Origin of the sequence: Niveispirillum sp. (assembly GCF_052437035.1) — a bacterium.
Lineage (GTDB): Bacteria > Pseudomonadota > Alphaproteobacteria > Azospirillales > Azospirillaceae > Niveispirillum.
On sequence record NZ_JBQVOH010000010.1, the window covers coordinates 57,672 to 173,014 of the forward strand.

Consider the following 115,343-nt stretch of genomic DNA (forward strand, 5'->3'; position numbering starts at 1 on the left):
ATGAAAGCGCATTGGAACCGTTGCGCCGCTACATCGCGCTGGTGCCCGATGCCAGCCTTCAGCGCTTCCTGCTGGCCACGTCCCTGATGGCGTTGGACCGGCATGCAGAGGCGGAGAGTATCTGGCGGGAATTGCTGCGCCTGAGCCCCGAGGACGGGAGGGCCTACGCCAATCTGGGTGTCGTGCTGAAAAATCTGCGCCGTTATGCGGAAGCCATCGAGGCCTATCGCCGGGCGCTGGTGCTGATGCCCGACGAAGCGGCGGTGATGAGCAATATGGGCCTGTCGCTGTCGCAACTGGGTGACCGGGACGAGGAAGCCACGCGGTGGCTGCATCGGGCCATCCGGGTGAAGCCCCGTTTCGCCGATGCCTGGCTGAACCTGGGTCTGGTGCTGCGTAACCAGAACCGCATCGAACAGGCGATGGAATTCTGCCAGGGGGCGCTGGCCGCCGATCCCGGCCATGCGGAGGCCCATACGCTGCTGGCCACCTGCCTTCTGTTGAAAGGGCGGATGCGCGACGGTTTTGCCGCCTATGAATGGCGGATGCGCCTGCGCGACTTTCCGGCGCGACGGCGGGATTATCCATCGCCCGCCTGGACAGGGGGCGATCCCGCCGGCCTGACGCTGCTGGTCCATGATGAACAGGGGCTGGGTGATGGGATACAGTTCGCCCGCTATGTGCCGCTGCTGTCCCGGCGGGGCGCGCGGGTGATCGTGGAATGTGCGCCGGCCCTGATCCGGATATTCACGACCCTGGGGGGCGGCGCCACCATCATCGCCCATGGCGCCCCCCTGCCGCCCCATGACGCGCATGTCCCGCTGCTCAGCCTGCCGCATCTGCTGGGCCTGGAGGAGATGCCGGATACGGTGCCCTATCTCGTTGCAGAACCGGCATTGATGGCGAACTGGTCACGTCGATTATCGGATTTCAAGGGATTGAAGGTCGGGTTGGTCTGGGCCGGCAATCCGGATTTTAAGGATGACCGCCGCCGCTCCCCCGGCCTGTCGGCCTTGCTGCCCCTTCTGGAGGTGCCTGGCGTTTCCTTTTTCGCCTTGCAGAAGGGCGGCGGTCGGGCAGGTCTGGAGGCGCTGGGCCCAGGTCTGCGGCGGAACTTCACCGACCTGGGGCCGGAGATCACGGATTTTGCCGATACGGCTGCCATTATGGCCAACCTCGATCTGGTCATCAGTTCCTGTACGGCGCCGCCGCATTTGGCGGGCGCACTGGGCCGACCCGTCTGGACATTGCTGCCGCTCAATGCCGATTGGCGCTGGCGGGATCAGGGGGCCGGGACAAACTGGTATCCAGGCATGCGCCTGTTCCGGCAGGAGCGGGCGGGGGATTGGGCATCGGTCGTGACGCGCGTCCGCGACGCCCTGATCAATCGTGCGGCGGCATGATGAGGGTCTGTGGCGGCAGGCCGGCACGATGCCGTTCCCACATCAGGCGATAGGCCCGTTCCAGATGCCGCGCGAAGGCGGGCGTGTCGAAAAGCGGCGCGGTGCCGCGCACCCGCTCCAAATGTGCCTTCAGCCCATCAAGCCGTTTCCGGTCACTGGCCAGTGACAGGGCCAGCGCCTCATAGCCGGCAAGGTCATGGGTAATCAGGTCGGGCAGGCCGACCGCGTGCAGCAGGCTGGCAGCGACCCGTGCCGCGAAACCATCCCCTTGCCGCGTGACCACGGGCACCCCCATCCACAATGCGTCGGAGGTGGTGGTGTGGCCCGTATAGGGAAAGCTGTCCAGGCAGAGATCAATGGCGCGGTAGCGGGCCAGATGCTGTGCCAGGGGGGCAGTCCCGACAAAGGTCAGCCGGCCTGGATCAACGCCCATTCCAACCGCTGCCGCGCGCAGATTGGCCGCTGCCGCACCGTTTGGATCATAGAGTATCAGACGGGAATCAGGGATTGCCATCAGCAGTCGCATCCAGCAGGCGAAAAGATCAGGTGTGATCTTTTGCGGTGCGTTGAGGGCGCCAAAGACGAAACTGTCCGGCGGCAGACCCAGAGCAGCCCGGTCCGGTGGAACATCAGGCCGGGGACGGTCGCGGTCATTGACCTGATAACAGCTGGGCAGAATGGCCAGACGCTCATGGTAGAATGTCTGGTCGGTGGGTGGCGTCACAATGGGATCGCCGATCAGATAATCGACCGGCCCCCCGCCCAACGTGCCGGGATAGCCCAGATAGGCCACCTGCACCGGTGCCAGCCGTCGTGACAGCAGGTCCAGCCGGGCCCCAGCCGTATAGCCCTTCAGATCGACCAGGATATCGATCCCCTGCGCCCCCGCCCAGTCGGCGACCTGCCGCGTGTCAAGGCCGCGCAGGATGTGGAAACCATCCACCGCGCGGCGGATGCGCTGACGTGCCTCGCTGCCATCTTCCACGCCGTAACAGCCGGACAGGATGCGGAACCGGCTGCGGTCATGCTGTTCCAGCAGGCCGGTGATCAGATAGGCGGTGGCATGTGCGTGGAAATCTGCCGACAGATACGCCACGGTCAGGCGCCCGTCCTGTCGCTGGCGGGGCTGGGTGGGGGACGGGTCCCAGGTCACTTGCCGCTGCCAGATCGTCGCGGCGGCCCGCCACTGCCGCGCGGGGGTGATCCCGGCAATCTGCGTCAGCAGGGGCAGGACGACCCCGCCCTGATCGATGCGGGTTTCCAGGTGCTGGCGGTCGCGGTGATAGTGGTGCCAGTCGGCGGCCTGCAGGCGGCAGGCGAATGCCTCACTCGCCGCCAGTTCAAGCGACGGGTCAAGACGATAGGCCCGGTCAAAGGCGATGGCGGCCTGCGCCGGATCCGTGCCGCGCAGGGCCAGTCCCAAGCCCCGCCATGCCGCGGGCGATGCCGGGGCCAATGTCAGTGCCGAACGGAAAAGGTGGGCCGCCATTCCTGGCCGGTCCAGGCACAGCATGGCATGCCCGACCCGCCAGTCGGGAATGTCCGGGGCCAGAATGGCGGCACGGCGGAACAGAAGGGCGGTGTCCGCCATGCGGCCCTGCCGCTGCCGGATCATCGCCAGATTGCCATGGGCGTCGGCAATGGCCGGGTCCAGGGTCAAGGCGCGCTGAAACAGCCCTGCCGCCGCATCATCATCGCTTACCGCCATACGCAGCACGGCCAGCATCAAAAGCCCGCCGACATGATCGGGCTGCCCGCGCAGGATATCGCGGCAGGACGCCTCCGCCTCCGCAATGCTGCCCCGCCGGTAGGCATCCATTGCGGCCCGCAGCAGATCGATTTGGGTGGGGGCAGGCACGCTGACGGTCATCCTGGTGAAGGTGGGACGGGTGGAGCATGGCGGGGCCGGGCGGTATTGCCAAGCCACTTGTCCCATGCCAATCCATGAAGCAGCAGACAGGCAGGGAGGGCGGGCCGGTGACCGAAGATGGCTTTCGCCAGATGATGGAGGCAGGGCAGGCCGCCCATGCCGCCGATAACCTGCAACTGGCCATCCTGCATTTCGCGGAGGCCTTGCGCCTTGCGCCCGGCCATCCTGTGGCTCTGTTCAATTTGGGCATCACGCTGGAGGATGCAGGCCAGACCGAGGCCGCCCTTGCAATGCAGGAGGAGGCACACCGGTTGCGGCCCGATCATCCGCCGGGCCTTTTCCGTCTGGGCAGCCTGCTGATGACATTGGGCCAGCCGGAAAGGGCCTTGTCCGTCCTGGCGCGTCTGCTGGCGGTCAGGCCGGATTTCCCCGATGCGGCCTTTCGCTGCGGCAACATCCTGATGGCCCTGGACCGCCCGGTGGAGGCGGAACGCGCCTATCGTCTGGCCCTGACGCTGGAACCCGGTCAGGGAGCCATCGTCAATAATCTGGCCGGGGCCCTGCGCCGGCAGGGACGGCCCACCGATGCCACCGCGTGGTATCGGTGGGCCGTCCGGTGCGAGCCTCACAGTCCCGAATATCACAAGAATTTGGGCGCCTGCCTGATCCAGCAGGGTCATTGGCGCGAAGGCTGGCCGCATTATGACTGGCGGGACCGGCAGGCGGTCTGGCGATGGCGCCGGGATGTGCCGGGTGTTCCGCGTTGGGATGGGTCGTCGCTGGCCGGCAAGCGCATTCTGGTGCATTTCGAGCAGGGATTGGGCGATACGCTGCAATTCGCCCGCTATTTCCAGGTTCTGAAGGCCATGGGGGCCCATACCCTGTTCGAGTGTCAGGCGGAAATGCATGATATCCTGCGCAGGGTGGACGGTATTGATGAGTTGATCCGCCACGGCTATCCGTTGCCGGCTGCCGATTTTCATGCCCCGCTGATGAGCCTTCCTGGCCTGTGCGGCAGCACGCCCGCGACCGTGCCGGGGGCGTCGGCACCCTATCTGCGCGCGTGCCCTGACCGCGTCGTTGCCTGGGCGTCTCGAATCGGAAACGACGGGCTGCGTATCGGCATCAACTGGCAGGCGGCTGAGGCCGGCAAATCCATACCGCTGGCGGCCTTTGCGCCTCTGGCCGCAATTCCCGGCGTAAGGCTGTTCAGCCTGCAGCAGCAAGCCGGACTTGAACAGCTTCCGGAATGGTCTGCGGCGCTCAATCTTACCCATTTCACGGACGCAGACCGTGACCGGCGGTGTGGTGCCTTCATGGACAGCGCAGCCATCATCGCCAATCTGGACCTTGTCATCAGTTGTGACAGCGCGGTGATTCATCTTGCCGGTGCAATGGGACGGCCAGCTTTCCTGATTCTGCCGCCCATCGCCGACTGGCGCTGGATGAACGATCCTGAACGCACGGTCTGGTATGATTGCTTACGTATGTTCAGGTCCGATACCCAAGGGGGGTGGTTTGCCCCGATTGGTAGTGTGATACGTTCGGTAGTCGATGGTTCTATCCGAAAGAGATGATTTGATCACAGGCAGAATTCATAAAATCATAAGCATTGAGATGAATTGTGCACTATAGCTGAGATTTGGGCTATTGTGCCGCGCGGGTGCGATATGCCTGTGGCCAGTAGGGCCTGTTGTTTATATTCGGTTAATGGTCTTGGGAGAGCAGCATGAAGGGGTGTCTTCACCGGTCGGCGGTTACGGCCTCTATCAAGGCGGCTTTGCTGATGACTGTGGCAATCCCGGTCCTCGCATCGTCCAGCGCCAATGCCGCGACCTGCACGGGCACCCTCCTGTGCAATGGTGATTTCGAGATCGTGACACCTGTTGCGGGAACGGATGAAGTGTCGTTCGGCAGCTGGACCAGCAGCGATCCGTCGGGTCTGCGCGCCGGTCTCGGTGCCGATGGCAAAGGAAACAGCGCAGAATTCCTGTTTTCCACCAACACGCTGTCCCAGGCGCTGACCACGGGTCTGGGCGACCGGTACCAGATCACGTTCCAGTACAAGAGCGAGGGTGGTCAGGGACTGAGCGCCTATTTCGGCGACGCTCGCATCTTCGATTATATCGGTGACAGCGCCCCGCCCACCGGCTGGACCACCTACAGCTTCAATGTCCAGGCGTTTGGCAGCCAGACGATTCTGCGCTTCGTGGCCGACAGCCTGGGTGCCGCACAGAATATCGATAATGTCACGGTTACGCTGTGCCCGACCTGCACGCCGAGCCCTGTGGGCAATCTTGGTGCTGTGATCGATCGTACCAAGACCTTCTACACGACCGATGACGCAGCGGGCACCGGCAGCAACCTGTCGGGCACGCGCACCCTGACCTTCGACGGCGGCACCCTGCGTCCGGGCACGCCCGGCGCCCTGGGCAGCCAGGGGCAGCCTGTCACGCTGGTGCTGAATGTCGGGTCCGCCGGTGGCACCCTGGACAATGCCGGGCAGAACATTGCCCTGGCTGGACGCATCATCAATACAGCCTCATCCGCATCGCCCTTTACCCTGACCGGTGCCGGGCAGGGGACGATTGCCAGCCAGATCACCAATCTGGGCACGCTGGTAGTTGCCACCAGTGGCCGTACCCTGTTTTCCAGCGCCATCGACAATGCCAGCGGCAGTTTCGTGCTGCGCAATGGTGGGCAGGCGAGCCTGACCGGCGGCCTGACCGGCGGCTCCGTGGCTGTTGAGAATGGTCAGCTTTCCGTCAACAGCGTGGTAACGGCCCCGGTTACGGTCGGTGCCCAGGGCACGTTGCGCGGGACCGGACGGGTCGCGGGTGCCACGACCATCGCCGGCACGCTGCGCCCCGGCAATTCCCCCGGCACTCTGACCTTCACCGGCCCTGTGACGCAGCAGGCGGGCAGCTCGCTGGTGCTGGAGATCGATGGGGCGGGGACGGGCAATGGTGCCGGTAACTATTCCCGCGTCATTGTGACGGGGACCGGCAATGCCTACACGATCGGCAGCGGCGTGACCCTGACGCCGGTTCTGCGCGGCTTGACCTATGCCGCCGGGGAAACGGCGGGCACCAACAGCTACAACCTGACCCTGGGGCAGCGTCTGACGGGCGTGATCCAGGCCGAAGGCGGCGTCACCGGCACCTTCGCCACGATCACGCAGCCTGTGGCGGGTCTACCCACCGGTGGGCGTATCGTGGCGCTGTACAGTGCCAACAGCGTCGATCTTTACGTGGGTGCCGCATCCTATGCCGGTCTGGCTGGCCTGACCGGCAACCAGCGTGCGGTGGGTGCCGCCGTGGACGCGCTGGAAGCGTCGCGCAATCCGGCGGCGCAGCCGATCCTGAACGCGCTGATCCCGCTGGGTATTTCGGCGCTGCCATCGGCGGTGGGCGGTCTTTCGGGTGAATTCAACGCCAATCTTTCCTTGGCGGCGACCGATGTCAGCCGTGGCTTTGCCGATATGATCGCCACGCGCCAGGGTGGCTTGCATGGGGCAGGGCAGGGATGGCAGGTCTGGGGCCGGGCCTTTGGGAATAAGGCGCGGACCAGCAGCGACGGCAACAATCCCGGCTTCCGTCACCGCATGGCGGGTGGCATGGCCGGTGCCGATATCGGTGTTGATAATGGTACACGTGCAGGCATCGCTGTCGGCTATGCCGACAGCCGCGTGACGGGCCGTCAGGACAGTGGCCGCGCCTCCATCGACAGCTATCATGTCGGGGGTTATCTGGGCTGGAGCCAGGAGGCGCTGTTCGTGGATGCGCAGGCGGGCATCACCTTCAGCAATTATGAGACGGCCCGCACCATCACCACCGGCATCCAGGTGCGCAATGCCGGCGGCGATACCGATGGCCGCAGCGTCGGTGCCGGCCTGGAGGCCGGTTATCGTCTTGATCTGGATGGCATCCAGCTTACGCCCAGTGCCTTCCTGCGCTATGACGGCAGCGATGTCGATGGATTCGCGGAACGGGGTGCCGACGCATTCGGTCTGACCGTTGCCGAAGACGCCCAAGCGGACCTGCGCGCCGGTATCGGCCTGCGGCTTGCGGCACCTGTGGCGCTGGATAATGGCGGCACCCTGGTGCCTGAACTGTCGGCCCGCTGGGAACATGACCTGTCAACGCCCGGCAACAGCATCAGCCAGTCGCTGCTGGGGCAGGCCTTCATCGTGCAGGCGGCGGCCCCTGGCCGTGATACGGCGGTGCTGGGTGGTGGCTTGTCCATGGAAATTGCTGACAACATGCGGCTGTCCGCGCGCTATGATGCGGCGTTGAGCGACAACCGTACGCAGCATGCCATGACAGCCCAGGTGCGTTTTGCCTGGTAACAGGGCAAAGCCGTAAGAAGCAGGACCGACGTGACCGCGAAGAAGCGTAAAGCCGCCGCCCCCGCAAAGCCGGCACCGGTCCCGGCTTCACAGCCACAATCGGCCCCGGTGTCACCACCGCCCCCGGCGCCGCCCAAGGCGAATGTGACGACGTTGCCCGCCGGCAATGATGAGCAACTGCTGCGTACCGCAGAGGATATTCTGCGTGCCAATCCCCGTGACGGTGCGGCGTGGAGCACGATGGGCGTTGTTCTGCGGCGGATGGGCCGGGTGGAAGAGGCGCTGGTCTGTTATCACCGCGGGGTGGAGCATGACCCGAACAATGCCGGCAACTGGTCCAACCTTGGTAATCTGCTGACCGAACTGGGCCGCCACGCCGAGGCGGACGATGCCCATGCCAGGGCCCTGCGCCTGATGGGCGACAATGGACAGTTGCTGTTCAACGCGGTGATCAGCAAGCGCAAGGCCACCGCCTTCCATGAGGCGCTGATGCTGATGGAAAAGGCGCTGGCGGCAGATCCGCATTCGGCACAGTTGCGGTGGGAGCGGGCGCTGACCCTGTTGCAGGTCGGTGAATATGAACAGGGCTTCAAGGATTACGAATATCGTCGTGGCATCGCCACCTACCGCACCCGCCCGACGCCGGGCACGCCATGGGACGGCAGCGACCTGAAGGGCAAGCGTATCTTCCTGTCCACCGAACAGGGGTTCGGCGACACGCTGATGGCAGCGCGCTATGTGCCCCTGGTCAAGGCGCGCGGCGGACGTATCCTGTTCGAATGCCATCCGGAGCTACGCCGCGTGCTGGGCGGTTTGCCGGTGGACGAATTCGTGCCGGCGGGACATGATTTTCCCGATTTCGATGTCCAGACGTCGCAGATGAGCCTGCCCTATCTCTGCGGTACGCGTTTCGACAGTGTGCCGCCGCCGGTGAAGCTGCATATTCCGCCCGACGCGCGAGCCAAGGCGAAACGGATTTTAGGGCCGGCAGAACCAGGCCTCCTGCGCGTCGGGATCATCTGGTCGGGCCGGGTCACCTTTGCCGATAATGCCCGCCGGGCCAGCAACCTGAAAAATTTCCTGCAATTCGGCACTGTACCCGGTGTGCGGCTCTATTCCCTGCAAAAGGGGCCGCCGGAAGATCAGCTGGAAGAGATGGGCAGCCGCCTGCTGGTGACCCCGCTGGGTCCGCATATCGACGATTTCGCCGATACGGCGGCCCTGCTGGAACAGATGGATCTGCTGATCATGACTGACAGTTCCACAGCGCATCTGGCCGGCTCTCTGGGTACGCCGGTCTGGAATCTGGTACAATTCATGCCTTACTGGGTGTATGGCGACCGTGGTGGGTGCACGCCCTGGTATCCGTCCATGCGCCTGTTCCGGCAAAAGGATGACCAGGACTGGGGTCCGGTCTTTGCCGAAGCCATGGAGGCGTTGCGGGACCTTGCCTATTCCAGGCGCCTGACCGCCAAACCTTGCGGCACCTGAAAAAGGTGCGGTATCTGTCAGCCCGTGGGTCGGGCAAAGGGAGTTTTGTCATGGGCTATTACGACATGGTTGAGAGCAGCTGGCAGCTGAGCGACGCCGCCCAGGAATATGCACAGAAGGCAGGGCGAGCGGTGGAGCCGGCGGAATTCTGGGACAAGATCTTTTCCCAGTCGCCGCTGGTCGATGCCGACCGGACGCTGCGCGAAAGCCCGCAACGCGATCGCATCTTCCTGAAGTCCCCCTATGGACTGCAATATCGTCCCGCCCAGAAGGACTGGGTGCCCTTCCGGCATGGCGCGGTCGATCTGTCGAATGAAAACAACATCTGATCAGGTATTGGCCGACGCGTTGGCAGACCACCGCGCCGGCTACCCCGAGAGGGCAGCCACAGTCTATCGCCGGCTGCTGGCCGATGATCCTGGTAATCCCGATCTATTGCATCTGCTGGGCATTACCCAGCGGCAGGCGGGACGTCTGACCCCCGCCATCGACCTGTTCCGTCGGGCCCTGAAGCGCGCGCCACAGATGGTGGAGGCGCGGCTCAATCTGGCCAATGCCTTGGTGACGCAGGGCGATGCGGCGGGTGCGCGGACACAGTGGCAGGCCGGTCTGGTGCTGGACCCGGCGCATGGGGCGGTGTGGCATTCCTTGGGCGCATCGGGGGCGGGGCATGGCGGCGCGGGGCGCGAAAACGCCATCCGTTGCCTGCGACGTGCGGCCCGGCTGCTTCCCGACAAGGCCGAGATCCATCATGACCTGGGTATCCTGCTGCGTCAGGATGACCGTATCGAGGAAGCCATCACCTGTCAGCGTCAGGCATTGGCGCTGGAACCCGGCTTCCTTTCGGCCTGGATGAGCCTGGGCAATGCCCTGTTGGAGATGGGGGAGGTCGCGACGGCGGCGCAGGCCCTGGAACGGGCGGCCAGCCTGTCTCCCGCGACACCGGAAATCTGGTTCAATATGGGTAACCTGCATTACCGGTCCGCCGATCTGGCGGGTGCCCTGCGCTGCTACCGCCGTTCGGCACAGCTGGGGCTGGCGGCGGCGCGGTCGCGTGTCGTGGCCACCCTGTTCGATCAGGGGGAGGACGCGGCGGCAGAGGCGGCCCTGGCTGAATATCTGCCGCTGGAGGGTACGGATGTCTCCTCCATTTTGGAATATCTCTATGCCATCCTGATCCGTGGTGGCCGAGCGGCCCAGGCACGGTCCCTGTTCACGCGGCTGGAAACGGTGCCCTTTGCGGGCCGCATCTATCCGGTGGAATGCCGGACGGCGCTGTCGGCCCTGGATTTGTTGGAAGGCGATCCTAATGCGGCCGCTGCCCGGTTGGAGACCGTGCGATCCGACAATTGCTGGATGTTCACCGTCCGCTCCCTGGCGGCGCTGGAGCGCACGCGACGGCAGCAGGGATGGCGCTGGCAGCGTCCGTACAATCCCGATACCGCCCGACCGCGCCTGACCTCCACCAGCCTGGGCAACCGCGGGCGCTTCGCCCATAATGTCCTGGAATATGTGTTGCTGCGGCTTTACGCGGAGAAGCATGGCTGTGTGCTGGAGACGCCAGACTGGGTGGGGGGTGCCTATTTCGATCTGGACGACCCGGTGCCCAGCGGCCCGCTGCCGCCCTGGCCCTTCGCCCGCCGGGTTCTGAACGGATCGGTTATGAACACGCGGGAGGTGGAGCCCGTGCTGGACCGTGATGCCCTGTCCCCCCTGTTCCTCTATGAATATCCAGAAGCTTTCCGTGACCGGATGCGGTCCTGGCTGCAACCGCGCCCGCAATGGAAGCTCTGGATCGACCCGCCGGTCGATGCCCTGCGCGCGGTGGGCCGCACGGTGGTCGCCATCCATATAAGGCGGGGCGATTTCCTTCAGTATGGCTATCCCATCACCGAGACACAGACCTATGTCGACTGGCTGCGCGGTCTGTGGCCGACGCTGGATAAGCCGGTCCTGTATCTGGCCAGCGATGATATTCCCGCAGTCCGCGCGGCCTTCCGTGAATTCCGGCCTGTGACGCTGCATGATGCGGGGCCGGCCTGGCCGGGGTTGGAATTCCTGCAAGACTTCCACGTCCTTACCCAGGCTGACATCGTCGGCATCAGTGCCGCCAGCGGTTTCAGCCAGCTGGCGGCCCGTCTGAATGCGCGTGCGCGTCTTCTTGTGGAACCGGACATGAAGACGGGTGGGATCAAGCCATTCCAGGCTTGGGTATAGCCAGGCTGGGGCTGTTGCCCCTTGGTCAGAAGCGCAGGAAGGCCCCAAGATCGCGGGCCGTGCCACGCAGAACCGGCAGGATTGTTCCGACCAAGGCTTCGTGCGGGTATCGGATGGCCGCCACACCCAGGGCGGCCTCCACCTTGTTGCCGGGTCCAAAGATAGGCACGGCGATGGAGGTCAGGCCTTCTTCGAATTCGCTGTCGGAGATCGAATAGCCGGTGGTGCGCACCTGCTCCAGCACATCGTCTAATGCTGCGCGGTCGGTGACCGTGCGGCTGGTATGAGCAACCAGATCGGCGCCCGCCAGATGGCGTTCCAGTTCGTCTGCCGGCAGATGTGCAAGAATGCAGCGCCCCAGCGAGGTGCAGTAGGCCGGAATCCGGCTTCCCACCGAAAGGGACGCAGAAACCATGCGCCGGCTGGCAGAGCGGGCGACGAAGGTGACATATCCTTCGTCCAGGACGGCGATGGAACAGCTCTCGTTCACCTGATTGCCGATCCGGTCCAGCGTCTCCTGTGCCATCGTGGCCAGTGAGTTGGACGACAGGTAGGCTTGGCCAAGGGCTAGCGTCTTGGGCAGCAGTTGGAACGACCTTCCCTCTGACCGCACATAGCCCAGCTTCTCCAGCGTGTTCACCAGCCGCGCGACGGATCCGCGCGAGAGGCCGGTAATACGGCTGATGTCGGAAATGCTGAGATGCTTACGTGAGCCGGCGAAGGCCAGCAGCACGTTCAGCCCACGGGCCAGCGACACAACGAAATTCGGATCATCCTCATAAGTCTCGTGCAGTTCCTCCGGGGTGTTCCCCGGTGTGGACCCAGCCTGGCGACGTGCCATCCCTGTCTTCTCCTTGTCGTACGGCTGCCAACGCCGCCGGGCCCGAAAGTGTCGGACGCCGTCGGTGGCGTCAACTCCCGCTGCTGCCGATCCAGTCTTAGCTGAACTTTTCGTTTGACAACAGGTCTGGCGTGATCAATCATTCGCATATCGGACAAACGTCCGCACAGCGGACAAAATAAAATCAGCTCAATAAGCAAGGCGACAGGGGAGGAGCGGGTTTCGGGACATCAGGTCCCCAGCCATCTCCATACGGATTTCTGGTTCTCGTTATCGCGTGCCAGCGGCGGTCCCCCGTCGCGGCATGCCCATCCATGGCCGCCCGGCGGGTTCAGCCCGCGACCGAGGCTTGGCCGGACAGCGAATAGGGGGTTTCTTTGTCCTACATCGGTACGGATATCGGCGGCACGTTCACGGACCTGGTCCTGTTGTCGGACGATGGCGACATCCGCATCTTCAAGGCGTTGACGACGCCGGAGGATCGGACCAAGGGCGTGCTGAACGCCATGAATCTTGCGGCGGAAGCGCTGGGAATTGCGCCGGCGGAACTGGTCGCCCGGCTGCAATATTTCTCCCACGGCACCACGGCCGCCACCAATGCCTTCATCGAGCGCAAGGGCGCACGGACCGGTTTGCTGACCACCCGCGGGTTCGAGGATACGCTTCGCATCCAGCGTGCGATGGGTGGCTGGGTCGGCATGGCGGCGCATGAAATCTCGCATTTCTCCGTCCGTCGTCTGCCCGACCCTATCGTTCCCCGCGCCCTGACCGAAGGGATCGTGGAGCGCGTGGACTATAAGGGCGAGATCATCGTGCCGCTGGACGAGGATGCGGCCCGTGCCAGCATCCGTCGGCTGGTGGCGCAGGGCGTGGAATCCATTGCCATCAGCCTGCTCTGGTCCTTCCGCAACATGGCACATGAACAAAGGCTGGCGGAACTGGTGGCGGAGGAAGCGCCCGGCGTCTTTGTCACTACCTCATCCTCGCTGGTGCCCATCATCGGTGAGTATGAGCGGGCATCCACGACCGCCATCAATGCTTATCTGGGTCCCGTCATCCATCGCTATATCAATGGCTTGGAGCGTGCGATCCGCGGACACGGGTTCGAAGGGCCCATTTCCATTATGGAATCCGGCGGCGGCGTCCTGCCGGCATCGGAGGCGGCCTTCCAGGCGGCGAACCTGCTGACCTCGGGTCCCGCCGGCGGCGTTCTGGCGTCGCAGAAGCTGGGAGAGTTGCTGGGCTTCCCCAATGTGCTGACGGCGGACATGGGCGGCACCAGCTTCGACGTGGGGCTGATCGTCAATGGTCAGCCGCTGCTGGAGACGGTGCGTGAAGAAGGGCGGTTCCATGTCGCCCTGCCATCAATCAAGGTCACGGCCATCGGTGCCGGTGGCGGGTCCATCGCCCGGGTCCGCGACGGTCACATGACGGTGGGTCCGGAGAGTGCGGGCTCCACCCCCGGTCCCGCCTGCTACGGTCGTGGCGGCGTTGAACCCACCATCACCGATGCCGACGTGGTGCTGGGCATCATCGACCCCAAATACTTCCTGGGCGGCAAGATGCGCCTGGATATCGATGCGGCGCACAAGGCGGTGCGCGATCATGTGGCCGGCCCGCTGGGCATGGAGGTGGCGGAGGCCGCGTCCGGCATCCGCGAGGTCGCCAACAACCAGATGGCCGATCTGCTACGCCGCGTTACCCTGCGCGCCGGTTATGATCCGCGCGACTTCGTGCTGATGGCCTATGGCGGGGCGGGTGCCACCCATGCCCACCAGTTCGCGGAAGCCGCCGGCATCGCCACCATCATCATCCCCAATACCGGTCCCGCCCATTCCGCCTATGGCACCGTCACCGGCGACCGCCATCGGTCCTTCTCGCTCGCCATCGGCCAGCATGCCCCGGCCCGGTTCCGCCGTGCGTCCGAGCATGTTGATATCGCCAAGATCAATGACAGCCTGAATGGCCTTGCCGCCCGCTGTGTCGAGGCGCTGGGCGATGGCGTGACCATCAAGCGTTTCATCGGCATGCGCTTTCGCCAGCAGGTGCACGAGATCAGCGTGGCCGTGCCCGATGGCGCTCTGGACGCCGCCGGCATCGACGCCCTGGTCGACCGGTTCGAGGAACAGTATGAGCGGGTGTATGGCAAGAACACCGCCCTGCGCATTTCCGGCGTCGAATTCTCCGTCGTCCGGGTCGAAGGCACCTCGCCGGTGATCAAGCCGGTGCCGCGTAAGGTCGATGGCAGTGGGCGTTCCAACAAGCCCATCGATGCCCGCGAGGTCTATTTCTACGGCCGTGGCTTCCTGTCCGCTGCGATCTACCGCAGCGAGGATATCGGTCCCGGTCAGCCCATCGCCGGCCCCTGCATCATCGAACGGCCGGACACCACCATCGTCGTCGGCCCCGCGCAGACAGCGGAGATGGAGCCCTACGGCAACATCATCATCCGCACGTCGCAGGCCGCCTGGCATTAGATTTTGTTTCTTCAAGCGCCGGCGCCGCATCCGCGGCTTGGCTTCACGCCGCACGTGCGGCGCGGCGGCAGTCGCCGCCGAAGCGGTTTTCCAATCAAAGGAAAACCGCTCCAGATACCGGGGACCAAACCCATGGACGTTGTTTTCAATTACGAAACCCAAGATGTCGACCCGATCACCTTCGAGGTGATCCGCCATCGGCTCCTGTCCATCACAGACGAACAGGCCGCGACGCTGGCCGCCGTTTCCGGCTCCACCCTGGTGAACGAGGCGACGGACTTCAATACCGGCCTCTACCGCGCCTTTGGCGAAGTGGTGACGATGGGTCGCACGGTGACCTTCCACGCCGCGTCCCTGTCCTTGATGGTCAAGCATGTGATTGAGGATTGTGCGGAAAATCCCGGCATCAACCCCGGCGACATGTTCATCGTCAACCATCCGCACAAGGGCGCGCTGCACTGCCCCGATATCGGCATCCTGGCGCCGATCTTCGTGGGCGACAAGCGCATCGGTTGGACCGGGGCCTGCGCCCACCAGCTGGATGTCGGCGGTATGGTGCCGGGTAGCTTTGCCTCCATGGCCAAGGATATCCGCCAGGAAGGCATCCTGATCCCGCCGGTGAAGCTGGTGGATCGGGGTGAGCTGCGCGCCGACGTCCTGAACTTCATCACCGGCATGTCGCGCCTGCCCATCAATATCAGCCTGGACCTGAAGGGCCTGATGGCCGCCTGCAATACCGGCGTGAAGGGCGTGCTGGATACGGTGGCCAAGTATGGCGTCGACACGGTCCTGACTGTCATGGACGGGATGATGGACCTGTCGGAAGCCAAGATGCGCAAGCGCCTGCATGAGCTGCCCGACGGCATGTTCCGGGCCCAGGCCTTCCTGGATCATGACGGGTTCGAGAACAAGATCTACAAGATCCATGTCGAACTGCGCAAACAGGGCGACAGCATCACCTTCGACTATACCGGTTCCGACGATCAGGCGCCGGGCTTCGTCAATGCCACCCGCACCGGTCTGCTGGCGGGCATCTATGCCGGCATCCTGCCGCTGATCGCCTTCGACCTGCCCTGGAATGACGGGCTGCTGCGTCCGCTGGAAGTGCTGTCGCGCGAAGGCTCCGTCGTCTCCTGCAAGTTCCCCGCTCCCTGCTCACAAGGGCCGCTGGGTGCCATGTGGCTGGTTGAGGTGACGACGACGGAGGCGATGTCCAAACTGCTGGCCAGCCACCCCGACTATGTGCGGGAGGCACAGGCGGCCCCCGCCAGCGGCCCCGACCTGTTCCACATCCACGGCAAGAACCAGTATGGCGAGCCGGCGACGGCCCCCATCCTGGAGGTGATGCTGTCGGGCGGCGGCGCCTATGCCCATCGCGATGGCATCACCGTCTCGGGCCAGCGCAACATCACCGCCGGCCGCGCGCCGAACGTGGAAGCGACAGAGCTGAAGCTGCCCGTGCTCTACATGTACCGGCGCATCATCACCGACAGTTCCGGTCCCGGCCGCAATACCGGCGGTCAGGCGGCAGGGGCGGCCTTCGTCCTGCATGATGTGCATGAGGTTGAATCGTTGGTCGCCTGCCACGGCTATCAGTCGCCGACCTCGCGCGGGCTGTTCGGCGGCTATCCCAGCGGCTGCAACCATCGCCGCCTGCTGCGCAATTCCAATATTCGCGACCTGATGCAGGGCGGCGAGTTCCCCGACAGCATGAACGGGCTGGTGGGTGAGGAAACCACCTTCACCGCCAAGCCGCCGGAATTCGAATTCGCCCATGACGACGTGTATGAGTGCAACCCCACCGCCGGCGGCGGCTGGGGCGACCCGATCGGGCGGGAGCCGGAACTGGTGGCCCTTGATGTGACGGGTGGCGCCTTCTCCGCCGCTTCAGCGGAACGCATCTTCGGCGTTGCCGTTACCGCATCGGGTGATGTTGATGAGGCGGCAACAGCGGCCCGGCGCGATGCCATCCGTCAGGAGCGCCTGTCCTGGCCCGTAACCCGCCGTTTGCAACATCCGCCGCACGTTCATGGCAATGCCGAGGCCTTGGCCATCGTTGGCGATGTTGCCCGCATCCTGAAACTGACCGATGGCCGCAGCTACTTTGTCTGCAATTGCGGCCATGTCATCTCGCCGGCTGATGAGAACTGGAAGGACTATGCCGCCCATGCCCCGGCAACGGCAGAGGATCTGGGGCCCCGCGTCCGCATCCATGCCGATCTGGAGGTGGTGCGCCATGCCTGCCCCGGTTGCGGCACGCTGCTGGATGTTGAGGTCAAGCGGCGCGGTGAGGACAGCCTGTTCGACATCGAAATCGCAGCCTGAGGGGAGGGGTTATGAGCCATCCGACCTATCCCGTCACAGCCCGTTGGGTGACTTTCCCCAATGGCGGCGACATGATCCGGGGCTATCTGGCAGAGCCGGCGGGTGCCGGCCCTTGGGGGGCCATCGTCACGGCCCCGGAAAATCTGGGCGTCACCGAGCATCGTCAGGCGGAGACACGCCGTCTGGCCGCCGAGGGCTTCGTGGTCCTGTCTGTCGATCCCTACAGCCGGATCGGTGGTCGCCCGCCCCAGGATTACACCACACCGGAGGAACGTCGCAGCAAGGCGTTCCTGGCTGCCAAGGATGAGACGGCGGTTCCCGATATGCAGGCCGGGTTCGACTTCCTGGCAGGCCTGCCCAACGTCGATCCGGCCCGTATCGGCACACTGGGTTACTGTCTGGGCGGCGGCACATCACTGGCTTGGGCGGCGACACCCAACAATCTCGCCTGTGCCGTCATCCTCTATGCCCTGCCCATCCTGCCGGCAGCCTATTCGCCGGATGGCAAGGAACGGTCCCGCCTGACCCTGGCGGCGAACATCCAGTGCCCGTTGCAGCTGCATTTCGGCACGAATGATGAGGCGATACCGCTGGTGCAGACCGAAGCCCTGCGCGCGGCCCTGTTGGCGCAGAGCCCCCAGCCGGTGGATTTCCATCTCTATGAGGGGGCGCGCCACGCCTACATGGACAGCACCCTGGAACGCTATTCGCCCGAAGCGGCGGCGCTGACCTTCCAGCGCTTCGTCGCCTTCTTCCACCAGCATCTGGGATAGGCGCCATGAGCCTGTGGACGCAAATGCTGGGCGGGGAGGTCGGGTTCGTCATGGCGGGTGGCCTTCGCACTCGCTATGTCCGGCTGGGTCAAGGGACGCCACTGCTGCTGCTGCATGGTCGCGGCGGGCACCTGGAAACCTTCGCCCGCAACATCGGCCCGCTGTCGGTCCACTTCACGGTCTATGCCGTCGATCTGGCCGGACACGGGCTAACGGCACCCTTCGATGGTGACTACACCATCGACCGGCTGGCCGCGCATGTCGCCGACGCGATGGATGCGCTGCGCCTGGGGCGTGCCCATGTCGTGGGCCAGAGCCTAGGTGGCTGGGCGGCGGCCTGGCTGGCCCTGACCCGGCCGGAGATGCTGGAACGGCTGGTGCTGATCGAACCGGCGGGATTGCAGGCGGAGGCCGACCGTCTGGCCGATCCCAAGATCGCCCTGGCCTATAGTGCAGGCGGCGAGGCGTTTGAGACGCCAACCCTGGAGGCTGTGCGCAAGCGGCTGTCGGGCCTGCTGGCCGATCCGGAAAGTGTGGACCCGGAAATCCTGGCCACCCGGCTGGCGCTTTACAAACCTGAGGCTGCCCGCGCCGTGCATCTGAAGGTGCGCCAAGCCGACAATGGCCCCTTCCTGCTGACGCCGGAACGGCTTTCCGGCCTGTCCATGCCCACCCTGTTCATCCGGGGCGAAGGGGGAAATACGGCAGCCGGGATCGTGGCCCAGGCTGTCGCCGCCTGCCCTGATGCGCGGCTGGTCACGGTCGCCGGTGCCCGGCAATGGCCGCAATACGAACAGGCCGACAGGACCAATGAACTGATCGGCGGTTTTCTGAAAAACGGGAGAGAATGATGTCCTTCTGGACCGATGCCCTTGGGGCACAAGTCAAATATTACGATGCTGGCGGCTGGCGCACCCGCGTGATCGAGGCAGGCGAGGGCACGCCGGTGATCATGATGCATGGCCTGTCCGGCCATGCCGAAGGTTTCATCCGCAATGTGGTTCCGCTGTCGCAAGCCGGCTTCCGTGCCATTTCCATGGACGCCATCGGCCATGGTTTGAGCGCCAAGCCGCTGGATGTCACCTATCACGCGCCGTTGTTCGTGGAGCATCTGAAGCGCTTCATGGACGCTATTGGGGCCCAGAAGGCGCATCTGGTGGGACAGTCGCTGGGCGGCTGGACGGCCTTCAATTTCGCCCAGGCCTATCCCGACCGCGTTGCCTCCCTGATCTCCATCACCGGGGCCGGCTTCCTGCTCAGCGATGCGGAAAGCCAGGCGGAAAGTGCGCGCATCCACCAGCAGGTGAAGAACGTCACCAAGAAGGCCAGCGAGGCGCCGACCCGCGAGAAGGTCAAGGAACGGCTGCAATGGCTGATGTGGGACAAGTCGGTGGCAACCGAGGAATTGGTCGATACCCGCTTCCATTTCTTCATGCTGCCCGACAGCCGCGCGGCCATGCCCAAGATGGTGGAGGAACAGCCGGGCGAGGAGAACCGCAAGTATCTCCTGGACGAGGCCCAACTGGCCAAGTTGGACATCCGGACCAAGATCATCTGGAGCGACCATAATCCCACCACCCCCTGGACGGTGGCCAAGAAGGTCTCCGAAATCATGCCCAATGCCGACTTCTCCCTGGTGGAAGGGGCGGGGCACTGGCCGCAGTTCGAACAGGCTGATGCCGTCAACCGTCTGGTTGTCGACTTCCTGAAGGGGTGAGGGACATGGGCAGCTTCGTCTGGGCGGCCGCAACGGCCCATACCGGCGCCATGATGCGCCTTCCCGATGGCGGGGCCGATGAGGCCCGTGCCGAACGGGTGTTCGACGGGTTCCGCACCCTGGCTTCCTCGCTGAAGGCGGCCCGCCCGGACGTGCTGATCACCATCGCCACCGACCATTTCCTGACCTACGGCTATGAATTCCTGCCCATCTTCAGCATCGGCACCGGCGACCGGTTCGAAGGCTGGGGGGAGTTTGGAGTGCCCAAGCGCGACTATAAAGGCATCGCCCCATTCGGGGCGGCGGTGCAGGACGGGCTGGTCGCTGCGGGTTTCGATGCCGTTGGTGCCCGCGATGTGAAGCTTGACCACGCCTTCTCCTGTCCCTTGCAGCTTCTGCTGCGGGATTGGGACGTGCCGGTCCTGCCCGTCTACATCAACTGCACCGTCGCCCCCTTGCCCAGCCATGCCCGCGCCCTGGCTTTTGGCCGCGCACTGGGCGAGGTGGTGCGGGCCCAGGGCGTGGCGCAGCGGGTCGCCATCGTCGGCACCGGCGGCCTGTCCCACTGGGTCGGCACGCCGCAGACCGGCACCATCAATACCGCGTTCGACCGCCAGTTCCTGGACCTGTTCACGTCTGGCAGGTTGGATGAGATCGCGGCGATGGACAGTGACTGGGTGATCGACAATGCCGGCAACGGCGCGGCGGAAATCCGCAACTGGCTGGCCGCAGCCGGTGCGGTGAACGCCAAGGGCGCGCGCGAGATCGCGTATGAGCCGGTGGCCATGTGGAATACCGGTATCGCCGTGACGGAGATCCTGTCATGAGCCGCCGCGATCTTGAGAAATTCCTGTTCCGCTTCGACAAGGAGCCCGACCTGCAGGCCGCCTTTGCCGAAGCGCCGGAAAAGGCCTTTGCCGCCTTCGACCTCAGTGAGGCAGAGGTGGCAGTGCTGGCGGCGCGCGATGTCGCCACCCTCTATGAATGGGGTCTGCACCCGCTGCTGATCCGCAATTTCGCGGGCACGGTCGGTGTGCGCTATGTCGGTGAATATCGCCGGCGGGGGCTGACATGAGTGTCGATGCCGCCTGCCGCGATCTGGCATTGGCCAACCGTATCCTTGCCCATGAGGGGGTGGTGGATGCGTTCGGCCATGTCAGCCTGCGCCATCCCGACCGGCCGGGTCACTTTCTGCTCTCCCGTTCGGTCAGCCCTGACCAGGTGGTGCCAGAGGACATTATGTGTTTCGGCCCCGATGGGCAGGCGGCGGACGGGGATGCTCGCGCGCCCTATCTGGAACGCTTCATCCATGCCGCGATCTATGAAGCGCGCCCGGATGTCACCGCATTGGTTCATTCCCACGCTCATGATCTGATCCCGTTCGGCGTGACGGGCACGGAAGTGCGACCGCTTCTGCATGTCGCCGGCCCGTTGGGCAGGGTGCCTGTCTGGGATATCGCCGACCGGTTCGGGGAGACGTCGCTGCTGGTCACCAACATGATGCAGGGGCGCGATCTGGCGGAACGGCTGGGTGCCGGCCGGGCGGTGCTGATGCGCGGCCATGGTGGTGTGGTGGTGGGCGATGGCCTGCGCGCTGCCGTGATCATGGCTGTCTATCTACAGGTCAATGCCGGGTTGGACCTGAAGGCCCGCCAGCTTGGGCCTGTCCGTTATCTCAGCGACGGCGAGGTCGCGCGCAGTTTTGACGCCATCCTGGCTGAAGGGCCGGCCCGGCGCGCCTGGGAACATTTCAAGCGGAAGGTGGATACGCACACCTGAGCTTTCACCGCGAAACAATGCCATAAGGCAAGTCACAGGGAGGAAGAAGAATGGCCAAGATGTTCAGGATGCAGCCGGGTCACGGTCTGACGCGACATGGCATATCGGCGCTGGCCCTTGTGCTGGCGGCGGGGACGGCGCAGTCCCAGACAGCCCCCGCCGCCGGTCAGGTGATCGAACTGGAGGAGATTGTTGTCACCGCCGAACGCCGTTCGGAATCGTTGCAGGATACCCCGATTTCCATCCTCACCTTCTCCGGCGACGCGCTGGAGCGGGCCAATGTCCGGTCAGTGGACGATCTTCAGAATTTCCTGCCCAATGTTTCCATCGGCGGTTCCGCGCCGGTTGGAAACTCGGCCCCCAACTTCTCCATCCGTGGCGTCGGTCAGACGTCGGGCCGCGCCAATAATGAGAAGGGCGTGGGTCTCTATGTCGATGATGTCTATTATCCGCGTTCCACCGGCGCCATCCTGAACCTGCTGGATGTGGAACGGATCGAGGTTTTGCGCGGGCCGCAAGGTACCCTGTTTGGCCGCAACACGACGGGCGGTGCCATCCGCTATATCACGCGCAAACCCACCGACCGGCTGGAAGGCCGTATCACCGGCACTTATGGTTCCTTGGACAGGACGGACATCGAAGGCGTCCTGAATGTCCCCGTGTCCGAGAAGGTGGCGTTCCGTGGCCAGGCCGCTTGGTTCAAACGTGACGGCTATGTCGATGTCATCGGCACCGACCGGACGCGGGGCAATCAGGATGATTATGCCGTGCGCGGTGCCCTGCGCCTGCGTCCCAATGACAGCATCACCGTCGATCTGAGTGCCGCCTACACCGAGAACCGCAGCAATGGTTCGCCCACCGTCATCGCCGGCGTCGGCTTGCGACAGGCATCGGGTTTCCCGATTGCGGCGGTCAATGCCTACAATGCCTATCTGGCGACACGGGGGCAGTCTGCGATCGTGGCGGATGATCCGCGTTTCGTGACCAAGGACGGCTATTCCGTCCCCGACAGCTGCATCATGGATCAGATCGCGCTGAACCCGGCCAAGTTCGGCGACGCCCCGAACCTTCTGCCCAACAGCCGTCCCCAGGCCAGCCTGTGCGACGATGCGCGCCGGACCAAGAACACCTTCCTGTCGGCTGATATCAATGCCGACCTGAACGATGCGCTCTCGGTGCGTTCGATCACGGGCTACAACAAGGGCACGGATATCGACCAGGGCGACTATGGTCTTTTCGGAGCCCAGACCAACTACACCCTGAACGAGATGAACTCCATCTCCCAGGAATTGCAGCTTCTGGGCAGTCATGAGGGCCTGGAATGGGTGGCCGGTCTTTATTATTTCCATGAAACCCCGGCAGAGCGCCGGTTCCTGCGTGAGGCGGTGGTCAATGCCGGTCGGGTGGAATGCTGCAACGGCTTTGATGCCAATGTGCAGCTGAAAACCAACAGCTATTCCGCGTTTGGCCAGGCCAGCCTGGACCTGACTGACAAGGCGCGGGTGACGGCGGGGGCGCGTTATTCCTATGACGACAAGGACGTTTTCATATCCAAGGTTGGCATCTTCACCCCGGCATTGCCGGCTGGCGGGTCCCCCCGCACCAATGCCAACAATTGGGATGCCATCGATTATCGCCTGACGCTGGATTATCAGTGGACCGATACGCTGATGACCTATGCGACCTATTCCAAGGGTTTCAAGTCCGGCGGCTTCAATGTCGATATCGTCACATTGGGCACGGCGGCCCCCACCATCACCTCCTTCGATCCGGAGACGGTAAAGAACCTGGAGGCCGGTGTGCGGTCAGAATGGTTCGACAAGCGCCTGCGTGCCAACCTGACCGGCTTCCACATGAAGTACGACAATCTGGTCGTGCAGGTGGCTGACTTCTCCCGCGGGGCCTTGCAGGTTCTGTTTCTGAATGCCGGCAAGCTGGAGATTGACGGGTTCGAGGGCGAGTTCGCGGTGGCACCCATCGAGCGGCTGACCCTGAATGCCAATGTCGGTTACACCAGGATCAAATATGTCGATCTGCCCACCGGCAGCCCCCTGTTCGATCCCGCCAGCTGCCCCGGCGGTGCCCTGACCTTTGACCGCTGCCGGGCACAGCCGCTGGCCCGGTCGCCGGAATGGACCTATACGCTGGGTGCCCAATACACGGTTCCGGTGGGGGATGGCGATGTCAGCATGAACGCCAACTACGCCTATAAGAGCAGCCAATATTCCAACAACTCCACCTCCAACTCGGTGAAGCTGCCGGCCTATGGCGTGGCCAATGTCCGCATCGAGTATGACAGCGGCGCACAGTGGAAGGTGGCGGCCTTCGGCACCAACATCTTCGACAAATACTACATCACCACCGGCACCAACGGTCGCCAGAACACGCTGGCCACGCTGACCCATTCACCGGGCCGGCCGGCGGAATATGGCGTGTCGCTGACCTGGAGCTTCTGACTTCAAATGACTGGTGAAGACCATGGTGTGCATGCCATGGTCTTCACCAAAAAAGTCACAGCCGCATGAACGGACGACAAGGGTGAGAAACATGCAGACCGACCAGGAAATGCCCGCCGGTGCGCGGCGCGGCATCACCATCTTTCTCTGCTTTCTGGTGGCCGTGCTGGAAGGATTTGATCTGCAGGTCATTGGGGTGGCGGCCCCGCAATTGACCCGCGAACTGGGCCTGACGCCGCAGGAGATTGGCTGGGCCTTTGGTGCCAGCCTGATCGGCCTTGCCATTGGTGCCCTGGCCGGCGGTCGGCTGGCCGACAAGGTGGGGCGCAAGCCGGTGCTGGTCGGGTCCGTTGTCGCCTTCGGGGTTGCTACCCTGGCCTCCAGCTGGGCCTGGGACTATCACTCGCTGCTCGTGCTGCGGGTGCTGACCGGCCTGGGGTTGGGTGGCACCTTCCCGAACGTCATCGCCATCGCATCGGAAGTAACCGCACGGGCGCGGGTTACCATAACCGTGGCCTCCATCTCCTGCGGGCTGGCGGTTGGCGGGATCATCGTGTCGTTGATGGCCAAGCTGGCGCCCGGCGGTATGGATTGGCGCGGGCTGTTCCTTGTGGGGGGTGTGCTGCCGCTGCTGGTGGCCCCGGCCCTGTGGTATTTCCTGACAGAAACCAAACGGGCAGCTGTGCGCGGCCAGGGCACCCGCACCCCGATCGGTCAGGCCCTGTTCGGCGCGCAGCAGGCTGGGCCGACACTGATGCTGTGGATCGTGTTCGCCTTGACACTCCTGCAGCTGTCCCTGCTGCTGAACTGGCTGCCCACGCTGATCATCGCGAAGGGGTTTCCCCCGGCGCAGGCCTTTCTGACATCCCTGGTGCTGAATATCGGCAGCATCTTCGGCTCCGTCATCGCCGGCTTCCTGTGCGACCGGTATGGTGCGCGCACGCCGATGGCGGTGGGGTATCTGGCGATGGCGCTGGTCATGTACCTGCTGTCATTGGCCAGTGACATGAACATGCTGCTGGTGCTGGCCTTCTGGGCAGGCTTTCTGGTCCTGGGTGCGCAGTTCGCGCTCTATGGTCTGGCGCCGAAAGTATATCCCGATCAGACGCGCGGGACCGGGGTGGGGGCCGCTGTGGCCGCGGGCCGGGTTGGTGCCATTTCCGGTCCGCTGATCGCTGGTCAGATGATCGGAGCGGGTGCCACGGGTGATCAGGTGGTGCTGCTGATGGTGCCGTTGGCCCTTCTGGCCGGGGTGGCGCTGCTGGCGCTGGCCCATATGGCCGGTCCGCGCCTGCGTGCCGGGGGTGCCGGCGCACATTGAGAGTAAAGGGGATCTCCGTCATAGCTGTTTGAGACGGACCAAAGGCCAGAAATCGCATCTGCGGGATGCGGTTCCTGGCTTCTGGTCGTTGACGCGCGAAAGGACGGTCTGTTCGCTTGCGTCACCGCCGGCTTTGACCTGTCCGTTCCAGCAGATCGATGGACCATTCGACATGGCTGTCCATGACGGCGGCGGCGGTGCGGGCATCCCCGGCCAGCACGGCATCGGCCATGCGGTTGTAATTGGCGATATAGCCCGGGATATGCAGGCGCATGTCGATAGTGCCGGCCAGGAACCGGTTCCAATATTCCAGATTGAGCAGCCCCAGCAGGTAGTCCACGTAGGGCTTCTGCCCGATCTCATTCAGCAGATAATGGAAATCGTTCAGCACCAGATAGAATTTGTAGGAAGGTGGTGCATCGCGGGCCGCGCGGATACGGGCAATGGCCTCTTCCACGCGCTGCCGATTGTCGCCCTCACCGATGCGCCGTGCGGCCGCCGCGACCCCCACCTTGGCGATGGGACCCGTGACCTCATAAATCTGGATCAGGTCCGCCAGTGACAGTTCCCGCATGATGGCGCCCTTGTCGGGCAGCAGTTCGACCAGCCCCTGGCCCGCCAGAATATGCAATGCCTCCCGCACCGGGGCACGGCTCACCCCCAGGCGTTTGGCCAGCTCTGCCGCCTTGATCCGCTGTCCGGGCCGCAGGACACCCTCATCCAGGCTTTCCATCAGCGTTTCGTGCACACGCTGCACCAGCGTCGTTTTGGTGCTGCCGTCGGCCATCAGTTTTGGCGCACCGAAGGGCGATGGTGCCCCTGCAATGTCGGACGGAAACTCGTCAGCGTCCTCCTCCGTTTCCGACGGCGCGCGCGGCACATGGGGCGGCGCCTTCGTCTTCTCGCCTTTACGCACCCTGCCCGGCGCGTCGGTCGATGCCTTTGTCATTATCGCTTTATCCCCTGCGATCCATGCCCGCCTGCATGGCAGGCCATCCGGCAGCCCCTTTCGTCGCGTGATGCTACGACAACCGCCGGACCCTGCATAGCGGGCTGAAAGTCAGCATACCGTACCGTCCAGTAGTGTCGACAGATTTATCTGCCCCTCCTGATGCATTCATATGAATGATCTGACATCGGCGCATTATACACTGATATTGTTAGATAAAATTATAACTAAGCGCTTCGTTACAAAAATTATTCCCAAAACTCCAAGATTCCTTCTTGAAAGTGCCGACACTTTGTGGCGGATTAAAGGGGCGCTCACGACACAGCACGGGATGGCCGGGCGCATAGGCGGTTTACCTTCATTGGGGACTGACGCCATGGACAACCAAACAGCCGCCGATGATCTTGGCGGCCCCTGCGCTGACGGGCGCGTTGCCCGTTTTGAGCAATTGCTGGAGATTGAGCCGCAGCGGGGCCACGGTCTGCCGCAGCCTGTTGCGGATATGATCTGGTCGCGCCGTTTGCTCCCTGTGATCACACGGAACGATGATGCGCCCAGTCCCTTCGGCAATGTCGCGCCGATCCGTGGGGCAGGGGACATGTCCATTACCTATGCCGCGTGCCCGCCGGGCACGGGACCTTCACTGCACACCCACCGCCGTACATTCGAAACCTTCACGGTGCTGACGGGGCGGTTTGAATTCACCCTGGGCGACAATCGGGACAGCGCGGTAACGCTGAACCCGTTCGATGTCCTGTCCGTACCACCGGGCGTTGCCCGTGCTTTCCGCAATATCAGTGATAAGGAAGGGCTGCTGCAGGTGGTCATCACCGGCGGCCAGCATGACGTGAACGACATCGTCTTCCCGGCCCGCACGGCGAAGGAGATTGCCAGTCACGGCGAACAGTATCTGGCTTACTTCCAGTCGAAGGGCCTGTTCTTCGACATCTGATCCGGTCGAGGCAGGAGACTATACGGCACGGCAATCCATGATGATTGCCGAAAGCACCGTTACGCCTGCTGTTCTTTCATATAAGAATACAAATGGAGGACGGGGACATGATTATGTTGAGGCTTCGCACCCTGTTGTTGACCAGTGCCACCGGTCTGGCATTGCCCTCTCTCCCGACCCTTGTACAGGCGGCGGATGGTACGATGCTGGAGGAGGTCATCGTCACCGCGACTAAGATGGGCGACACAAGGTTGCAGGAAACGCCCATCGCCATCACCGCCTTCACGGCGGACGCGCTGGAGAAGACCGGGATCAAGGATGTCCGCGATCTGGCCGGATCGACCCCCAATCTGGTGGTCGCGCAGAATGGCGCCTTTGCCCAGCTTTATATCCGCGGCATTGGGTCGAACAACGTCTTCGCGGGTTCGGACCCCAGCACGACGGTCCATGTCGACGGCGTCTACATGGCCCGTCCCGCCGCCGTCTTCAACAACTTCCTGGATGTGGAGCGGATCGAGGTGCTGCGCGGGCCGCAGGGCACGCTCTATGGTCGCAACTCGGTTGGCGGCACCATCAACATCGTCTCCCGCCTGCCCGATAATAAGGTGAAGGCCAAGGCGCAGGCCACCATCGGCAATTACGATCTTTATCGCGGTGAGGCCTATGTCAGTGGTCCGCTGATCGAGGACAAGCTGTATGGCAGCGTGTCCCTGATGGGCAGCAAGCATGACGGCTATTTCAAGAATGTTGTCCCGTCCGGCAATGACCGGGCCAGCGAGGATACCTGGGGTACCCGTGCCATCCTGCGCGCCACGCCGAACGAGGCGCTGGAGATGGTGTTCCGGGCCGACTATCTGGCCGACCACGGCCATTTTGTCGGCAATCAGGCCCTGTTGCAGCCCTTCCGGCCCGTGGCCGGCGGCGCCGTTGACGTGGTGACCGAGGCGATCCGTGGCGACTGGCACAAGGTGGCGCTAGACAGCCCCAGCGACACCGACCGCAAGATCAAGGGCGTATCGGCGGAGATCACCTACAGTTTTTCCGACGCCGCCGTGCTGAAATCGCTGACAGCCTATCGCAAAAGCGACCTGAATTATGTCAACGACACTGACGCGACCGACCTGCACCGCCAGGAAACGCGGCAGCAGGAATATCAGGATCAGTTCTCGGAGGAGCTGAACCTGTCAGGCCGGGTTGAGCGGTTCAAATATGTGCTGGGTTTCTATTACTTCGATGAACATATCGACACGGATTCCACGGTCACCGCCTTCAACCTGAACCGCGTCACCAACCCCGCGCCTACCGTCGATACCAAGGCTTGGTCTGGATACGCACAGGGATCGTTCGATGTGACGGACCAGTTCACCCTGACCGCCGGCATCCGTTATACGGATGAAAAAAAGGATTTCGACCAGTATCTGAACATCTACACCCTGTCGACCGGGACGCCACTGGCCACATATCCGCGCCGCTATCTGAACAAGGGCCATTACACGGCCTGGACCCCGAAATTTGGAGCCGAATACAAGGTGACGGAAGATGTGATGCTGTACGCGTCGGCGACGCGCGGTTTCAAATCTGGCGGCTTCAACTTCTCCTCCGGCAACACGGCCCAGGGCTTCGCCCCGGAAACGCTTTGGAGCTATGAGGCGGGTTTCAAGACGGAGTTCGCGGACAAGCGCGTGCGCCTGAACGGGTCGGCCTTCACCTATGATTACAAGGATTTGCAGGTGCAGTCCTTCCTGGTTCCCGGCGTTACCGACATCACCAATGCCTCGGACGCCAAGGTGGATGGTCTGGAGCTGGAGCTGACGACACGGCCCGTCACTGGGCTGGATATCGGCGGCACGCTGACCTATCTGGACGCGCGCTATAAGAACTACCCGCAGGCGCCAATCCCCGGTACCAGCCCCGCCGTCACCATCGATGCATCGGGCAAGTTCCTGAACTCCTCCCCCAAATGGGCCTACACGCTGTATGGCCAGTACAGTTTCGATGTCGCCGGCGGCTCGGCCTTCTTGCGCGGTGAGTATGGCTGGAAGGACCGGCAATATTTCACCGTCATCAATGACGCGGTTCAGACCATGGGCAGCTATGACCTGCTGAATGCCAGCATTGGGTTCGCCCCGGATGGCGGCAACTGGCAGGTGGTGCTGTACGGCCGCAACCTGTCCGACACGCAATATCTGGTTTCCACGGGCCAGTTCACGGCAGTGCCGGCGGGTACGCCGGGCGACCCGCGCACCTATGGAATGCGCCTGACCTACACCTACTGACCGCCATCAAACAGGGTCTGGAAATGTCTTCTGCATCCCCGCTTCATATCGATGGCACCTGTGACCCGGATTTTTCCGGGTTGCGGGAGACCTTCATCGAGAATTTCCGCAGCCGGGGCGAAATCGGTGCCGCCGTCTGTGTCTATCGCGACGGGAAGAAGGTCGTGGACCTGTGGGGCGGGGTGGCGGATGTCGCCACCGGCGCCCTTTGGCAGCGCGACACGATCTGCTGCATGATGTCCGTGGGCAAGTCCATGGCGGCGCTGTGCCTGCTGATGCTGATCGACCAGGGCAAGGTCGATCTGGAAGCCCGCGTTACCGACTACTGGCCCGAATTCGGCCAGGCCGGCAAGGAAAAGACCACCGTTCGCATGCTGCTGTCGGCCCTTACCGGCGTTCTTTATGCTGATGCGGCACCCGATGGTTCCGCCTATGACTGGGATGTGATGTGCCGCGCGTTGGCGGCACAGAAGCCCGAATGGGAACCAGGCACCCAGGGCGCCTACCATTCCATGACCGCCGGCTATCTGCTGGGCGAAATGGTGCGGCGGGTGGATGGTCGCATGATCGATGTCTTCTTCCGGGAAGAGATCGCGCAGCCGCTGAACATCGACTACGGGTTTGGCGTCGCGGATGCGGACATGCACCGCGTATCCGACATCATGCCCAATCCCGGCAGCGTCACCTTCGTTCAGGCCAAGGACAAGACTACCAAGCTGGGCCGTGCCTGGCGCGTGCGTCCCAGTTCCGCCAACCCCTACAATGAACCCGCCTATCGCCGGGCCGTGTTCCCCTCCTCCAATGGTCACGGTAATGCCCGCGCCATCGCGCGGGTCTATTCGGCCCTGGCCAGTGGTGGAACGCTGGATGGTTTCCATCTGCTCTCCCCCGCCCTGGTGGAGGCAATGCGCACCGAAAGCTGGCGCGGCACCTGCGGTATGACTGACCGGCCCTTCCGCTATGGTCTGGGCCTGTTCTTGAATTTCCCGCCCATGCTGGGCTTTGGCGCCAATCCCCGTGCCTTCGGCCATCCGGGTGCCGGTGGTGCTGTCGGTATCGCCGATCCGGAAGCCGGTCTTTCCTTCAGCTACAGCCCGAACCTGATGTGTGCCGGTGCCGGCATGGGTGAGCGGTGCGAGGCGCTGGTACAGGCAGCCTTGGGCAAACAAGCCACCATCTGATCTGACCCCCAGGGAGGGGACAATGACCGATTTCAAAGGAAAAGTGGCCCTGGTGACCGGCGGCAGTTCCGGTATCGGCGCCACGGTAGCCCAGGCCCTGGGCGCCCAGGGCGCCTATGTCGCCATCGTGGCCAGCAGCAGCATCGCCAAGGCTGCACCCGTAGTGGACGCGGTGAACGCCGCTGGCGGCACCGCGCGTGCCTATGCCGCCGATGTCCGGGATGAAGCGGCGGTGGTCAGCCTTCTGGAGCGGGTGACCGCCGATTTCGGTGGCTTGGACATCCTAGTCAATGCCGCCGGCGTGTTCGAACCCAGCCCCGTTGGCGACACCGCGGCGGACAGCATGAACCGTATGGTCGATATCAACCTGAAGGGCACCTGGAACTGCCTGCAGGCAGCCGTTCCGCACCTGAAGGCGCGGGGGCGGGGCAAGGTGCTGAACTTTGCCTCCGTCGCCGGGACCATCGGGGTCAAGGGCTTCGCCGTCTATTGCGCGTCCAAGGCCGCCATCGTGATGATGACGCGGGTGGCTGGCGCCGAACTTGCACCCTTCGGCATCAATGTCAACGCCGTGGCACCGGGCAATACCGAAACCCCGATGAATGAGGCGATGCGCACCTCGCCGGAAATGGCAGAGGTCCTGGATGGCATGCGCCGCATGACGCCAAGTGGTGTCACCTTCTCCAAACCGGAAGAGATTGCCAGTGCGGTGCTCTACCTGTTGTCGGATGCCGCACGGCCCGTTTTTGGCACGACGCTGGTCATTGATGAAGGCATCTCTGCTGCTATTGGCTGAACATAGAACAGTGAAACAGGGGGATCGGGAATGACGGACAGCCTGCGCAAAGACAGCACCTACGCCTGGTACGTGGCCGTGCTGCTGTCTGTTGCCCACCTGATCTCCTTTGTCGACCGGTTCGTGATGAGCCTGGTTCTGGTACCCATCAAGACCGAACTGCTGCTTAGCGATACGCAGTTGGGCCTGCTCCATGGTACCGGCTTTGTCATCCTCTACACGGTTGCGGCCATCCCGTTGGGCTGGATGGCTGACCGGGCCAACCGCCGCAATATCATTGTCGCGGGCATCCTGGTCTGGAGCTTGGCGACGGCGGCCTGCGGTCTTGCCACCTCCTTCAACAGTCTGTTCCTGGCCCGCATCGCGGTCGGGTTCGGGGAAGCGGCACTGGTGCCGGCGGCGATGTCGCTGATCGCGGCCTATTTCACCCGGTCCAAACTGTCCCGTGCCGTCAGCACCTTCACCATGGGTGCCTCGCTTGGCAAATCGGTGGCGCTGATCGTGGGTGGGATGATCCTTGCTTGGTTGACGGCGCGCGGCGGGGCGATGTTGCCGGGTTGGGGGCACCTGTCGCCATGGCAGGGTCTGTTCATCGCCGCGGCGGCACCGGGGGTACTGGTGGCCCTGCTGCTGCTGACGGTGCGTGAACCGGCGCGGCCCGTCAGTGCGATGGCGAAGCCGGGCCTCAGGGAAGTGTTCGCCCATATCAGTCGGCACCGCGCCGCCTATCTGCTGCACACAGCAGCGGCCGCATCGGCGATCCTGCTGGTTCAGTCCTATGCCGCCTGGTCGCCCACCTTCTATATCCGCAATTTCGGTCTGGCACCGGCAGAGGCAGGGTATTTGGTGGGCATGGTGGTGCTGGTGGCGGGTCCCGTGGGGCATCTGACGGGCGGTTATCTGACCGACCGGTTGCAGGCCAAGGGCGTGACCGGTGCCCCCGGTCTGGTGATTGCAGGCATGCTGCTGCTGTCCCTGCCGCTGGCCGCCTTGTTCTGCACGACGCAGAGCGAGACCCTGTCGCTGTTCAGCTACGCCCTGCTGAACATCACCCTGACCGCCGCCGCCCCGCCGGGCCTGTCGGGCATCCAGCTGCTGACACCCGAACGGCTGCGTGGCGTCACCAGCGCCTGCTTCATGGCGGCGGTCACCTTCACCGCCATCGGCATGGGCCCCGCCAGCATCGGCATCTTCACCGACCGGGTGTTCGGGGATGACAAGGCGCTGGGGTCGTCCCTGCTGCTGGCCAGCTTCATCTTCGGTCTGGCCGGGGCGGTGTTCGCCTGGTTCAGCCGGGGGCCGGCGCGGGCGGCCACGACCGCCGACGCCTGATCCCATCATCCGTTCAAAGCCATGACAGACGGCGGCCCCCGGTCGCCGAAGGGGCGGACTTTGCCCCGATTTCAGGAGAAAAACCATGCGCAAGTCCGACAAGGTCATCATCACCTGTGCCATCACGGGATCGCTGCACACCCCGACCATGTCGCCCTACCTGCCGATCACCCCGCAGGAGATCATCGACCAGTCGGTGGAAGCGGCCGAGGCCGGTGCGGCCATCCTGCACCTGCATGCCCGCGACCCGATCGATGGCCGCCCGTCGCCCGATCCCGACCTGTTCATGCAGTTCCTGCCGCAGATCAAGCAGCGCTGCGACGCCGTCATCAACATCACCACGGGCGGCGCACCGGGGTTCAGCGAGGATGACCGGCTGGCGGCACCGTTGCGCGCCCTGCCGGAAATGACCTCCCTGAACATGGGGTCGATGAATTTCGGCGTGTTCGGCCTGGCCGACAAATATCCGGAATGGAAGCATCCCTGGGAAAAGCCGTTCCTGGAGGCCAGCAAGCGTTTCGCCGCCAACCATAATTTCGCGCTGATCGAACGTATCATCCGCGAACTGGGCGAAGGCCACGGCACCAAGTTCGAATATGAATGCTACGACCTGGGCCATCTCTACAATGTCGCGCATTTCGCCGACCGGGGCCTGATCAAGCCGCCCTTCCTGATCCAGGGGATTTTCGGCGTGCTGGGCGGCATCGGGCCGGATCTGGAAAACCTGACGGCCATGAAGCAGGCGGCGGACCGCCTGTTCGGCAACGATTATTACCTGTCGGCCTTCGGCATCGGCCGCATGCAGATGCGGTTCCTGACCATGTCGGCGATGCTGGGCGGCAATGTCCGCGTCGGCCTGGAAGACAGCCTGATGATCGGACGCGGCCAGTTGGCCAAGAGCAATGCCGAACAGGTGCGCAAGATCAGGACCATCCTGACCGAGCTGGGCATGGAGATCGCCACCCCGGACGAGGCCCGCGCCATGCTGGCGTTGAAGGGTCCGGACCGGGTTGCATTTTAAGGGTGGGGACAGATCATGCGCTTTGCAACCGATACCGGCGGCACCTTCACCGACCTTGTGGTGGAAGAGGATGATGGCCGGGTCAGCATGTACAAGGCATCCACCGTACCGGGCGATCCGGTACAGGGGGTGCTGGCGGCCCTGACCCTGGCGGCCACGGCCCGTGGGCTGGATCTGGCGACATTGCTGGACCGTGGCGACACCTTCATCCATGGCACGACCCACGCCATCAACGCCATCATCACCGGCCGCACGGCGCGCACGGCCCTGCTGGTGACGGAAGGGCACCGCGATATCCTGACCCTGCGCGAAGGCGGGCGTATCGAGCCGTTCAACCATTCGGTCCCCTACCCCAAGCCCTTCGTGCCGCGTGCCCTGACCTTCGAGGTGCCGGAGCGCCTGATCCATGACGGGTCGGTCCACCAGCCGCTGGACGAGACGGCGCTGGCCGCCATCATCGACCGCCTTCGGGCGGAAAAGGTGGAGGCGGTGGCCGTCTGCCTTCTGTGGTCCACCATCAATCCCGCGCATGAATTGCGGGTGGGCGCGGCCCTGGCGGCGGCATTGCCCGGCGTGCCGGTCAGCCTGTCGCATCAGGTGAACCCCAGCCTGCGGGAGTTCCGCCGCGCCTCGTCCACCGCCATCGACGCCGCCTTGAAGCCGCTGATGGGCCGCTATCTGGGCGGGCTGGAACTGCGGATGCGCGAGGCAGGGTTCAAGGGCAAGGTGATGGTGCTGACCAGCTCTGGCGGCATGATGCCGGCGGCAGAGGTTGCAGCCAACCCCATCCGCATCATCAATTCCGGCCCCTCCATGGCCCCCATCGCCGGCCAGCATTATGCCGACCTGGAAGGTAATGGCGACAGCGTCATCGTGGCGGACACGGGCGGCACTACCTACGACATCTCCCTGGTACGCGGCGGCCGGGTGCCGATGACCCGCGAACTGTGGATCGGGCAGCCGACACGCGGGCATCTGGTGGGATATCCGTCAGTGGAGGTGAAAAGCGTGGGGGCCGGCGGCGGTTCCATCGCGCGGGTCGATGCCGGCGGGCTGCTGCATGTTGGACCCGGAAGTGCCGGCGCCGTACCGGGTCCCGTCTGCTATGGAAGGGGCGGCACGCGACCCACAGTCACCGATGCGGCCCTGGTCCTGGGTTTCCTGGATCCGGAGTTCTTCCTGGGCGGCACCATGAAACTGGACCTGTCGGGTGCGCGCGCCGCCATCGACCGCGACGTTGCCACCCCGCTGGGTGTCAGTGTTGAGGAGGCGGCCTGGAGCATCATCCACCTGTCCACCGAGAACATGGTGCAGGCCATCGCCGACATTACGGTGGCCCAGGGCATCGATCCGGCCCAATCCGTGCTGATCGGCGGCGGCGGGGCAGCAGGTTTGAACTCCACCTTCATCGCGCGCCGCCTCGGCTGCGAACGCCTGATCATCCCGGAAACCGGTGCGGCGTTGAGTGCGGCGGGTGCCATGATGTCGGAAGTGACGGGCGAATTCGCGGCCAGCCTGTTCACCAGCACGGCACGCTTCGACTATGCCAGGGTGAATGCAGCCCTTGCCGATCTGACGGCGCAATGTGTTGCCTTCGCCCACCGCGCCGGCGACCCCTTACGTTCAGCCAAACCCGTCATCGTGGCGGAAGCGCGCTACGAGAATCAGGTCTGGGACATCGACGTCACCCTGCCACTGCACCGGTTCGCAGGTGAGGAGGATGTGGAGCATTTCCGCCGCACCTTCGATGCCGCCCACCGCCAGATATTCACCATCGACGATCCATCCTCGGCGGTGGAGATCGTGGGGCTGCGCGCCACCATCCGCTGTCAGGTCCGGCCCTTTGCAGAATTCCGGCTGAGCGGAAATCAGGCATTGGCCCAGGAGCGCCGGCGCTCCGCCTGGTTCAAACAGACGGGGTGGGCCGATAGCGCTATCCACCGGCTGGAGGCCATGGAAACCGACCGGGTGCTATCCGGCCCCTGCATCATCGAAAGCGCATTCACCACCATCGTTGTCGATCCCGGCGCCACGGTGCAGCGGTCGGCGTCGGGCAGCATCCTGATCCATCCGAACGGCCAGGCGTGAAGGGGTACACAAGCATGAGCGACATGAAGCTGAACGGCGCCGACCTTGCCATCCTGAACAGCCGGTTCGAGGGCGTGGTGCGCAAGATGGCCAACACGCTGTTACGCACGGGCCGGTCGGGTGTGCTGAACCGGGCGCGGGATTTTTCCTGCTGCATCGTCACCGATACGGGCGACCTTCTGGCGGCGGCGGAAAGCCTGCCCATCCACGTGCTGGCAGGTCCCGATATGATGGCCCGCACCATGAAACAGTTCCACCCGGTGCTGAAGCGCGGCGACGCCTTCCTGCATAACTCGCCCTATCATGGCTGTTCGCATCCGGCGGACCTGACCCTTCTGGTCCCCGTCATCGATGATGAGGGTACCCACCGCTTCACGGTGCTGGCCAAGGCGCATCAGGCCGATATCGGCAATTCCGAACCCACCACCTATATGGGCAATGCCCGCGACCTTTATCATGAAGGCGCGCTGATCTTCCCGGCGGTGCAGGTGCAGCGGGATTACCAGGATATCGGCGACATCATCCGCATGTGCGAGATGCGTATCCGCGTGCCCGAACAATGGCGCGGCGATTATCTGGCCATGGTCGGCGCCGTGCGGATCGGGGAGAAGGAACTGCTCGCCATGGGGCGGGAGGTGGGCTGGGACCGGCTGGAAACCTTCTCCGGCCAGTGGTTCGACTATTCCGAAGCCGCCATGGTGGAGGCGCTGGCCAACCTGCCCGATGGCCATGCCCAGGCCAGCAGCACCCATGACGCCTTTCCCGGCATGCCGGAAACCGGCGTTACCATCAATGCCAAGGTGTTGGTCGACAGTGCGGCCCGACGCATCCGCGTCGATCTGACCGACAATCCGGACAGCCTGCCTTGTGGCATGAATCTCAGCGAGGCCTGCGCCCGCACCGCCGCCATGATCGGCGTGTTCAATTCGCTGGACCACCGCGTGCCCAAGAATGCCGGGGCCTTCCGGCGCATCGACGTGGTGCTGCGCCGGGGCTGCATCGCCGGCATCACTGAACATCCCTATAGCTGTTCCACGGCCACCACCAACATCGCCGACCGCGTGGCCAATGCGGTGCAAGTGGCCATCGCCGACCTGGGCGATGGGTTCGGCATGGCAGAGGTCGGGGCCGTGATCGCCCCGTCAGCGGGTGTTATCTCCGGCATCGACGCCCGCACCGGGAAGCCCTTCGTCAATCAGATATTCCTGGCCTTCTCCGGCGGTGCGGCCAGCCCGCAGGCCGATGCCTGGTGGACCACGGCCCATGTTGGCAATGCGGGCATGTGCTGTATCGACGGGGTCGAGCTGGATGAGCTGTATCAGCCGCTGCTGGTCAAACGGCGCGGGTTCCTGACAGATAGCGAGGGACCGGGCCGTTTCACGGGCGCACCCTCCACCATCGTGGAGTTCGGGCCGCTGGTGGGCGCGTTTGACATCGGCTACGGCTCCGACGGGCATGTGAATGCCCCGCTGGGCGTACGCGGCGGCGGCGCCGGTGGTCGGGCTGATCAGTGGCTGGACCGGATTGACGGGGGGCGGGAGGCACTGCCTGCCTGCGCCCTGGTCAATGTCCGGGCCGGTGACATGATCACCGCCGTGTCCGCCGGTGGCGGCGGTTATGGTGATCCCCTGTCCCGCGCGCCTGAAAGCGTGGCCGATGCCGTGCGCGAGGGTTACCTGTCGCCAGAACGTGCCCACGACATCTATCGCGTTGCACTGGATGCCACCGGCAATCCCGATCTTTACGCCACGCAGGCATTGAGGGCCGCATCATGAAACAGCGTGTCATCGTCACCGCCGGTGCCGCCGGCATCGGTATGGCCATTGTCGAACGCTTCCTGTCCGCTGGGGCCGATGTTGCCATTTGCGATGCCGACCAGGGCCGTGTGGACAAGGTTTCCGATACCCATCCCGGTCTGATCGCTACGGCCTTGGACGTGTCGGATGCCGATGCCGTGGACCGGTTTGTCCGTCAGGTCTGTGACCGTTGGGGCGGGGTCGACACCCTGGTCAACAATGCCGGTATCGCCGGTCAGATCGGCCCGATGGCTGATATCTGCGACCAGGGCTGGCGCACCTGTTTTGAGGTCAATGTGCATGGTGCCTTCTTCATGATGCGGGCCGTGACCCCGCTGATGAAGGTGCAGGGTGGCGGTTCCATCATCAATATCTCCACCGGTTCCGTCACCACGCTGCCCGTCAACCGGTCCCCCTATATCGCGTCGAAATGGGCGTTGGAGGGGTTGACGCGGGCGGCGGCACGGGAACTGGGGCCGGACAATATCCGGGTCAACGCCATCCGGCCCGGCTTTGTCGACAGTGAGCGCATGCGCGGCATCATGGCCGGCATCGCCGCCGGTCGTGGCATTGATGCCGCGACCGTTGAGGCAGAGTTCCTGCGCTACATCTCCCTGCGTGCCAAGATCCAGCCGGAGGAGATCGGGGATATGGCGATCTTCCTGTCCTCCGATGCCGCGAAGCATGTCACAGGGCAGTTGATCGCCGTTGACGGCAATGTCGAATGGGAATGAACCCGTGATTGATGAGGGGACCTCGTCAATCACGGGTACGGCGGCGACTGCCGCCGCGCGCCACGTGGCGCGTAGCCAAGCCAGCGAATGCTGGCGCCGGCGATTGAAGCCGGTGATCGGTCACGATCACTGGAAGATGGTATCAGAGAGGAAACGGCCATGGCGCGCATCCCCCCGTTGACCGCTGCCGAAATGGCGGCCCGCAACATCGACCTGTCCTTCATCGGCGGCGATTTCCACGAACTGCCCAACAGCGTGCCCACGCTGGCCTGGCGGCCCGACATCCTACGGGCCAGCGGCGGCCTCTGGGCCTCCATCATGATGTCTGGCACGGTCGATCCCGGCCTGAAATGGATGACGGGCTATATGGTCAGCATGGCTGCGGGCTGCCGCTATTGCTCGGCCCATACCGGTACCGCGACCGCCGGCAATGGCGTGCCGGCAGACAAGCTGGCCGCGATCTGGGATTTCGAACATAGCCCCCTGTTCAGCGCGGCGGAGCGGTCGGCCCTGCGTGTCGCGGTCGGGGCGGGGCAGGTGCCGAACGCCGTCAGCGACGCGGACTTTGCCGATATGGCCCTGCATTTCAGCCGGGAACAGCAGGTGGAGATCGTGGCCGTCATCGCGCTCTATGGATTTTTCAATCGCTGGAACGATACGGTTGCCACGATGTTGGAGGAAACACCTCGGCAATTTGCAGAAAACCACCTCTCCCCCCATGGCTGGACGCTTGGCAAGCATGGGTAGGGGGTGATGGCTGTGCTCAGCAAAGGAAGTGAGCTGGTGCTGATACCCTGACCGGCGGGCCGGGATCACAAGTGCCGGGACCAAGCTGTTTCGTCAGAACACGGCGTGGTCGCCGCGTTCGGCGCACTCTTGTCCATAGATAACGCTGGCGTAGAACTCGACCAGAGTGTCCGTCCCCGTCGAAGGTGTTGCGGCCTCGTCATAGCGCCCGGTAGCGGGGTCGAGAACCAGCATTGATTCAGTAGCGTAATAGCGTCCGATGCGGGCAAGCTCCGCCTTGTCCGCAAGGGATCGGGAGAACCGTCCCGCGAAGCCCAGCCCAGCAATGATGGCATCGAGCAGCCCGACCGGCACCCGGGTGAAACGGGGTGGGCGTTTCAGGAGCGCGAACAACATCTCGCCCTGCTGCTTCGGCGTCAACGCGGGGCCAGGGCCACCGATTGGTAGAATGCGATTCTGGCGTGCCGGATCATCCAGACATTCGGCGAGAAAGGCACCAAGATCGTCATCGCTGATCGGTTTACAGGAAGTAAGCATGCCATCGCCGAACATCAGATAGGGCTTGCCGCCTTTCACCCGCGCGATCTGGCCGGCCAGTGATTTGAAGAATGCCGTGGCGCGTACGATGGAATAGGAAAGGCCGGAATTGATCAACGCCGCTTCGAAAGCCAGCTTCGCCTGTTGAAACGCCAGAAGCGGCTTCTGTACGCAAATGGCGGAGAGCAGGACCATCTGGGAAACACCGGCTTCCTTCGCGGCGGCGAGCGCGTTCAGATGCGCCTGATGGTCGATGGCCCAGGCGTCCTGCGGTGTGCCCGTGCGGGAAGCGAGGCAGGAGACGAGTGCATCAAAATGCTCACCGCGGAACCCGTCAAGCCTGAGGGATGCGGGATCGGTGACGTCTCCATAGCGCAAGCGGGCGCCCGGCAGAAGGAGTGCGCTATCTGCCGGCGTGAGCCTTCCGCCGACACCGGCGCGCGGTCGGATGAAGCAGATCACCTCATGCCCGCGTGCCACCAGGGCCCGGACCGTCGCCTGGCCAATGGTGCCGGTCGCGCCAAGCATGAACACCCGCTTCGCCTGAGTGGAGGGGGGTGGAAGGGGCCGTTGTGGTGGCGGTTGATCAATCATGTCTGCCGGGCCTTGTTTATGTCATTCAATCCCTCGCCAATGATGGCGACATCGGCCTGGCGATCCGTCCTCAAGCCTAGCCTTGTCCGGCTGTGACGGCCAGTGTCGCCAGATCGGTCGCGGGGTCGACCGGCTTCAATGCCTCCCGCCGTTCGGAGTAACGATCAACCAGCAGGTTGGCATGCGGACGCAGCAGCACCGTGAAGCGCACCAGTTCTTCCATGACATCCACAATGCGGTCGTAATAGGCCGACGGCTTCATGCGCCCGGCTTCGTCGAATTCCTGGAAAGCCTTGGCAACGCTGGACTGGTTGGGGATCGTGAACATCCGCATCCAGCGGCCCAGGATGCGCAGGGTGTTGACGGCATTGAAACTCTGCGATCCGCCGGATACCTGCATCACAGCCAGGGTGCGGCCCTGGGTGGGGCGGATGCCGCCCATTGAAAGCGGCAGATGGTCGATCTGCGCCTTCATGATGCCGGTAATCTGGCCATGGCGTTCGGGGCTGCACCAGACCTGACCTTCCGACCAGATCGAATGCTCCCGCAATTCTCGTACCGCCGGATGATTATCGCCTTTCACCTGATCGGGCAGCGGCAGGTCGGACGGGTCGAAAATGCGGGTTTCGGCACCAAAATATTCCAGCAGCCGGGCCGCCTCTTCCACCGCCAAACGGGAGAAGGAGCGTTCGCGCAGCGACCCGTAGAGCAGCAGGATGCGCGGCTTCGGGTCCAGGGGCCCGAGACCCATGGCCGGCTGGTGATGGGCATAGGTGGGGTCGAATGCCGGCAGATGGGCCGGGTCGGACAGGGGGCGAAGGCGGTTCATGGTTCCTACCCTTTGGCCGGTGCTGTGGCCGGGTACCAACGTCGGCCCAGCCACAAAGCCAGTTGCACCATCAAGATCAGCACCGGCACCTCCACCAGCGGCCCGATCACGGCGGCAAAGGCGACCGGCGACGCCAGCCCGAAGGCAGCGATGGCCACCGCGATGGCCAGTTCGAAGTTATTGCCCGCCGCCGTGAAGGCGACCGACGTGGCGCGGGGATAGTCGGCATCGACCAGCCGCCCCATGAAGAAGCTGACCAGGAACATGATCAAGAAATAGAGGGTCAGCGGTACCGCGATTGCCAATGCATCCATAGGCAGCCGCACCACATCGCCCCCCTTCAGGCTGAACATGGCGACAATGGTGAACAGCAGGGCTGCCAGGGTGATGGGGGAAATGCGAGGCAGGAAGCGGTTCTCGTACCAGTTCTCCCCCTTAGCCTTGATCAGAACCTTACGGGTCAGGAAGCCGGCTAGGAACGGAATACCCAGATAGATGAGCACCGCCTCCGCGATGGTCCAGAAGGAGACGTCGATGACGCTGCCCTCCAGCCCCAAGAGTGGCGGCAGGAACCCCAGGAAGAACCAAGCATAGACACTGAAGAACAGGATCTGGAAAATGGAATTGAAGGCCACCAGCCCGGCCACATATTGGTTCGACCCGCAGGCCAGCTGGTTCCAGACCAGCACCATGGCGATGCAGCGCGCCAGTCCGATCAGGATCAGGCCCGTCATGTAATCCGGCTGGCCGGACAGGAAAAGCACCGCCAGTGCGAACATCAGCACCGGCCCGATGATCCAGTTCTGGACCAGCGACAGGGCCAGGATACGCTTGTCAGCAAAGACCTGATGCAGATCCTCATAGCGCACCTTGGCCAGCGGCGGATACATCATGAGGATCAGGCCGATGGCTATGGGCACATTGGTGGTCCCGACCGACATCCGGTCGAGTGCAGCGGGCAGCCCTTCGAACAGACTGCCCAGTGCCACACCCAGCGCCATGGCGGCGAAAATCCACAGGGTCAGATAGCGGTCCAGGAAGGACAGGCGGCGGGCTGGGGCGGATTGGCTCACGATGACGGACCTTGGGGCACGGGAAGAGGGGATCAGCGCACGCGGTTGCCGGCGGCATCGACGACGGCCTCGCCATCCTCCTTGGCAAAGGCGGCCTTCTGCGTGTCGGGCAGGATGTCCAGCACCAGTTCCGACGGGCGGCACAGGCGCACACCCAGCGGCGTGACCACAATGGGCCGGTTGATCAGGATCGGGTGCGCCATCATGGCATCCAGCAGGGCATCATCCGTCAGGGTCGGATCATCCAGCCCCAGTTCAGCATAAGGCGTGCCCTTTTCGCGCAGCACATCGCGCACCGGCACGCCCATGCGGGCGATCAGCCCGGCCAGGGTGTCGCGGGACGGTGGCGTGACCAGATATTCGATCACCGTCGGTTCCACGCCGCTGTTGCGGATCATGGCCAACGTGTTGCGCGAGGTGCCGCAAGACGGGTTGTGATATATGGTTATCTCGGTCACGCGATGTCTCCCTGCTGCATCATCTCTGCCTCCTTCAGGCGACAGTCATGGATCAATCCAGGCAATTGCTGGTACAGGCTGGCACCTGGATGCCGCCGCAGATTTCAGGCCGGCCCTGGCAGCAATCCTCCATAAGGAAGGCGACCAGCCTACGCGTCCCCTCATAATCGGTGGCGTAGAAAATCTGTCGCTGCACGCGCCAGGACCGCAACAGGCCCGCCCGCTCCAGGATACTCAGGTGATGGGAAAGGGTGGAGGCGGGAACGCCGACCTGGAGGGCGATCTCGCTGGCATGCAAACCGTCCGGTCCCCGCTGTACCAGCAGGCGGAAGATGGCGAGCCGGGTTTCCTGGGCAAGGGCCGCGAAGGCTTCAGTGGCGTGTTTCGATTCCATAATTCGATTATTATGGAAATGTATGGACTTGTCAAGGAAAGCCGCTTGTCCGGGTTCATTCGAGGGGGCTTTTGAAGAACGGTGTCACTATTCCGCAGGGTCGTGGTGACTGTCGCCCAACATCATGGTTAATGCACCTATACCAAGGTGTTAATGCCCTGAAATACCCGAATAATTGGCCTGTGGTGACCGAGAGTCCATTCTGGGCTGGCTTTCAGGTCGGATAGCACCGGCCATCGGTGGCACCACCGCCTCCATCGGACAATCGGAGCCTGCATCATGAAAAGCATGGTGACCCGCGCCGTCGTGGGCGCCACCCGTCGTGACGTCCTGGCAGGCGGTATCGGGCTGTACGCCGCCGGCCTGCTTTCTCCTTTCCTCTTTCCCCAGGCGTTGGCCGAAGCCGCCAGCCATGCAGAAGGAACGCGCATCATGAGCACAATCAAGACCAAGGACGGTACGGAGATTTTCTACAAGGACTGGGGTCCGCGCGACGCGCAGGCCATCGTCTTCCACCATGGCTGGCCGCTGTCAGCCGATGACTGGGACGCGCAGATGCTGTTCTTCCTTGGCCAGGGCTTCCGCGTCATCGCCCATGATCGTCGCGGCCATGGCCGGTCAAGCCAGACGTCTACCGGCAACGAAATGGACACCTATGCCGAGGATATGAAGGCCCTGGCCGCCACGCTGGACCTGAAAGAGGCCATCCATGTCGGCCATTCCACCGGCGGCGGGGAGGTCGCGCGTTACGTTGCCCGTGCAGAGGCCGGTCGCGTTAAGAAGGCCGTGCTGATCGGCGCCGTGCCGCCCATCATGGTGAAGTCCGAAAACAATCCCGGCGGTCTGCCGCTGGAGGTGTTCGACAGTTTCCGCGCTGCCGTGGCCGCCAACCGCGCGCAATTCTATAAGGACGTGGCGGCGGGTCCCTTCTATGGCTATAACCGCCCGGGTGCGAAGGTATCCCAGGGTGTTATCGACAATTGGTGGCGTCAGGGCATGATGGGCGGGATCAAGGCCCAGTATGACTGTATCAAAGCCTTCTCGGAGACCGACTTCACCGAGGACCTGAAGAAGATCGACGTGCCCGTCCTGCTGATGCATGGCGACGATGATCAGATCGTCCCGATCGCCGACAGCGCGCTGCTGGGCATCAAACTGCTGAAGAAGGGCACGCTGACGGTCTACAAGGGCTTTGATCACGGCATGGCCACCACCCAGGCCGACACGATCAACGCCGACCTTCTGGCGTTCTTCAAGGACTGACACCTGACATGCTGAAACCCGGCGGGTGGGGCGTAGGTGTCCATCGCTCCGCCCGTCAGGGAACACGCTCCATCCGTTCGTTTCCTCCGTCGCCGCCGGAGCTGTTTCCGGTAAACCGAAAACAGCTCTAACACCTAAATATGATTCCGCTGGCCTTCGGCCCATGCCAGCATCGTGACCGCCCCCGGTTATGGAAGGACGCCCCCTTGTCCAGAGCCCCGTTTGTCTGTGTCATCGACGATGATCAATCACTCTGCGCGGCGCTTGTGAACCTTCTGCGTTCATACGGATATCGTACGGCTGCTTATGGCTCGGCTGATGACTTTCTTGCCGGGGCGGATATGGCCAGGGTTGATTGCGTTATCAGCGATATACAGATGCCGGGAATGTCCGGTATCGACCTGCGGCTGTTGCTGACGGGTACCCGACCGGATATTCCCGTCATCCTGATGACGGCGCGCACAGAACCGGTTCTGCTGGAACGCGCTGCTGCCACCAAACCGTTCCGCCTTCTCCAGAAGCCGTTTGACGCGCAGGACCTTGCGGAATGTCTTGCGGATGCCATCGGTCCAGGTGAGGCGGCGATACAGGGGGCTGACTGACCATGGTGGATGATATTGCCGATCTGATTGCCGAAAGCCTTATCGTCCGCGATCTGCGGGGGCATGTCACGCTTTGGAACCGGGCGTCCGAAAGCCTCTATGGCTTTTCATCGGCAGCGGCTCTGGGGCGGTCGCTGCATGAATTGCTGGGCACACGTCACCTGTTCCCCATGGCTGATATCGAAGCGCGGCTGCTGGCAGTGGGAAGCTGGGAGGGGGAGGTTGGGCGTCATGGCGCCGATGGGCGCGACCTGTCGGTGGAGGTGCGCTGGACCCTACGCCGTGATGTCGGCGGCATGCCGGTTGATATTGTTGAAACCGGTCGCAACATTGCCGCCTTGACCGCCCTGGAACAGGAGACGCGGTTGGCCGCACATCGCTATCGCAACCTGTTCCAGGCCATGGCGGCGGCGTTCTGGGAAATGGATTTCAGCCGCGTGCGCATGATGATCGGCGGTCTGATGGCCTCCGGTGTCACGGACCTGCCCCGGTACATGGCGGACAACCCGGACTGGGTGGTAGAGGCGATGCGCGCCGTTCACGTGGTTGATGTGAATGACAAGGTCATCTCCTTGTTCGGCGCCAGCCGACGCGATGAAATCGTCGGCGGCCATGTCGCGTGGTGCTTTCCCCCGCAAAGCCGTCACGTCTTTGCCGAAAGCCTGATCGCCGCGGCACGGCGTCAGGATCGTTATGCCACGGAAACCACCCTGACCCGTCTGGATGGCCGGTTCATCGATGTGCTGTTCACGGTCTGCTGGCCTGAAGAACATAAGGGCAGGGGCCATGTTCTGGTCGGGGTGATCGACATTACCGAACGCAAGCAGGCGGAAGAGGAAACACGGCGCAGCGAGCGGCGCTATCGTGAGTTGTTCGATCATATGCCGGTGGCGCTGGGGCAACTGGATATGCGCTACATGAACAGCCAACTGGCCGCCCGTTATGCAAACCAGCCCCCGCCCCGCAATGAGATGGATATTGATCTGAATTTCATTCAGGACATTCTGCGCAGCACCAAGGCGATTGAGGTGAATCCGGAAGCGCAGCGCCTGTTTCGTGCGCGCCGGCGCGAGGACATGCTGATCCCTATCGAACGGTTCTGGCGTACCCGGCCAGAAACTGTTCGCCGCACCGTTCTGGCCCGCCTTAACGGCGAACCCGGCTACTCGGAGGAAACCAAGGTCGATGCGCTGGACGGCACGCAGATCGACGTACTCTACACCGTGGCATTTCCGCCAAGCACCTGGGAACGCGGCACCAATATCGTTGCCTTCATCGATATCGGTGACCGGATCGCCGCACTGGCGAGGGTGGAACAGATGCAGGCGGAACTGGCCCATGCGGGCCGTGTCGCCATGCTGGGCGAAATGGCGGCATCCATCGCGCACGAGGTCAACCAGCCGCTGGCCGCTATCGCCACCAGCGGGGCCGCCTGTCTGCGCTGGCTGAACCGGGCAGAACCAGACCTGGGCGAAGTGCGCGAACTGGCGGGACGCGTTGTGTCCGATGCTCAACGTGCCGCTGGCATCATCGCTCGGGTCCGCGATATGGCCGCCAACCGCCGTGCGGATCATGTCCCCCTCAACCTGAATGAGCTGGTTGAGGAGGCGACACATTTCCTGCGCCATGAATTCCAGGCCAGACAGGTGGAACTGCATTTCAGTCCGGTATCGGGACCGGCCCTGGTATCGGCCGACCGTATCCAGCTTCAGCAGGTCGTTGTGAACCTGGCCGTGAATGCCTTACAGGCGATGGCAGAGGCGAAAATATCGCCGCCGCGCCTGTCGATTGCAGTCATGGCGGTTGGTGCCATTTGGCTGCGTGTGGTGGTGGAGGACAATGGCCCCGGTCTGGACCCCGCCACTTCACCCCGCCTGTTCGAAAGTTTTTTCACGACAAAGCGGGAGGGGCTTGGCATTGGGCTGGCTGTCTGCCGGTCCATTGTCGAGGCACATGGCGGCAGTATTGAAGCGGGAAACCGCGCGGATGGTCGGGGTGCCCGTTTCACCTTCACGCTGCCGTCGGTCAAGGCTGCGACGTCGGGCATCTGAACATCCACCCATCCATCCCCACCCTGACGTCTTGCACCTGTTGTTTCAGTGGCTTAATCTTTTTCTGTCAAACGCCCGGAGCGGCCCCGATGACGGCTAATCCCATCGTTCATATCATTGATGATGACGCCTCGCTGCGCCTGTCGCTGTGCAGCCTGTTCCGTTCCATAGGGCTGGACGCCATGGCCCATGAGAGCGTGCGGTGTTTCCTTGATACACCAAGGCCGGATGTGCCGGGCTGTTTGCTGCTGGATGTGCGCATGCCTGGCATTGGTGGTCTGGAGTTCCAGACGCAGCTTCAGGGGTTGGGCATCTGTCTGCCCGTCATCATCATGACGGGGCATGGCGACATTCCCATGTCCGTTCGGGCCATGAAGGCCGGGGCCCTGGATTTCCTGCCCAAACCCTGTCGTGAGCAGGACCTGCTGGATGCCGTTTCGGCGGCCATTGAGCAGGACCGCAGCAGCCGGGTGGGGCGGGATACGGTGGCGCAACTGCGGTCCCTCTATGAAACATTATCGCCCCGCGAACGTCAGGTTATGGCGCTGGTCACCGCTGGCCGGCTCAACAAGCAGATCGCCGGCGATCTGGGCCTGTCGGAGATCACGGTGAAAATCCATCGGGGTGCCGGCATGCGCAAGATGGGGGCCCGCACACTGGCCGACCTTGTCCGCATGGCCGAAACGCTGAAGCTGGTCACGCCTTCCGTCTGATCCCTTATCCCCTGATATGAGTGGACAACGCCTTCCGGTGCGGCCGGCATCGCAGGTGCCGAGCTTTTCTTGTCGAATGGCGATGGGGCGTCACGTTCCTGTCCAATCAAGGTATCGTTATCGCTGGTAGGGGTCAGGCCATCTTCCCATCCTTCCCGATCAAGCCTATAAGTCCTTGAGAACAGACAATTGTGCGGCGTCGACGGTGACGTTGTCGGAAAGCCGCGACAGGGGGAAAACGGTGGCGAACAGCGACGATCACGACAATGCCGCAGGCGGCGTACGCCGCAAGAGCGCTGTCACCGTGCATGATGTGGCAAAGATGGCCGGTGTGTCGCCCATGACCGTGTCACGGGTGGTCAATGGCACCAAGGTGCGCGAACCCTTGCGCAAGAAGGTGGATGCGGCCATCCGGCAATTGAACTACGTCCCCAATATCGCCGCACGGGTGGCACGGTCGGGGTCCATGCGGATCGGCGTGCTGTTCAACAACCCGCGCTCCGGCAATCTGGGTGACTTTCTGATGGGGGCGTTTCAGCAGAGCGGGCGTGACGGCAGCCAGCTGGTAATCGAACCGGTGGCGGCACATCCCGCGCCCGTCGATGCTGTACGCAAACTCGTGGCTGCCGGTGTCGACGGCATGATCCTGCCTCCGCCTTTATGCGACAGCCTGGAGGCATTGGATCTGCTTTGGCAGGCGGATATCGCCGCGCTGAGCTTCGCCACTGCGGACCCTCGTTCCCATTCCAGTGCTGTGCTGGTGGATGATTTTGAGGGCGCGCGTGCCATTGTCCGCCATCTGCTGACGCTGGGGCACCGTGACATCGCCTTTGTGCGGGGCAATCCCAGCCATTCCCCCGCGTTGCGGCGGGAGGAAGGGTTCCGCGCCGCCATGGCGCAGGCGGGACAGGTCATCCGTCCGGACTGGGTGGTGCAAGGCGATTTCAGCTATCGTTCCGGCCTGGAGGTAGGGCGCCGCCTGCTGGCAAGTGATAGCCCGCGCCCCACGGCCATCTTCTCCAGCAATGATGATATGGCGGCGGCCATCATGGCCATCGCCCTGGGCATGGGGCTGCGTGTGCCGGCGGATGTTTCCATCGCTGGCTTTGACGACACGCCCATCGCTTCCTTGATGTGGCCGCAATTGACGACGGTGCATCAACCCATTGCCGACATGGCGTCCAAGGCAGTGGAGATCCTGACCGATTTCATCAAGGAACGGCGAACCGGCTCTGTGCCCGCCGTGCGTCACCATGTGGCCCCCTTTGCCCTGCGCGAACGCGAAAGTACCGGGCCGGCGCCGGCCCGGTGATGCGTCAGGGTCATCGCGGATAAAGCGGCGTCAGTTCAAACGCGTCCAACCGGGACGGTTCAGCCGCTGCGGCGGGGACCCCTGTCCCCTATTCTGTTACCTGGAAAGCCCCGAATTCAGCATAGCCGACACGGGTGGCGGCAAAGGCCGGTGTGCCACCGGCGGCCTGTGCGAACAGGCCGATCTGTGTGCCGACCCAGCGGCCGGGCAGGGTTTGGAAGGGTTTGCCGATAGCGGTGAAGTTTACGCCGTCCAGGCTGTAGCTGAACTGTACCCGCGCATGGGTGGAGCGCAGCATGGACGGCCAGTAATGGGCAAAGCCGGGTGCCGGTTCGGCCACCGTTACCGGTTCAAACCGGGCGCGGACATGGACGGGTCCATCGACCTTAACCCCCGCTGTCAGAACCGTTTCAGAACTGGATAGAACCTGTCCTTCGCGGCCGCCATGATCGGCCTTCAGGCGGGTGACCTGTACCAGTTTCACCCCGTCGGCAGTGCTTTCCAGGCCGATCCAGGCGTAATCATATCCCAGAACCAGCAGGCCGGCCCGTTCGCCGATCTGCGCCGGCGACAGGGTCAGGCTGGTGGTTGCGGCAAACCGCATGCCCGGCAGTTTCTGTGTCAGCAGATTGCTGGCCTCCCACAGGTTGGCCGACGATGAGGCGGATTTCAGACGCAGCTTGTCCTTCACCGACCGGTCGATCCAGTCGTCGGCGGGATTGGCGCTCCATTGCCAGCCCAGGTGATAGCCATCGGCGAAATCATCATTCACCAGCGGCGCTGACGCCGGCTGTGCGGGCAGGTTCGGTTTGGTATGGCGGGTTACGGGCTGACCGAAATTCCGGCCCTTCTGCCGTTCTCCAATGAGGGGCCAGCCATCGGCACCCCAGCGCATCGGCTGCAGCAGGACGCGGCGGCCATAGCTATCGGTGTCCTGGAAATGCAGGAACCAGTCTTCACCCGTCGGTGTGTCCACCCAGGCCCCCTGGTGCGGGCCGTTCCAGGGTGTGTCGCCCTGATCCATCACGGAGCGGCCTTCATAAGGGCCGGTGATGCCACGGGCGCGGAACACACCCTGCCAGCCGCCCTTCACACTGCCGGACGGGGCGAAAATGTAATACCAGCCCTTGCGCTTGTAGAGCTTCGGCCCCTCTGTCGTGAACCAGGGCTTGGGACCTTGTGACGTCATGACCGGGGGCAGTGTATTGCCGTCAACGATCACTACACCGTCATCCAGGGTGCGCTGCCCATCAGGGGACAGGCGTTTCAGGACAACGCGGTTCTTCTTCTCCACCCCCGCCCGTGAAGCGGCATAGGAATGAACCAGCCAGCCCTGCCCATCTTCATCCCAGAAGGGGGCGGGGTCGATGGCACCTTTGCTGCCATCCACCAACACTGGTGCCGTCCAGGGGCCGGCGGGGTTGGTGGTGGTCACCACATAGATGCCGAAATCCGGATCGGGATAGTAAATCCAGAACCTGCCTGCATGGTGGCGGATGGCGGGCGCCCAGACGCCGCCGCCGCGTCGCGGCGTGCCATGATGGGCATCGGGCACCAGCCGGGGCAGCGCGTGGCCGATCAGAGTCCAGTTCACCAGATCCTTCGAATGCAGCACAGGCAGGCCCGGCACATTGGTGAAACTGGATGCCGTCATATAATAATCGTCACCGACACGCACGACATCGGGGTCGGAATAATCCCCGTTCAGGACGGGGTTGATATAGGTGCCATCACCCTGATCGGGGACCCAGATGCCGGGCTTCATGCTGCTGTCGGCGGTGACCAGGGGCGTCTCCGCGATTGCAAATGATAGCGGTAACAAGGCCAAAAGTGCGCCTGTCAGGATGCCGTTGCGTACCGACATGTTTCCTCCAACTGCTGGCTTATTATTGTTCGGGTAGCCGTGACTATCCATCGGGGTACCGGTTGCCGCAAGGAAATCCTCTGCCGCCAGGGGTCGTAACCCCTGGCGGCGCAAGCATCATACCCGTTGAAAGATCATGGCCTGACCACCATGGGGCGACAGGACCATTTCCAGCTTGCCCCCAGCCCTCACCTTTTCCGTGGTGATGGTGACGGGGGTACGGTTGACGGGTGCCGATGGCGCGCCATCGGCAAAACGCCGGACGGTCCAGTGGCCATCGCCCAGGAAGGACAGGTCGATGGTCAGGGTCCTGCCCATCTCGCTGGTGATGGCGCCCAGGAACCAGCGACCGTCCCGTGCCTTGCGCGCCACAACCACATGTTCGCCGATCTTGCCCGACAGGGCCTTTGTATCGGTCCAGGCCGTGGGGCATTCATCGAAAAAGGCCAGGTCGGGCCAGTCGCGCCCGGCATATTTATTGGGCTTGTCATACCAGTAGAGGAAGGTCTGCGGGTTATAGTAGATGGCGGCCATCGCCAACTGGTGCGCGTTGGTCGTCTGGTTTCTGGGGTTGGCGTAACATATCGTGTAATCGATCGGCCCCGACAGGGCGCGGGTGAAGGGCAGGGTGCAGTTGTTTCGCGATGTCGGGAACTGTTCATTCCCCCGAACCCCTTCCAGCGCCACATAGTTGGGCAGGGTACGTTCCAGCCCGGCGGGGCGCAGATTGTCATGTAGATTGACCAGCAGCCTATGCTCCCCGCAGACCTTCACCAGATTATGGATGAAGTCCACGTCCGACTGCCGCCCTTCCCAGATGAAGCCGAACTTGATGCCGGCCACGCCCCAGGATTGATAGGTCTTCACAATCGCGTCCAGCTGCCGCATGGCGGGCACCCGGTCCACATACAGGATCATGCCCAGCCCCTTGGAGCGGGCGTATTCGATGACGCGGCGGATATCGATTGCCGGAATGGCATAGGTGGCGTCGCTGGGATCGGTGCCGTCACCGTACCAGTGAGCATCCCATTCCACGAAATCCAGCTTGCGCGCCGCCGCGAAATCCACGGTGTCCAGGCCCGCCTGGGTCGTGTATTCGCGGATGCGTACGGCCCGCCCCGGCTTGATCCAACTGACATCACCCAGAATGTTGGGTGTGGCCAGAGTCGGGATCAGGTCCTGGGTCTCAATCAGGCTTTTTTCATCCGGTCCCGTCATGATGACGCGCCAGGGCGTGTCGAACGGCACGGGCACGGTGAAGCTGTCTTCCGGCGGCGTGGTGCCCGGCCCGGAATAGCCCGTGGCCCGCCCCGGAAACCGCATCAGATGCGTGACTAGGCCCGACGGCCCGCTGCGCAGCATGACGCGCGGATAATGGATACGGTCGCTTTCGCTGATCAGCAGGGTGGTGCCGTCGGACAGCTGTGCCGTCACCGGCGTATCGGCCAGGACTTCTTGATCACAGCTTTCCGTCAGGTCGGGGTGCGGTACGGGCGTGACATTGGTCTGAACCGTGCGTTGATACTCCCCCTCGTCCCGGCTGACATACAGTACCGCCTCCGAGGGCAGACGGAATTCGGTGACCTCGCCTGTTAAAGTCAGGGTCGGCGACGGGGCCGACAGCAGGCGGAAACGGATGGCGACACCGGCATCATAGGCCCGCGCCAACAGAGCGAAGCTGATGTTCCTGGCAGCATCGGTGAAGGTGACGGTCAGTTCCCCGCAATTTTCCGTGGCCGTGGTGCGGATGCCATAGGGCGGGGTCCAGGTGCCGGTGATGGTCCGGCGGCTGGTGCCCGTCAGGCTTGCCCTCGGACCCAGCAGGCCGCCGTCGGCCAGTTTCAGGGCCAGCGGCGACGGGGCCATCACCTCCCGCCCGCGATAGATCACCGACCAGCGGGGGCCGTTGGCATCCACGCGCAGGGTCAGCTTGCCATCGGGGGAGGTGACGTCATGGATGTTGGGATTGGTCTGGGCCAAAACCTTGGTTCCGGTGGCCAAGGGCAGTGCAGCCGCACTGACCAGAAGGCCGCGACGTGATGGACCGCTCACCAGTAAGGCCTCCAGACATGGCGCAGGCGGACCAGCGCTTCGAGATAGAAATAGTCACCCCAGATACAGCACTCATTCACCCCGATGCGTTTGGGCATGTGATAGACCCCATGGGCAAGTACGCCGTTTGATCCGTCAATGGGGGCCAGGTGGTCGGCATCCAGCCGCTGCACCATGCCCCAGGCGGCGCGGGTGTAAAGGTCACGGTCAGGATTGCTGGCCGGCAGGTGCCGGATCAGTTCCAGAAGACCGCAGGCGGCAATGGCGGCGGCGGACGTATCGGCCGGCGCGTCGCTATCGGTAAAGACCAGGTCCCAGCGGCAGACGAGATTCGCCGGCAACCGGTTCAAAAAGTAATTGGCCAGCGAGGCCGACAGATCGATCAGCCCCTTGCGCCCTGAATGGGCATAGCCCAGGGCGAAGCCATAGATGCCCCAGGCCTGACCGCGTGCCCAGCAACTGTCATCGGCATGCCCCTGATGGGTGGTGCCGCGCAGGGGTGCGCCGGTACGCGTATCCATATGGAACGTATGGAAGGTAGAGGCATCGGGCCGGACCAGATGCCTTGCCGCTTGCGTCAGGTGCCGCTCGGCGGCATGGCGGTATTTATCGTCACCCGTTTCCGCCGTCGCCCAATACAGCAAGGGCAGGTTCAGGTTGCAGTCGATGATCATGCGCCCGGCCTCTGCCGGGTCATTCAGATCACCCCAGGCCTGGATCACACCGGAAACCGGATCAAACCGTTCCAGCAGCAGATCAGCGGCCAGAAGCCCGGCCCGCCGTGCATCGGCATTGCCGGTCAGCCGGTAAGCGGCGCAGGCTGACGGGGTATAGAGGAAACCCAGGTCATGGTGCGCCACGACGATGCGCCGTTCGGTCCGATCCAGGAAGGAACGCACCTGGATTTCCGCCGCCTCCCGATAATGCGGGCGCCCTGTCACCTCATGCGCCAGCCACAGCATCCCGGTCCAGAAACCGTTGGTCCATTCGACATTGTCGATGGCGGGATAAATCAGGTTCTCGCTGGACGGCGCCGGAAACCGTTCGATGAATTCCGGCAGGGCACGGTTGATGCGGGCAAGGACACGGGCGATGGCCGCGTCCAGTTCGTCAACCGTCGGCAGGGGGATGGCGACCAGCCGGGATGGGTCCCGGATGGGTTCATGATGAATGCGTGTCATCGTCACTCGCTCAGTTGGCGGCGGCGGGGCGGGGGTCGGCGCTGGGTTCCGTCTCCGCCTCATCCAATGGCCGGCCCCGCGCATCGGTGCGCGGTGTGATGGACAGCGCGAAACAGGAAGCGACCCAGAAGGCCAAGGCCCCCGCAGCGATCAGCAGATAGGTGGTCTTGAACCCGAATTGGTCATAGCCGGCCCCGACAATCGGCGACAGGATGGCAAGACCCAGCGAATGGCCGAAACTGACGCCCACAAGATAGATGGTGGAGGCAAACCGGCTGTCGAAATGATAGGCGATATAGCGGAAGATGGAGACGGCCAGGATCGGCAGCTCAATCGAATGCAGCATCTTCATGGAGGAGATGCCCAGCGGCGTGCTGACCAGGGCCGACCCTGCGATCCGCACGATCATGATGGCGGCAGCGATCAGTAGGCCGTTCTTGGCCCCTGTGCGCATCACGATCCAGGGCGCGATCAGCAGCATCCCCGCCTCCACAAAGATCTGCGCGGAGTTCAGGTAGCCGAACATCACATTGCCCTCGGCGGGCGTCGGGAACATGGAGGCGAAATAGACCGGGAACTGCTGATCATAGACCAGATACAGGTTGGTCACGCCCAGGATCAGCACCATGAAGCCCCAGAATTTCCGGTCGGCCAGAACGGTCAGCGATTCCCGGGGCGTCAAAGCCTGCGCCTTGGCCTGCTCTTGCGGATCGGGTTCGATGCGGGCGGCCAGGATGACGGGGATCAGAAGCAGTCCCGCCACCGACGCCATCCAGAAATTGATACCGGGATCGATATTGTAGAGGCGGCCCGTGAAGACGGCGGCGCTGGCATAGCCCAGCGACCCCCATAGCCGCGCCCGGCTATATTCAAAGCCATAACGGCGGCCCACCCGGTCGACAAAGCTTTCCAGCGCGAAGGAGCCAGCCACGAAAGTCAGGCCCAGATATAGCCCGCCGACCGCAGCACCCGCCACGACATTGGTTTGCAGCAAGGGCGCATAGACGAAAGGGAAGAACAGGCCAGACAAGGCCACCATCCCGGCGATGAACAGCGGTACGCGCGGCTTCAGTCCGATACGATCCGACACATAGCCATAAAGCGGCTGACACAGCATCGCGGCGATAAAATTGGCTGAAAAGACGGTCCCCGCCTCCGCCCCCGTCAGGCCCATCGGCCCCTTCAGCCAGATGGCCAGAAAGGACATGGATGCCGCCTGTGCGAAGAAAAACAGGAACATGAACGCACTGAGCAGCGCGTAGTTCCGCCTAGCTCCAGGAGTGCCAGTGGGCATCTTAATCCTCCCCGGATTTTTTGATGTGCCTTATTGAGGGATATCGTTATCCGATATGCGGCGTGGGCTCAAGGGCTAATCATTGTCATATGTTCCGGCGTCTTTCAGGAAATATCGATTCTGAATGGGATCGTGCAAGTTGATATTGACTGTTATCGTAATCAGGCGCATCACGCAGCTTATGGAATATCCGCCGACAGGTGCGGCCCGCCATTCCGACTTGCCGGGAATGGCTTCAGGAAGATCGTGAGGGGAAGGGTGACGACCACAGAAAAGGGCGCTCCCCCGGCTGTGACAGACGCGCAGGGGCGCCGGAAGGCCGCGGTGACAGTGCATGATGTTGCGCGGCGGGCAGGCGTTTCGCCCATGACCGTGTCGCGCGTCGTGAATGGTACGAAGGTGAGTGACCCACTGCGCCAGAAGGTGGAAGCGGCGATCCGCGATCTGCATTACACGCCAAACGTGGCGGCGCGCATGGCGCGGGCGGGGAGCCTGCGCATCGGTGTGCTGTTCAACAATCCCCGCTCCTCCAATCTGGGGGAGTTCCTGATGGGGGCGTTTCAGCAGGGGGGGCGTGACGGATGCCAGCTGGTTGTGGAACCGGTGGCCGCCCATCCCGACGCCATGGATGCCGTGCGTAAACTGGTGGCCGCCGGTGTCGATGGCATGATCCTGCCGCCACCGCTTTGCGACAGTCTTGAGGCGCTGGATCTGCTGTGGCAAGCGGATATCCCCGCACTCAGCTTTGCCACTGCTGATCCTCGGTCGCATTCCTCCGCCGTGCTGATCGATGATTTCGAAGGTGCGCGGGCCATGACCCGGCATCTGTTGACGCTGGGGCATCGCGACATTGCCTTTGTGCGGGGTGATCCCCGCCATTCTCCTGCCCTGCGCCGGGAGGAGGGCTTCCGCGCCGCCATGGCCCAGGCAGGACAGCCGGTGCGGGCGGATCGTGTGGTGGCAGGTGATTTCAGCTATCGTTCGGGATTGGATGCCGGTCGCCGCTTGCTGGTTGATGCCGGTCCCCGGCCTACCGCCGTATTTGCCAGCAATGATGACATGGCGGCGGCGGTCGCGGCGATTGCATTCGGGCTGGGTCTGCGGGTACCAGCGGACCTGTCCATCGCCGGATTTGATGACACGCCCATCGCGTCCCTTCTATGGCCTCAACTGACAACGGTGCATCAACCGATTGCGGAGATGGCTGGTATGGCCATGGAAACGTTGAATGAATTCATCCGTGAAGGACGTGGTGGCGGGGCACCTGCCATCCGCCACCACGTCGTTCCCTTCACCCTGCGGGAGCGGGAATCGACGGGACCGGTGCCGGCACCCATTGCACGACAGGAGATGTCATGAAGCGAACCATGGCTTGCGCGCTGGGTGTGCTTGGTCTCACGCTTACCAGCCAGGCCGGTGAGCCGCTGATCCACCCACCACCGCCCGGCAAGGCCTTCTGGTCCAGCGCCAATGATGATTACACCGTCCGCGTGCGGCAACCGGGCGGCTCCTGGCGCGATCTCTATGAATATCGTGTTCGGGTTGATAATGATCAGAAGCGCGATGCCAGCATGGTGCTGTTCGATATGGACGGGCCGGTGGAGGTTTCCGTCCGCCGCAACAACGGCGATGTCCGGCGGGTGCAAATCCGCCCCGCATCGGCAGGTGTGGAGCCGACCTTTCAGGGGGACTCGGCCATTTTCCGGTTGGAACAGCCCCGTAAGCTGTCAGTGGAATTCGATGGCGACCGGTTGGGCAATCTGCACCTGTTCGCCGGTACCATGCGGCCCTCGGTCCCGGCGGAGGATGGCCCCGGCATCAAGATTTTCGGGGCCGGCATCCACGTGCCGCCGGAAGGGGCTGACCGCTTTGTCATTCCGTCCGACACGCGGGTCTATTTTGCCCCCGGCGCCATTCTGGAGGGCGGTATCGACCTGCGCGGAGCGCGCAATGTGCAACTGACCGGTCCCGGCCTGATCACGAAGGCAAAGGATGAGGGCATCCTGGTTGCCCATGCCCGGAATATCGGGATCGACGGATTGGTTATCGTCAATCCTGGCCATTATTCAGTTCAGTGTGGACAATCAACGGGCATCACAATCACGGATTTCAAAGCGATCAGCATGGGCAACTGGACCGACGGCCTGGATTTCATGAGCTGTTCGGATGTGCGCGTGGATGATGTCTTCCTGCGGAATTCCGATGATAATATCGCGATCTATGGTGGCCGCTGGGATTATCGGGGCGACGCACGCAATTACCTCATAACCCGTGCCATCTTGTGGGCTGACATTGCGCATCCCGTTAATATCGGCCTGCATGGCACGCCGGGTGCCGCCGAAACCATCGCCAACCTGACATTCCGCGATATCGACATCCTGGAACATGATGAGGATGATCCCGAATATCAGGGCGCGCTGGCCATCTCCAACAGCGATGGCAACCTGGTGCGTGATGTTCTGTTCGAGGATGTGCGCGTGGAGCGGATTGAGGAGGGGATGCCCTTCAATTTCCGCACTGTTTTCAACAAAAGTTATAGCCACGCCCACGGGCGTGGCGTGCAGAATGTCACCCTCCGCAATGTCCATTTTCGCGAAGCGGGAACCCATCGTCCCGTCATCGCCGGGCATCCTGACGGCGGCCCGGTTCAGAACATCCTGATTGAGGACGTTTCCATCGCGGGCCGGTCATTGACCGCTGCCGATATCGATATTGGCAGGGGGGTAACTGGTGTGCGTATCCGGTAATCCAAATTATCGTTATCAGACGTGTCCGGGGCCTGCTGCCGGGGAGCATATTGCGTAATCACGGTCTATTACATGGATGTTTTATCCATGTTTTTCAGCATGATATGTCGCTTTCTAGCCATGCTGTGCCTGCTGTCGCTTCGGCTTGATTTCCACCCTGATCGCAGGTCCGCAACAAAAGTGCAGCGGGATGGCGAATTGAGGTTGACAGGCTATTCTGATAACGATACCTAATTTATCAGACAAATAGAAACAACGACCGCCGCGCATGGCGTCGACGGTCCTGGGGAGGAGTAAAATGAAGAATTTTCTGCAGGATAGCCTTGTCCGGCTGCTGGCGACGGTTTCCGTGGCTGCATTGGCTCACTCCGCCTACGCGCAGACGGCTGCCGGCGATCAGCAGCTGGAAGAAATTATTGTGACGGGCATGCGTGCCAGCCTGCAAACCAATGCCATGCTGAAGAAGAACGCCATCGAAGTGGTGGACAGCATCACTGCGAACGATATCGGCAAGCTGCCGGACCCGAGTGTGGCGGAGACGCTGACCCGTGTACCGGGGGTGCAGGCCTATCGCTTCGGGGGCGAGGCTGCGTCGCCGGTTGGTGTCGGTTCCGGCATCACGGTGCGTGGCCTGACCGGTCAGACGGCATCCCGCGTCAACGGCCGTGCCTATTTCACCGCTGGTCAGCGCGAGTTTAATATCGAGGGCATGGTGCCGGCCATCGTGGCGGGCGTCGATGTCTTCAAGAACCCGACCGCTGAGCATATTGAGGGCGGCATCGGCGGCGTGGTCAATGTCCGCACCCGCCGCCCGCTGGAGATGAAAGGCACGACTGCAACCCTGTCCGTCGGTGGCCGCTATAACGATCTGTCCGAGGATGCTGAGCCGGAAATGTTCGGCCTGGTGTCGCAGACCTGGGACGTGGGTGATGGGGAGATCGGCGTCATGCTGGCCGGTGGCTACATGCGGACGGTCAATCGCGGCGACAATACGCCGGGTGCCGGTGGCATCTCCTATCGCCGTGCGATCAATGCCGCCAGCGCCGAGTATGCGGCGGGTGCCGCGTCCGGTCTGTACAATTCCGCCTATGTTGGCCGTTCGGATGTCAATTATCTGGCGAATGTCACGCCGTCCAGCGTGACGGGCGACCGGTCCGGCCTGATCGCCGTGCTGGGTGAAAACCCGACCATCGGCTGGGAAAGCTATGTCCGTACCCGCAAGGGCGTGAACGGCATGGTGCAGTACAAGCCCAATCCCGATCTGGAACTCTATGCCGAGGGTCTCTACAATTTCTATCGCTATGACCAGGAATATGGGTTCCTGGGATCCAGCAACAGCCGTTATGTCCGCAATCTGACGACAACGCCGTTCCAGGCGACCGAGGGCCTGACCAACCGCAATATCAATGGTGGCGCTGACGAGTTGCTGGCCGGCCGGTTGCTGACGGGCGGCACCTTCCTGGGCTCCGGCCTGTCCATCACGGAAGGCGGCAACCATGTGGATTATGAGACCACGGTCGTCGCCGGCGGCGGCAAGTGGCAGGCCGCCGACAATCTGGAGGTTGCGTTCGACCTCACCTATGTCAAGGCTGACCGCAACAATGATGGTCGCGGCCTTACATTCGCGTCAGCGCCTGGGTTGAGCTGGGATCTGACCCGTGATCTGTCGACCCGTCCGACCAGCGTGACCATCGGCGGGCCCGATGTTGCCGCTGCCACCACCTGGAACTATAACCAGTACGGGACCTATCCCAACACCTGGCGCGACAATGGTATCGCCGCCAAGGCCGACATCACCCGCTCTTTTGATGATGGCTTCCTGGAAAATGTGAAGTTCGGCGTCCGCTATGCCACGCAGAACGACACGTTCCGTGACTTCACGCTGGCCGGCAAGAACCTGACCACTAATGGTCTGGCCCTGGCCGCTAACGGGTCGAATGCCATCAGCATGGGCAGCGTCGGAACCATTATCGCCACGCCGAACAATTTCATGGACGGTAAGATGGGCTATGCTGGCGGTTACCTGATTTTTGATCCGCATGCGCTGTATGGCGACACGATCAAGAACCTGTTCCCGCAGGCCGGCATCCTGACGGCGGGCACGGAGCCTGAAATTGCGGTCAATAACCGCCGGTTCGAGGAAAAATCCTATGCCGGCTATGGTATGGCCAGTTTCCGTCTGATGGATGATGCCATAAAGGGCAATGCCGGCGTGCGTATCGTCAAGACCGATACCTATGCCCGTGCGCAGGTCAGCACCTCCACCGGCATCGTGCCGAATGAGGCAACCAGTTCCTACACCGACGTTCTGCCCACGCTGAACATCATCGGCAATGTTTCTGAAGATACGTTGATCCGCTTCGGTTACGGCAAGGGGATCACCCGGCCTGATCCGCAGTCGCTCAACCCGTCTATCGTTGTCAATGCGGGCAGCGGTACGGCATCTGTCGGTAACCCCGATCTGAAGCCGCAGAAGGGTGACAGCTTCGATCTGTCCTTCGAACATTATATCTCTGGTGCCAACTATGCCTCCATCGGCTTCTTCTACAAGAAGGTTGATGGCTTCTTCAGCCAGATCGCGACCTGTGAAGCCGTGTCGGGCTTCACATATACCGGCGCCATTCTGAATGGCTGCTCCGGTGGTCAGTATCTGGTGACCCGGACGGTCAATGCGCAGCAGGGCTGGGCGAAGGGTGTGGAAGTTGCGGCGCAGAGCTTCCTGGATTATGACTTCGTCCCGGAATACCTGCATAATTTCGGCGCATCGGCCAGCTTCACCTATGTCGATACCAAGAACCCCGTGCTGCTGTCATCGGGCGTCCTGGTGAACTCGGTCCAGCCCTTCACATCGAAGTATAATTACTCCCTGACCGGCATGTATGAGGACGAAGTCATGTCGGCCCGTATCGTCTACACCTACCGGTCGCGGGCGCAGTTCACGGCCATCGGTCTGAACCCGGTGGATAGCCGTTACATCCAGGCCTTTGGTCTGCTGGACGCGTCGTTGAACTTCAATCTGCCCGAAGGTTTCCAGATTTCGCTGACGGCATCAAACCTCACCAATGCCGCACCGAACCGCTTCTATGGTGAGCCCGGCTATTACACGGGCGTGGAACGCCAGCACTATGTCAATGGCCGCGTCTTTGGTGCGGCGTTGCGCTGGAAGTTCGGGGGCTGACCGGCCTCTGAACATCCTCTATTTCCCTCCACTGGGAGCGGTCGTCTGGCCGCTCCCAATTTTTTATCCGCGATAAAAGTAATACAAATCAGATAATTTATGTCATTCCCGCTGCTGCATTCGTTTATCATCTGGCTTCCATGATCGAAGGGTGATCCATGACGAGGTCTGGCCGTCTGCTTCTCTGCACCTGTGCTCTGGCGCTGGTGCTGCCTGCCGCTGCCCAGGAGGCCGTGGTGCCCAACATGGACCCCGTACAGGTCGATCCGCGCCGACCGGACTGGGAAAATCCGGCGGTGAATGAGCGGGGACGCCTGCCGGCCAGTGCCACCATGTTCGGCTATGAAAGCCGCGATCTGGCCTTGGGCGGTAACCGCACGAAATCGGACCGCCATCTTTCACTGGACGGGCAGTGGCATTTCCATTTCACCCCATCAGCCAACAGCCTGCCCGACGGTTTTGAACGGTCGGATTATGATGTATCCACCTGGCCCCTGATCAAGGTGCCGTCCATGTGGCAGGCGGAGGGCTATGATCAGGCCCGATACAACAACGCGACATATCCGTTTCCGGCCAACCGGCCCCTGATCCCGCATGAGACGAACCCGGTCGGTTCCTACCGCCGGGATTTCGACCTGCCGGCGCATTGGTCGGGACAGAATGTCATCCTGCATATCGGTGCGGCGGGTGCCGCCTATTATGTCTGGATCAATGGACAGAAGGTCGGATACGCCGAAGACAGCAAGCTTCCCAGCGATTTCGACGTCACCCCCTATCTGAAGCCGGGCCGCAACATGGTGGCCATCCAGGTTTTCCGCTGGGCCGACGGCTCATACATGGAGGATCAGGATTTCTGGCGCGTGTCGGGGATCGAACGGTCGGTCCGGCTCTATGCCGTGCCGCAGGTGCGGGTGCGCGACCTGTTCGTGCGCGCAGGTCTGGACAAGGATTACCGTGACGGCACCCTGTCCACCGACATTGCCATCACGCCGGGATCAAAGGCGGCCAGCGTCCGCCTGACCCTGCTGGATGGCGCGCTGGAAGTGCTGGTCCGGGAAGCGAAGGTACGGGCGGGCAAGGCAGAGCGTCTTGTGACCCTGACCGCGACCATACCGGGTGTGCAGCCATGGAGTGCTGAGACGCCGAAGCTTTACACCGCCCTGGTCGAACTGCGTGATGCCGACGGCAACCTGTTGCAGGCGGTGCCGCAGCGCATCGGCTTCCGTACTGTGGAGATGAAGGGCGGGCAGGTACGGGTGAATGGCAAGCCCATCACCATCCGGGGCATCAATCGTCACGAACATGACCCGGAGACATTCCATGTCATCTCCGAAGCCAGCATGCGACGTGATATCGAGCTGATGAAGCTCAATAATTTCAACGCGGTGCGGACATCCCACTATCCCAACGATCCGCGCTGGTACGAGTTGGCGGATGAGTATGGCCTTTATGTCATGGACGAGGCTAACAATGAGAGCCATGCCTATCTGGGCCTGTCCACCCGCTACCCCGAATTCCGCGAAAAGCTGGCCATGGGTTTCGATCCGGCCTGGGAAGAGGCCCATATCAGCCGGGTCATGAACATGGTGGAGCGGGACAAGAACCACCCCTCCATCATCTTCTGGTCTCTGGGCAATGAAACGGCCATCGGACCCAGTTTCGAGAAAGCCGCCGCCGCCGCCCGCAAGCGCGATCCGGGCCGGCTGCTGTCCTTCCTGGGTTGGGGCACGATCGCCTGGGAACACCGGCCCAATGCCTATGTCGATATCTATGCCCCCATGTATGACGATATCGAGAAGATGGTGGATTGGGCCACCGATCCCAGCCGCACCCAGCCCATGATCCAATGCGAGTATGCCCATATGCAGGGCAATGGCGGCGGCAATTTCAAGGATTACTGGGACACGATCTATCGCTATCCCGATAAGCTGCAGGGCGGCTTCATATGGGATTGGGTGGATCAGTCCATGTACCGTTATACCAAGGATGGCCGGCGCTACTGGGGCGATGGGGGCGAATATGGGCCCAATCCCGGCGGCGACATCGAATTCGGCGACGGCCTGATTCAGCCTGACCGAACGCCGAACCCGCACCTGTATGAAGTGCAGAAGGTGCAGTCCCCTATCCAGTTCGACGGGTTCGACCCGGCGACTGGCCGGGTGACCGTGCGCAACCGGCACGATTTCCTGGACCTGTCGGGCTTTGCCTTTGGCTGGGTGGTGGAAGAGGATGGTGTTGCGGTGGCGCGGGGTGATCTCCCGCCCCTGAATACGGCAGCCCGCGCTGCCACGGATGTCGTCATCCCGATACCGTCATTGCCCCGCAAACCGGGGGCGGAATATCTGATCACCTTTCGTGTCATCGCGAAGGAGGGAACCGTGCCTCTGGTCCCTGCCGGTCACGTTGTTGGCTGGGAACAGTTCACGCTGGCCGCCCCCACCGCAGCCACCCCGCGTAACGCCCCCCAAGGGACCGTGAAGGTGGATGAGCGGGAAGGCCATGTCCGGCTTACGGCAGCCGGCGCAGTCCTTGATATTGATGCCAAGACAGGTCTGCTGACGGGATACAGCCGGGATGGCAAGCATCTGCTGGCCGGTGGCACACCCAATTTTTACCGTGCGGAGACGGACAACGATCTGGCGACGGGTACCTTGTCCGTGGTGCTGGTCGGGCGGGAATATGCCTGGAAGACGATGACGGAGCGCCGGCAGCTTCGCAATCTCGCTGTCGAACGTGGCACGGCGGGTGGCACCGTGACGGTGGAGCACATGCTGGGTGGCGGTGCCGCCCGCTTCACCACCCGCTATCAGATGCAGGGAGATGGCACGGTCCAGGTGACCGGTGAGATGGTCCCGTTGAAGGATGACCTGCCGCCGCCGACCCGTATCGGCCTGTGGTTCACCACCAATCCGGGCCTCTCCACGGTGCAGTGGTACGGGCGTGGGCCGCACGAAAGCTATGTCGACCGCAAGACATCGGCGGCCATCGGCCTGTGGCGCGGCCCTGTCGCCGACCAGAACCATGACTATATGCGGCCACAGGATACGGGGAATAAGGTCGATGTGCGGTGGCTGGAACTGATCGGTGGTCAGGGAGCGGGCGTACGGGTCATCGGTGATACGCCGCTGATGATGAACGCCCTGGCCTTTCCCTATACCGATCTCTATCGGCGCCCGCCCGGCACCTGGAAGTCCACGGATATCGTTCCGCATGGTGACGGCACTTTGCTGATCGATGCTGCGCAGTCCGGTGTGGGGGGCGACACAAGCTGGGATGCCGTGGGGCAGCCGCATATGCAGTACCGCACCAAGCTTGCGGTCACACGTTTCAGCTTCCGGATTGAGACTTTTACGGGGGCAGGCACCCAGGCGGACAAGGCCAAGCCGGCGGTGCGCGATGCAGCCCACTGAGACCTGACGGGGCAGGGATGATGATGGGGTCGCCGCCGGCGGCCCCATCATCCCTAACCTGGGTGGGTTAAGACAGTTCTTCCGGCCAGTAGAGCCGCATCGGGTTGGTGACCAGCAGCTTTTCCTGTAAGGCCGCCGTTGGTGCGATGCGGGGGATCATGTCGGTGATCAGGCCGTCATCCGGGATGGATTTCTCCATGTTCGGATGCGGCCAGTCGGTCCCCCACAGCACCCGATCCTGATAATCCGCAACCAGCGGTGTCACCGCACCGGCGAAATCGTCCCAGCCTGGCGCGGTCGATAAACGGTCGGGGCAGGTGACCTTGGTCCAGATGTCAGGGCGGCTGTCCAGCAGCCGGCGGAAGGCCCGCATGTCCGGTCCGTCCGGCCCCTGGGTCACATCGGGGCGTCCCATATGATCGATGACTATGGGGGTGGGGATGGCGTCCAGGAAGGGCCGCATTTCTTCAAGGATATCGGCCTCGAAATAGACAACCACATGCCAGCCCAGATGCTGGATGCGGCGCGCCACCTCCAGGAACTTGTCCTTTGGCGCGTCATCCACCAGCCGCTTCAGGAAATTGAAGCGCACGCCGCGAATGCCGCCTTCATGCAGCCGTTCCAGTTCCGCATCATCGATGGCGGGATCGACAACCGCAACACCACGGCAGGTGCCGTCAGAGACTGCGATCCCGTGCAGCGTGGCGGCATTGTCCGTGCCGTGGCAACTGGCCTGGACGATGACATTGCGGCTCAGCCCCAGATGGCGACGCAGGGCGAACAGCATCTCCGGCCCGGCATCCTGGGGCAGGTACTTGGCCTTCGGGCTGAACGGGAACTGCGCCATCGGTCCGAAGACATGGCAATGGGCATCCACGGCCCCCGGCGGCGGCGTGAAGCGGGGACGGGACGGGGCGTCGGCCCAGCTGCGGATACGGTCGGTCATGGGAATACAACTCCATCCATCAGCTTGCGGGCGGTGCGCAACAGGGCGGCGGTCCGCACCTGACCCTGATCATCCAGTTCCAGTACGCAACTCATCTCCCCCGTCGGATGTTCAACCGACAGGGTCTTGCGATCACCAGGGGGCAGCACCGCCACCTCCGCTGCCGGCGATCCGGGAACCAGACAGGCGGTGGCGACGCTGACGGCACCCAGCACGCCGATGGTTGCATGGGCGCGGTGGGGGATGAAGCTGCGCACGCAGACGGCACCCCTGTCACGCGGCGGGGCAACCAGCATTATCTTGGGCACCGACTTGGCCGAAACATCGCCCAGGTTCATCAACGGCCCGGCCAGCAGGCGGATCGCTTCGATCCGGGCCTTCAACGCGCTGTCCGCGTCCAGGCTGTCCCGGTCCTCATACCCGGTGGCGCCGACATCGCTGGCCTTCATCACGATGCAGGGCATGCCATTGTCGATGAGGGTCACAGGCACGCCATTGATGTTATCGACAGCATTGCCCGTGGGCAGCAGGGCGCCGCAGCTGGAACCCGCCGTATCGCGGAACTCCAAAGGCACCGGGGCATGACTGCCCGGGACCCCATCAATGCGGGCCTCACCGCGATAGCTGACCCGGCCACCGGGCGTGCTGACCGTGGCCACCGCCGCCTGCCCGGTATTCTCCATGAAGATGGCGACCCTGGTTTCGTCACCGGTCGCCGCGACCAGACCGCGTTCGATGGCGAAGGGGCCGACACCGGCCAGGATGTTGCCGCAGTTCTGGGCGTCGGTAACGATGGCCTGATCGACGAAGACCTGCAGGAACAGGTAATCGACATCGATGCCCGGTCGCTGCGACCGGCTGATGACGGCGACCTTGCTGGTCAGCGGATCAGCCCCGCCCATGCCGTCGATCTGCCGCGCGTCGGGCGACCCCATGACCCGCAGCAGCAGCGCATCGCGTTCCGCCGTGTCGGCGGGCAGATCCTCTTTCACGAAATACCCGCCCTTGGAGGTACCGCCGCGCATCCACATGCAGCGCACACCGTCCGCCCCTGCCGCCTCAGACATATTTCAGCCCCATGGCGGCCAGCTTGCCGCGCATGTCGTAGATATCCAGGCCCAGTTCACCTGCGGCCAGGCGCGTGCGCTTGGCGGTTTCTGCTGCCTCGCGCGCCTGCGCTTTCTCTAGAACGGCGGCGGCGTTGGCGCGGGGGACCACGCACACGCCGTCATCATCGGCGATGATCACGTCGCCCGGCTGGATCGCGGCACCCGCGCACACCACCGGGACATTTACCGAACCCAGCGTGGCCTTCACCGTGCCTTGCGCGAACACGGCCTTGGACCAGACGGGGAAGCTCATCTCCGTCAGGTCGCGGACATCGCGCACACCGGCATCAATGACCAGCCCCCGGCAGCCGCGCGCGATGGCGGATGTCGCCAGCAGGTCGCCGAAATAACCATCCTCGCATGGGCTGGTCGGGGCCAGGACCAGGATGTCGCCTTCCTTCAGCTGCTCGATGGCCACATGCACCATCCAGTTATCGCCCGGCGGGGCAGAGATGGTGACAGCCGACCCGGCGATGCGCGCGCCGGCATAGATGGGGCGCATGTGGCTGGCCAGAAGGCCGGTACGGCCCTGCGCCTCATGCACCGTGGCTACGCCACAGCGGGCCAGCCCATCGATGACGGACGCCTCGGCGCGTTGGATGTTCTGGACGACGATGCCGGACATGGAAACTCTCCTGGGGAAGATCACTATAACTGTCTTGACCCCCAGGTGACGCTGGGGCAATTCAGAAGCACGCCCGCGCCATAAGTTTTTGCTAATCGTGTTGCAATGCATATATGGAATCTCAATCTCCGACATTTGCGTGCCGCCCTTGAGGTGATGCGTCGCGGCAGCATCAGTGCCGCTGCCCAGGCCGTTGCCCTGACCCAGCCGGCCGTGACCCAGGGGCTGGCACGGCTGGAGCGTGAACTGGGCCGGCCCCTGTTCGAGCGGCGGGCCGATGGCATGGAAATGACGGGAGCAGCCAGGCTATTGCAGCCCCGGCTGGAGGCGGCCCTTGGCCATATCGGGTCGCCGCGCGTGACCATGGCGCAGGTCCGCGCGCTGATCCTGGTCGGCGGGGCCGGCAGTCTGGTGGAGGCGGGGCAGGCGGGGGGGCTGTCACAGCCCACCCTGCACCGGGCCGTGAAGGATCTGTCGCTGGCATTGCGCCGCAACATGATCGAACGGCGGGGACGCGGCATCGCCCTGACAGAGGCGGGGCATCGGACCCTGCGCGCCTTTCGTCTGGCGCGTGCGGAACTGGTCGCCGCCCTTACGGAGTTGCGCGCGCTTGACGGGGTGGAGGTCGGTCGGGTGGCGGTGGGTGCCATGCCGCTGTCGCGGGCCCGGCTGCTGCCCGGTGCGGTTGCCACCTTCCACCGCGCCCATCCCGATATCACCATCACCATCGCGGAAGGATCACATGCGGAGTTGATCGAGCCCCTGCGCGATGGCGAGCTGGACCTGCTGATCGGCGCGCTGCGTCTGGATAACCCGCCTGTCGATGTCGATCAGCGTCCGCTGTTCGACGATCAGCCGATGATCTTCGCCCGGCCCGGCCATCCCATCATGGACCGGCCCGACCCCTGGGCCGCTCTTGCCGACTACCCCTGGGTGGTGCCGCCGACCGGCACACCCTTGCGTACACAGTGGGAGGCGATGTTCAGGGCCGGTGCCCTGTGCGTGCCCGTGGTGCCTATCGAATGCGGATCGGTCATGACGGTGCGTCAGCTGATCCGCGACAGTGATTTCCTGACCCTGCTGTCGCCCGACCAATTGTCTGTGGAATTGCAGGCCGGCGTGGTGGCACAGGTCGGTGCGGCCCCTGGCGATCTGCGCCGGACCATCGGCATAACGACCCGCACCGGTTGGCGCCCCACCCCGATCCAGGCCGACTTCATCATGGCGTTGATCACCGCCGCCCGTGGCATTGGCAGGACTGTTAGCTAAAACTTATAGCGTGGCGCGCGAACTGATTGGCCCTCTCCGCCGGTTGCGGCCAGGGTTGCGCCATGCAGAACGAACCCAACCCTATATCGGGCCTTGCCCTGATCGGCTTCGGTGAGGCGGGCCGCACCTTCGCCACCGCCGGCGCCTGGAGCGCCGCTACCGTCTTCGACCTGAAGACTGACCGGGCGGAAGCGCGCGAGGCCAAGCGTGCCGAGTACGTCGCCAGTGGCGTTCAGGGGCGGGAGAATGCGGCGGCGGCATTGGCTGGCCGGTCCCTGGTCCTGTGTCTGGTGACCGCCGATCAGGCGCTGGCCGCAGCACAGGCTTACGCCCCGCTGCTGTCGCCGGGTGCGCTGTGGTACGACATGAATTCCGTGGCGCCGGATACCAAGCGCGCGGCGGCGGCAGTGATCGAGGCGGCGGGCGGTCGCTATGTCGATGTGGCGGTGATGGCCCCGGTTGATCCGGCCTGGCTGTCGGTTCCCCTGCTGGTCAGCGGCCCGCATGCCGATGCGGCGGTCACCGGTCTCCTTGCGTTAGGTTTTGCCAAGGTACGCGCCGTGGGCGATGCCGTTGGGCGCGCCTCCTCTATCAAGATGGTGCGGTCGGTGATGGTGAAGGGCATTGAGGCGCTGACCGCCGAAATGGTTCTGGCCGCCGCGCGCGCCGGGGTAGTTGGTGAGGTTTTATCCTCGCTGGGTCCCGAATGGGAAGCTCGCGCCGATTACAATCTGGATCGCATGCTGGTCCATGGCCTGCGCCGCGCCGCCGAGATGGAGGAAGTGGCCAAGACCCTGGAATCACTGGGCGTGGAACCAGCCATGACCCAAGGCACCATCGCCCGCCAACGCCGACTTGGAACCCTTTCCGCCGGTTCGCCGGACGGTCTGAACCATAAGCTGAACCTTCTCACCCGCGACGGGACGGAGATGACATGACTCTTGTGATCGATTGCCACGGCCACTACACCACGGCGCCCGAAGCCCATACCGCATGGCGGGAGGCGCAGGTCGCCGCCTTCAAGAAGGGTGAGCCACCCCCGCCCTATCCTGAGATCTCCGATGCGGACATCATCGAGACCATCGAGAAGAACCAGCTTCGCCTGATCCGCGAGCGTGGGGCCGACCTGACCATTTTCAGCCCCCGCGCCTCCACCATGGCCCATCATGTCGGCGATCAGGCGGTCAGCCTGGAATGGTCACGGCGCTGCAACGACCTGATCGCCCGCGTGGTGAAGCTGTTCCCGGAAAGCTTCGTCGGCGTCTGCATGCTGCCGCAATCGCCGGCAGCGGGGCTGGAGGCGTCGATTGCGGAGCTGGAGCGCTGCATCAACGAGTTGGGCTTCATCGGCTGCAACCTGAATCCCGATCCCGGCGGCGGGCATTTCAAGCACCCGGCCCTGACTGACCGCTACTGGTATCCGCTTTATGAGAAGATGGTGGAACTGGACGTGCCGGCCATGATCCATGTGTCGGGATCGTGCAATGCCTGCATGCATGCCACGGGCGCCTTCTATATCGCTGCCGATACCATCGCCTTCATGCAGTTGATCGAGGGCGACCTGTTCAAGGATTTCCCCACCCTGCGCTTCATCATTCCCCATGGTGGCGGAGCGGTGCCCTTCCACTGGGGCCGTTATCGCGGCCTTGCCGACATGCTGAAGAAGCCGGCGCTGGATACGCATGTGATGAAGAACGTGTTCTTCGATACCTGCGTCTACCACCAGCCCGGCATCGACCTGATGGCCAAGGTCATCGACAACCGCAACATCCTTTTCGGTTCCGAAATGGTTGGCGCGGTGCGTGGCATCGATCCAACCACTGGCCATTATTTCGATGATACCAAGCGTTATGTTGATGCGTTGGACATTTCGGATGCGGAACGACACCAGATCTTTGAGGGCAATGCCCGCCGCGTGTTCCCGCGTCTGGATGCGATCCTGAAGGGGAGGGGGCTATGAGCCATCCGGACATCCATTCCTACCTTGCCGCGTTCGACGATATCCCCGGCACGCGGGTTTATACGGTCGCCCGCGCCCGCCAGGGATACTGGATCAACCAGTTCGCCATGAGCCTGATGAAGCCGGAGAACCGCGCCCGCTGGAAGGCGGACGAGAAGGCCTATCTGGAAGGCTGGAACCTGGACGAGAACCAGAAGGCGGCCATCCTGGCGCGCGATTACAACCGGCTGCTGGACCTGGGCGGCAATATCTATTTCCTGGCCAAGCTATTCTCCACCGACGGGCTGAGCTTCCTGCAGGCGGTCAGCACCATGACCGGCATGAGTGTGGAGGATTATCAAGCCATGATGCTGGCGGGCGGCCGTTCGCCGAATGGCGTCCGCTCAATCAAGGAGGGCAACTGACATGGCGCGCATCACCGCAGGGGTGGCGACCAGCCACGTTCCGGCCATCGGCGCCGCCATCGATCTGGGCAAGACGAAGGAGCCGTACTGGCAACCTCTCTTCGCCGGCTATGACTGGTCGAAGGCATGGATCGCGGGGGAGAAGCCCGACGTTGTCATCCTGGTCTATAATGACCACGCCTCTGCCTTCGACATGAAGATCATCCCCACCTTCGCCATCGGCTGTGCGGAGAGCTTCAAGCCGGCGGATGAAGGCTGGGGACCGCGTCCCGTGCCCACGGTGGAGGGGCACCCGGATCTGGCCTGGCACATCGCCCAGAGCTGTATCCTGGACGAATTCGATATGACCATCATCAATGAGATGGAGGTCGATCACGGCCTGACCGTGCCGCTGAGCCTGCTGTTTGGACAGCCCGAGGCCTGGCCTGTGAAGGTGATCCCGCTGGCGGTCAATGTCGTGACCTACCCGCCACCGTCGGGTAATCGCTGCTGGCTGTTGGGCGAGGCGATCCGCCGGGCGGTTGAGAGCTTCCCCGGCGATCTGAAGGTACAGGTCTGGGGTACGGGTGGCATGAGCCATCAGCTTCAGGGGCCGCGCGCCGGCCTGATCAATGCCGAGTGGGACAATCGCTTCCTGGATATGATGAGCCAGGACAGTCAGCGCCTCCGCTCCATTCCGCATATCGAATATCTGCGGGAGACGGGATCGGAAGGCATCGAGATGGTGATGTGGCTGATCATGCGCGGGGCCCTGGGCGCCGACGTCCGCCAGCTTCACCGTCATTACCATGTGCCGGCCAGCAACACGGCGGTCGGCCACCTTGTTCTGGAGCCTGTCGCATGAGGATCGCCCTGGTCGGTGCGGGTGCTTTCGGTGAAAAGCATCTCGACGCCCTTAAACTCATCCCCGGTGTCACCATCACCTCCGTGATCAGCCGTCGCCTGGATCAGGCGCAGGCCGTGGCGGAGAAGTATGGCGCCGTGCATGCTGGCACGGAACTGGACGAGGCGCTGGCCCGCCCGGACGTGGATGCCGTCATCCTGTGCACCCCCACCCAGATGCATGCCGCCCAGGCCATCGCCTGTATGAATGCCGGCAAGCATGTGCAGGTCGAAATCCCCCTGGCCGACAGCTGGGCCGATGCCCAGGCGGTGCTGGCGAAGCAGCAGGAAACCGGCCTGGTCTGCATGGTCGGCCATACGCGGCGCTTCAACCCGTCGCATCAGTGGCTGCATCGGCGCATCGCGTCCGGTGAACTGTCGCTCCAGCAGATGGATGTGCAGACCTATTTCTTCCGTCGCAAGAACATGAATGCCAAGGGTGAGGCACGTAGCTGGACCGACCACCTGCTCTGGCACCATGCCGCCCATACGGTGGATCTGTTCGCCTATCAGTCGGGCCGCATCGTCCAGGCCAATGTGGTGCAGGGGCCGATCCACCCGGAATTGGGCATCGCCATGGACATGTCGATCCAGCTGAAGGCGGAGACAGGCGCTATCTGCACCCTGTCGCTGTCCTTCAACAATGACGGGCCGTTGGGCACCTTCTTCCGCTACATCTGTGACAACGGCACCTACATCGCCCGCTATGACGATCTGGTCACGGGGCGTGAGGAAAAGATCGATGTGTCGCAGGTTGACGTGTCGATGAATGGCATCGAATTGCAGGACCGCGAATTTATCGCCGCCATCCGTGAAGGCCGTGAACCCAATGCCAGCGTGGCCAAGGTTCTGTCCTGTTACGAGGTCCTGCACAAGCTGGAGCAGCAGTTGAACGGCTGAACAGGTCCGTCTGCGTCGATGCTGTATTGTTGATTGTGTCGCGCGGCAGGCCGGTACTGCTGCGCGATGCATTTATGGACTTGTTCGGCGTGGGCGATCATTCCCCGTCATAGCGGATGGCCTTGGCCGCTTCCGCTGACAGGATGAAGCCGATCGGTCGCTCGCTTTCCTCCCGCAAATGGGCGATCAGACTGGCCGTACGGGCCAGCAGCGATATGCCTTTCAATGCCGGCAAAGGGAAGCCCGCATCCAGCATCACCGCCGGGATGGCACCGTTCACATTGATTGGCAAATCCCGTCCGAACGCCGTCGGCAGGGCGGCCTTCACCGCGCGCAAGGTGGCCACATGCGCCCCCGATATGCCGCGCTCGTCGGCCAGACCCAGAAGGCGATGCGCGCGCGGGTCGCCGCCACTATGCTGGGGATGGCCAAAGCCGGGAATGGCGCGCTTCACGGCCCGGTACTCGTTCAACTTCGCCGTTACCACCGGCTCCAGCGCAGTTGCCCCAGCAGCTTCCACCAGATCGGCCAGGAACCGGCCCGCCATTTCCGCACTGCCCAGAACCACACTGCCGCAACCGGACAGGCCCGCCGCGACAGCGCCCTGCATGGCCTCCGGGGCGGCGGCATAGGTCATGCGGGCGGCCACCACGCTGGGCACCAATCCATGTTCGGCAATGGCGGCCAGCACGGCATCGGCCATGAAACGCTGATCATCGCTGGGTGTGTTGCCGGTGACCAGCAGCCAGAAATAGCTGGTAAAGTCCATCCGACCGATGATCTGCCCGCAAAGATCCAACCCCCGGACCCGGATGCTCTCCGCGTCTGAGGTGCAGATGGCACTGAAAGGCTGGTCGGTCTTGCCGATACGCATGGGGATGCTCCGGTCTCTGCTGATCTGCCGCCAGCTAACGCCCGGTCCGGTCGCTTGGCAAGAAAATTCGATTATCGAAGTTGATTTCGATTGTCGAAATCGCTATACCGGGTAATGGATGTTGCGGCGATGGCCGCCTGGCCGGTGCGTTCCGCCCGCCTGTGACCCCCGCGCCTGCGGTCCTTCCCTGATCGGAGCATGAGATGGCAAAAGTCCTGAAGGATGTCAGGGTATTGGAAATGGGCACCTTCATAACGGGGCCGGCGGCGGGAATGCTGCTGGCTGATCTGGGTGCCGATGTCATCAAGATCGAACAGCCGGGAACCGGCGATCCGTTCCGGGCCTTCAATGGCGGCTTCTACAGCCCGCATTTCCAGACCTATAACCGCAACAAGCGCTCCATCACCCTGGATACCCGCGAAGCGGCAGGACGTGACCAACTGGACGCGCTTGTCGCCGACGCGGATATTTTCATCCAGAATTTCCGACCGGGTGCGGCGAACAAGCTGAATGTTGATGCCGACCGGCTGCGCGCGTTGAATCCGCGCCTGATCTACTGCGCCATTTCCGGCTTTGGCGCCACCGGCCCCGACAGCCAGCGGCCCGCCTTTGACACGGTAGCGCAGGCGGCTAGCGGTTTCCTGCGTCTGGTGCTGAACCCCGATAATCCACGCGTCGTGGGGCCGGCACTGGCCGATGCAATTACTGGATTCTATGCTGCCTATGGTATCCTGGGCGCCCTGCATGAACGCAACCGGACCGGCCAGGGGCGTCTGGTGGAACTTTCCATGCTGGAGGCCATGTGCCATTTCAACCTGGATGACTTCACCCATTATTTCGCTGCCGATCAGATCATGGGCCCTTACAGCCGGCCATCAGTATCGCAATCCTATGTGTTCGTTTGCGCGGACGGGAAATGGATCGCGCTGCACATGTCCTCGCCGCCGAAATTCTGGGAAGGGTTGGCCCAGGCCGTGGAATGGCCGGACATGTTGCAGCATCCCGAATTTGCCGACCGCCAGTCGCGGATCGCAAATTATGAAAAAGTGGTGGAGCGTCTGGCTCCCATTTTTCGCAGCCGCAACCTGTCGGACTGGTGCGAACGGTTGAGCCGCCTGGACGTCCCGCATTCGCCGGTACATGACGCGGCGGCGGCGCTGGCCACCGATCAGGCCCGTCATCTGGATCTGCGGGTGGAGGCGGAACATCCCAGCATGGGCCGGTTCCGCACCGTTCGCTGCCCGCTTTCCTTTGATGGGGAACGCGATCTGGCCATCACCCCGCCCCCTGTCCTGGGCCAGCATAATGCGGAGATTCTGGGCGATCAGGTTTAAGTTCTGGCAGCCGGCCTAGCCTCCGGTTATAGCTGGCCGGCGGGCAGGTCGGCGCACGGGACGGACGGAATGGCGGATAATGGGGTCAGGGGCGATGGCGCGGCGGAGCGGGAAAAGGACCCCGAATATCTGCTGACGCTGGAACGCGGCCTGACGGTCCTGCGCTCCTTCAATCAGCAGCGTCCCGAGATGCAATTGTCGGAAGTGGCCGCCGCCACCGGCCTCAGCCCGGCTGTAGCCCGCCGCTGCCTCAATACGCTGGTCGCATTGGGTTATGTCGGGCGGCATGGACGCCGTTTCCTGCTGCGGCCAGAGGTGCTGGTCTTCGGGTCGGCCTATCTGGCCTCGATGAACCTGGAGCAGGTGGTGACCCCGCACCTGCAGTCGCTGCGGGATGAAACGGGCGACAGTGCCTCCATGGCCACGCTGTCTGGACCGGATATCCTCTATCTCGTCCACGTATCAACCAACCGGCATATCCGTCTGGGCGCCAGTGTCGGCACACGCTATCCGGCCCATGCCACCTCGCTGGGCAAAGTGCTGCTGGCGTTTGAGCCGGAAAAGCTGCTGGAAGATTATCTGGTGACGGCAACGCTGAACCGCTTCACCGAACGTACGCTCACCAACCGCGAGGAACTGACGGCGCGGCTGCTGCGTGTGCGGGAACTGGGGTATGATTCAGCGCTGGATGAGTTGGATTACGGCATCGTCTCGGTCGCGGTGCCGGTGCGGGACAAGGATGGCAATGTCTGTGCCTCCATCAACTGTTCCACATCCACCACCCGCATCTCCCAGGATGAGTTGGTGCGCACCCGGTTGCCGCTGCTGCGCCGTGCCGCCCGTGATATCGAACTGTCGTTGCAGCAATGGCCCTTCCTGATGCATTCGCTGGCCCGCGGCTGATACCTGCCATCCATAGCGGTTTCTGAGCGACGCCCCGGTTCCTGACCGGGGCGTTTTTTGTTGCCTGCATCGGACTTCGATAAACGGAAAAAACTTCGAACATCGAACTTGACTTCGATAATCGAAACATAGATTGTCCATTGCACGGGCAACGACCCGTGTGGACGCGATATGTCGCGGACCCAGTTCGCACCGGCCGCCGCAAGAACGAACCGCGCCGTGCGCCATCAATGACAAATGACGAACGGGAGGTTTTGCATGGCACGTTCCTCTTGGCGCTTCGGCTCTCTGGCCGGTGTCTCGGCCCTGGCGCTGGCAGCCACAGGCCCCGCATCGGCCCAATCCACAGCCCAGGCCGGCGCCTCGACCATCGAGGAGGTGGTGGTGACCGGCCTGCGCCGCCCGCAGGCGCAGCAGGATGTGCCGGCGGCTGTCACGGCCTTCACCGCCGACGCGATCGAGATGGCAGGCATTGAGAAGCCAGCCGATTTCATCGACCTGACCTCCAACGTGACGCTGGTCGAAACTCAGAATGCCGGCAACGCCTTCATCATTATCCGCGGCATCACGCAGGCCCGTAACAGCGAGCCGTCGGTAGCCGTCATCGTCGATGGTGTGCAGCAGGTGAATGCTGCGCAGTTCAGCCAGGAACTGTTTGATATCGACCAGATCGAGGTGCTGAAAGGCCCACAGGGCGCGCTTTACGGCCGTAACGCCATCGGCGGCGCCATCGTGATCCGCACCAAGCAGCCAACCGACACGTTCGACACACGGGTCAAGGTGGGGGTGGAAAACGGCTTCGGCTATTCCGCCCGTGCCGGCATCAGCGGGCCTTTGTCAGACAAGGTGAAGTTCCGTCTGGCCGGGTCGTATGTGAACAGCGACGGCCTGATCCGCAACGCCTACCTGGATGAAAAGGCCGACCCGTATGAGGATCTGTCTCTGCGCGGGACCCTGCTGTTTCAGCCGACGGACAATCTGACGGTCGATCTACGCGGGTCCGTTTCACGGCTGCGCACGCAGGCGCTGTATTTCAACATCGTCAATGATGTGAACAATACCAGCCTGCCGGTGCGCGTGAACAATCCCGGTCAGAATGACCGCGACATGAACGGTACCTCGCTGCGCGTCGCCTATGAAACCGACGCCGGTACCCTGACGTCCGTCACCTCCTATGATCAGGTGAAGGAAATCCTGACTGGTGACGCGTTCGACTTCCTGCCCATCACGGAAAGCCTGTTCTATCAGATCCTGGGGTTCGACCTGAACCAGAGCCAGTATCTGAATGTGAAGGCCTGGAGCGAGGAGGTGCGCTTTGCATCGCCCACCGATCAGCCGTTTCAGTGGAGCGTGGGCGGCTACATGATCGGCACCAAGCGCTATATCTCTACCGGCAACATGATCGACCGGGGGCAGGGGGTGTTCCCCGTCTACCGCACGCCCAGCACCAATCCGCGTAACCCGCAATTCTCCTTCCTGGCCGACAGCCAGGATAATTTCGCCTGGGCCCTGTTCGGCAGCACGTCTTACGACCTGTCGGAGAAGCTGACTGCCGACCTGTCGCTGCGCTACGACAAAGACGAGCGCGAGAATACAACCCTGACCCCGACGGCCTATCTGCCCAATGTTGCCGGGTTCCCGGCGGGGCGCAGCGGGGAGGTACGCAACGAAACCTTCACCTCCTGGCAGCCGAAGGCGACGCTGACCTACAAGGCCGATGAGGCGCTGACGCTTTATGCCGGCTATTCCAAGGGCTTCCGCAGCGGCGGGTTCAACCAGACCGGGGTGGGGGCCGTTGCGGCGGCCAATGGCATCCTGGGTGTGTCGGATGTGTTCAAGGCGGAAACGGCCAGCACGCTGGAGGCCGGGTTCAAGTCGCAGCTGTTGGACCGGAAGCTGCGCCTCAATGGCTCCGTCTACAACACCATCTCTGACAATTCCTATTTCTTCGTCTTCCTGGCGGCCAATTCCACGCAGAACCTGGGCAATGTGCCCGAAACCCGCCTGCGCGGGTTTGAACTGGATGCAACGGCCTTCCTGACGACGGGTCTTCAGCTCAATCTGGGCTTCGGTTTTACCGATAGCAAGATCAAGGAATTCGCTGACCCGACCGTGCTGGGCAACGAAGCGCCACTGATCTCCCGCTACACATTCAACATGGGTGTGCAGTACAGCACCGAACTGGGCGACAGCGGCCTGACGGGTACGGCGCGGGCCGATTACCGGCGCCTCGGCAAGACCTGGTTCGATATCCAGAACAGCACCGTGCGCGACCCGCTGGACCTTGTCGATATCCGGCTGGGTATTGAGGGGGAGGGCTGGAACCTGTCCGCTTATTCCGACAATCTGTTCAACAAAAAGTATAATGCCGAATTCTCGCCCGGCGGTTTCGTCTTCAAGGGACGGCCCCGCCGCTATGGTCTTGAAGCTGGCGTGAAGTTCTGACCCACGGCCTTGGGAAGGGGATGATCCATGGCGAAGGTACTTGTGCTTTACTATTCCAGTTACGGCCATATCGAAACCATGGCCGCCGCGATGGCCGACGGTGCGCGGTCGGTGGCTGGAGCCGATGTCACGGTTAAACGCGTGCCGGAACTGGTACCGGATGAGGTGGCAAGGGCTGCCGGTATCCGCCTGGATCAGGCGGCCCCCATCGCCAGCCCTGGTGAACTGGGCGATTATGATGCCGTTATCTTCGGCACGCCGACGCGATTTGGCAATATGGCGGCGCAGATGCGCAACTTCCTGGACCAGACGGGCGGGCTTTGGGCCAAGGGCGCGCTGGTCGGCAAGGTGGGCAGCGTCTTCGTCTCCACCGCCAGTCAGCATGGCGGCCAGGAAACTACCATCACCTCCTTCCACACCACGCTGTTGCATCATGGCATGATCATTGTCGGCCTTCCCTATAGCTGGGCCGGCGCGACGCGGATGGATGAGATCAGCGGCGGCACTCCCTATGGCGCCAGCACCCTGGCCGGCGCCGATGGGTCTCGCCAGCCCAGCGCCAACGAGTTGGAAGGGGCCCGGTTCCAGGGGCGCCATGTCACGGAAATCGCCACACGGCTGTTCGGCTGAAAGACTTGAGAGAGGATGCGACCATGAGTGCGAAACTTCCCAATCGTCTGCACCACACTGCCTATGTCACACGCGACCTGGAGGCGACGCGCCATTTCTATGAAGATGTGCTGGGGATCCCGCTGATCGCCACCTGGTGCGAAAAGGACATGCTGTTCGGTGCCGAGCGCACCTATTGCCATTGCTTCTTTGGGTTGGCGGATGGCAGTGCGCTGGCCTTTTTCCAGTTTGCCGAACCGGAGGATCAGGCGCTGTTCGGACCGCCCATGCCGGAATCCCCCTTCCACCATATCGCCCTGCATGTCGACGCCGACACCCAGGCGCAGATCGAAAGCCGCATCCGCGCGGCAGGCTTTACCGAGCCCGACACCTACACGCTGGAACATGGCTATTGCCGGTCAGTCTATATCAAGGACCCGAACGGCATGATCCTGGAATTTACCCATGACGCGCCGTCGGCGGCGGCCCTGGAGCAGGCAAAGCGCGAAACGGCGCGGGCCGATCTGGCCCGCTGGCTGGGGGGTGACCGCAGCGTCAATAACACCTATCGTCATTGATGATGCAGACCCAGGTTGCCGTCGACGGTGGAAGCCTGTCCGTGGAGATTGCCGGGGCCGGGAAGCCGGCCCTGGTCATGCTCCATGGCTGGACTCTGGACCGGCGCATGTGGCGGCCCCAGGTTCGGGGACTGTCGGATTGCGCCACCCTGATACTGCCCGACCGGCGCGGTTTCGGAAGGTCGCAGGCGCCACCTGGATTGTTGCAGGAACCAGATGATATCCCTGCCTTGCTGGACCATTTCGGTTTGGCTTCAGCCATTCTCGTTGCGCATTCACAGGCCGGACGGGTGGCGCTGATGGCGGCGGCCCGGCATCACGATCGGGTTGCCGGCCTTGTCCTGCTGGCGGCGGCGCATGATGCGGCCCCGCCGGACCCTGTGACGGAACCCGCACTTCCCCTTGCGCAATTGGTGGAACATGTCCGGGCGGGCAACCTGCTCGAAGCGGTGGCACTTTGGCGGGCCCATCCGATGCTGCGGACCGATGACGCGGAAACGTCGCGGCTGCTGGATGAGATGCTGGCCGATTACCAGGGCAGGGATCTGCTGTCGCCGCCCGCGGTCCTGCCGGTGACGGATGAACTGCTGGCGACCATCACTTGCCCTAGTTTGGTGATGGTCGGCGATCTGGATACGCCGTCACGGTTGGTGGCGGCACATCGGCTGTGTCAGGGGTTGTGGCAATCTGCGATGCAGTTTTTTACGCAGGCTGGCCACATGGCGAACATAAGCCATGCCACTGCCGTCAATCAGGCAATCAGGGATTATGTGACCCGCAATTTTCCCTGACATTTCCTCCCCTTCGGAGATTGGGATCGGCGCCCACTCCTACTGAAGCCTGCACTTCTTTCTTGAAGTTCATGATAACGTGGCTCCTATTCCGCAATCCGAAATGCGCGAAGACGCTTGGAGCCTGTGCATGGACTTTGTCCTTACTCTGAATGATTTCGTGCAGACATTCATCGGCCTTGCGGCATCGGAGGGTCAGAAGGCCCGGTTCATCCAGATCGGGGCAGGCCCGCATTTCAGTCCGTTTGCACCTTTCCTGGATCGTCTTGCCGGCTATGTCGTCGATCCGTTGCTGGAAGAAGGGCATGACAGCCGCTATGTCGGGGTGAGGGCCGGTATCGGGCGGGGTATTGGGGTTATCCGTCTGCGCCACCTGGACGAAACGGCGATCAATAATGGCCTGCTGCCAGCCCGTTTCAGGGAACTTCGTTCCTTCGGACTGATCTCCATGCTGGACAGTGGCGGTTGGCTGGCGGGCATGTGCCCGAATGAGGAGACACGGGCAGCCATCCGTATGCTGGTCCGTGAAACGCTGGTTGCCTGCATGCCGCTGCGATATCTCGTCGGTCGCTACGGTATCGGGGCCACGGACATGCTGGCCATCAGCACCGCCGGCACCGAACTGGAAATTCTGGAGCAGTTGAGCGATCTGCCGTCGCCGCCGCGTGGTCTGCTGGTTGATGTTGAGAATCTGACGCTGATCCAACGTCAGAAGGTGATGGATATCTTTGTTGCCCGCAATTATCGCCCTGCCTGGATCAGCCAGGATCTGTTGGCGGGCTTCCATGACCCGATACGGGAAATGCGTCGACATGTGCCTGCTTTGCGGCGGGCGGCTGGCCTGCGTGGACAGACGGAAACCGCCCTGGTCACGCTGCTGGCGGATTGTGCCGACGATCTGGGCCGACCGACCGAACCGGAACGGTTAAATGCCATCATCGACCTTGTCGAGGCGGGGCGTATCGAGGATACCGCCCCCCTTGTCGAGGCGCTGGTCAGCAGCGCCCGCGACAGAGAAGTCCTGCAACAGCAACTGGGCCCCCTGATTGCCGAGGCTATTCGGCAGCGGGCAATGTATGCGGAGCAGGGTGACGAGGCCCGTATCGAGACGATGCAGCGCATCATCGCCTCTCTCTATGATAAATGCCCTGCCGCAAACCGTTGGGCGATGGGCAGAAGCACAGCACAGCTTCAGGAGCCGGCGGCGGCACGTTATGCCCATCTGGTGCTGGCGCACGAACCGGACGACGTCATGGCGCTGCATATGGCAGCACGGTTTGCCACCGCAACGGGCCTCAAGGATGAGGAACTTGCCCTGCGTCGACGCTTTATGGCGCAGCAGACCGACCGCCTGCTGCAAATGTATAATTGCCTGCGTCTCATTTGGTTTTATCTGCATGGCCCGCTGAATGAACAGACAAAGGCAGCGATCATGCATTGCCGCAACCTGCCTCTGCGGCAACCGCGGGCCCTCTATGGCGATCCGTCGTTACAGATTGCTCATGATCATTGCGAGCTGATGCTGGATTGCCTGGATCTTGATTTTCTGAACCATCCGCAGGATGTGGCCGTACAGCCATTGCTGATGCATGATCATCTTGGACGGCGCCTGGACCTTGATCAAGTCCGGCAGGAGGCGCTGCGCGAGGGCGTCCGGACTGTGCTGCTTGCGGCGGGGGATGACCTGTATCTTGACCGCTATGCCCGTTCCTTCGCCAAGTCGGCGCTGGCCAACAGCGATGAACCCATCATGGTCGTCCTGCACGCCATCGGTGGCCGGGACCGTATAGAAGACATCGCCGCACGGATTGGGGTTGTATCCGAACGGCTCTATTATTCGGCGGATGATTTCGACGATGCGCCCTACCGCTACACGACCGTCAATAATGAGTGCACGTTTGAAAAGCCGGTGGCCCATTATCAGTGTGTGCGGTTTGATGTAGCCGACAGCCTGCTGCAAGGGCTTGGTCTGCCCGTCATCGCGGCGGATATCGACACGCTGGTCCTGGGCGGGACGTCATCGCTGTCCGCGCGCACCGACGATGTCATCCTGAACTTCAACCCGCTGGCCACCGGGTTTGCCGCCTTGATAACGGCCAACCTCCTGCGGCTTCGCCCAACGCCGGGCGCCCGGCGTTTCATGGGGGCCGTGCGTGCCTATCTGCGGGGTGAACTGGCGAAGCCCAAGATTACCCGTTGGATTGATCAGGTGGCTTTGCTGATGGCCAAACTGCATTGCGAACAGAACCGCACGCCCGTGATCATCGGCGGATTTGAGGAAAAGGACATCAACAACACCATCTATCTGCGCTTTGACAATTACTCCATCCGCTTCCTGTCACTTTACAGCACGTTCGATCTGAACAGCATCCCAGCTGCCTATCGCTGACCGGGTCAAGGCAGGGATACCGCCGCCCGATCCGGCATGGTCCAGATGGGCACACCCGTCATGTCGGGCAGGCGGTGGGCAATGCCCTTGTGACAGTCGATGCAGGTCGCCTGACCCGTGAACAGGAAGCGCTGGTGTGCGTCGGCCCCGCGTGCGCCCTGTCGAGTGATGTCCATGCTGTCGGCGCTGTGGCAGTTGCGGCATTCCAGGGAATTGTTGGCCTTCAGCCGTGCCCATTCGTGGCCGGCCAGTTCCCGGCGCTTGGCCTCGAACTTTTCCGGTGTATCGATAGTGCCGAAAATCTTGCCCCAGACCTCCTTGGATGCCTGCATCTTGCGGGCGATCTTGTCGGTCCAGTTATGGGGGACGTGGCAATCGGGACAGGTGGCGCGCACGCCCGACCGGTTGGAATAATGGATGGTCTGTTTCAGGTCGGCATAGGGATTGTCCTTCATCTCGTGACAGCCGATGCAGAACGCCTCCTTGTTGGTCATCTCCAGCGCTGTATTGAACCCACCCCACCAGATGACGCCCGCCACGAAGCCGCCGATAGTCAGGAACCCGATGCCCAGATGGGCCGCGGGGCGGTTGAAGGCAGTCCAGGCGGCCCTGGCCAGAGACAGGACCCGTTGGATGATGATCATCATTTGCCCTCCCCGACCGGAGGACGATTTTCACGGATGACGCTGTCCACATCGCGGAAGGTGTTGACCACGCGCGGCTGTGCGTCCGTCTGCGGCACATGGCATTGCAGGCAGAAATAGCGGCGGGTGGAGACGGCACCCAGCACTTGCCCGTCGCGGTCCTGGAAATGCGTGACGGAGATCATGGGGGCCTGACTGTCGCCCGTGAATTCGCGGGCGTGGCAGGTCAGGCACTTGTTGGCACGCAGGTCGAGCTGATAGCCGGCGATGGCATGCGGGATGACAGGCGGCTGTTCAGGATAGTTGCGCTGCCGGCGCTGATCATCGCTTACATCCTTGGGCATGGAAGGTGCCTCCTGCACCAACAGCCCCTCGGCACCTGTGAAGGCGGGCCGTCCGCTGGCCTTCACGTCGCGGGTGCTGGCGGCAGGTGCCGGGTCGGTGGCAAAGGCCCGCTGCGCCATGGGTTGCAGCAGCAGGGGCAGGGCGGCTAGCAGGGCCAGCAGCACGGGGGTGTGGCGCTTGCTCATGGTTCAGGCCTCCCCGACCGGGGTGATACGTACGGCGCATTTCTTGAAATCGGTCTGTTTGGAGATGGGGTCGGTAGCGTCCAGCGTAACGCGGTTGATCAGGACATCGGCATCAAACCAAGGCACGAAGACCAGACCGCGCGGCGGTTTGTTCCGTCCCCGCGTCTCCACCCGCGCCCGCACCTGTCCCCGGCGCGAGGCCACCACGACCTCTTGCCCGCGCCGGACCTGCATCGCCTGGGCATCGTCCGGGTGCATGTAGCAGAGCGCCTGCGGCACCGCCTTGTGCAGTTCCGGCACGCGCCGGGTCATCGACCCGCTGTGCCAATGTTCCAGCACGCGGCCCGTGGACAGCCAGAACGGGTATTCCGTGTCCGGGCTTTCAGCGGGCGGTTCATAGGGCAGGGCGAATATGCGCGCCTTGCCATCCTTGTGCCCGTAGAAGCGCATGCCCTCGCCCGCGGGCACATAGGGATCGCTCCCCTCCCGGAAGCGCCAGCGGGTTTCCTTGCCATTCACCACCGGCCAGCGTAGGCCGCGTTCGGCGTGATAGGTGTCATAGGGAGCCAGATCATGGCCATGCCCCCGGCCAAAGCTGGCATATTCCTCAAACAGGCCCTTTTGCAGGTAGAAGCCGAATTCCTTGGCCTCCCGGTTCTCATACTCCTTGTCGCATTCGGTCACGGGGAACCTGTCCACCTGACCGTTGCGGTAGAGGATATCGTACAGGGTCTTGCCGCGATATTCCGGCGCCTTGGCCAGCAATTCCTCCGGCCATACCTCCTCCACCTTGAAGCGTTTGGAGAATTCTACCAGCTGCCACAGGTCGGATTTCGCCTCGCCCGGCGCATCGACCAACTGGTGCCAGACCTGGGTCCGGCGTTCGGCATTGCCATAGGCCCCTTCCTTCTCCACCCACATGGCGGCGGGCAGCACCAGATCGGCGGCCATGGTGGTGACGGTGGGATAGGCGTCTGACACGACGATGAAATTGTCGGGGTTGCGGTATCCGGGCCAGGTCTCGTTGGCGGTGTTAGGGGCGGCCTGCATATTGTTGTTCACCTGCACCCAATAGCAGTTCAGCTTGCCATCCTTCAGCATCCGGTCTTGTTGCACCGCGTGAAAGCCCGGCTTGGCCGGGATGGTGCCTTCCGGCAGTTTCCACAGATGTTCGGCATGGGCGCGGTGTTCGGGATTGGTCACCACCATGTCGGCGGGCAGCCGGTGCGAGAAGGTTCCCACCTCACGCGCTGTGCCACAGGCGCTGGGCTGTCCCGTCAGGGAGAAGGGGCTGTTGCCGGGTTCGGCAATTTTGCCCGTGAGCAGGTGGATGTTGTAGACAAGGTTGTTGGCCCAGACACCGCGCGTATGCTGGTTGAAACCCATGGTCCAGAAGCTGACCACCTTGACCTTTGGATCGGCGTACAGCTCGGCCAGCGCCTTCAGCCGGGCGGCGGGGACGCCCGACTGTGCCGCCACCTTTTCCAGCGTATAGGGGGCGATGAAGGCGGCGAATTCATCAAAGCTGATGGGATCGCTTTCATTGGCCTTGGCGGCGTTCTTGGCCGCCACCTCCAGCGGATGGGTGGGGCGCAGGCCATAGCCGATATCGTCCCGGCCCTTCACGAAGGTTGTGTATTTGCTGACGAAATCCTTGTTGACGCGCCCCGTCTTGATGATGTGGTTGGCGATGTAGTTCAGGATGGCCAGATCGGTCTGTGGCGTAAAGACCATCGGGATGTCGGCCAGCTCAAACGACCGATGTTCAAAGGTCGACAGCACCGCTACCTTCACATCCGGGTTGGACAGGCGGCGGTCGGTGACGCGGGTCCACAGGATGGGGTGCATCTCCGCCATGTTGCTGCCCCAGAGGACAAAGGCGTCGGCGGCCTCGATATCGTCGTAACAGCCCATCGGTTCATCAATGCCGAAGGTGCGCATGAAGCCGGCGACGGCGGATGCCATGCAATGGCGGGCATTGGGGTCGATATTGTTGGATCGGAAACCGGCCTTCATCAGCTTGGACGCGGCATAGCCCTCATGGACGGTCCATTGCCCGGACCCGAACATGCCGATGGCTTCCGGCCCCTTGGCCTTCAGCGTCACCTTCCATTTCTCCGCCATGATATCGAAGGCTTGGTCCCAGGTGACGGGCGTGAAGTCCCCGTCCTTGGCATATTTGCCATCCTTCATGCGCAGCATGGGCGTGGTCAGCCGGTCCTGGCCATAGATGATCTTGGACAGGAAATAGCCCTTTACGCAGTTCAGGCCGCGATTGACCTCTGATTTCTGGTCGCCATGGGTGGCGACGATGCGCCCCTCCTTCACGCCGACCATGACGCCGCAGCCTGTGCCGCAGAAACGACAGGGGGCCTTGGACCATTTCATCTTGGCATCCAGGCCGGTGGGCAGCTGCGTGGCAGCCGCTTCCAGGGTCAGGCCGGCGGTGGCTGCGGCGGTGGCTGCCGCCTGGGCCTTCAGGTAATCGCGTCGGGTCAGGGTCATGGCATCGGCTCCGCAAGGGCTGCCGCCGGTTCGGCATGGTGATAGACGGGCAGGGCGCTGTAGACGCCGGGCAAGGCATTGATGGCGTCCAGCGTGTCGGCCACGGCCCGGTCGCTGGCCCGTTCGACCAGCACGATCAGGCGGCTGGCATCACCCCGGGCCGGCACGATCTCGCAATCCATCGCCAGCAGGCGGGCGGTCAGGTCGGGCATGGCGCCGGGGGCCGCGTGGATGATGAAGCTGGAAATATGGATTTCACTGGCCATGGGTTTCCTCCACGGTACCGGAAAGCCTGATAGCATTGGCCGGGCAGGGCGGCAGACAGTCGCCACACCCGGTGCAGCGGTCGGCATCGACATCCGCCCGTGCCCGCCCGCGCGGCAGCAGATGGAACCGGATGGCCCCTTCCGGGCAGGCATCGGCACAGGTCCGGCAATAGGCGCCATTCTCGGCCAGGCAGCTGGCGCTGATGATGGCCAAGGCAGACTGTGCCGGTGTCTGGCGTGCGAACAGGGCGCGGCGGGAGAGACGGGTTTCCATGGGTTCCACCCTTCACAGGCCGGGCGGACCGGCGATCAACTGCACCATCCAGACTGCGAAGCCATAGGCGGCCACGACCCCCACCGACAGGACGGGGACCAGCACGAAGGCGAGGAACAGGAACTTCAGGAGTTCAGTCCGTCTTGTTTCGGTATGTGCGTGCATAACGTCCTGCCAACCGGATTGTTCGCCAGGGAAATCAATACACCGCAGGGAAAAGCATGATCATTGATCGAGATCAATTATATCAGCAGTCAGTTTTCATCAGTCAATAAAAATGAATTTGCGAAATATGCTCAAAAATCAAAGTATTGATAAATGTATAATTTAAACTTGATCTTTATCAAGATCATTAGAATCTATGCATTAGATTTCTCAGTTGTGAAAAGCCCAGCTCAGCCGACAAGGACACGTTCTGCCATCCAGTAAAGCCCGACAATGGCAATCAGGGCCGATGCCGGTATCGTGATGCGTGTCCTGAACCACGCCCTATCCTTTAACCAATGCAGAAGCAGGAAATAGGCGATTGCGATTACGGCCAGTTGCCCCGCCTCGATCCCGATATTGAAGCCTATAAGCGCTGCCGTTTGATCTTTGGCTGGCAAGCCCAGCTCTGTCAGGACACCTGCGAAGCCCAGGCCATGCAGCAACCCGAACCCGAAGACCAGCGCGGGGCGCCAGGGTGTCATCCGGCGGGCAAAGATATTCTCTACCGCGACATAGGCGATGGACAGCGCGATCAGCGGTTCAACGATACGGGCTGGCAGATCAATCACGCCGTTCAATGCCAGGGCCAGTGTCAGGCAATGGGCCAGGGTGAAGGCCGTGACTTGCACCAGCAATGGCCGCAGCCTTGTCGTGAGCAGGACCAGTCCCAGAACGAACAGCACATGGTCCGGACCGTCCGGCACGATGTGAATGAAGCCCAGATGCACATATTGTCCAACGACCTGCATCAATGTGGGCGGCGGTCCGGGCCGCAGGGGCAGGGGGCCTGTGGCCGCACTTCCCTCCACCCAATGAACCTGCCCACCCAGCAGCAGCGCATATTGTCCTTCCAGCAGGTCGAACTGCCAGGATACCGTTCTGGCTCCCAATGGCAAGGGTCCGTCTGCACGCAGAACCAGGAATGACGGCTGCGACTGATCCGCCGGCATCAGTAGTTGTTCGACGACCATGGTTGTGGCAACCGCTTCACCGTCGATCCGCACAAGTAGATGTCGCGGTAAGGCGGGTGAGAGTTCCGCCAGCTTGGCTGCGGCTGTGCCTTGGGTGAAATCCCTGCCCGGCTCCTGTTTCTCCGCATGTTCCAGCCTGTTTATGAAGGGTGTCGGGGCTGTAACGATGCGGGCGCTCCATGAACCTTCGCCAAGCTCGATCACGACCTGACTATCGCCGATTTCGTGCGTAGCCGCCGGCCTGACCATCACCAGCAACAGGGCCAGCAGTCCCAGCAGAAACAATCTCATGGCAGGTTCCTGGCCCATTGCGCTCCAATGTCATCGGGGCGTCACCGTGACCGGTTTAACCCCTTGACCGCAAGGGCAAAACATTGTCCCTGAACGGGGTGTGGGACATGATCCGGGGACTGTCGGCATGGGGCAGCCGGATATTGCGACATTGCGGATGATGCTGGGGTTCGGTGGCTTGTTGTCGCTGTTGGTGACCCTGGGCTTGTGGCGGGTAGAACGGGGGACGGCGGGGACGGGCGCCTGGTTGCTGGCGGCGATCCTTGGTCTGACGGCATGCCTGCTGCCGCCTGCCGTCGTCTGGCGTCAGCCCGACCTGGGCATCGTCGCCAATACCAGCCTCACCCTTTCGGCCATGTTGCTTATTCTGGAGGGGGCTCTCCGCTTTCGTGACATTGGTCGTGCGGGTCATCGCCGATTGCCGCTTGTCATGGCGCTCTTCGCAATCGTCGCCCTGATGTTGGCGGCGGCGGGGCGCCCCTGGATCCGGATTGTGCTGCATGACGGGCTGGCGGCCATTCTGCTCTGGGGCACGGCAGGGGCTTTGACCTGGAACGCCGCAAAGGGTCAGCGGGCGGTCAGCGGCGTTTTGGCGCTCGCCTTCATGGGGCTGGGACTTCTTTACACTTGGCGGGGAGCAGGTTTGCTGGCCCGTGGCGTGGATCTGGGCGGGGCGGATACACGCATGCCGCCCTGGCTGCTGGCGGCCAGTTTTGTCTGGCTCCTGGTCTGGACGGCGGGGATGCCGCTGCTGCTACTGCTCCGCAGCCAGGAACGGCAGCGTCGACTGCTTGATCGCGACAGTCTGACCGGCCTGTCCAGCCGTATGGCGTTTCTGCGCGACAGTGCGGATGCATTGATGCACCGGGGTGACCAGGGTCAGGGGGCGGGCGTCCTGCTCTTGTCGCTGGAAGGACTTCGTCCCATGAATGAAAGCCTTGGACATGAGGCCGGCGATCAGATGCTGCTGGTCTTTGCAGAGCGATTGCGTGCCGAAGCGGTGGCGGCAGGGGCGCTCGCTGGGCGCCTGACCGGCGCTCAGTTTGCCATCCTGCTGCCGGCCACGGTCGACCGTGCGGGCCTGATGCGGGCTATGGAGCGGGTGCGGCGGTCGCTAATACCGCCCCTTGTTCTCGGTGATCTGTCGCAGCCGGCCAGTTTCAGCATGGGCACGGCGCTTTATCCAGAGGATGGCCGTTCCATTGCTGCTCTGCTGGAAGCTGCGGAGCGGGCCATGTTCAAGGTGAAGGCGGTGGGTGCCGCCTGATTACCCTCAGCCCAGGATAGAGTCGGCGTCGAAAGGAACACGCCCTTCGATCTGCCCCAGCAGACGGTAATGGCTGAGGCCGCTGTCAAACTGTCCGAGAGCCACAGCTGCCGCAACATCCGGGTTCTTGGCCAGATAAAAAGCCTCATTGAAATGCTCAGTCGCTAACCGGCCTTCGAAGCGGCCATAGGACAGATAGTGATCGATTGCTGAACCGATCTGCCCCTCCTTGATGGCAGCGGCGACATCGGGATTGAGTTCCAGATAATCCGCCGTGTTGAAATAGGCGTTGGGATTACGCCCTTCAAACTGCCCATACAGGATATAATGCTCAAACGCACTGCGGATCGCGCCTGTGGAAACGGCCGCCGCAATATCTGGATTGTGGGCAAGATAATAGTCGGTATCGAAGAAGACGGCAGGATCGCGATCTTCCTTGGCGCCGAAAGCCCAGAAATGGTCTTCAAGCGAGGAGATGGCGCCACTGGTCACAGCGGCGGCGACATCAACATTGCGCAGGCCGTAATACGCGTCATCGAAGCGGACCTGGGTCAGGTTCTCGCCCCAGTTGCTGCTGTCGATGACACGGTCGGCAAACTGCACATACTCAACATTGTGAATGCTGATCTGTCCGTCGGCGCCGGTTATCACCGCCCAGGTGGCATTCCCTTCTGCCACGGCAGTAATGGTGTAGGATGCGGCATTACCGGACAGGACAACGCGGTCCAGACCGGTGCCGCCGTCAACACGGTCGCCATTGGTCAGCCCGGTGATGACATCATTGCCACCTGCTGCCGAGATGCTGTCCGCCCAGGCCGTGGACTGTATCGTGTCACCGGTGTTGGTCCCGACAATCGGCGCAACCTTGATGCCGCCCACCGCGTCGGCATATTTGCCGAACGTGACATAGGCCATGTCACCGGAGAAACCGATACCGACACTGTCCCAACTGGCCGAAAGAATGTTGCTGGCCGTTCCGGGATTTGACATCCACTCCGTCAGCAGATTGCTGCGAACCGTTCCGGCGACAACCCCGTCCGCATTCTCGGCAATGCTCTGCGGCAAGGACAGTTTAAGTCCATCGGCCACAGCCAGCACACCGGCGACGAACCCCTGCCCATCACTCCAGTGGTGCAGGGTTGGTACCACACGGTTGGCCACGGCAATCTGCGACCAGGCCGTGTAGCCGACATTGCTGTCGAAATCGACCGCGTGCTGTCCGGCAAGGACAGACAGGTCCATGCTGGGCTTCAAAGGTGCCAGCCCTTTTTCAGCACGAAGAGCATTGATGGCGTGATAAAGGGCCAGTTCGGTCATCGACAGGCTGCTGCTGCCGGCGGCCAACGTGGTTGCTGCTGCGAAACTCATGATCTTCAGCCTCCAGCGACCAGCGGATCAGGCGTCGACGTCAGGTGGATTTCCACCGTCGCCTGCCCGATCACGGTCAGGTGTGATCCGCTATTGGCAACCAAAGCCCCCAAATCCGTGACAATGGCACTTGACGTGCCGCCATCCCCGGATTTTTCGATCACCAAACTATCCTGCCCCTTATCGAAGTTCTCCACTTTTGCGGTCAGATCCTTGCCGTGCCCATCAAGCACGATCAGGAACGTGTCCGTTTTCTTTTCGGTGCCGACAAAGGTCACCTTGCTATCAAAGCTCACCTGGATGTGATCGCCGCCGACCGTGAAGGACAAAGCCACCCCCTGGCTCTGTCCGGTGGGAACGGCGATCGCCTGTTTGGTACCGGTATCCACAACGTCCGACGTGTTGGATATGTCGATAACAGCCAGGGTTGGCACCGGCTTCTCAACCGGGGCCGAAGTCGGCGTGTCGCTGCTGGACACGGCAACCGTCTCGCTATGCTCAACCTTCACCGGTGTCGGCGTTTCTGCCGGTCCAGATGTGGCGGTATCCGTGACATCCGTATGCCGTGCATTCGGCAGGTTGCTATCAACGGCTGGCAAATCCAGGACCGAGTTGGTAGCATCAACGCCGTGGTCGCCAGCGTCAGGCGCGCCGGACGGTGGCAGGGGCGATGCAACCGCATCATGCGTGACGGCGTTGGCGATCACTTCCGTCGTCAGGGCGGCCATGACCGCGCTGACGATGCGCAGGAAGGCGTGCGTGCCATCCTTGTCGTCATCGCCATCCGTCGCGGTGGCGTCGTGATGCGCCGGCGCCTCAACCCCGGCCAACGGCGAGAAATCGATGCCGGACAGCGCCTGCCGCAGCGTATCGCCCGACCAAGTTTCACCATCCAGCACATGCACAACGAAGAAGCCGTCGATGCGGGCAATGTGAACCAGCGCATCACCGGTCGCCATATCCTCGATCGCGAACCAGGGATCACCCTCATCCGACAGGCCGGATGCCGCTTCCACGGTCAGGCCATGGCGGGAGAACTGATCCAGGCAACGATAAACATCGGCGATGTCCTGGTTGCTCCAGAAACCGCTATTGCCGTTTGCCGCAGGTCCGGGGAACCGGAATATTTCGGCCGACGCGCTCATGCCGGCCTCCCTTCTTCATGGCTTTGCCGCAGGGCGGCGAATGCATCGGGTTCAAAAGCGGCAAGGTAGCCGGCCGCAAAATCGGAAGGTTCCATACCCAGCGCCAGGGCCCAACCGGTCAGCACGCCCTCGGGAAGACGGCCACGACCGGACTCGATGGCGCTGACCAGCGTCGGTGTCGCGATGCCCACAGCATCCGCCAGGGTCCGGGTTGTGAACCCACACTCCACGCGCCGCTGCCGGATGGTACGTCCCCAGGCGGCCCGCCGCTCCCGCAGCGCCGACATCCGTTCACGTGCAGCATTATCCGCCGTTTCATGACGGGCGGCTTTCATCTGCGCGATGTGGATGGAGACGATTTCGCCCATGTGGCGGCTGCCTTAACCTTCAAGCCTTTTAAACGACGCGGAAACGCGGTGCCTGCTTGTCCCCATTCCCGTCGCCGGGCGCCGTTGTACCGGCTTCACCGAACAGAATGGAATGGGTAATGGGATCATAAAACTGCATAAGGGTCCGTACGAATTCAGCCGGCTGCATCTGCAGGGCGGCAGCCCAGGCGAGATAGCTGTCCGGCGGAATGCGACCGCGCCCCGCCTCAATCATCGATACCATTGTGTAATATTCAAGGCCGACAGCCTCCGCCAGCGCACGCTGGGTCAGCCCGACTTCCGTACGGCGGATTTTAAGCCAAGCACCGGCCTGTCGGCGCAGCTCCTTGACCTCTTCACCGCCACCATGTTGGGGATGCGAATACATCCGGCACTCCATGAACTCTGTCTAAGGCGAACATAAGCGACTTTATAACAGATTACCACTTTTCTCTCGCCTGAGATGCCGCAAGGCCCGCCCGTGCGTCCCGCATACGCTGAAATGCAGAGAATCCGCCTCGCGGATAAGGCGGTTGGTCATGGGCAGTGGGTGTTTCCACCACCATGGCGGCGCGACTCAGGGGCGAATCAAGCGGCCAGGGCAGAGGCTTAAAAATGGCAAGGCGCCCGCCGATATCGACGGGCGTCTCATCACTTGCCACTGTTAAGCCGGATCAGGCGTGCCCGTGACGGGCATTCCATGCGGCCTCCACCTCCGGCGGTCGCTGCAGGATCAAGCCGTACCAGCCAAGACCCCGGTAGGTTTCATAGCCGGGTGTCAGGGCGAAGGCGACCATCGTCCCATCCTCTGCCGTGTAATAGCCCATGTCCCGCCCGCCGGTGGTCAGCGGGTAGCGACCGATCAGCAGGTAACGCTGATCGCTGGCGGCAAGAACGCGGAAATTGCTGTCCACGATCAGGCATTTGGTCCGGCCTTCCAGCCGTTCCTCCTCCGTCAGGCGGACATTGCCGACCACGGCGCCAGCCTGCGGGGACCAATCAAAAAAGATGCCCAATACGCCCAGTGGGCGTCCATTCTCCGCCCCGCCCGCCCGGATGGCGGTGGCGTAGGTGGCAACAGGCTGCTGGTTCAGGCCTTCGTGCGGGGCCACATCGGCAACGGCGAATTCCGTGCCGTCGCGCGTGCCCATCGCGTCGCAGAACCATTTCTCATTAGCGACGGAACGGCCCGCGACGGGGTATTGGCCAGGTCGCCCGCTGGCAATGACCCGCCCCTGCGCATCCGCCACCCAGATATCCAGGTAAACGGTGTAGGATTTAAGGATGACGCCCAGGCGTTGGCTGGCATGGCTGGCGGTTGCCGCCCCCGGCTGTTCCAGCGCATCGACCACCGCACTGTCGGTCGCCCACCACCGCACATCGCATGATCGTTCATAGAGGTTGCGGTCAATGATATCGATCATGTTGAGTGCAAGGTCGGCGAGGCGTTGGCCCCGCATCGATCCGACCAATCCCTGGCCCAGTTGATGCAGCCGGTTGGCGCTGCCCACGATCTCGTCGCGCATCTGGCTGGCTGCCAGATCAATCTGGGAAGAGATGGTCTGCACCTCTGCGGCCACGACGCCAAAGCCGGCGCCGTGTACACCGGCGCGGGCCGCCTCGATCTTCGCGTTCAGGGCGAGTATTTTTGTGCGGCGGGTGATGTCACCGATGGCGCTGGTCCGCATGGCGGATACTTCGGCCACTTCACGCGCCAACTCAATGATGGTTTCAGGCGAGGCTTCCTGGTCACAGCGCACCCCGGATGCGGAAAAATCCGCCGTTAAGTCTTTCGGCATGTGTCTCACGGTTCTTTATTGGCTTTGAGAACACTTGATGGAGGTTTGCTTCCTTGCGCCTTGCATCCGTGCAGGGCGACGCGGCTTTGCGCCGTCTGGGTGGATACTTTAGCAATTGATTAAAATTTATCCACAATAAATATTGTCCAAAATATAGGCAATTCTTTCTTCTTGCTGATCACTTAAGGACATCATCGAGTTGCTGTTTATATCCCGTTAAAGCGCGATTGCTTACTGTTTAGTCATAATCGCTCAATAAACAGACAAATTCGCTCCGCGCTACCTACGCCCTCTTTCCAGGGGCCACGGCTTGGGTTACTTCCTGGGAACCGTTTTGCGATTTTTGAGCAGGGATTCCCGATCAATGGCCACCATCTTCGTCGCCCGCAGTGCCAATCTCAGCCAGTGGGGCTCCGATGTCGGGCTGGGCAAGAACCTGTTCAAGGTGGGCGTTTGCGATGGCGATCCTGCTGCGGTGCTGGCAGAGGGCTTTGCGGGTGAGAAGGACTGGACCCTGGTCAAGAAGCAGGCCGATGTCGAGGTGACGGAAGAGGAGGTGCGCGAGCGTCTGTCCAAGCGTCAGAAGCGCGTGGACCCCACCTATTATCCCCGTATCAAGGGGGAGGAGACGCTTTTCAAGGTGGTGGATGCCGATGTGCAGCGTCACATCGTTCTGGCGCGTGCCATGGAAGGCGAGAGTGAGCGGGCTGCCATCAAGTTGAAGGTCGCCGACTTCGCAACCTACCTGATCAGCAACGCTCTGCGCTGATGCCAGTCTGCCCCCGGCGTATCATTGAGAAAGCGTTGCTTCCGCTGTGTCCGTAAAGGTACTACTGCGCAAGGAGTGCCGCCACCGGGGGAATAAGGTGCACAGCAAAGGCATGTCGCAGAACGTGGCGGCGAAGCTGCGGTCCGCCAAGGAGAAGCACCTGGCCGGCAAGGTCGTGGAGGCGGAGCGGGGCTATCGGGAACTGCTGCAAGGAAATCCCGGACTGACCGAGGTCCTACATCCCTTGGGCATCGCGCTGCAGCAGCAGGGGCGTCACGCTGAGGCTGTGGAGTATATTTCCCGCTGGCTGAAGGTTGCGCCCAAGGATTACGAGGCGCTTGTCAACCTGGGCAACTCGCTGTTGAACCTGGGGCGTGGTGCAGAAGCCGGGGCCACCTACCGCCAAGCCTTGGCGCTGCGGCCCTCCGCACCCGACACGCACCTGATGAAAGCCATGGCCGATCAGTTGAGCGGCGATATGGCCGCAGCTGAAAGAAGTGTCCGGGCCACCTTGTCCCTGGTGCCCGATTCTCCGGAAGCCTTGTTTCTGCTTGGTAATATCCTGTGCGCCACGGGCCGCCGGGATGAGGGGATGCAGGCCTATCGTGATGCCTTGCGTCATCGCCCCACCATGGTGGAACCGATGATCAATCTGGCCAGTAACCTGCAGGGGCTTAACCAGCGGGAAGAGGCTGCGGCCCTCTATCGGGAGGCGCTTCGCCTGCGCCCCGGCACGCCCGAGGCGATGCTGAACCTCTCCACCATGGAGTATGAGGATGGCGCCGATCCGGAACAGACATGCCGAAGCTTCATGCAGGTGCTGTCGCAGCTGCCTGATCATCCCGACACGCTGAACAACATTGCCAACCTGCTGATGAACATGAACCGGCTGGAGGAGGCGCAGACCTATATGCGCCGCCGGCTGGCCGTGCCGCCCGATGCCTCTTCAAGCCATGGTACGGCGGCGGCCCTTTTCATGCTGATGGGACAGTGGGAGGAGGGGTGGCAGCATTTCGAATGGCGATGGTTGCGCGACAACCTCCCCGTCCCCCTGCGCGATTTCGGAAAGCCTGAATGGCGGGGCGAGGATATCAGCGACAAGACCATCCTGATCCATCATGAACAGGGGCTGGGCGATAGCATCCAGTTTGTTCGCTTTGCACTGGAGATGGTCAAGCGCGCGGCCCATGTCATTCTGGAGGTGCCGCGCAACCTGCTCGCCCTTTACCAGTGCATTCCGGGTGTCACCCTGGCCGTCTATGACGAACCGCTGCCGCCCTTTGATGTGCAGATCGCGGTCATGAGCCTGCCCTATGTGCTCGGCGTGACGGTGGATAGCCTGCCTGCAACGGTTCCCTATCTCCATGCCGATCCCGCGCGGGTGGAGATGTGGCGCGATCGTGTGCCAAAGGATGGCTTCCGCATCGGCATCGTCTGGCAGGGCAAACCCGGAACCGGCGTCGATAAGGGCCGTTCCTACACCCTGGATCAATTGGCGCCCATCGCCCGTGTCCCAGGCGTGACGCTTGTCAGCATTCAGAAGGGCTATGGTCTTGATCAGCTGGGGCGTCTGCCCGAGGGCATGAAGGTTGAAACCCTAGGGCCCGATTTCGACGAAGGGCCGGGTGCCTTTCTGGATACCGCTGCCGTCATGCAGCATATGGATCTGATCATCTCCTCCGATACATCGGTGGCGCACTTGGCCGGCGCCTTGGGTTGTCCGGTATGGGTGCCGCTGAAATTCTCGCCCGACTGGCGCTGGATGGTCGATCGCGGGGACAGCCCCTGGTATCCCACAAACATGCGTCTGTTCAGGCAGACAGAGCCGGGCGACTGGGCAGGCGTGTTCCAGCGTCTGGCCGCCGATGTCGCGGCGCTGAAGGATGGCGACCGGTCGAAACTGATACCGCCAGCTCCGCCACTGCGTCCGCCGGTCGTACCCTTCCCGCCGGTCGCGGCCCCGCCATTGCCGACCCCCATGCCGCCCGTCAAATTGCGGGACGCCCCTATGCCCATGGCTGGCATCGCTCCACCCGCTGCCGCCATATCCCAGCAACTGGGCCTTGGGATCACGGAAACCCTCACGCCGCTGGGCCGCATCCGGCATCTGGCCGAGGCGGCACCGACCAGCGAGGGGCTTGCCCTGCAAACGGCGCTATGTGCCGATCTGCTGGCCGAAGGCGATGTGGTTGTGGAGGCGGGTGCCGGTGCTGGGTCCTTCACCCTGGCCCTGGCGCGTGCGGTTGGGCCGCGGGGCCGGGTGCATTCCTTCGAACCGCAGCATGTTCAAAATGACTTGCTGCGCTGGAATGTGCAGGAGAACCAGCTTGCTCAGGTGCATGTACGGCAGGCCGCTGTCGGTGACGGCAAGGGACATATCCTTGTCCGCCCTGCCAATACGGATTCTATCTCCCTGTCTGGTGCGGTCGGGGATCCCGTTCCCCTGATCACCATCGACAGCCTTGATCTGCCATCCCTGCATTTGCTGAAGGTGGATGTGGAAGGGGCGGGGATGAATGTGGTCCAGGGTGCGCAGAATACGATCATGCGATGCCGCCCCGCCCTCTACATCAAAGTCAATGTGCCGGAACAGGCCCGTGCCCTCATCAACCGGATGACGGAGCTGGGTTATCGCCTGTGGTGGCATCATGAAAGCGCGGATACCGCCCCCAAGCACCTGCTGGCCTTACCTGGGGAAAAGAAGCCCGTGGTAATCGGGTTGCTCTCTGCGAACCGGCCCGGATGACAGGGCTTTTCTAGAGCTGCTTCCGGTCAATCGGAAATATGCGTCGGTAATCAAGGCAGGCGGTACAGGGGAGCCGTGGAGAATGGTTGATAGTCAGCAGCAAGCCCTGGCGGAACTGAACGCGACGAAGGCCGTGCATCTGGCGGGCAAGCTAGAGGAAGCTATCCGTCGGTATCAGGCCTTGCTGAAAGCCCATCCGACCTTCGCCGACGTGCTGCATCCGCTTGGCATCGCTTTTCAGCAAATGGGTCGTCACGCCGAGGCGGCGGAGGCGATCGGCCATTGGGTGACGTTGGTTCCTCAGGATTATGACGCGCTGATCAACCTCTCCAACTCGCTATTGGCATTGGGCCGCGCCGCCGATGCCGTGCAGGCCAGCCAGAGGGCAGCCGCGCTGCGGCCCGATGCTGCCGGGGCACATGCAATTCTGGCCCAGGCGCTGCATGCATCACGCGACCTTGCCGGCGCCCGGACCAGTTATGAGCGCGCCCTGGCACTGGAACCCAATTCTGCGGAATGCCTGTTCAATTTTGCCAATCTTCTGGTCGACGGGGGGCTGGTGGAAGAAGCGGTGCAGCGCTACCGCGACGCCCTTAAGGTTCGCGCTGATCTTCCGGAAGTGTATGTCAATCTTGCCAACAACCTTGTCCGCCTTGGCAAAGCCGACGAAGCTATCGGGTATTACCATATCGCGCTGCGCCTGCGTCCCGGTATGCCGGAAGCGCTGGTCAACCTTGGCAACGCGCTGTTCATCCATACCGGTGATCTGGATGGTGCCCGCCGCTGTTTCGAAGCGGTGATCGCGCAGGCTCCCACCTATCGCGATGCGTTGAACAACCTGACCAGCCTTGCCATGGAGGCCGGGGATATGGTCACGGCGGTGCGTCATGCCCGCCGCATGCTGGAGGTGCATCCCCACGATCAGTTGCTGCACACGACGGCAGCCGGACTGTTCATGTCCCTGGGGCAGTGGGAAGAAGGCTGGCAGCATTTCGAATGGCGCTGGCTGCGGCCCAACCTGCCCGTTCCCCTGCGTGATTTTGGCCGTCCAGAATGGCAGGGAGAGGATATCAGCGGCAAAACCATCCTGATCCATCATGAGCAGGGGTTGGGCGACAGTATCCAGTTTGTCCGCTTTGTGCAGCAGGTGGTGGCACGGGCCGCCCATGTCATCCTGGAGGTGCCCTCCAACCTTCTGGCCCTCTATCGTTTGGCGATGACCGGGGTGACTCTGGCGACCTTCGGTGAACCGTTGCCGCCCTTCGATGTGCATGTCCCGATCATGAGCCTGGCGCGCGTGCTGGGTGTGACTGTGGATCGTGTGCCGGCACCCATCCCCTATCTGAGGGCGGACCCGGATCGGGTTGATGCCTGGCGTAATCGACTGCCCAAGGGTGGTTTTCGTATCGGTGTCGTGTGGCAGGGCAAGCCAGGAACCGGTGTTGATCGTGGCCGTTCATTTGGCTTGGAACATCTGGCCCCGGTCGCCCGTGTGCCGTGTGTCACGCTGATCAGCCTGCAGAAGGGCTTTGGCCTGGATCAGCTTGACCGGTTGCCCGATGGGATGAAGGTTCAAACGCTGGGGCCTGATTTCGATGAAGGCCCGGATGCGTTCATGGACACGGCTGCGGTCATGCAGCATCTGGACCTTATCATTTCGTCCGACACATCGGTGGCCCATCTGGCTGGTGCTCTTGGCTGCCCTGTCTGGGTTCCATTGAAGTTTGCGCCCGATTGGCGGTGGATGCGCAATCGGGAAGACAGTCCCTGGTATCCGCGAACCATGCGGCTGTTCCGGCAGTCGACGGCTGGTGACTGGGCCAGCGTCTTCCAGCGTCTGGCCACCGAAGTCGCCTTGCTGAAGGATGGTGATGCGTCACGGTTGAGCCCGGCTTCCCCACCGCCACGTCGGCCGCCTTTGCCGTTCCCGCCCGTGCCGACCCCGCCGTTACCGGCACAGCGTCCCCCGGTCCTGTCGCAGCAGATGGTGACCATCGGCAATCAGGATGCCCTGGAAGCCGCAACGCGCCTGGGCGTTCTCCGCTATCCATCGTCCGACAGGATTCTGGGGCGTTGCCTGGAAGCCGATGGCGAATGGCTGGAAGGTGAGGTGGAAGCCTGCGCCCGCACCCTGGAACCCGGCGAGACCGTGGTGGAGGTCGGGGCCGGTATCGGCCTGCATGCCTTGGCCCTGTCAAAACAATTCAAGGTCCACGCGTTCGAGCCGGAGACGCATCTGCGGGAACTGATGCAGTGGAACATGGCCCATGTTCATCATGGTAGCGTGACGCCGCTGCAGGGGGATGGCACCGGCATCGATGCGCTGGGGCTGGACAGCCTGCATCTGATCAAGGTGAGTGTTGATGCACTGGTCCTGCGCGTGTTGAAAGGGGCAAGGAGCAGCATTCTGCAGCATCGCCCGTGTCTTTATCTGCGCTGCGATGCTGGTAAACCCGATCAGGCCACGCTCGATCTGCTGCGGGAAATGAACTACCGGGTGTGGCAGCATACCGTGCCGTTGCACGTTGTGCCCAATTTCAGGGGGAACAGCACCGATCCCTTCCCCGGTGTCATTGTTTGCAACCTGATCTGTGTACCCGCCGGACGGCAGGCCGTGATGCATATGCTGCCGCGTTTGTTGTGACGGGCGCAAGCGCAAGGCCGAAGGCCTATTCGACCGGATAGATGCGGCGGTGTCGTCGCGGATGCTATCAATACCCCGGTATGCGGGACATTTATCCTTGTGATGAATGTTCCATCGGGACAGTCGGGATATTGCACCATGCGCATCGGCATCAGCCAGAAGATCATGTTTTCCAACCTGCTGGTATTGCTGTTGCTGGCTGCGGCGACGGTGCTGATGCTGCTGGGTGCCGGGCGGCAGCAGAAGCAGATTGCGGAGGCGAACCGGGCCGCCGACATGGCGGCGGTGCAGTCGCTGGACCTCGTCTCTTCGGCGCGCCTGCTGTCGATCAATCTGGTGCAGATCCAGCAATGGCTTACCGATGTTTCAGCCACGCGCGGTCTGGACGGTTTGGATGACGGGTTTGCGGAAGCCGAAAAGGCCCGCGACCATGCGCGCGAAAACCTGCGCAAGTCCCGCGAACTGGCCAAGACCATGGGTCAATCCAAGCTGGTGGCAGAGTTGGACAAGGTCGGTGCCGCGCTGGACCCGTTCTATGATCTGGGCCTGAAGATGGCCCACGCCTATGTGAAGGACGGTCCCGCCCAGGGCAACAAGCTGATGGGTGAGCTGGATTCCAAGACCGAGGCCCTGACCGACGCCCTGGAAGCGGTGGTGAAGGAAGTGGATGTCATCGCCGGACAGGCTACCGACAGCATGCACCGTGAATTGGGCAGCGCTGTCGACATTGCCGATGATCTGGCCGATCTGTCCTTGATACTGCTGGTGGTTGGCGTGGCGGTGTCGGCGCTGGTGATGTTCGTCCTGAACCGTCATGTCGTGCGGCCCTTGATTACGCTGACCGATGTTCTGGCCGCCATTGGCGACGGCAATCTGTCGGTCAAGGTGCCTGCCGCCGGTGACCGTAAGGATGAGATCGCGGACATGTCCCGCGCACTGGCCATCCTGCATGAACGCACGGCGGATAATGTCCGCCTGCGTGAAGCCCAGGCGGAGGCAGAGGCCAAGGCGCGGGAGGAACGCGTGGCCGCCCTGACCGGCATGGCCGAAACGGTGGAAAGCGAAAGCCGCGTATCGGTGGACAATGTCGCCGCTGAAGCCGCCATCATGGACAAGACCGCCGCCGGCATGGAGCAGTCTGCGGCCCAGGTCAGCGACAATGCCCAGAACGTGGCTGCCGCCGCCGAACAGGCGCTGGCCAATGCCGAGGCAGTTGCCAGCGCCACTGAAGAACTGACCGCCTCCATCCAGGAGATCAGCGCCCAGGTCGCCCATGCCATGACCGTCAGCCGCAAGGCTGTGGAAGGGGGCGAGCGTACCCGCGAGACCATCGAAAGCCTGCGCGAGGTGGTGGGCCAGATCGGGGAGGTCGCCAACCTGATCGGTGACATTGCTGGCCAGACCAACCTTCTGGCATTGAACGCCACCATTGAGGCGGCACGCGCCGGCGAAGCCGGCAAGGGCTTTGCCGTCGTGGCGTCGGAGGTGAAGAACCTGGCGACCCAGACCAGCCGGTCGACCGAGGACATTACCCGCAAGATCAGCGAGATCCAGTCGGCCACCGCCGCCGCCGTGGAGGCCGTTACCTCCATCAGCGGGGCCATCAACGACATGGACCATATCTCCTCCACCATCGCTGCCGCGATGGAGGAACAGTCGGCGGCGACCAAGGAGATTGCCCGCAACGTATCGGAGACGGCCAACGCCAACCGCGAGGTGTCCCGCCGCATCGCCCTGGTGTCGGAGGAGGCCCACGGTACCGGGCAGAAGGCCCAGCTGCTGCGCGAGGTATCGACCCATGTCACCGATGGCGTGAACGCCCTGCGCCAGACCCTGGTCCGCGTCGTCCGCACCGCCATTTCCGATGTCGACCGCCGTGGGAGCCGCCGGTATCAGGTGGGGCAGACGGTCAGTGTGCAGATCGGGGGCCGGTCCCTGGAGGCCAGCCTGGACAATATTTCCAGCGGTGGTGCCCTGCTGTCCCTGGATGGCGTCAGCGTGGGGCAGAAGGGGCAACTGACCTGGCGCCAGTTGCCGACCCCCATCAGCTTTACCATCGTGGCCAGCGAACTGGGTACCTGTTCCCTCCGCTTCGACCATGACAATGAAGGCCAGCAGGCCCTGGCCAACCGCCTGGACGGTCTGCGCCTGCAGGCGGCGTAAGCGTCGAGTTCACAAAAGAAAAGCCCGGTGACCGTGAGGCCGCCGGGCTTTTTTCATGTCCCGCGCGATCAGATCTTGGCGATGCGCAGGTTGTTGGTGCTGCCCGACTGGCCGAAGGGGATGCCGGCGACGATGACGATCCGATCACCCGGACGGGCGAACTCTTCCTTCACGGCCAGGGTACGGGCGCGGTCCACCATCTCTTCATAGGTGCCGACATCAACGGAATGGATGGCGTGCGCCCCCCAGACCAGCGCCAGACGGCGGGCCACACTCTCATGCGGGGTGGTGGCCAGCACCGGCACGTCGGGCCGCTTGCGGGCGATACGGGCGACGGTATTGCCGCTGGACGTATAGGCGAAGATGGCGGCGGCATCGATGGTGCCGGCCAGATCGGCGGCCACACCGGCGACGGCATGCGACGGGGTGTGATCCACCTCCGGCTCCAGCGCCGTGATGATGGGGCGGTATGTCGGGTGATGCTCCGTGCTGGTGATGATGCGGTTCATCATCGACACGGCTTCCACCGGGTACTGGCCCGAGGCACTTTCAGCGGACAGCATGACGGCATCGGCACCATCATAGACGGCGGTGGCAACGTCGGACGCCTCGGCGCGGGTCGGGGTCGGGCTGGCCACCATGCTGTCCAGCATCTGGGTGGCCACGATCACCGGCTTGGCGGCCAGACGCGCGGCGCGGACCAGTTCCTTCTGGCGGCCGGGCACATCCTCATGCGGGATTTCCACGCCCAGGTCGCCGCGTGCCACCATGATGGCGTCGGACAGGCGGATGATATCCTCGATCTTTTCAAGCGCCTGCGGCTTTTCGATCTTGGAGACCAGACCAGCCTTGTCACCGATCAGGGCCTTGGCCTCGATCACGTCGGACGGGCGCTGCACGAAGGACAGGGCGATCCAATCCATGCCCAGCGACAGGCCAAAGGCCAGATCGGCGCGGTCCTTCTCCGTCAGGGGTGACAGGTCGAGCGCCGTGCCGGGCAGGTTCACGCCCTTGCGGTTGGAGATGACGCCGCCGACAATCACCTCTGCCGTGATCTTGTCATCGCTGACGCCGCGCACCCGCACCCGCACGCGGCCATCATCGATCAGCAGGTCCTGGCCCGGCATGATGGCCTTGAAAATCTCCGGATGGGGCAGGGGGATATTGTCCTTGCCCCCGGGCTCCTTGCCCAGCACGAAGGTCACCTTCTCCCCGTTCACCAGATCTTCCTTGCCGGCGGTCAGGGTGCCGATGCGGATCTTCGGCCCCTGCAAATCCTGCAGGATACCGATGGGACGGCCCACTTCCTTTTCCAGGGCGCGGATGGCGGCGTGGACCTTGGCATGGTCGTCATGGGTGCCGTGACTGAAATTCAGGCGGAACACGTCGGCACCGGCCAGGAACAGCTCCTTCAGCTTCTCCGGCGTATTGCTGGCCGGGCCGACGGTGGCGACGATCTTGGCGTGGCGGTGGCGGCGCATGGGCGATCCTTGATGCTCTGGTGGTGCGATAATCTTATCGGGGCGTGCGCGCCCCATCTTTCCCATGCCTTATAGCATGGTTCGCAGGGGATTTGATCCCCCCAGTTACAAGAATTCGATGTCAGTTTGGTAATTCAGTTACCAGAACGCCGGTTCCCGCGCGGTCGTGCAACAGGATGCAACAGAAAATGAAGGTGTGTTGCAGGGGGACCGGGTCTTTGGACAAAGTCCGACCGCCGTCTGGCGCAGTGTAGCATTGTGCGGTGGGGAAGTCAGCGGTTGGATGGGAGGGTGAGGGGACACCCTCCCCAAACAATCTTACCCGCGCGCGGGGCGGCGCAGGAAGTCAGGGGTCCAGTCACCACCCGAAGCCTCCGCCCCCTCACGGGCCGGACGCTGGGGCCGTTGCGGCTTGGCGGCACCGTCGCGGGCGGGGCGGTTGTCGGCGGTCTGCTTGGCGGCGGGGCGGGAGTGCTGCTGCGGCTTGCCCTGCTGGGCCGGGCGCTGCCCCTGGCCCTGGGGGCGTTGGCCCTGCCCCTGCGGGCGGGGGCCCTGGGGACGCGGCTGCTGCGGCCGGGTGGACGGGCTGGCGGACGGGTTGCCAGATGGGGTGCTCGTGCCCTCGGCGCGGGGGGCGCTGTTGCGGGGCGCGTCGGTGCGCGGGGCGTCGCCGCGTGCCGCCTCGGCGTTGCGCGGCTGACCGCGATGGCCACGGCCTTGGCTGCTGCGCTCACCCGGCTGGCCCGCCGGCTTGGGCCGGTTGCGTTTGGGTTGCGGCTGCGGCGGACGTTCGGGCTTCAACTGCGGCAGGACAGCGGCGGCAGCGGGTTCCATCGCGTGACGCGGGATCGACTGCCGCGTGACCTTCTCGATCTGCTTCAGCAGCGGGCGGTCGGCGGGCGTGACCAGGGAAACGGCGGTGCCGGCCCGACCCGCGCGGCCCGTGCGGCCAATGCGGTGGACATAGGCGTCGGGCACTTCCGGCAGGTCATAATTGAAGACGTGGGTGATCAGGTCCACATCAATGCCGCGCGCCGCAATGTCGGTGGCGACCAGGGCGCGGGTCTTGCCGGCGCGGAAGGCATCGAGCGCGCGTTCGCGGGCATTCTGTGACTTGTTGGCGTGATAGGCGTCAGCCTCCAGGCCAGCGCCCGCCAGCTGTGCCGCCAGTTTATTGGCGCCATGCTTGGTGCGGGTGAAGATGATGGCGGTCTCTACCGCCGGATCGGACAGCAGTTTCACCAGGGTCGGTGCCTTCTGCGCCATATCCAGATGGATCACCGACTGGTCGATGCGCTCCACCGTCGTGGCGGGCGGCGTCACCTCCACCCGGACATGATCATGCAGCAGGCTTTCGGCCAGACCGGAGACATCATTGGGCATGGTGGCAGAGAAGAACATGGTCTGGCGGCCCGTCTTGGGCAGCTTCGCCACGATCTTCTTCACCGCCGGCAGGAACCCCATGTCCAGCATGCGGTCCGCCTCGTCCAGAACGAACAGGGCGATATTGTCCAGCTTGCACTTGCCCTGATCCATCAGGTCGATCAGGCGGCCCGGCGTGGCGATCAGGATATCGACGCCAGCGGCCAGCGCCTTGATCTGCGGATTGATCGAGACACCACCATGCACCACGGCATTGGTGAAAGGCAGCTGCACGCCCAGCAGGTCGAACACGGTGCCGACCTGCAGCGCCAGTTCGCGGGTGGGCAGCATGATCAGGGCGCGGGGATAATGCGGCCGGGCACGCTTATCCGCCTTGGTCAGGGCCTGCAGCACCGGCAGGGCAAAGGCCGCCGTCTTGCCCGTGCCCGTCTGGGCCAGACCCAGCACGTCACGGCCCGCCAAGGCGGGGGGCAAGGCCTGAGCCTGGATCGGGGTGGGGGTGGTATAGCCCGCCGTGGCCAAGCCGGCGGAAAGCGGGGACAGCAGCCCCAGACCATTAAAATCGAGCATGTGAGGAAACGTAACCTTGAGGATCCGGCCCGGCGCAGGATGCAGCCGAACACCATAAGCACCACCGGAACGGTGGCGGCCCGATGGGGGCGGCGGTTCCAGAATGTTGCGTTATGGGTGCCTTATCGCATGGCTTTGTGCGCTGCGACAAGGGCGGTTGGCGGGGGGCAGGGGTGCGGTGGCGTTCTCGCCTAGCTTCTGGGCCAAGCCATCGACATCCCGGCGAATGCCGCGATTTAAGAAATCACGACAAAAACCTATTAAAGTCTAAGATCTCCGGCCTCAGATTTGGGTGAGGTGGCTATATATTTATAATAAATATCTATTTAAAGCTATTTACATTAGAGGTGGGCGGGCTAATTGAAGGATTTATCACCAGATCAACAATGGCATTGCCGCATCGAGCGATAAAATTAGTTATATCATCGCATTCTGCGCGACTTACTGGTGTCTTCTCATTTGTAAGCGGGTTCATATCAGACTCATGCACAATTGCATTTCTACGTGTTGAAATTAATACTAATTTTTTGGTCATATACTCTTCACTATAACCTGCCTTTTTAGAAATAATAGCCCACTTATGTTTCTCTGGCCATATTAAAGAGAGGCCATCGCTTATTTTATCTGGATGTTGAAAAGATAGAATTTTTAATTTTTCTACTACAGCATTCTCAAAGATATTTTCCTTAGGAGGCATTGTAGCGAGTGAGATCGATGTAAGAGTTTGAAGCGATACTGTCTCCCCATTAAACTTTTTGGTTGCAGGTCTTGTGCCAGCAAAAGTTTGGCACATGCCTATACGAATTACGTCGTGCATTAACTTGTCAAATGCTGCAACAGCGATCACTATTTGGGCGCGGAGCAAGTCATCAAAAGATGTTGGCACTCGTACTTGAGCCGAAATGTAATCAAACAAGGCTGTGTTCTGGCGGGCCTCAGCGATGTTACGATTGAAAACAGATTTCGCGTTAAGCATGGGAAATCATATCTCTTATGTTGTTGCTGATTACGTTAAATTGTGTGTAGAACGTATCGCGACGATCAATGAAGTTTGCAAGAACGGTGCCGGTTTCACCAATCTCTTCGTTGGTTAGTGCGAATATTGGAGCCCCTGCGTCATAAGATTTTGGTAAAAGCCCCTGGAAATCTGGTATTTCTCCAAGACAATATGTGTCATTCAAAACATACTCACCAGGCTCTAAAGTCATGCCAGCACGCCTAAGCGCTGCGACAACGTCCCCGTTTACCTTTGCATTTATTTCAGATATATTGTCTCTGTATGGGCGCGCAGCGCGACCATTTCGAATATTAAATCGTTGAATAAGGGTGCCGATGAATTTTGGCGTGCCTGCTGGGAGAGGGTATGCAGACTCCTCGAACAAAGGAAGTGCAGAGTTTTTCCAAGCAACCCAACGAGGAAGAACAGTCTTGAGGGTATCTAGTGCCATTAAAGAAAAAGGATCAGGGTTTGTTGGAATAATGAAGGCATTGGAAATCAAAAAAAGATTTTGATTTATTGCGCTCAATCCAGGGTTTAAATCTATAATTGTAACGTCAATATTGTAACGCTCCTCAGTTAATCGCAGAAGTTCTGCAAACGCACCGGGGAGATTTTGTAATGTAGCTAACGCATTATTTGAAGTTTGCGCAAATGTCAATGCGGCATCATATTCAGAAAGATTGGCGTGGCCTGGAAGCAAATAAAGCCCCGGCGCCCTGGCTACATTAACGCAGTCAACCGCAGTGATTGGTGAGGGTCTGCCAGTAAAGGTGGCAGCCACGCCATCTTTTAGATTGTTGAGTTTTGTCGCATCCTCTAAATAATGACGCTCAAAATCGTCCCTCAGGATTAATCCAGAAAGATTACACTGAGGATCAGCATCTACAAGCAAAACCCTCATCGTGGATGACAGCATCCACCCAATATTGTATGCTGAGGTGGTTTTGCTCACGCCACCTTTGTGATTAAATACGACAAGCCTCTTAGACATATGACCTCCTATTTAACGGACCCTACGTACACCGCCTACACGCCTAAAGCTAGAGGAAATTTGTCACCTTTCTTATCACCATAGTTCAATCCGTCGCCCTCGCGGAAAGGGGAGTGGTCTCATAGACGCACATCGGTGACTTTGTTAGCGTAATACCCCCCCCGTCCGAAATCCCGCACAAACCCCACTACCCCTGTCCGAACTTCCAGACAAAACCCGCCCCCACCCCGCGCCAACCCCTTGATTCTCCTGCATCCCTGCCCCTGGCACAGCACATGCCTAAAGGCCCCCCGAAGGCGGGACGGGGCCATGCGGCCTCCCAACCCGGCGGACACGGATCAATTGGGAGAAGCGACATGGCCCAGGGTGCCAGCATCGCCGCCAGCCCGGCGGCGCCGAAAAAGTTCTATCAGAGCCTTTATGTGCAGGTGCTGGTGGCCATCGCCGTCGGCATCGCGCTGGGGCATTTCTACCCGTCGGTGGGTGAAAGCATGAAGCCGTTGGGCGATGCCTTCATCAAGATGATCAAGATGTTGATCGCGCCCATCATCTTTCTGACCGTCGTGCATGGCATTGCCGGCATGGAGGATATGAAGAAGGTGGGGCGGGTTGGGTTCAAGGCCCTGATTTACTTTGAGGTTCTGACGACCATCGCCCTGGTTCTGGGCATGGTGATCGTCAATGTCTGGCAACCGGGGGCCGGCATGAATGTCGATCCCGCCACTCTGGACACCAAGTCCATCGCGTCTTATGCCGCCAAGGCGCAGGAGCAGGGGACCGTCGCCTTTCTGATGCACATCATCCCCACGACCGTCGTCGGCGCCTTTGCCGAGGGCGAGATTTTGCAGGTGCTGTTCATCGCCATCCTGTTCGCCTTCGGCCTGCAAAGCCTGGGCGACAAGGGCCGGCCCATGCTGCACCTGATCGATCAGGCCTCTGGCATCTTCTTCAAGATTGTCGGCATCCTGATGAAGGTGGCGCCCATCGGTGCCTTTGGCGCCATGGCCTTTACCATCGGCAAGTACGGGGTCGATACGCTGATCTCGCTGGGGCAGTTGATGGCGGCGTTTTATGCCACGTGCCTGATCTTCATCTTCGGCGTGCTGGGTGTGGTGGCGCGGGTCTGTGGTTTCTCCATCACCCGCTTCATCCGCTATATCCGTGAAGAACTGCTGATCGTGCTGGGCACGTCGTCATCGGAAAGCGCCCTGCCGCGCCTGATGGCGAAGCTGAACAAGCTGGGTGTGGAAAAGTCGGTCGTGGGGCTGGTCGTGCCCACCGGTTATTCCTTCAACCTGGATGGTACTTGCATTTACCTGACCATGGCCGCCATCTTCCTGGCCCAGGCCACCAATACCGACCTGACCATCTGGCAGGAACTGGGCATTCTGGCGGTGCTGCTGCTGACCTCCAAGGGTGCGGCGGGGGTCACCGGGTCGGGCTTCATCGTGCTGGCCGCCACGCTGGCCACGGTCGGCCATATCCCGGTGGCGTCCATCGCCCTGATCCTGGGTGTTGATCGGTTCATGTCGGAAGCGCGCGCCCTGACCAACCTGATCGGTAATGGTGTCGCCACGCTGGTGGTGGCCAAGTGGGAAGGCGCGCTGGATACGGCCAAGATGCAGGCCGAACTGGCTAACCCGACGGGGATTGAGGAAGCATTGGAGCGGCCGCGCCCCGTGCTGGCCCCGGCGGAGTAAGCGCTTCCGCAAAACCTGTTTCATCCTTTATCCTTTGCCGCCATGACCTCCCCCCTCCCCATGCGCGGCAGCCACAGGGTGAAGACCGGCCTGATTGGGCTGGGCTTCGCCCTGCTGGCGTTTGTCCTGGCCTGGGCCGGCGGGGAGTTGGCGGCGGGGATCAGCCGGGATGCGCTGCTGGATCAGGCGGGGCCGAAACGCGACCTCTATGTCGCGGGCCTGCGCAGTGAGCTGACGCGGCATGAGACGACGCCGGCCATCCTGGGCCTGTCGCGCACCCTGCGCGCCGCATTGCAAAGCCCGGATGATCCGGTGGCCATTGAGGCGGCGAATATCTATATGGAGCAGATCGCGGCGCGGACGGGGGCGGCGGCGCTTTACCTGATGGATACGGCCGGTACCACACTGGCGGCTAGCAATTGGCGACAGGCGGACAGTTTCGTGGGCCGCAACTTCGCCTATCGCCCTTATTTCCGCGAGGCGCTGGCCAGTGGGGCAGGGCGCTTTTATGGCGTCGGCACCACCAGCCGGGAACCGGGGCATTATTTCGCTCGCGCGCTGGAAGAAGGCGGCCTGACCCTGGGCATTACCGTCGTCAAGGTCTCGCTGGCCCCGGTGGAGAAAAGCTGGGCCGGGCTGTCGGACCGGATTCTGGTGGTGGATGGCAATGGGGTGGTGATCCTGTCATCGGTACCCGACTGGACCTTTCGTACCCTGGCCCCGCTGTCGGAGGCGGAGAAGGTGCGGCTGGCCGATACACGGCAATATGAGGGGGTGGCGCTGCGCGGGTTGGATTGGCGCGCGGGTGCAGACGGGACGGTGACGCTGGCCGGCGCGCCCGTGGCCTATCTGGCCAGCGACAGCGAAGTGGAGGGCACGCCATGGCGGCTTTACCTTCTGTCCAGCCTGGACGGGGTGCAGATGGCCCGCGATGTGGGCCGCGTCGGCGGGGTGGGGGTGGCAGCGTTGTGCCTGCTGGGCTGGCTTTACTGGCGGCAGCGGCGGCGGACAAGGCGGGCCTGGGAACGGTCGGCGGCAGCGCTGGAGCGGGAGGTGGCAGCGCGCACCGCAGAACTGGTCGCCGCGAATGAGGATTTGCGCCGGGCGCAGGATGATCTGGTGCAGGCAGCCAAGCTGGCGGCCCTGGGCCAACTGTCAGCGGGTATTACCCATGAACTGAACCAGCCGCTGGCCGCACTGCGCACCTTTTCCGACAATGCGGCGGCCTTTCTGGAACGCGGCAAGCTGGAACGGGTGGAGGAGAATTTGCGCCATATCGCGGGCCTTACGGAACGGATGGCGCGGATCACGGGGCAATTGCGCACCTTTGCCCGGCGGTCGGATAACCGGCCCGAGGATGTGGCCGTGGCACGCGCCACCGACAACGCCCTGACGCTTTTGGCCGAAAAGGTCCGGCGGGTGGGGGCGGAGATCGTGCTGGATCTGGCCGATGGGCTGATTGTGCGCTGTGACCCGCTGCGCCTGGAACAGGTGTTGGTCAACCTGATCGGCAATGCGCTGGACGCGGTCGCGGGTCAGGTGCAGCGGCGCGTGACGGTGTTGGGGGATGTGGCAGGGGGGCGGGTGCGGCTATGCGTGGCCGATACCGGGCCGGGGATTGCCGACGAACATATGCCGCATCTGTTCGAACCGTTTTTCACGACCAAGCCGCCCGGTGTCGGCCTTGGCCTGGGGCTGGTGATTTCGGCCAGCATCATCCGCGACCATGATGGTAGTCTGACCGCCGCGAACGGGCGGGATGGCGGTGCGGTTTTCAGCATCGACCTGCCGGCGGCAGAAGGGGTTTAGGGCATGGGCGCACCGCGCATCCTGCTGGTGGAGGATGATGATTCCGTCCGGTTGGGCGTGGAACAGGCGCTGGAACTGGCCGACCTGCCCGTGCGCGGCTTTGCGGCGGCGGAACCGACGCTGGACGCCTTGCAGCGGGATGGGGCGGATGTCCTGATCACCGATGTGCGCCTGCCGGGGATGGATGGGTTGGCGCTGCTGAAGGCGGCGGTGGCGGTGGATGCGGCGCTGCCGGTCATCCTGATGACGGGGCATGGCGATATTGCCATGGCGGTGGGCGCCATGCGCGACGGCGCCTATGATTTCATTGAAAAACCGTTCGCGTCCGACCGGCTGGTCAGCACCGTCAACCGGGCGCTGGAAAAACGCCAGCTGGTGGCAGAGGTGGGGGCGCTGCGTCAGGCGCTGGTGCAGCAGGATGGGCTGGATGCCGCCCTTCTGGGCCGGTCGGCGGGCATGATGGCCGTCAAGAAGCTGATCAGGCAGGTGGCGGATACCGGCGCCGATGTCCTGATCCTGGGCGAGACGGGCAGCGGCAAGGAAATGGTGGCCCACGCCCTGCACCAGTTCTCCAAACGCGCGGCCAAACCATTCGTCGCCATCAATTGCGGGGCGATCCCCGACAGTATGGTGGAAAGCGAGCTGTTTGGGCATGAGGCAGGCGCCTTTACCGGGGCCGCCAAGACCCGCATCGGCAAGCTGGAATTCGCCGATGGCGGCACCGTCTTTCTGGACGAGATCGAAAGTATGCCGATGGCAGCGCAGGTGAAGTTGCTGCGCGTGCTGCAGGACCGGCGGGTGGAGCGGCTGGGCTCCAACCGGTCCATCGCGCTGAATATCCGGTTTGTCGCGGCGACCAAGGAGGATCTGGGTGCACTGTCGAAACAGGGGCGGTTCCGGGAGGATCTGTATTTCCGGTTGAATGTCGTGCCCCTGTCGATCCCGCCGCTGCGGCAACGGCGCGAGGATATTCCCATGCTGCTGGACCATTTCCTGCTGACGGCCAGCGACCGGCTGGGGACGCCACCACCACTGGTGCCGGCGGCGGATCGTCAGGCGCTGCTGGCCCATACCTGGCCCGGCAATGTCCGCGAATTGCGCAATGTCGCCGACCGTATGGCGCTTGGTCTGCCGGCCTTGTTGGGTGCGGGGGCAGAGGCGGTCGGGCTGGCGGCGCAGGTGGAGGCGTTTGAACGCCAGTTGATCATGGCCGCCCTGACCGACCAGAAGGGCGATGTGCCGGCGGCGGCGGAAGCATTGGCCGTTCCAAAGAAAACCCTTTATGACAAGTTGAAACGTTTCGGGATCGAAATAGAGGCTTTTCGGTAGGGAAAAGCCATTCCGGTACCAGAACAAACCCGGAAATATAACAAGTCATATCACCACGTTGACGCGATTGCGCATATGCCCTTATAAACCTAAGCGATAATATCCTTGGGGAGGGAATGATGCTGCGCAATATCGAGCCGTCTCGTCGCAATTTCCTGGTGGGGGCGGGCAAGTTCGCGGCGGTGGCGCCGTTGGCTGCCTCCATGCCCTGGGGTGCGGCGCGGGCGGCCACGCCGGTCAATGCCTGTCCGCCGGTATCGGCCTGGAGCGATCTGGCCAGCCGGGTCAGCGGTGGTGTGTTGCGCCCGCAGGACCCGTTCTTCAACGATGTCTGCCGGCCCAACAACCTGCGCTACAACACCCTGCCCATGGGCATTGCCCGCTGTCTGAAAACGGAGGATGTCCAAGGTGCCCTGAACTGGGTGCAGCAGCAGGGGCTGCCCTTTGCCGTGCGGTCGGGCGGGCACAATTACGCGGGCTACTCCTCCACCAACGGTCTGCTGATCGACATGTCGCTGATGGCCGGGGTCGAGGTGGTGGACAAGAAGGAAGGCATTGTCCGCGTCAAGGGCGGCACCGGCAACGCCCTGGTCTATAAGGACCTGGAGCGTGCGGGCCTTACCATCACCCATGGCCGTTGCGATGCCGTGGGGGCAGCTGGCTTCCTGCTAGGTGGCGGCATCGGGTTCAGCATGCGGATGTACGGCATCGCGTCTGATCTGCTGACCGGCACCACTGTTGTGACGGCGGATGCCAATATCCACAAGGCCGACGCCAAGAATGACAGCGACCTTTACTGGGCTTGCCGGGGCGGGGCCGGTGGCAATTTCGGTATCAATACGGAATTCCTGCTGCGCACCTTCCCCGCAGAGACCGTGTCGGTCTGTCAGTTGAAATGGACGGACAAGCAGGCCGATGTTCTGCATGCGCTGCTGACCCGGTTGCCCAACATGCCCAATACGTTCGGCAGCAAGATCAATGTCACCCTGCCCAGCATCCAGCAGCGCTGCCAGGGCATCGGCAGCGAAGTGTCGATCCTGGCGCAATTGCACAAGACCAAGGGCAAGACCCTGAAGGACATGTTCGGCCCGCTATGGGAGACGGCCCAGAAGGTCTGGGTCCATGAGGACATCCCCTATTGGGTGGCGCAGGATTATCTGGCCGAGGAAACCTACCCCTACTATTACCAGGAGAAGTCCAGTTATGTGCAGGCATCGCGGATCAGCCGCGATGGGGTACAGACCCTGTTGGATGCCGGTCGCTTGCAGCCCGGCACCTCCATGCCCGTCGCCTACAAGTTCTTCCAGACGGGCGGGGCCTGCAACGACATGCGGGCCGACGCCACCGCCTATGTCCATCGCGGCAATGACTGGCTGTTCTCGGTGGAGATGAACTGGTGGCAGCCGACGGACCCGCAGGGCCTGATCAATGACAATCTCACCTGGCAGAAGGATTTCTATGCATTGACCAACCGGACATTCTCCGCTGTCGGTGCCTATCAGAACTTCCCCGACCCCACGCTGGATGATTGGGCCAAGGCTTACTATGGGGAGAACCTGACCCGGCTGCGGGAGGTGAAAACCAAGTATGACCGGGATTCGGTGTTCAATTACGGGCAGGGCATCAAGCCGCTGTAAGGGCTGTTGTGGGTAAAAAAATATGGCCTCCCCGACCCATGCCGGGGAGGCCATATAAAACACTTGAACCCGCGTGCTCGTTAAGAGCCGATGCGGAAATGGTGGCGTTAAGCCCTTTTCATCAATCCGACAGTTCGCCGGTTGCAATCGCGTTCTCGATCAAGGTCATGGCTTCCACGATCAGGTGGCGCATGGCGATTGCTGCTTCGTCGGCGTTACCGGCATTGATGGCGTCAGCTACCTTCTGGTGGTCGGCGACGCTGGCCAACCGCACGCCCTTGCGGCGATTGGTCAGGCGGATGGAGGTGCGCAGGGCCGCGTCGATGACGTCACGCAGCTGTGCATAGAACCGGTTTCCCGTCGCCTCCAGCACCGCCACATGGAAGGCGATGTCGGAGGTCAGGGGGTCATCATCGCCCAGTTCGGCTGCCTGCATGCGGGCCATTGCCGCCCGGATTGCAGCCTTTGCCTTTTCATCGGCATGACGGGCGGCCAGCGATGCCGCCACCGGTTCGATGGCCAAACGCACCTGGGTGAATTCCAGAAGCAGGGCGGGCGAAAATTTCCGCTCCAGCAGCCAGCGCAGCACATCAGGGTCCAGCAGGTTCCAGTTGCGCTCCGGCTCGATCCAGGTGCCCTGACGTGGCCGGGCCTTGAGCAGGCCCTTGGCCGTCAGCATCTTTACCGCTTCGCGCAGCACCGACCGGCTGGCGCCCAGCCGCTTGCATAGTTCCGCCTCCGTCGGGAACGGATTGGAATGGCCGTAGGTACCGGTAACAATATCGACGCCAAGCTGCTGAAGAATGCCATAGGTGAAGTTACGGCCGGATTCCGCGCGCAAGCCCCGTTCATTCACGCTCATGCGTTTCCGCTCCCCCTTCGGTCAACCGCCACCCCGGCGGCGACCCCTGATCATTCGTGCCCAATAGCATATTCAGCAGGCGGCAGATAAAGGCAAGACAACGATATCAATCATCCGCCGCACGCCAAGCCGAAATAATCTGCTGTGCCTTGCCGCCGACTTGT

91 protein-coding genes (2 of these 91 cut by a window edge) are annotated in these 115,343 nt (G+C 62.6%); 57 read left to right on the forward strand and 34 right to left on the reverse strand.

Translation table 11 applies throughout. The features are described 5' to 3' along the window. A protein-coding gene (locus ACT6Q8_RS20820) for a tetratricopeptide repeat protein (RefSeq protein WP_444734304.1) crosses the window boundary here: on the forward strand, positions 1 to 1,403 show its 3' portion. It extends 367 nt beyond the left edge of the window; only the last 1,403 of its 1,770 coding nucleotides appear in the window; its start codon lies beyond the left edge, outside the window; the stop codon is at positions 1,401 to 1,403. On the opposite strand, the gene ACT6Q8_RS20825 is transcribed toward ACT6Q8_RS20820, so the two are convergent. Next, positions 1,384 to 3,261, reverse strand: coding sequence for an O-linked N-acetylglucosamine transferase, SPINDLY family protein (locus tag ACT6Q8_RS20825; RefSeq protein ID WP_444739421.1), 1,878 nt, complete (start codon positions 3,259 to 3,261; stop codon positions 1,384 to 1,386). The two genes, ACT6Q8_RS20820 and ACT6Q8_RS20825, sit on opposite strands and share 20 nt — an antisense overlap. 119 nt (positions 3,262 to 3,380) lie before the next feature. On the opposite strand from ACT6Q8_RS20825, the gene ACT6Q8_RS20830 reads away from it, so the two are divergent. The 5 genes from ACT6Q8_RS20830 (at position 3,381) to ACT6Q8_RS20850 (ending at position 11,329) form a co-directional block, all read left to right on the forward strand. After that, the gene (locus ACT6Q8_RS20830; protein ID WP_444734306.1) at positions 3,381 to 4,850 is read left to right on the forward strand and encodes a tetratricopeptide repeat protein; all 1,470 of its coding nucleotides are present in this window, start codon (positions 3,381 to 3,383) and stop codon (positions 4,848 to 4,850) included. A 152-nt stretch (positions 4,851 to 5,002) separates the two neighbouring features. Continuing rightward, the gene (locus ACT6Q8_RS20835) at positions 5,003 to 7,621 is read left to right on the forward strand and encodes an autotransporter outer membrane beta-barrel domain-containing protein (RefSeq protein ID WP_444734307.1); all 2,619 of its coding nucleotides are present in this window, start codon (positions 5,003 to 5,005) and stop codon (positions 7,619 to 7,621) included. A gap of 30 nt (positions 7,622 to 7,651) precedes the next feature. Next, positions 7,652 to 9,112 carry a tetratricopeptide repeat protein gene (locus ACT6Q8_RS20840; RefSeq protein WP_444734308.1) on the forward strand — a complete coding sequence of 487 codons (1,461 nt, stop codon included), beginning with the start codon at positions 7,652 to 7,654 and terminating at the stop codon, positions 9,110 to 9,112. A 50-nt stretch (positions 9,113 to 9,162) separates the two neighbouring features. After that, on the forward strand, positions 9,163 to 9,441 hold the full coding sequence (locus ACT6Q8_RS20845; protein ID WP_444734309.1) for a hypothetical protein: 279 nt from the start codon (positions 9,163 to 9,165) through the stop codon (positions 9,439 to 9,441). Further along, positions 9,425 to 11,329, forward strand: a complete 1,905-nt coding sequence (locus ACT6Q8_RS20850) for a tetratricopeptide repeat protein (protein WP_444734310.1) — start codon at positions 9,425 to 9,427, stop codon at positions 11,327 to 11,329. Before ACT6Q8_RS20845 ends, ACT6Q8_RS20850 begins: the two co-directional genes overlap by 17 nt. Positions 11,330 to 11,354: 25 nt before the next feature. On the opposite strand, the gene ACT6Q8_RS20855 is transcribed toward ACT6Q8_RS20850, so the two are convergent. Beyond that, positions 11,355 to 12,170: an IclR family transcriptional regulator domain-containing protein gene (locus ACT6Q8_RS20855; RefSeq protein ID WP_054170080.1), complete on the reverse strand. Its 816-nt coding sequence runs from the start codon at positions 12,168 to 12,170 to the stop codon at positions 11,355 to 11,357. Between the two features lie 377 nt (positions 12,171 to 12,547). Between ACT6Q8_RS20855 and ACT6Q8_RS20860 the strand changes: the two genes are divergently transcribed. From ACT6Q8_RS20860 to ACT6Q8_RS20905, 10 genes are all read left to right on the forward strand, one after another. After that, positions 12,548 to 14,647, forward strand: a complete 2,100-nt coding sequence (locus ACT6Q8_RS20860; protein ID WP_444734311.1) for a hydantoinase/oxoprolinase family protein — start codon at positions 12,548 to 12,550, stop codon at positions 14,645 to 14,647. 132 nt (positions 14,648 to 14,779) lie between these two features. After that, positions 14,780 to 16,972, forward strand: coding sequence for a hydantoinase B/oxoprolinase family protein (locus ACT6Q8_RS20865; RefSeq protein WP_444734312.1), 2,193 nt, complete (start codon positions 14,780 to 14,782; stop codon positions 16,970 to 16,972). 11 nt (positions 16,973 to 16,983) lie between these two features. Continuing rightward, entirely contained in the window at positions 16,984 to 17,745 is a 762-nt protein-coding gene (locus ACT6Q8_RS20870) for a dienelactone hydrolase family protein (RefSeq protein ID WP_444734313.1), read from the forward strand. Between the two features lie 5 nt (positions 17,746 to 17,750). Then, positions 17,751 to 18,596 (forward strand): alpha/beta fold hydrolase, encoded by an 846-nt coding sequence (locus ACT6Q8_RS20875; protein WP_444734314.1) that lies wholly within the window; start codon positions 17,751 to 17,753, stop codon positions 18,594 to 18,596. Next, positions 18,593 to 19,462: an alpha/beta fold hydrolase gene (locus ACT6Q8_RS20880; protein WP_444734315.1), complete on the forward strand. Its 870-nt coding sequence runs from the start codon at positions 18,593 to 18,595 to the stop codon at positions 19,460 to 19,462. The genes ACT6Q8_RS20875 and ACT6Q8_RS20880 overlap by 4 nt, the downstream gene beginning before the upstream one ends. Before the next feature lie 5 nt (positions 19,463 to 19,467). After that, positions 19,468 to 20,289: a hypothetical protein gene (locus ACT6Q8_RS20885; RefSeq protein WP_054170074.1), complete on the forward strand. Its 822-nt coding sequence runs from the start codon at positions 19,468 to 19,470 to the stop codon at positions 20,287 to 20,289. Further along, positions 20,286 to 20,537, forward strand: a complete 252-nt coding sequence (locus ACT6Q8_RS20890; protein WP_054170073.1) for a hypothetical protein — start codon at positions 20,286 to 20,288, stop codon at positions 20,535 to 20,537. The genes ACT6Q8_RS20885 and ACT6Q8_RS20890 overlap by 4 nt, the downstream gene beginning before the upstream one ends. Further along, the gene (locus tag ACT6Q8_RS20895; RefSeq protein ID WP_444734316.1) at positions 20,534 to 21,241 is read left to right on the forward strand and encodes a class II aldolase/adducin family protein; all 708 of its coding nucleotides are present in this window, start codon (positions 20,534 to 20,536) and stop codon (positions 21,239 to 21,241) included. Before ACT6Q8_RS20890 ends, ACT6Q8_RS20895 begins: the two co-directional genes overlap by 4 nt. Before the next feature lie 50 nt (positions 21,242 to 21,291). Continuing rightward, entirely contained in the window at positions 21,292 to 23,697 is a 2,406-nt protein-coding gene (locus ACT6Q8_RS20900) for a TonB-dependent receptor (RefSeq protein WP_444734317.1), read from the forward strand. A gap of 91 nt (positions 23,698 to 23,788) precedes the next feature. Beyond that, the gene (locus tag ACT6Q8_RS20905) at positions 23,789 to 25,018 is read left to right on the forward strand and encodes an MFS transporter (protein WP_054170070.1); all 1,230 of its coding nucleotides are present in this window, start codon (positions 23,789 to 23,791) and stop codon (positions 25,016 to 25,018) included. Positions 25,019 to 25,139: 121 nt separating this feature from the next. On the opposite strand, the gene ACT6Q8_RS20910 is transcribed toward ACT6Q8_RS20905, so the two are convergent. Then, positions 25,140 to 25,967: a GntR family transcriptional regulator gene (locus ACT6Q8_RS20910; RefSeq protein ID WP_444734318.1), complete on the reverse strand. Its 828-nt coding sequence runs from the start codon at positions 25,965 to 25,967 to the stop codon at positions 25,140 to 25,142. Positions 25,968 to 26,139: 172 nt separating this feature from the next. Here ACT6Q8_RS20910 and ACT6Q8_RS20915 point away from each other — a divergent pair, with 172 nt between their 5' ends. The 10 genes from ACT6Q8_RS20915 (at position 26,140) to ACT6Q8_RS20960 (ending at position 38,890) form a co-directional block, all read left to right on the forward strand. Continuing rightward, complete coding sequence (locus ACT6Q8_RS20915) at positions 26,140 to 26,919, forward strand: cupin domain-containing protein (RefSeq protein WP_444734319.1); 780 nt, start codon at positions 26,140 to 26,142, stop codon at positions 26,917 to 26,919. 107 nt (positions 26,920 to 27,026) lie between these two features. Next, entirely contained in the window at positions 27,027 to 29,195 is a 2,169-nt protein-coding gene (locus ACT6Q8_RS20920) for a TonB-dependent receptor (protein WP_444734320.1), read from the forward strand. Between the two features lie 23 nt (positions 29,196 to 29,218). Beyond that, complete coding sequence (locus tag ACT6Q8_RS20925) at positions 29,219 to 30,376, forward strand: serine hydrolase domain-containing protein (protein WP_082372649.1); 1,158 nt, start codon at positions 29,219 to 29,221, stop codon at positions 30,374 to 30,376. A gap of 22 nt (positions 30,377 to 30,398) precedes the next feature. After that, positions 30,399 to 31,172: an SDR family NAD(P)-dependent oxidoreductase gene (locus tag ACT6Q8_RS20930; RefSeq protein WP_054170066.1), complete on the forward strand. Its 774-nt coding sequence runs from the start codon at positions 30,399 to 30,401 to the stop codon at positions 31,170 to 31,172. 30 nt (positions 31,173 to 31,202) lie between these two features. Next, complete coding sequence (locus tag ACT6Q8_RS20935) at positions 31,203 to 32,504, forward strand: MFS transporter (RefSeq protein ID WP_444734321.1); 1,302 nt, start codon at positions 31,203 to 31,205, stop codon at positions 32,502 to 32,504. Between the two features lie 85 nt (positions 32,505 to 32,589). After that, positions 32,590 to 33,525, forward strand: a complete 936-nt coding sequence (locus tag ACT6Q8_RS20940) for a 3-keto-5-aminohexanoate cleavage protein (protein ID WP_054170064.1) — start codon at positions 32,590 to 32,592, stop codon at positions 33,523 to 33,525. Positions 33,526 to 33,540: 15 nt separating this feature from the next. Beyond that, positions 33,541 to 35,613 carry a hydantoinase/oxoprolinase family protein gene (locus ACT6Q8_RS20945; RefSeq protein ID WP_444734322.1) on the forward strand — a complete coding sequence of 691 codons (2,073 nt, stop codon included), beginning with the start codon at positions 33,541 to 33,543 and terminating at the stop codon, positions 35,611 to 35,613. Between the two features lie 14 nt (positions 35,614 to 35,627). Next, entirely contained in the window at positions 35,628 to 37,388 is a 1,761-nt protein-coding gene (locus tag ACT6Q8_RS20950) for a hydantoinase B/oxoprolinase family protein (RefSeq protein WP_444734323.1), read from the forward strand. Next, on the forward strand, positions 37,385 to 38,143 hold the full coding sequence (locus ACT6Q8_RS20955) for an SDR family oxidoreductase (RefSeq protein WP_444734324.1): 759 nt from the start codon (positions 37,385 to 37,387) through the stop codon (positions 38,141 to 38,143). Before ACT6Q8_RS20950 ends, ACT6Q8_RS20955 begins: the two co-directional genes overlap by 4 nt. 159 nt (positions 38,144 to 38,302) lie before the next feature. Then, positions 38,303 to 38,890 carry a carboxymuconolactone decarboxylase family protein gene (locus ACT6Q8_RS20960; RefSeq protein ID WP_082372648.1) on the forward strand — a complete coding sequence of 196 codons (588 nt, stop codon included), beginning with the start codon at positions 38,303 to 38,305 and terminating at the stop codon, positions 38,888 to 38,890. A gap of 93 nt (positions 38,891 to 38,983) precedes the next feature. Here the strand turns inward: ACT6Q8_RS20960 and ACT6Q8_RS20965 are convergent, their stop codons facing one another. From ACT6Q8_RS20965 to ACT6Q8_RS20985, 5 genes are all read right to left on the reverse strand, one after another. Then, on the reverse strand, positions 38,984 to 40,021 hold the full coding sequence (locus ACT6Q8_RS20965; RefSeq protein WP_444734325.1) for an NAD(P)H-binding protein: 1,038 nt from the start codon (positions 40,019 to 40,021) through the stop codon (positions 38,984 to 38,986). A gap of 76 nt (positions 40,022 to 40,097) precedes the next feature. Then, positions 40,098 to 40,850, reverse strand: a complete 753-nt coding sequence (arsH, locus tag ACT6Q8_RS20970; protein ID WP_054170059.1) for an arsenical resistance protein ArsH — start codon at positions 40,848 to 40,850, stop codon at positions 40,098 to 40,100. Positions 40,851 to 40,855: 5 nt separating this feature from the next. Continuing rightward, complete coding sequence (arsB, locus tag ACT6Q8_RS20975) at positions 40,856 to 41,923, reverse strand: ACR3 family arsenite efflux transporter (protein WP_444734326.1); 1,068 nt, start codon at positions 41,921 to 41,923, stop codon at positions 40,856 to 40,858. 32 nt (positions 41,924 to 41,955) lie between these two features. Continuing rightward, entirely contained in the window at positions 41,956 to 42,381 is a 426-nt protein-coding gene (gene arsC, locus ACT6Q8_RS20980; protein WP_054170058.1) for an arsenate reductase (glutaredoxin), read from the reverse strand. Positions 42,382 to 42,433: 52 nt separating this feature from the next. After that, positions 42,434 to 42,775: an ArsR/SmtB family transcription factor gene (locus ACT6Q8_RS20985; RefSeq protein WP_054170057.1), complete on the reverse strand. Its 342-nt coding sequence runs from the start codon at positions 42,773 to 42,775 to the stop codon at positions 42,434 to 42,436. Positions 42,776 to 43,054: 279 nt separating this feature from the next. Here ACT6Q8_RS20985 and ACT6Q8_RS20990 point away from each other — a divergent pair, with 279 nt between their 5' ends. From ACT6Q8_RS20990 to ACT6Q8_RS21010, 5 genes are all read left to right on the forward strand, one after another. Then, positions 43,055 to 44,038, forward strand: a complete 984-nt coding sequence (locus ACT6Q8_RS20990) for an alpha/beta fold hydrolase (protein WP_444734327.1) — start codon at positions 43,055 to 43,057, stop codon at positions 44,036 to 44,038. Positions 44,039 to 44,178: 140 nt separating this feature from the next. Further along, positions 44,179 to 44,640 carry a response regulator transcription factor gene (locus tag ACT6Q8_RS20995; protein ID WP_444734328.1) on the forward strand — a complete coding sequence of 154 codons (462 nt, stop codon included), beginning with the start codon at positions 44,179 to 44,181 and terminating at the stop codon, positions 44,638 to 44,640. Positions 44,641 to 44,642: 2 nt separating this feature from the next. Beyond that, the gene (locus ACT6Q8_RS21000; RefSeq protein ID WP_444734329.1) at positions 44,643 to 46,691 is read left to right on the forward strand and encodes a PAS domain-containing sensor histidine kinase; all 2,049 of its coding nucleotides are present in this window, start codon (positions 44,643 to 44,645) and stop codon (positions 46,689 to 46,691) included. Positions 46,692 to 46,780: 89 nt separating this feature from the next. Then, positions 46,781 to 47,404 carry a response regulator transcription factor gene (locus tag ACT6Q8_RS21005; RefSeq protein WP_444734330.1) on the forward strand — a complete coding sequence of 208 codons (624 nt, stop codon included), beginning with the start codon at positions 46,781 to 46,783 and terminating at the stop codon, positions 47,402 to 47,404. Positions 47,405 to 47,645: 241 nt separating this feature from the next. Continuing rightward, positions 47,646 to 48,716 carry a LacI family DNA-binding transcriptional regulator gene (locus tag ACT6Q8_RS21010; RefSeq protein WP_444734331.1) on the forward strand — a complete coding sequence of 357 codons (1,071 nt, stop codon included), beginning with the start codon at positions 47,646 to 47,648 and terminating at the stop codon, positions 48,714 to 48,716. A gap of 88 nt (positions 48,717 to 48,804) precedes the next feature. Here the strand turns inward: ACT6Q8_RS21010 and ACT6Q8_RS21015 are convergent, their stop codons facing one another. The 4 genes from ACT6Q8_RS21015 to ACT6Q8_RS21030 form a co-directional block, all read right to left on the reverse strand. After that, entirely contained in the window at positions 48,805 to 50,580 is a 1,776-nt protein-coding gene (locus ACT6Q8_RS21015; protein WP_444734332.1) for a glycoside hydrolase family 43 protein, read from the reverse strand. Positions 50,581 to 50,697: 117 nt separating this feature from the next. Next, positions 50,698 to 52,632, reverse strand: coding sequence for a glycoside hydrolase family 97 catalytic domain-containing protein (locus ACT6Q8_RS21020; RefSeq protein WP_444734333.1), 1,935 nt, complete (start codon positions 52,630 to 52,632; stop codon positions 50,698 to 50,700). Continuing rightward, positions 52,629 to 53,813, reverse strand: coding sequence for a glycoside hydrolase family 88 protein (locus ACT6Q8_RS21025; protein WP_444734334.1), 1,185 nt, complete (start codon positions 53,811 to 53,813; stop codon positions 52,629 to 52,631). The genes ACT6Q8_RS21020 and ACT6Q8_RS21025 overlap by 4 nt, the downstream gene beginning before the upstream one ends. Positions 53,814 to 53,823: 10 nt before the next feature. Further along, positions 53,824 to 55,107, reverse strand: a complete 1,284-nt coding sequence (locus ACT6Q8_RS21030) for an oligosaccharide MFS transporter (protein ID WP_444734335.1) — start codon at positions 55,105 to 55,107, stop codon at positions 53,824 to 53,826. Positions 55,108 to 55,431: 324 nt separating this feature from the next. On the opposite strand from ACT6Q8_RS21030, the gene ACT6Q8_RS21035 reads away from it, so the two are divergent. From ACT6Q8_RS21035 to ACT6Q8_RS21050, 4 genes are all read left to right on the forward strand, one after another. Next, positions 55,432 to 56,466: a LacI family DNA-binding transcriptional regulator gene (locus tag ACT6Q8_RS21035; protein ID WP_054170377.1), complete on the forward strand. Its 1,035-nt coding sequence runs from the start codon at positions 55,432 to 55,434 to the stop codon at positions 56,464 to 56,466. Next, on the forward strand, positions 56,463 to 57,854 hold the full coding sequence (locus ACT6Q8_RS21040) for a glycosyl hydrolase family 28 protein (RefSeq protein WP_444734336.1): 1,392 nt from the start codon (positions 56,463 to 56,465) through the stop codon (positions 57,852 to 57,854). Before ACT6Q8_RS21035 ends, ACT6Q8_RS21040 begins: the two co-directional genes overlap by 4 nt. A gap of 298 nt (positions 57,855 to 58,152) precedes the next feature. Next, positions 58,153 to 61,032, forward strand: a complete 2,880-nt coding sequence (locus ACT6Q8_RS21045; protein ID WP_444734337.1) for a TonB-dependent receptor — start codon at positions 58,153 to 58,155, stop codon at positions 61,030 to 61,032. A 158-nt stretch (positions 61,033 to 61,190) separates the two neighbouring features. After that, positions 61,191 to 64,442: a glycoside hydrolase family 2 TIM barrel-domain containing protein gene (locus ACT6Q8_RS21050; protein ID WP_444734338.1), complete on the forward strand. Its 3,252-nt coding sequence runs from the start codon at positions 61,191 to 61,193 to the stop codon at positions 64,440 to 64,442. A 67-nt stretch (positions 64,443 to 64,509) separates the two neighbouring features. On the opposite strand, the gene ACT6Q8_RS21055 is transcribed toward ACT6Q8_RS21050, so the two are convergent. The 3 genes from ACT6Q8_RS21055 to ligK are packed head-to-tail and all read right to left on the reverse strand — an operon-like array spanning position 64,510 to position 67,122. After that, positions 64,510 to 65,388 (reverse strand): amidohydrolase family protein, encoded by an 879-nt coding sequence (locus tag ACT6Q8_RS21055; protein ID WP_054170321.1) that lies wholly within the window; start codon positions 65,386 to 65,388, stop codon positions 64,510 to 64,512. Next, positions 65,385 to 66,455: a 4-oxalomesaconate tautomerase gene (locus tag ACT6Q8_RS21060; RefSeq protein WP_444734339.1), complete on the reverse strand. Its 1,071-nt coding sequence runs from the start codon at positions 66,453 to 66,455 to the stop codon at positions 65,385 to 65,387. The genes ACT6Q8_RS21055 and ACT6Q8_RS21060 overlap by 4 nt, the downstream gene beginning before the upstream one ends. Next, positions 66,448 to 67,122 carry a 4-carboxy-4-hydroxy-2-oxoadipate aldolase/oxaloacetate decarboxylase gene (gene ligK, locus ACT6Q8_RS21065; RefSeq protein WP_444734340.1) on the reverse strand — a complete coding sequence of 225 codons (675 nt, stop codon included), beginning with the start codon at positions 67,120 to 67,122 and terminating at the stop codon, positions 66,448 to 66,450. The genes ACT6Q8_RS21060 and ligK overlap by 8 nt, the downstream gene beginning before the upstream one ends. A gap of 105 nt (positions 67,123 to 67,227) precedes the next feature. Here ligK and ACT6Q8_RS21070 point away from each other — a divergent pair, with 105 nt between their 5' ends. The 6 genes from ACT6Q8_RS21070 to ACT6Q8_RS21095 all read left to right on the forward strand — a co-directional run bounded on the left by ACT6Q8_RS21070 (position 67,228) and on the right by ACT6Q8_RS21095 (position 72,537). Then, positions 67,228 to 68,391 (forward strand): LysR substrate-binding domain-containing protein, encoded by a 1,164-nt coding sequence (locus ACT6Q8_RS21070; protein ID WP_444734341.1) that lies wholly within the window; start codon positions 67,228 to 67,230, stop codon positions 68,389 to 68,391. A gap of 62 nt (positions 68,392 to 68,453) precedes the next feature. Then, entirely contained in the window at positions 68,454 to 69,329 is an 876-nt protein-coding gene (locus tag ACT6Q8_RS21075) for a DUF1932 domain-containing protein (protein ID WP_444734342.1), read from the forward strand. Next, complete coding sequence (locus tag ACT6Q8_RS21080; protein WP_054170326.1) at positions 69,326 to 70,351, forward strand: amidohydrolase family protein; 1,026 nt, start codon at positions 69,326 to 69,328, stop codon at positions 70,349 to 70,351. Before ACT6Q8_RS21075 ends, ACT6Q8_RS21080 begins: the two co-directional genes overlap by 4 nt. Beyond that, positions 70,348 to 70,755 (forward strand): protocatechuate 4,5-dioxygenase subunit alpha, encoded by a 408-nt coding sequence (ligA, locus tag ACT6Q8_RS21085; protein ID WP_054170327.1) that lies wholly within the window; start codon positions 70,348 to 70,350, stop codon positions 70,753 to 70,755. The genes ACT6Q8_RS21080 and ligA overlap by 4 nt, the downstream gene beginning before the upstream one ends. A 1-nt stretch (position 70,756) precedes the next feature. After that, on the forward strand, positions 70,757 to 71,599 hold the full coding sequence (locus tag ACT6Q8_RS21090; RefSeq protein ID WP_054170328.1) for a class III extradiol dioxygenase subunit beta: 843 nt from the start codon (positions 70,757 to 70,759) through the stop codon (positions 71,597 to 71,599). After that, positions 71,596 to 72,537: a Gfo/Idh/MocA family oxidoreductase gene (locus tag ACT6Q8_RS21095; protein WP_444734343.1), complete on the forward strand. Its 942-nt coding sequence runs from the start codon at positions 71,596 to 71,598 to the stop codon at positions 72,535 to 72,537. The genes ACT6Q8_RS21090 and ACT6Q8_RS21095 overlap by 4 nt, the downstream gene beginning before the upstream one ends. 97 nt (positions 72,538 to 72,634) lie before the next feature. Here the strand turns inward: ACT6Q8_RS21095 and ACT6Q8_RS21100 are convergent, their stop codons facing one another. Beyond that, entirely contained in the window at positions 72,635 to 73,411 is a 777-nt protein-coding gene (locus tag ACT6Q8_RS21100) for a citryl-CoA lyase (protein WP_444734344.1), read from the reverse strand. Between the two features lie 203 nt (positions 73,412 to 73,614). Between ACT6Q8_RS21100 and ACT6Q8_RS21105 the strand changes: the two genes are divergently transcribed. The 7 genes from ACT6Q8_RS21105 (at position 73,615) to ACT6Q8_RS21135 (ending at position 82,460) form a co-directional block, all read left to right on the forward strand. Beyond that, complete coding sequence (locus ACT6Q8_RS21105; RefSeq protein WP_054170331.1) at positions 73,615 to 74,745, forward strand: CaiB/BaiF CoA transferase family protein; 1,131 nt, start codon at positions 73,615 to 73,617, stop codon at positions 74,743 to 74,745. Between the two features lie 69 nt (positions 74,746 to 74,814). Continuing rightward, the gene (locus ACT6Q8_RS21110; RefSeq protein ID WP_444734345.1) at positions 74,815 to 75,648 is read left to right on the forward strand and encodes an IclR family transcriptional regulator domain-containing protein; all 834 of its coding nucleotides are present in this window, start codon (positions 74,815 to 74,817) and stop codon (positions 75,646 to 75,648) included. 258 nt (positions 75,649 to 75,906) lie between these two features. Then, the gene (locus tag ACT6Q8_RS21115; protein ID WP_444734346.1) at positions 75,907 to 78,093 is read left to right on the forward strand and encodes a TonB-dependent receptor; all 2,187 of its coding nucleotides are present in this window, start codon (positions 75,907 to 75,909) and stop codon (positions 78,091 to 78,093) included. Between the two features lie 27 nt (positions 78,094 to 78,120). Next, positions 78,121 to 78,723 (forward strand): NAD(P)H:quinone oxidoreductase, encoded by a 603-nt coding sequence (wrbA, locus tag ACT6Q8_RS21120; RefSeq protein WP_444734347.1) that lies wholly within the window; start codon positions 78,121 to 78,123, stop codon positions 78,721 to 78,723. A gap of 23 nt (positions 78,724 to 78,746) precedes the next feature. Next, on the forward strand, positions 78,747 to 79,280 hold the full coding sequence (locus ACT6Q8_RS21125) for a VOC family protein (RefSeq protein WP_054170335.1): 534 nt from the start codon (positions 78,747 to 78,749) through the stop codon (positions 79,278 to 79,280). Continuing rightward, complete coding sequence (locus ACT6Q8_RS21130) at positions 79,280 to 80,071, forward strand: alpha/beta fold hydrolase (protein WP_444734348.1); 792 nt, start codon at positions 79,280 to 79,282, stop codon at positions 80,069 to 80,071. The genes ACT6Q8_RS21125 and ACT6Q8_RS21130 overlap by 1 nt, the downstream gene beginning before the upstream one ends. Positions 80,072 to 80,201: 130 nt before the next feature. Then, a complete protein-coding gene (locus tag ACT6Q8_RS21135) occupies positions 80,202 to 82,460 on the forward strand; it encodes a hypothetical protein (RefSeq protein ID WP_444734349.1) in 2,259 nt (752 codons plus the stop codon). Between the two features lie 5 nt (positions 82,461 to 82,465). Here the strand turns inward: ACT6Q8_RS21135 and ACT6Q8_RS21140 are convergent, their stop codons facing one another. The 7 genes from ACT6Q8_RS21140 to ACT6Q8_RS21170 all read right to left on the reverse strand — a co-directional run bounded on the left by ACT6Q8_RS21140 (position 82,466) and on the right by ACT6Q8_RS21170 (position 88,148). Then, the gene (locus ACT6Q8_RS21140) at positions 82,466 to 83,104 is read right to left on the reverse strand and encodes a NapC/NirT family cytochrome c (protein ID WP_444734384.1); all 639 of its coding nucleotides are present in this window, start codon (positions 83,102 to 83,104) and stop codon (positions 82,466 to 82,468) included. Next, positions 83,104 to 83,634, reverse strand: coding sequence for a nitrate reductase cytochrome c-type subunit (locus ACT6Q8_RS21145; RefSeq protein WP_444734350.1), 531 nt, complete (start codon positions 83,632 to 83,634; stop codon positions 83,104 to 83,106). The genes ACT6Q8_RS21140 and ACT6Q8_RS21145 overlap by 1 nt, the downstream gene beginning before the upstream one ends. Positions 83,635 to 83,637: 3 nt before the next feature. Beyond that, positions 83,638 to 86,139 carry a nitrate reductase catalytic subunit NapA gene (gene napA, locus ACT6Q8_RS21150; RefSeq protein ID WP_444734351.1) on the reverse strand — a complete coding sequence of 834 codons (2,502 nt, stop codon included), beginning with the start codon at positions 86,137 to 86,139 and terminating at the stop codon, positions 83,638 to 83,640. Further along, on the reverse strand, positions 86,136 to 86,405 hold the full coding sequence (locus ACT6Q8_RS21155) for a chaperone NapD (protein ID WP_444734352.1): 270 nt from the start codon (positions 86,403 to 86,405) through the stop codon (positions 86,136 to 86,138). The genes napA and ACT6Q8_RS21155 overlap by 4 nt, the downstream gene beginning before the upstream one ends. Then, complete coding sequence (locus ACT6Q8_RS21160; RefSeq protein ID WP_054170341.1) at positions 86,395 to 86,679, reverse strand: 4Fe-4S dicluster domain-containing protein; 285 nt, start codon at positions 86,677 to 86,679, stop codon at positions 86,395 to 86,397. Before ACT6Q8_RS21160 ends, ACT6Q8_RS21155 begins: the two co-directional genes overlap by 11 nt. Before the next feature lie 12 nt (positions 86,680 to 86,691). Beyond that, positions 86,692 to 86,844 carry a periplasmic nitrate reductase, NapE protein gene (napE, locus tag ACT6Q8_RS21165; protein WP_054170342.1) on the reverse strand — a complete coding sequence of 51 codons (153 nt, stop codon included), beginning with the start codon at positions 86,842 to 86,844 and terminating at the stop codon, positions 86,692 to 86,694. A gap of 230 nt (positions 86,845 to 87,074) precedes the next feature. Beyond that, complete coding sequence (locus tag ACT6Q8_RS21170; RefSeq protein WP_444734353.1) at positions 87,075 to 88,148, reverse strand: HupE/UreJ family protein; 1,074 nt, start codon at positions 88,146 to 88,148, stop codon at positions 87,075 to 87,077. A gap of 127 nt (positions 88,149 to 88,275) precedes the next feature. On the opposite strand from ACT6Q8_RS21170, the gene ACT6Q8_RS21175 reads away from it, so the two are divergent. Beyond that, positions 88,276 to 89,415: a GGDEF domain-containing protein gene (locus ACT6Q8_RS21175; protein ID WP_444734354.1), complete on the forward strand. Its 1,140-nt coding sequence runs from the start codon at positions 88,276 to 88,278 to the stop codon at positions 89,413 to 89,415. 6 nt (positions 89,416 to 89,421) lie between these two features. Here ACT6Q8_RS21175 and ACT6Q8_RS21180 read toward each other — a convergent pair whose 3' ends face one another. The 5 genes from ACT6Q8_RS21180 to ACT6Q8_RS21200 all read right to left on the reverse strand — a co-directional run bounded on the left by ACT6Q8_RS21180 (position 89,422) and on the right by ACT6Q8_RS21200 (position 94,095). Next, positions 89,422 to 90,783 carry a CAP domain-containing protein gene (locus ACT6Q8_RS21180; protein WP_082372710.1) on the reverse strand — a complete coding sequence of 454 codons (1,362 nt, stop codon included), beginning with the start codon at positions 90,781 to 90,783 and terminating at the stop codon, positions 89,422 to 89,424. A gap of 5 nt (positions 90,784 to 90,788) precedes the next feature. Further along, a complete protein-coding gene (locus ACT6Q8_RS21185; RefSeq protein WP_444734355.1) occupies positions 90,789 to 91,928 on the reverse strand; it encodes a hypothetical protein in 1,140 nt (379 codons plus the stop codon). Next, positions 91,925 to 92,296: a helix-turn-helix domain-containing protein gene (locus tag ACT6Q8_RS21190; RefSeq protein WP_444734356.1), complete on the reverse strand. Its 372-nt coding sequence runs from the start codon at positions 92,294 to 92,296 to the stop codon at positions 91,925 to 91,927. The genes ACT6Q8_RS21185 and ACT6Q8_RS21190 overlap by 4 nt, the downstream gene beginning before the upstream one ends. A 28-nt stretch (positions 92,297 to 92,324) precedes the next feature. Further along, a complete protein-coding gene (locus ACT6Q8_RS21195) occupies positions 92,325 to 92,684 on the reverse strand; it encodes a helix-turn-helix domain-containing protein (protein ID WP_444734357.1) in 360 nt (119 codons plus the stop codon). A gap of 286 nt (positions 92,685 to 92,970) precedes the next feature. Then, positions 92,971 to 94,095, reverse strand: coding sequence for a methyl-accepting chemotaxis protein (locus ACT6Q8_RS21200; RefSeq protein WP_444734358.1), 1,125 nt, complete (start codon positions 94,093 to 94,095; stop codon positions 92,971 to 92,973). 364 nt (positions 94,096 to 94,459) lie between these two features. Here ACT6Q8_RS21200 and ACT6Q8_RS21205 point away from each other — a divergent pair, with 364 nt between their 5' ends. From ACT6Q8_RS21205 to ACT6Q8_RS21220, 4 genes are all read left to right on the forward strand, one after another. Beyond that, complete coding sequence (locus tag ACT6Q8_RS21205; protein WP_054170349.1) at positions 94,460 to 94,864, forward strand: hypothetical protein; 405 nt, start codon at positions 94,460 to 94,462, stop codon at positions 94,862 to 94,864. A 112-nt stretch (positions 94,865 to 94,976) separates the two neighbouring features. Next, positions 94,977 to 97,610 (forward strand): FkbM family methyltransferase, encoded by a 2,634-nt coding sequence (locus tag ACT6Q8_RS21210; protein ID WP_444734359.1) that lies wholly within the window; start codon positions 94,977 to 94,979, stop codon positions 97,608 to 97,610. 82 nt (positions 97,611 to 97,692) lie between these two features. Further along, positions 97,693 to 100,254 (forward strand): tetratricopeptide repeat protein, encoded by a 2,562-nt coding sequence (locus ACT6Q8_RS21215; protein ID WP_444734360.1) that lies wholly within the window; start codon positions 97,693 to 97,695, stop codon positions 100,252 to 100,254. Positions 100,255 to 100,392: 138 nt separating this feature from the next. Beyond that, positions 100,393 to 102,417, forward strand: a complete 2,025-nt coding sequence (locus tag ACT6Q8_RS21220; RefSeq protein WP_444734361.1) for a methyl-accepting chemotaxis protein — start codon at positions 100,393 to 100,395, stop codon at positions 102,415 to 102,417. A gap of 68 nt (positions 102,418 to 102,485) precedes the next feature. Here the strand turns inward: ACT6Q8_RS21220 and pyk are convergent, their stop codons facing one another. From pyk to ACT6Q8_RS21240, 4 genes are all read right to left on the reverse strand, one after another. Next, positions 102,486 to 103,898, reverse strand: coding sequence for a pyruvate kinase (pyk, locus tag ACT6Q8_RS21225; RefSeq protein ID WP_444734362.1), 1,413 nt, complete (start codon positions 103,896 to 103,898; stop codon positions 102,486 to 102,488). A 318-nt stretch (positions 103,899 to 104,216) separates the two neighbouring features. Beyond that, positions 104,217 to 105,851 carry a DEAD/DEAH box helicase gene (locus tag ACT6Q8_RS21230; RefSeq protein ID WP_444734363.1) on the reverse strand — a complete coding sequence of 545 codons (1,635 nt, stop codon included), beginning with the start codon at positions 105,849 to 105,851 and terminating at the stop codon, positions 104,217 to 104,219. Between the two features lie 322 nt (positions 105,852 to 106,173). Next, positions 106,174 to 106,827, reverse strand: coding sequence for a HEPN domain-containing protein (locus ACT6Q8_RS21235; protein WP_444734364.1), 654 nt, complete (start codon positions 106,825 to 106,827; stop codon positions 106,174 to 106,176). Next, a complete protein-coding gene (locus ACT6Q8_RS21240) occupies positions 106,820 to 107,842 on the reverse strand; it encodes a ParA family protein (protein WP_444734365.1) in 1,023 nt (340 codons plus the stop codon). Before ACT6Q8_RS21240 ends, ACT6Q8_RS21235 begins: the two co-directional genes overlap by 8 nt. A 356-nt stretch (positions 107,843 to 108,198) precedes the next feature. On the opposite strand from ACT6Q8_RS21240, the gene ACT6Q8_RS21245 reads away from it, so the two are divergent. The 4 genes from ACT6Q8_RS21245 (at position 108,199) to ACT6Q8_RS21260 (ending at position 114,317) form a co-directional block, all read left to right on the forward strand. Further along, the gene (locus tag ACT6Q8_RS21245) at positions 108,199 to 109,542 is read left to right on the forward strand and encodes a dicarboxylate/amino acid:cation symporter (protein WP_444734366.1); all 1,344 of its coding nucleotides are present in this window, start codon (positions 108,199 to 108,201) and stop codon (positions 109,540 to 109,542) included. Between the two features lie 78 nt (positions 109,543 to 109,620). After that, complete coding sequence (locus ACT6Q8_RS21250) at positions 109,621 to 111,351, forward strand: sensor histidine kinase (protein ID WP_444734367.1); 1,731 nt, start codon at positions 109,621 to 109,623, stop codon at positions 111,349 to 111,351. 3 nt (positions 111,352 to 111,354) lie between these two features. Further along, complete coding sequence (locus ACT6Q8_RS21255) at positions 111,355 to 112,680, forward strand: sigma-54-dependent transcriptional regulator (RefSeq protein WP_444734368.1); 1,326 nt, start codon at positions 111,355 to 111,357, stop codon at positions 112,678 to 112,680. A gap of 116 nt (positions 112,681 to 112,796) precedes the next feature. Beyond that, positions 112,797 to 114,317 carry an FAD-binding oxidoreductase gene (locus tag ACT6Q8_RS21260; protein ID WP_444734369.1) on the forward strand — a complete coding sequence of 507 codons (1,521 nt, stop codon included), beginning with the start codon at positions 112,797 to 112,799 and terminating at the stop codon, positions 114,315 to 114,317. A gap of 121 nt (positions 114,318 to 114,438) precedes the next feature. Here ACT6Q8_RS21260 and ACT6Q8_RS21265 read toward each other — a convergent pair whose 3' ends face one another. Beyond that, positions 114,439 to 115,179 carry a FadR/GntR family transcriptional regulator gene (locus tag ACT6Q8_RS21265; protein ID WP_156344883.1) on the reverse strand — a complete coding sequence of 247 codons (741 nt, stop codon included), beginning with the start codon at positions 115,177 to 115,179 and terminating at the stop codon, positions 114,439 to 114,441. A 106-nt stretch (positions 115,180 to 115,285) separates the two neighbouring features. Continuing rightward, a protein-coding gene (locus ACT6Q8_RS21270) for a 2-dehydro-3-deoxy-6-phosphogalactonate aldolase (RefSeq protein ID WP_444734370.1) crosses the window boundary here: on the reverse strand, positions 115,286 to 115,343 show its 3' portion. 575 nt of this gene lie beyond the right edge of the window; 58 of the gene's 633 nt are visible here — the last part of the coding sequence; its start codon lies beyond the right edge, outside the window — the gene reads right to left on this strand; the stop codon is at positions 115,286 to 115,288.

What these genes read in the sequence shown, in the direction of transcription:
- ligK (WP_444734340.1), bottom strand. Translation starts at nt 67,122, where the DNA reads ATGTCCGGCATCGTCGTCCAGAACATCCAACGCGCCGAGGCGTCCGTC.
- ACT6Q8_RS20875 (WP_444734314.1), top strand. Translation starts at nt 17,751, where the DNA reads ATGAGCCTGTGGACGCAAATGCTGGGCGGGGAGGTCGGGTTCGTCATG.
- ACT6Q8_RS20915 (WP_444734319.1), top strand. Translation starts at nt 26,140, where the DNA reads ATGAATGATCTGACATCGGCGCATTATACACTGATATTGTTAGATAAA.
- ACT6Q8_RS20950 (WP_444734323.1), top strand. Translation starts at nt 35,628, where the DNA reads ATGAGCGACATGAAGCTGAACGGCGCCGACCTTGCCATCCTGAACAGC.
- napA (WP_444734351.1), bottom strand. Translation starts at nt 86,139, where the DNA reads ATGACCCTGACCCGACGCGATTACCTGAAGGCCCAGGCGGCAGCCACC.
- ACT6Q8_RS20865 (WP_444734312.1), top strand. Translation starts at nt 14,780, where the DNA reads ATGGACGTTGTTTTCAATTACGAAACCCAAGATGTCGACCCGATCACC.
- ACT6Q8_RS21145 (WP_444734350.1), bottom strand. Translation starts at nt 83,634, where the DNA reads ATGAGCAAGCGCCACACCCCCGTGCTGCTGGCCCTGCTAGCCGCCCTG.
- ACT6Q8_RS21265 (WP_156344883.1), bottom strand. Translation starts at nt 115,179, where the DNA reads ATGAGCGTGAATGAACGGGGCTTGCGCGCGGAATCCGGCCGTAACTTC.
- ACT6Q8_RS20945 (WP_444734322.1), top strand. Translation starts at nt 33,541, where the DNA reads ATGCGCTTTGCAACCGATACCGGCGGCACCTTCACCGACCTTGTGGTG.
- pyk (WP_444734362.1), bottom strand. Translation starts at nt 103,898, where the DNA reads ATGCGCCGCCACCGCCACGCCAAGATCGTCGCCACCGTCGGCCCGGCC.
- ACT6Q8_RS21095 (WP_444734343.1), top strand. Translation starts at nt 71,596, where the DNA reads ATGAGGATCGCCCTGGTCGGTGCGGGTGCTTTCGGTGAAAAGCATCTC.
- ACT6Q8_RS20985 (WP_054170057.1), bottom strand. Translation starts at nt 42,775, where the DNA reads ATGGAATCGAAACACGCCACTGAAGCCTTCGCGGCCCTTGCCCAGGAA.
- ACT6Q8_RS21060 (WP_444734339.1), bottom strand. Translation starts at nt 66,455, where the DNA reads ATGTCTGAGGCGGCAGGGGCGGACGGTGTGCGCTGCATGTGGATGCGC.
- ACT6Q8_RS20870 (WP_444734313.1), top strand. Translation starts at nt 16,984, where the DNA reads ATGAGCCATCCGACCTATCCCGTCACAGCCCGTTGGGTGACTTTCCCC.
- arsH (WP_054170059.1), bottom strand. Translation starts at nt 40,850, where the DNA reads ATGAACCGCCTTCGCCCCCTGTCCGACCCGGCCCATCTGCCGGCATTC.
- ACT6Q8_RS20880 (WP_444734315.1), top strand. Translation starts at nt 18,593, where the DNA reads ATGATGTCCTTCTGGACCGATGCCCTTGGGGCACAAGTCAAATATTAC.
- ACT6Q8_RS20965 (WP_444734325.1), bottom strand. Translation starts at nt 40,021, where the DNA reads ATGATTGATCAACCGCCACCACAACGGCCCCTTCCACCCCCCTCCACT.
- ACT6Q8_RS21090 (WP_054170328.1), top strand. Translation starts at nt 70,757, where the DNA reads ATGGCGCGCATCACCGCAGGGGTGGCGACCAGCCACGTTCCGGCCATC.
- ACT6Q8_RS20930 (WP_054170066.1), top strand. Translation starts at nt 30,399, where the DNA reads ATGACCGATTTCAAAGGAAAAGTGGCCCTGGTGACCGGCGGCAGTTCC.
- ACT6Q8_RS21045 (WP_444734337.1), top strand. Translation starts at nt 58,153, where the DNA reads ATGAAGAATTTTCTGCAGGATAGCCTTGTCCGGCTGCTGGCGACGGTT.
- ACT6Q8_RS21170 (WP_444734353.1), bottom strand. Translation starts at nt 88,148, where the DNA reads ATGAGATTGTTTCTGCTGGGACTGCTGGCCCTGTTGCTGGTGATGGTC.
- ACT6Q8_RS21015 (WP_444734332.1), bottom strand. Translation starts at nt 50,580, where the DNA reads ATGTCGGTACGCAACGGCATCCTGACAGGCGCACTTTTGGCCTTGTTA.
- ACT6Q8_RS20900 (WP_444734317.1), top strand. Translation starts at nt 21,292, where the DNA reads ATGGCCAAGATGTTCAGGATGCAGCCGGGTCACGGTCTGACGCGACAT.
- ACT6Q8_RS20895 (WP_444734316.1), top strand. Translation starts at nt 20,534, where the DNA reads ATGAGTGTCGATGCCGCCTGCCGCGATCTGGCATTGGCCAACCGTATC.
- ACT6Q8_RS21135 (WP_444734349.1), top strand. Translation starts at nt 80,202, where the DNA reads ATGGACTTTGTCCTTACTCTGAATGATTTCGTGCAGACATTCATCGGC.
- ACT6Q8_RS21080 (WP_054170326.1), top strand. Translation starts at nt 69,326, where the DNA reads ATGACTCTTGTGATCGATTGCCACGGCCACTACACCACGGCGCCCGAA.
- ACT6Q8_RS21260 (WP_444734369.1), top strand. Translation starts at nt 112,797, where the DNA reads ATGATGCTGCGCAATATCGAGCCGTCTCGTCGCAATTTCCTGGTGGGG.
- ACT6Q8_RS21195 (WP_444734357.1), bottom strand. Translation starts at nt 92,684, where the DNA reads ATGTATTCGCATCCCCAACATGGTGGCGGTGAAGAGGTCAAGGAGCTG.
- ACT6Q8_RS20995 (WP_444734328.1), top strand. Translation starts at nt 44,179, where the DNA reads ATGATTCCGCTGGCCTTCGGCCCATGCCAGCATCGTGACCGCCCCCGG.
- ACT6Q8_RS20850 (WP_444734310.1), top strand. Translation starts at nt 9,425, where the DNA reads ATGAAAACAACATCTGATCAGGTATTGGCCGACGCGTTGGCAGACCAC.
- ACT6Q8_RS21025 (WP_444734334.1), bottom strand. Translation starts at nt 53,813, where the DNA reads ATGACACGCATTCATCATGAACCCATCCGGGACCCATCCCGGCTGGTC.
- ACT6Q8_RS21070 (WP_444734341.1), top strand. Translation starts at nt 67,228, where the DNA reads ATGCATATATGGAATCTCAATCTCCGACATTTGCGTGCCGCCCTTGAG.
- ACT6Q8_RS20955 (WP_444734324.1), top strand. Translation starts at nt 37,385, where the DNA reads ATGAAACAGCGTGTCATCGTCACCGCCGGTGCCGCCGGCATCGGTATG.
- ACT6Q8_RS21130 (WP_444734348.1), top strand. Translation starts at nt 79,280, where the DNA reads ATGATGCAGACCCAGGTTGCCGTCGACGGTGGAAGCCTGTCCGTGGAG.
- ACT6Q8_RS20845 (WP_444734309.1), top strand. Translation starts at nt 9,163, where the DNA reads ATGGGCTATTACGACATGGTTGAGAGCAGCTGGCAGCTGAGCGACGCC.
- ACT6Q8_RS21160 (WP_054170341.1), bottom strand. Translation starts at nt 86,679, where the DNA reads ATGGAAACCCGTCTCTCCCGCCGCGCCCTGTTCGCACGCCAGACACCG.
- ACT6Q8_RS21230 (WP_444734363.1), bottom strand. Translation starts at nt 105,851, where the DNA reads ATGCTCGATTTTAATGGTCTGGGGCTGCTGTCCCCGCTTTCCGCCGGC.
- ACT6Q8_RS20910 (WP_444734318.1), bottom strand. Translation starts at nt 25,967, where the DNA reads ATGACAAAGGCATCGACCGACGCGCCGGGCAGGGTGCGTAAAGGCGAG.
- ACT6Q8_RS21220 (WP_444734361.1), top strand. Translation starts at nt 100,393, where the DNA reads ATGCGCATCGGCATCAGCCAGAAGATCATGTTTTCCAACCTGCTGGTA.
- ACT6Q8_RS21000 (WP_444734329.1), top strand. Translation starts at nt 44,643, where the DNA reads ATGGTGGATGATATTGCCGATCTGATTGCCGAAAGCCTTATCGTCCGC.
- ACT6Q8_RS21235 (WP_444734364.1), bottom strand. Translation starts at nt 106,827, where the DNA reads ATGCTTAACGCGAAATCTGTTTTCAATCGTAACATCGCTGAGGCCCGC.
- ACT6Q8_RS20960 (WP_082372648.1), top strand. Translation starts at nt 38,303, where the DNA reads ATGGCGCGCATCCCCCCGTTGACCGCTGCCGAAATGGCGGCCCGCAAC.
- ACT6Q8_RS21245 (WP_444734366.1), top strand. Translation starts at nt 108,199, where the DNA reads ATGGCCCAGGGTGCCAGCATCGCCGCCAGCCCGGCGGCGCCGAAAAAG.
- ACT6Q8_RS20855 (WP_054170080.1), bottom strand. Translation starts at nt 12,170, where the DNA reads ATGGCACGTCGCCAGGCTGGGTCCACACCGGGGAACACCCCGGAGGAA.
- ACT6Q8_RS21155 (WP_444734352.1), bottom strand. Translation starts at nt 86,405, where the DNA reads ATGGCCAGTGAAATCCATATTTCCAGCTTCATCATCCACGCGGCCCCC.
- ligA (WP_054170327.1), top strand. Translation starts at nt 70,348, where the DNA reads ATGAGCCATCCGGACATCCATTCCTACCTTGCCGCGTTCGACGATATC.
- ACT6Q8_RS21055 (WP_054170321.1), bottom strand. Translation starts at nt 65,388, where the DNA reads ATGACCGACCGTATCCGCAGCTGGGCCGACGCCCCGTCCCGTCCCCGC.
- napE (WP_054170342.1), bottom strand. Translation starts at nt 86,844, where the DNA reads ATGCACGCACATACCGAAACAAGACGGACTGAACTCCTGAAGTTCCTG.
- wrbA (WP_444734347.1), top strand. Translation starts at nt 78,121, where the DNA reads ATGGCGAAGGTACTTGTGCTTTACTATTCCAGTTACGGCCATATCGAA.
- ACT6Q8_RS20990 (WP_444734327.1), top strand. Translation starts at nt 43,055, where the DNA reads ATGAAAAGCATGGTGACCCGCGCCGTCGTGGGCGCCACCCGTCGTGAC.
- ACT6Q8_RS20890 (WP_054170073.1), top strand. Translation starts at nt 20,286, where the DNA reads ATGAGCCGCCGCGATCTTGAGAAATTCCTGTTCCGCTTCGACAAGGAG.
- ACT6Q8_RS21040 (WP_444734336.1), top strand. Translation starts at nt 56,463, where the DNA reads ATGAAGCGAACCATGGCTTGCGCGCTGGGTGTGCTTGGTCTCACGCTT.
- ACT6Q8_RS21110 (WP_444734345.1), top strand. Translation starts at nt 74,815, where the DNA reads ATGGCGGATAATGGGGTCAGGGGCGATGGCGCGGCGGAGCGGGAAAAG.
- ACT6Q8_RS20835 (WP_444734307.1), top strand. Translation starts at nt 5,003, where the DNA reads ATGAAGGGGTGTCTTCACCGGTCGGCGGTTACGGCCTCTATCAAGGCG.
- ACT6Q8_RS21100 (WP_444734344.1), bottom strand. Translation starts at nt 73,411, where the DNA reads ATGCGTATCGGCAAGACCGACCAGCCTTTCAGTGCCATCTGCACCTCA.
- ACT6Q8_RS20925 (WP_082372649.1), top strand. Translation starts at nt 29,219, where the DNA reads ATGTCTTCTGCATCCCCGCTTCATATCGATGGCACCTGTGACCCGGAT.
- ACT6Q8_RS21175 (WP_444734354.1), top strand. Translation starts at nt 88,276, where the DNA reads ATGGGGCAGCCGGATATTGCGACATTGCGGATGATGCTGGGGTTCGGT.
- ACT6Q8_RS21075 (WP_444734342.1), top strand. Translation starts at nt 68,454, where the DNA reads ATGCAGAACGAACCCAACCCTATATCGGGCCTTGCCCTGATCGGCTTC.
- ACT6Q8_RS20885 (WP_054170074.1), top strand. Translation starts at nt 19,468, where the DNA reads ATGGGCAGCTTCGTCTGGGCGGCCGCAACGGCCCATACCGGCGCCATG.
- ACT6Q8_RS21205 (WP_054170349.1), top strand. Translation starts at nt 94,460, where the DNA reads ATGGCCACCATCTTCGTCGCCCGCAGTGCCAATCTCAGCCAGTGGGGC.
- ACT6Q8_RS21240 (WP_444734365.1), bottom strand. Translation starts at nt 107,842, where the DNA reads ATGTCTAAGAGGCTTGTCGTATTTAATCACAAAGGTGGCGTGAGCAAA.
- ACT6Q8_RS20940 (WP_054170064.1), top strand. Translation starts at nt 32,590, where the DNA reads ATGCGCAAGTCCGACAAGGTCATCATCACCTGTGCCATCACGGGATCG.
- ACT6Q8_RS21215 (WP_444734360.1), top strand. Translation starts at nt 97,693, where the DNA reads ATGGTTGATAGTCAGCAGCAAGCCCTGGCGGAACTGAACGCGACGAAG.
- ACT6Q8_RS21180 (WP_082372710.1), bottom strand. Translation starts at nt 90,783, where the DNA reads ATGAGTTTCGCAGCAGCAACCACGTTGGCCGCCGGCAGCAGCAGCCTG.
- ACT6Q8_RS20935 (WP_444734321.1), top strand. Translation starts at nt 31,203, where the DNA reads ATGACGGACAGCCTGCGCAAAGACAGCACCTACGCCTGGTACGTGGCC.
- ACT6Q8_RS21185 (WP_444734355.1), bottom strand. Translation starts at nt 91,928, where the DNA reads ATGAGCGCGTCGGCCGAAATATTCCGGTTCCCCGGACCTGCGGCAAAC.
- ACT6Q8_RS21200 (WP_444734358.1), bottom strand. Translation starts at nt 94,095, where the DNA reads ATGCCGAAAGACTTAACGGCGGATTTTTCCGCATCCGGGGTGCGCTGT.
- ACT6Q8_RS21255 (WP_444734368.1), top strand. Translation starts at nt 111,355, where the DNA reads ATGGGCGCACCGCGCATCCTGCTGGTGGAGGATGATGATTCCGTCCGG.
- ACT6Q8_RS20920 (WP_444734320.1), top strand. Translation starts at nt 27,027, where the DNA reads ATGATTATGTTGAGGCTTCGCACCCTGTTGTTGACCAGTGCCACCGGT.
- ACT6Q8_RS21030 (WP_444734335.1), bottom strand. Translation starts at nt 55,107, where the DNA reads ATGCCCACTGGCACTCCTGGAGCTAGGCGGAACTACGCGCTGCTCAGT.
- ACT6Q8_RS21210 (WP_444734359.1), top strand. Translation starts at nt 94,977, where the DNA reads ATGTCGCAGAACGTGGCGGCGAAGCTGCGGTCCGCCAAGGAGAAGCAC.
- ACT6Q8_RS21115 (WP_444734346.1), top strand. Translation starts at nt 75,907, where the DNA reads ATGGCACGTTCCTCTTGGCGCTTCGGCTCTCTGGCCGGTGTCTCGGCC.
- ACT6Q8_RS21105 (WP_054170331.1), top strand. Translation starts at nt 73,615, where the DNA reads ATGGCAAAAGTCCTGAAGGATGTCAGGGTATTGGAAATGGGCACCTTC.
- ACT6Q8_RS20905 (WP_054170070.1), top strand. Translation starts at nt 23,789, where the DNA reads ATGCAGACCGACCAGGAAATGCCCGCCGGTGCGCGGCGCGGCATCACC.
- ACT6Q8_RS21190 (WP_444734356.1), bottom strand. Translation starts at nt 92,296, where the DNA reads ATGGGCGAAATCGTCTCCATCCACATCGCGCAGATGAAAGCCGCCCGT.
- ACT6Q8_RS21005 (WP_444734330.1), top strand. Translation starts at nt 46,781, where the DNA reads ATGACGGCTAATCCCATCGTTCATATCATTGATGATGACGCCTCGCTG.
- ACT6Q8_RS21140 (WP_444734384.1), bottom strand. Translation starts at nt 83,104, where the DNA reads ATGATCATCATCCAACGGGTCCTGTCTCTGGCCAGGGCCGCCTGGACT.
- ACT6Q8_RS21125 (WP_054170335.1), top strand. Translation starts at nt 78,747, where the DNA reads ATGAGTGCGAAACTTCCCAATCGTCTGCACCACACTGCCTATGTCACA.
- ACT6Q8_RS21050 (WP_444734338.1), top strand. Translation starts at nt 61,191, where the DNA reads ATGACGAGGTCTGGCCGTCTGCTTCTCTGCACCTGTGCTCTGGCGCTG.